Consider the following 112,961-nt stretch of genomic DNA (forward strand, 5'->3'; position numbering starts at 1 on the left):
TGCTTCCGAATAGCGCGGGACTCGGCAAATGGCCGGCCGGCGTCGTCGCGATCGAACTCGGCGAGGCGACGTTTCAGCGGGAAATCGGCCTCGTGCAACGTCCGCGGCATAGTCGCCAGGCGGTGGCGGGCGCGCTCGCGGATTGCATCGGCATGGCAGCCGGTGCGTGAGCCCAAGCCGCCGCGTCCGCGCGATTGTGCTGTTGCTGGAGCAACGAACTGTATCTGTGAGATTCTTCCGCCCACGCGCAAAATCTGCGTTCGCGCGACGTCTCGCGCTCCTTACCCGTGTGCGCTGCGAGCCGCACGTCCTGCCCGCCGCCAAGGTCCAGCTCATGATCGCCAGCAGCTTCCTCACCGCCGATGTCCTGATCGCCTACAGCGCCTACTTCGTCGGTACGGCGAGCCCCGGGCCCAGTAATCTCGCGATCATGTCGCTGGCGATGAGCGCGGGCCGCCGTTCCGCGCTCACCTTCGCGCTCGGCGTGGTGTCGGGTTCGTACTTCTGGGCGCTGCTGGCGTCACTGGGTTTGTCGGCGGTACTCGCCACTTACTCGGAGTGTCTGGTGGCGATCAAGATTGCCGGCGGGCTGTATCTGCTGTGGCTCGGCTTCAAATCCGCGCGCTCCGCGTTCCGTCCCAAGGCATTGCCCACGGGCACGGCGCGTGACAACGAACCACTCAAGCGTCTCTATCTGCGCGGCCTGCTGCTGCATCTCACCAATCCGAAAGCGATTCTGGTGTGGCTCTCGATCGTCTCGCTGGCCATGTCGCCGGCCGGCGGCACCTCGCATGCCACGCCGGTGGTGCTCGGCTGCATGTGCATCGGCATGTCGGTGTTCAGCAGCTATGCGGTGCTGTTTTCGACCGCTTCCGCACGGCGCATCTACGCGTCGATCCGGCGCTGGCTGGACGGCTCGCTCGCCATCATGTTCGGCATTGCCGGCATCAAGCTGCTGACTTCGAAAAGCTGAGCGCGTCCGGAGGCGCTCGCCGCTCTGCGATACTGTCGCCGTGACAATTGAAGCGGATAGACGAATACGATGAGCGGCGGTAACGAAGTGAATCCGGCAGCGCAGCGCTCGCCATGGCGCAAGCGGCTCTACCTCGCGGGCATCACGGCATTCGTGGCCGGCGTGATTCTGGCCGTGATCATTTACGCGACCACGCCGCCGCCGGACAGCGCCGTCTCCATGTACAGCGTGGCCGATCCGCGCTATCAGATCGAATTGCAGCGTATTGGCGGCAGTGCGGCGGTGCTGATGGCGCAGCTTCATCAGTGGTTCGACGGGCTGTGGCACGGCACGGCGTTCGCTTATACAGTCGCGGTGTTGGGCGCTGTTATCGCAGGCGTATGTTTCTTCATCGGCTATTTCTTCGCTGACGAATAATCGCGGCGCCGGAAGCTGCGCATCGCGCTGCCCTCGCGCAATCCCGCGCTTACGTGCCCTCTTTCACATGCCGGTCGGGTTTCTCCACACCGGCCGTGCGCAGCGCTTCGTGCAAAGTGTTGAAAATGCAACCTTCTTCGACGATCGGCGTGATGCCGTGCCGGTCCATGTCCGAACGCAAATAGCGGTTCACGCGCGCGAACAATACCTCGATGCCCTGGCTTTTCAATGTCTGGCACAACTCGCCGACCGAGCGTGAGGCCGAATAGTCGATGTCGGTGATCGCGCTTGCGTCGATCACGAAACAGCGCACCTTGCTCGGGGCAAGGTCGATCAGGCGCCGGGTATCGTCGACGAAAAAGTGGTCGTTCGCGTAAAACAGGTCGGCGCCGAAGCGGTAGACGATCAGGCCCGGCGCGGTCTGGACGCCGGGCACGGCGGGCACCGGCACCCAGACGCCGTCGTCGTTGGGGGCGAGAATCATCGTGTGCGGACGGTAGCTGTGGCGCACGTGACGCAGCAGCGAGAGCGCCACCGCCACCAGAATGCCGTGCTCGACGCCAATCAGCACCACGGCCGCCGCGGTGAACACGGCCAGCGCGAATTCGCCAGGGCTCTCCCGGCGAATCGCGAACAAGGTTTTCAGATTGATCAGGCCGATGGCGATCGTAAACACGATGCTGGCGAGAATGCAGTGCGGCAGATACTGCAAAAAGCGGCTGAAAAACAGCAGCACCGCCACCACCACGGCCGCGAAGACCAACTGCGCAAACTGGCTGCGCGTGCCGGCGAGATCGGCCATGGCGGTTTGCGTCGGACTGCCGTTCACCACGAAGGCGCCTGAAAACGCCGCCGCCGCGTTGGCCGCGGCGATGCCGAGCAAGTCGGCGTTGGTATCGACGGGTTCGTGATAACGCTCGGCGAACACACGGCTCGCCGCGGCGCTCTGCGCGACGATCATCACGAAGCAGGACGCCGCCACGGGCAGCAGATCGAGCATCTGCTGCCATGTCACCGACGGTACGCGCAGCGGTGGCAAGCCGCCCGCCACCGGGCCGAGCACGGCAATGCCGTGGGCCGGAAAGCGATACATATCGCTCGCCGCAATACCCGCCACGACCGCGATCAACGGCACCGGCACGCGTGGCAGAAAGCGTTTGCACGTCAGAATGGCGACGACCACCAGCAGCGAAATGGCGAGCGTCGGCCGATGGATCTGGCTAACTTCGCGCACCACCAGCATGACCTGATCGACGCTGCGCGCCGCGTGTCCGCGCAAGCCCAACATGTCGCCGAGCATCGCAATACCGACCTGTACGCCGACGCCTGCAAGGAAGCCGACCAGCACGGTGCGCGACAGAAAATCGGCGAGAAAGCCCAGTTTGAAAATCCGCGCGATGAACAGCAAGGCAGCGGTCAGCAAGGCGACCATCGCGGCGAGCGCGGCATATTCAGCGCTGGAGGCCGGCGCCATGGTGGCAAGCCGGCTTGCGAAGATGGTGGCGGTCGCGGAGTCCGCGGCGACGACCAAATGCCGCGAGGCGCCGAAAAACGCAAAGGCGATTAGCGGCAGAAAGACCGTGTACAAGCCCGTCACAGCCGGCATGCCGGCAATACGCGCGTAGCCGAGCACTTGCGGAATATCCATCGACGCAAGCTGCACACCGGCCAACGCATCACGCGCCGCCGCGGCGCGGTTCAGAGGAAGAACGCCCTTCAGCACGGCGGCGCGTGCCGTGATAGTCGCCAGAAAATCTCGCATCCGCGATACCGCCCTAATCCAGGTTATCGCGCATCGTGCCGCGACTCGGCACTCAAAGGCAAGACCTGTAGCGAGGTCGCCTCAAGAAAGAGAACACGCAGTACGCGCCCGATTGGCGCTGCGGACATCACCCGGCTGACCGACTTACCGCCTGAATTGTCCCGTAGCCGGATGCACGTGCCGCGCGAAACCGAACAACGCGGCAATGCAGATCGGACAGGCAATGAAGAACACGGCCAACATCTCGCACCCCGTAACGTCTTGTTCCCGCGAGTTTACGCGATCGGCATGCGAACTGAACGGGGGAAAACAGCAAATGACTGTGTCGGCAGCGATAACAATCTCGCGCGAGTCCGCAGTCGTTTCACGGCCGCTTTTTATGCTCGAGGCGGTCTCCCCGTATAATCCCGCATGACCCGAATCCCGCATCACCTGCCCTCGCCGCCGGCCGCTTATCGCCGCCGCGCCGACCACCGCTCTTCGGCGGTCGCATGAAAACACCGAAACGTCTGCTCCCGCTCGTCGAAGAAGGCCTGATCGACGAAGTCATCTCCCAGTTGATGAGCGGCAAGGAAGCCACCGTCTACGTGGTACGCAGCGGCGACGCCACGCGCTGCGCGAAAGTCTACAAGGATGCCAAACAGCGCAGCTTCCGCCAGGCTGCGTCCTACCGCGAAGGCCGCAAGGTCAAGAACAGCCGCCAGCAACGCGCGATGGAAAAAGGCAGCCGCTATGGCCGCGAAGTGCAGGAACAGGCCTGGCAGAACGCCGAAGTCGACGCGCTGTTCCAGCTCGCGAACGCGGGCGTGCGCGTGCCGCAGCCTTTTATCTGCACCGACGGCGTATTGCTGATGGAGTTGGTGACCGACGCCGACGGCAACGTCGCGCCGCGTCTGAACGATGTCGAGATGACGGAAGAACGCGCGCTCGAACTGCATGCGCGGCTGGTGAACGAGGTGGTGCGCATGCTGTGCGCCGGCATGATTCACGGCGACCTGTCCGAGTACAACATCCTGCTTGCCGCCGACGGCCCGGTCATCATCGACCTGCCGCAGGCCGTGGATGCCGCCGGCAATCTCGAAGCGCCCGCCATGCTCGAGCGCGACGTCAACAACCTCGCCACGTATTTCGGCCGCTTCGCGCCGGCGTTACTGGAGACCAGTTACGGCAAGGAAATCTGGTCGCTCTACGAAGCGGGCGCATTGCATGTCGACGCCGCGTTGACCGGCCGCGTCGCTCTGGATACCACGCCGATCGATCTCGAAGCCGTGCTTCAGGAACTCGAAGATACGCGCCTCGATGAAGAAGCGCGCCTGCGCTACGAGCAGTCGCTGCGCAGCGGCACCTGAACCTTCACGGGCGGAGGGGTAGCGAGGTCAGCGCTTCCCACCTCGCCGAGAGCAGCTACGACGTGCTGCTCAACCGCGCCGCCTGCGTCGCCCCCTGCGCCGGTCCCACCGACTCCCGCATCGTCACGCTCACCGGAAATTCGCGGAAAATATCCCATGTGGTCCGGTAGCACTGATTGACCAGCCAGCGCACGGCGTTCTGCGTCAGTTCCGCGGTCGGGATATGCACCGAGGTGAGTCCGGGCGCGGCATACGCGGCCGAATAATCGTCGTCGTAACCGATCACCGAGACTTCGCCAGGCACCGAGATTCCCGCCTGGTGAAAACAGGCCAGCGCACTCACCGCCATCGTATCGTTCGCGCAGAACAGACCGGTGAAACGGCGCTTCGTGCCGAGCAGCTTTTGCGCGGCGGCGTAGCCGCCTTCCGGTGAGAAGTCTGACTCGATTAGCGTGACGTCGTCGCGTGCAATGCCCTCGCGCGCCAGCTCGGCGAAAAAGCCCTCCAGACGCATCTGGTTGTCCGAAGAAGTGAAAGGCCCGGAAATCACCGCAATCTCGCGATGCCCGTGATCGAGCAGTGTGCGCGCGGCCAGTTCGCCGCCCCGGTGGTGGTCGGCGCAAAACGACGCCTCCGGCAACTGGTCGAACGCGCGGTTCAGAAACACCATTTTCGGGTGCATCTTGTGCAGCATGATCAGGTCTTCGTCGTGCAGATCGTGGCTGATCACCACCACGCCGTCGCAATCGCGGCCGATCAGAAAGCGCACCGCCTCGATGGCCTGCTCGCGCGGCGAGACTTCTCCGCAGCCGGTCGCCACCACCACGTGACGCCGCACCGCGCGCAGTTCTTCGTCGGTCTGCTTAAGGATCGTGCCGTAGTAGGAACCGAAGAACGTCGGCACGAAAATGCCGACCATGCCGAGCGACTGCGTGGCCATGGCCCGGCCGATGGAAGACGGACGAAAGTTCAACTGTTCGATGGCCGCCTTCACGCGCGCGGCGGCATCGGCTGAGATGGGTCCCTTACCTGAAATGGCACGCGAGGCGGTCGACATGCCCACGCCGGCCAGTGCCGCGACATCTTTGAGTGTTGCCACGCGGATCTCCGTCAAGCATGTTGTATTGTCAGCGACGCCGCGTGCCGGCGCTACAAACGCGCGCCGCCCGCTTCGTCGAACAGAGAGACATGGGTACTGTCGAACGAAAACGCCGCGGTGTCCCCTATCGCCACCGGCGTCTTCGTCTGGTCGATCGATGCGACCTGCACGCCATGATAGTCGAGCCAGATGACGCGGTGGTTGCCCATCGGCTCCACGAGCGAAACTTTTGCGTGTTCGCTCGCGCCTTCGGCCAGCCTCACGTCTTCGGCCCGCACGCCGAGCACGCACGGCAAGCCGTTCGCGGGCGCGATCTTGAACGAGTACGCCGACACGTCGAGCCGCCAACGCTCCGTGCAGAAGTGGAGCGCGCCGTCGCGTGCTTCGAGCGTGCCCTTGAGCAGGTTCATCGCGGGCGTGCCCAGAAACGTCGCGACGAACAGGTTGTCGGGGCGCGCGTAGACTTCGGCGGGCGTGCCAAACTGCTGGATGACGCCGCCGCGCATCACCGCCATGCGAGTGGCAAGCGTCATTGCCTCGACCTGATCGTGCGTGACGTAGATCATCGTCGCGCCCAGGCGCTGGTGCAATTGCTTGAGTTCACGGCGCAGCTCGGTGCGCAATTTGGCGTCGAGATTCGAGAGCGGCTCGTCGAACAGGAACACGTCTGCTTCGCGCACGATCGCCCGTCCGATGGCCACCCGCTGCCGTTGGCCGCCCGACAGTTGCGCCGGTTTGCGCTTGAGCAGCGGTCCGAGTTGCAGCATGTCCGAGGCGCGCGCCACGCGCCGCGCAATCTCCGCCTTAGGCGTGCCGTTGATGCGCAGCGCAAACGACAGGTTGCGCTCCACGCTCATGGTCGGATACAACGCGTACGACTGGAACACCAGCGCGATGCGCCGGTCTTTGGGGTCGGCCCAGGTCATGTCTTCGCCGGCAATCTCGATGCTGCCGTCGGTAACGTCGATCAAACCGGCAATGCTGTGCAGCAAGGTGGATTTGCCGCAGCCGGACGGTCCGAGCAGCACGACGAATTCGCCGGCCCGCACGTCGAGATTCAGATTCTCGATCACCGTGTTCGCGCCGAGTTGAATCGTCAGATTGCGCACTGCGACGTTGGCTGGATTCGTGAGGCCCGCGGCATCCGCCGCATCGGGACTGCTCGCCACACCCGCCATGTCCGCCGCGTTTGCCATATTAGCCACGTTTGTCATCGCCCTATCCCTTGACGGCGCCGGATGCAATGCCGCGCACGAACCAGCGGCCCGAAACGAAGTACACCGCGAGCGGCACCATGGAAGTCAGAATGGTCGCCGCCATATTGACGTTATAGAGGCGCTCGCCGGTCGTCGTATTGATGATGTTGTTCAGTTGCACCGTCATCGGCAGGTTTTTGGTGCCGGCGAAAACTAGGCCGAGAATGAAGTCGTTCCAGATGCCCGTGACCTGCATGATGATCGCCACCACGATGATCGGCGTGGACATGGGCAGCATCAGTTGCACGAAGATGCGCCAGAAGCCGCCGCCGTCGATGCGTGCCGCCTTGAACAGTTCCTGCGGAATCGACACGTAGTAATTGCGGAACAGCAGCGTCATGACCGGCATGCCGAAGATGGTGTGAATCACCACGATGCCCGGCAACGAGCTGAATAGATGCACGCTCGCCAGCACGCGCACGAGCGGATACACCATCACCTGCACGGGAATGAACGCGCCCATCAGCAGCACGCCGAACAGCAGGCCGGCGCCGCGCGGCCGCCAGAACGACAGCGCGTAGCCGTTCACCGCGCCGATCGCGATCGAGAGAATCGTACTCGGCACGACAATGCGCACCGAGTTCCAGAAACCGACCTGAATGCCGTTGCAGTCGAGCCCGGTGCAGGCGGACTGCCACGCGGCGCTCCACGCGCTGAGCGTGAAATGCGCGGGAAATGCCAACAGATTGCCAAGCCGGATCTCGCTCATCGGCTTGACCGAGGTGACGAGCATCACATAGAGCGGCAGCAGGAAGAACAGCGCCGCCGTGAGCAGAAACGCGTAGACGCCGAGCCGCGCCGGGGTGAACGTCGAGCGGCGGCGGCGTTGCTGCGCGCGGCGAGGCGTGCCGCTTTTCAACGGCGGACTGAGCGTGTTCATCACACCTCCTTGCGCAGGGCGGCGCGGCTGCGGGCATAGAAGAACGGCGCGAGAATCGCCAGCACGGTGGCCAGCAACACGATCGACGCCGCCGACGCAAGCCCGATATTGGCTCGGCCGAACAGATAGTCCATGATGAACTTCGCCGGCACTTCGCTCGCCGTGCCGGGGCCGCCTTGCGTCATCGCGACCACGGCGTCGTAGAGCTTCACGACCATCACGAACAGCAGCACGAAGGCAGTGGAGATGGATGGGCCCAGCATCGGCACGACGATGCTCACGTAGACGCGCCAGCGCGGAATGCCGTCGATGCGCGCGGCTTTCCACAACTCGTCGTCGATGCCGCGCAGGCCCGCGAGCAATAGCGCCATCACCAGACCCGAGGCCTGCCACACCGTCGCAATCACGATGGTGTAAATCACCCAGTCCTGATCGACGATCCAGTCGAAGCGCGCGTGCGCGAAACCGAGCTTGTGCAGCACGGCTTGCGCGCCCAGTTCAGGGTTCAGGATCCACTGCCAGACGAGCCCCGTCGCCACGAACGACATCGCATACGGATACAGAAACACCGTACGCAACGCGCCTTCCGCGACCACGCGCTGATCGATGAAGATCGCCAGCAGCAAACCGATCACCATGCACGCCACGATGAAACACGCGCCGTAGATCACGATGTTCTGCAACGACAGCAGCCAGCGGTCGTTATTGAAGAGCCGCGCGTATTGCGTGAAGCCCGCGAAATCGCCGGAAGGAAATGTGCGCGAATTGCTGAGCGACACGCGCGCGGTCCAGACCATCGTGCCCAGATAGGCGAACACGACGGTCACGACCATCGGCAGCAGCGCCAGCCATGCCGCGAACGGAAAACGCTTCTTGAACGGCTTTTTGAGCCGCGCCTGGCGAGCCTTGGACGACGACCCGCCGGCCGGCAGCTTGAGCGCGTGCATGCCGCGCACCTAGCTCTTCAACGCGCTGGCGAACGCTTTCTGCGCGTCGTCGACCGACTGGTTCTTGTTCCAGAAGTTGGTGATGACGTCGATCAACGCGCCCTGCGTGTCAGGCGAGAGCAGCATTTCCGGGTTCGGCAACTGACGCGACTTGTCCTTCATGATCGCAATGCCCTCCTTCGCGCAGATGTCGAGGCTGCCGGCGTCCACGTCGGGACGAATCGGAATCGAGCCTTTCTTCGCGCTGAATGCGACTTGCGCCGACGGCGAGGTCATCACCGTGGCAAGCAGATTCTGCGCCTTGATCGTGGTGGGATTGTCCGTTTTCGGGAACACGAACACGTCGCCCGCGACCAGATACGGCGAGTGCGGACCGAAACCCGGGAAGCAGCCGAAGTCCTTGCCCGCGCTCTGATTGGCCGCCGAGAACTCGCCCTTGGCCCAGTCGCCCATGATCTGCACGCCCGCCTTGCCGGAAATCACGAGCGCCGTGGCATCGTTCCAGTTGCGGCCGGGCGAACCCGGGTCGACGAAATCGTGCAGGCGTTTGAACGACGCCAGCACTTTCTTGAACGCGTCGGATTTCACGGCGTTCATGTCGCGATCGCGGTACACCTTCATGTAGAGATCGGCGCCGCCCACGTCCGCCAGCACCGCGTCGAAGGTGATTTTCTCCTGCCAGGGCTGGCCGCCGAGCGCGAGCGGAATCACGCCGGCGGTTTTCAGCTTGCCGAGATCGGCGATGAACTCGTCATAGCTTTTCGGCTCGTCTGCAATGCCCGCTTTCTGGAACACCGGCTTCGAGTAGAAGAACCAGGCCGGCATATGGATATCGACTGGCGCGGCATAGTAATGTCCCTTCACCTTGATGCTGTCGAGAATCGATTGCGGGAACACGCCGTTCCAGTTCTCTTTCGCGGCGACGTCGTCGACATTGTTCAGCAGGCCCTGGTCGATCAGGTCGTGAAACTGCTTGGACGTATTGAACTGCGCAGCCGTGGGTGGATCGCCGCCGACGATCCGGTTGATCGCCGTGGAGCGCGCCTGATCGGCGCCGGCCACCGCGTTGTCGACCCACTGGCCGCCGGCCTTGTTATACGCATCGGCAAACTGGCGGATCGCGGCCGACTCGCCGCCCGAGGTCCACCAGTGAATCACGTTGGCCTTCAAGGGCGCCGCCTGCGCGACGACGCCATACAACGCCAGTGCCGCAACCACGCCTCGCAAGACCAGTTTTTTGCTGTTCATTCCGTCTCCTCTCGATCATGCAACCAACTTGCGCCAAACCTTGGCGCCCGTGTTTCAAGTCGACATACAAACCAGCTTTCACCTGCTATTCAGTGCGTGCCTTGCGCTCCTTCAGGAATTTCGACACCAGCTCCGCGCTGCGTTTGATCGTGCGTTTCTGGGTAGCGTAATCGACATGCACGATACCAAAGCGACGCTCGTAGCCGAAGGCCCACTCGAAGTTGTCCATCAGCGACCAGAGAAAATAGCCGCGAATCTCCACGCCGGCCTTGATCGCCTGATCGACCGCGGCGAGATGGCGTTTGAGGAACGAGATACGCTGGCTGTCCTCGACCTGAGCGTCGATCACCTTGTCGTCCGAGGCCATGCCGTTTTCCGTGATGTAGACCGGCGGCAGGTTCGCGTAGGTGGCCTTGAATCCCGTCAACAGATCGCGCAGGCCGTCCGGATACACCTCCCAACCCATCTGCGTGCGCTCCACGCCTTCAAGCGGCACATCCTTGAAGCCGTGCGCGCCGTCGCTCGCGACATTGGTGCGGAAATAATAGTTGATGCCGAGGAAGTCCAGCGGCGCGGCGATGGTTTGCATGTCGCCGGCGAGCACCAGCGGCTCGGTGCCCGGCCACAACTCGAACAAGTCCTGCGGGTAGCTGCCCTTGAGCAGCGGATCGAGGATCCATGCGTTGTGCTGGACTTCGAACAGATGCGCCGCGCGCTGGTCGGCGGCGCTCTCGCTGTTGGCCGTGCCGCGTCCGACGTTGGCGACGATGCCGACTTGCGCCGCCGGATCGTTGGCACGCAACACCGGCACCGCGAGACCGTGCGCCAGCAGCAGATGATGCATGGCCTGCGTGGCGTAGCGCGCGTCGGCGAGTCCCGGCGCGTGGTGGCCGTTGCCGTAGCCGAGATACGCCGAGCACCACGGCTCGTTGAGCGTCATCCACGCATCGACGCTGCCGGCCAGTTCGCGGCTCATCAGGTCGGCGTAATCGGCGAAACGGTAGGCCGTATCGCGATTGAGCCAGCCGCCGCGATCTTCCAGGTGCTGCGGCAAGTCCCAGTGATACAGCGTGACGAAGGTCGTGATGCCCTTCTCTTTCAGCCGCGCCAACAGGCGTTGGTAGAAGTCGATGCCTTTGCGGTTCGGCGCGCCGGCCGCGTCCATCACGCGCGGCCAGGCGATCGAGAGCCGGTAGGCTTCAAGGCCGAGGCCGGCCAGCAGGTCGATGTCGGCTTCCCAGCGATGATAGTGATCGCAGGCCACCGCGCCGGTGTCGCCGGCCAGCACTTTGCCGGTCTTCGCCGAGAACGTGTCCCAGATGGACGGCAGGCGGCCGTCTTCGTTCACCGCGCCTTCGATTTGATACGACGCGGTGGCCGCGCCCAGCAGGAAGTTCTTGCGCCACAGCGACGAGTCCGCGGGCGGCGTGAATGGATCGGCGAGCGATGACGAATGGGGAGAGAGAACGTCGGATACAGCGGATGTGTCATTTGCCACGGATTCCTCGCTGAGGTCGTTGAACCGGGTACGGTGGAAGCCGGAACGCCCATCCCCGGGACTTGGGGTGGAAGCGCTTCCACAACACCCGCGAACGATAGCAGCGGCGGATTCGACGCAGCAATCAGGGTTTGTCTGGAGCGATGGCTGGCATGCCCGGCGCGGCGATGCACCGGGCATTGCAAGAGCCTTTATCAGCGGTAGCGCGAATCTGTTGCAAGCGTGGCGAGCGCAATCTCACCCGCGACCAGCGCGATGCAATTTCACGGCTTTGCGGCCAGGTTGAACGCGCCGCTGTCATACGCTTCGCAGTAGGTTTTCCAGTCCGCCACCACCTGCGCCTCACACTGCGTCGCGCTTTCCACCAACGGCAACTGCCAGTCCCGGCGATTGCCGAACGCGATCAGATCGTCGGCGATCGACGACTTCTGCCGCCCGCCGCTACGCAGATGCGCCCACGCGCTCAACTCGGCCATGCTGCCGACCACCTCTTCGAGACGCGGCAGCTTGCCGTCCCAGTCGCTCAAGGCCACGCGATCTTCCGAAGGCTGCAGACTGCGCAGCACATACGAGCGCTGATTGAATTCGACCGCATGGAGAAACGCCTGCGAGACCGCCTGATTGCGCCGCTGGATTTCGACGACGCGTTGCGCTTCCGTCTGCCACGCCGGCTGCGGCGTGCTGACGTGCGGCGTCACGGAAGAAGGCAGCGCCTCTTTCAGATCGATCAGATAGTTGCCATCCGGCGAGCCTTTGCCTTCGACGAGAATCACGTAACGATCCACGCCGAGGCTCCCCGTGCCGGCAATCCGGCGCGCCACGTCGAGAATGCGGAAGAAGTCCGGATTGGGCTCGCCTGCGGCGAACTTCTGCATAAACTGCGTGACCGCGGCACGCTGCGCGTCGCTGACCGCCAGCGCTTTCTTGCCGTCCACTTTCAGCGTGCGGGTCTTGCCCTTGAGCACCGTGCGCCGGTCCAGATGCGCCACCCGCGTGCGGCTGGCAAGCGCGACGAACAGATCGCGCACCATGCCGGTCGCGGTTTCCGCTTCGATCCAGCGTGATTTGCCATTCGCCAGCGCCGCGCCATATTTTTCCAGCGCGACCTGGCACAGCGCCAGCGCCTGCGCGCGGCTCAGCTTGAGATCGCTCGCGCCGACCAGCACGCTCGTCAACAGGCGCACCAGTTCGTAGAGGTTCGGCGCGAGGCAGGCTTCGTCGAAGTCGTTGTTGTCAAAGTAGATCAGCCGGTTGTCGGCCTTGTAGCTGCCGAAATTTTCCAGATGCATGTCACCGCAGATCCACACCGGCGGCGCGTCGTCGAACACCTTGGCTTGGGGCAGGCGTTCGTAAAACAGGTGACACGTGCCGCGCAAAAACACGAACGGCGACGTGCGCATGGCTTTGTATTTCATCGCGAGCCGTTCGGGATCACGACCGGCGTTAAAGCTGGCGATCGTCCTGGCAATATCGAGCATGAATTTCCTTTGAATGCGAGCATGTCGTGCATTGCGACGACCGACGGCGTAGACCGTGCGGCGCGGCAACGACTGTTTGACAGTAGACCACACCATGCTCCGCAAACACCCGGTTTTGGCATTCACCTTCGACAGCGCTTGCGCGTCGCGCGCGTCTGAACGCTAAGCCGTTTCCCGCGCACCGAACTTCTTGCGGTACGCGCCCGGACTCGTCAACGCAATGCGCCGGAAGTGCCGCCGCAACGATTCCTCGGAACCGAAGCCCGCCAGTTCCGCGATGCGCGCCATCGGCAGCGGCGCCTGCGCTTCGAGCAGATCGCGCGCGATGGCCACGCGTTCGCGCACGAGCCATTCATAAGGCGCCATGCCGGTGGCATCGTGAAACTGCCGCTGCAGTGTGCGCGGACTCATCGCCGCCCGCTCGGCGAGCGAGCGCAACGTATGCGGCAAAGCAGGATGAGTGCGCACCCAGTCCATGAGTCTGGACAGACGGCCGCTGTCGTCCTGCGGCATGGGGCGCGGCACGAACTGCGCCTGGCCGCCCTCGCGATGCGGCGGCACCACGAGCCGCTGCGCGACCCGATTCGCCACCGCGCTGCCGTGATCGCGCCGCACCAGATGCAGCAGCATGTCGAGCCCTGCCGCCGAACCCGCCGACGTGATGATCTGCCCTTCGTCGACATACAGCGCGTCCGGCTGTACATGCAAGTGTGGATAGCGCTGCTGCAATTTGTCGGCATAGCGCCAGTGGGTCGTGACGGTCTTACCGTCGAGCAGGCCCGCAGCCGCGAGGACGAACACGCCGGAGCAGATCGAACAGAGGCGCGCGCCGCGCGCGTAGGCGGCGCGGATTTTCTTCTGGAGCGGTTCGGGCGGCACTTCATCGGCATCGCGCCAACCGGGAATGACGATGGTGTCGGCGCGCTCCAGCAGCTTGAGCGTATAAGGCGCGGCAAGCGTGATGCCGCCCGCCGCCCGGATCGGCCCCGGCTCGCTTGCGCAGACCGCGAAGCGATACCAGTCCACGCCGAGTTCAGGACGCTCGAGCGCGAACAGTTCGGTCACGCAGCCGAATTCGAAGGTGCAGAGCCGGTCGTAAGCGAGCGCGACAACGAGATGATTGTGCATGGCGCGATGTTACCGGATATTGACGATTACGCCACTTATCCGGCGTGGTACGCGGCGCCACAATGAGGTTGTCTGAACCGCGATCGCCAGGCAACCCGCACACCTAATACTCCCATCGGAAACTCACGTCACCATGCCGACCCTGAACGCCGTTACACAAATTCCCGCCGCCGACAGCGCCGCCGCGCAAGCTCACTTCCAGGCCACGCTGCAATTCGAAACCGATTGCGCCGATGTCCACGGCGCGCTCGCGAGCGGCGCGCCCGGCTTTGTGCTGCTCGATGTGCGCGGCCCCACGCTGTTCGCGCAGGGCCATGTGCCGGGCGCGCTCAATCTGCCGCACGGCAAGATCGTGGCCTCCAGACTCGCTGACTATCCGCCGCAGACGCTCTTCGTCACGTACTGCGCGGGGCCGCATTGCAACGGCGCCGCGCGCGGCGCGCTGCGCCTCGCCCAGTTGGGGCGGCCCGTCAAGCTCATGAGCGGCGGCATCACCGGCTGGCTCGACGAAGGCTTCGCCCTGACCCAAACGGCGTCCGCCGGCGAGGTGGCCAAAGCCAATGGCTGACATATTGAGAATCGATTAAATAAAAGCCTCGGGCTGTCGATAACAAGTTCAGCCGCTTCCCCTTCGCGGTTGGACTGAAAATGCAGAGCTCATATAATTTTTGGCTGGTGACCATCTCGTTCGCCGTTGCGACGCTGGCGTCGTACACGGCGCTCGACCTGACCGGCCGCATTTTCCTGCTGGCGTCGGCGCGGCTGCGGCGCGTCTGGCGGCTTGGGGGCGCCGCCGCGCTCGGCTGCGGCATCTGGTCGATGCACTTCATCGCCATGCTCGCCTTCTCGCTGCCGATTCCGCTCGGCTACGACCTGGCGACGACCGCCGCGTCGCTCGGGCTCGCGATCGGCGCCTCCTATCTCGCCCTGTGCGTCACGACCCGCGAGCGGCTCACGGTGGGCCGCCTGCTGGCGGGCGGCGTGCTGATGGGCTTAGGGATCGCCGGCATGCACTACACCGGCATGGCGGCCTTGCAGATGGCGCCTGGCATCCGCTATCGGCCGGGGTGGTTCGCCGGTTCGCTCGCGATCGCGATCGGCGCGTCGGCCGCCGCGCTGTGGATGGCCCGCGCGCTCAGCAACGACGACGCGCGCCACGTCGTGCGCAAGCGTATGGCTGCGGCGCTGGTGATGGGCGTGGCAATCAGCGGCATGCATTACGCCGGCATGGCTGCCGCCGACTTCCTGCCGGGCGCCATCTGCGGCGCGGCCCAAGGCGTGAACGCCATCTGGCTCGCGACTTCGGTGATCCTGCTTACCTTTGCCGTACTGATCGTTACGTTGATGCTGTCGCGCTTCGATGCGCGCAACGCCCTTCTGACCGGCGCGGTGTCAAGGCTCAACGGCCAGATCGTGCGGCTCGCCACGCTCGACACCCTGACAGGACTGCCCAACCGCAGCACGCTGACTGAGCGCATCGAACGCGCGATCCTCGGCGCGCGGCGGCAGCGCACGCTGTTCGCGATCCTCTTCATGGACCTCGACGGCTTCAAGACCATCAACGATTCGCTCGGCCACTCGGCCGGCGACCAGGTTTTGACGGCGTTCGCGCAGCGCCTGCTGCAGTGCGTCCGCGAGACCGACACCGTCGCGCGGCTGGGTGGCGACGAATTCGTGGTGCTGGCCGAAAACCTCGGTTCGCGCGAGGATGCCGGCGCGCTCGCGGAAAGCGTGCTCGAACGCATGCGCGTCGGCGTGTGGACCGACTCGCAGCCGCTGCAGGTCATGCCGAGCATCGGCATCGCCCTCTATCCGCACGACGGCGACACCGTAGAAGCGCTGTTGAAGCACGCCGACGCGGCCATGTACGAGGCCAAACGCGCGGGCCGCAGCACCTATCGATTCTTCGAGCGCCGCATGAACGAGGCCGCCACGCGCACGCTGCAGATTCAGAACGCGTTGCACGACGCGCTCGCCGCCGGTCATTTTTCGCTGCACTTCCAGCCCAAGTTCGAAGGCAGCGGCAACTCGCTGGCGGGCGCCGAAGCGCTGATCCGCCTGCATCACCCGCAACTCGGCACGTTGACGCCGCTCGAGTTCATTCCGATCGCCGAGCGTTCAGGGCAAATCGTTCAGATCGGCTACTGGGTCGTGCGCGAAACCTGCCGGCAGATTCGCCAATGGGTCTCGCAAGGCCTGCCGTCGATGAAAGTGGCGATCAACCTGTCGCCGCGCCAGTTGCTGCAGCCGAACCTCGTGGCGAGCATGCTAGAAATAGTCAACGCCGAAGGCGTGGCCTGCGAGCAGATCATGTTCGAGATCACCGAAACCGTGGCTATGCAGGACGCGCCCAAGACCATCGAAATGATCCGCGAATTCCAGGCGAGCGGCTTCGAAATCGCAATCGACGATTTCGGCACCGGCTATTCGAGCCTTGCCTATCTGCAGCGTTTTCGCGTCAAGCAACTGAAGATCGACCGCTTCTTCACCAATGGGCTCGACGCGCACGGCCCGGAGGGCAGCGCGATCGTGTCGGCAATCATCGCGCTTGCGCACTCGCTGGAAATGGATGTGGTGGCCGAGGGTGTGGAAACCGAATCGCAACTCCACATGCTCAAGACGATGAGGTGCGACGAGATGCAGGGCTTCCTGCTCGGCAAGCCGCTCAACGCCGACGACTTTGGCAACCTGCTGCGGGACAGAATGGTTGCCGCATAACCAGCCGATCGTCTGAAGCGCACGGCCCGGCCGGCGTTGGACCTCGTTTCACGAGCGAAAAATAACACGCAGGTCAGGTGTTGGAGACTTCATGAAATTCGATGTAGCGACGTTTACTTCGCTGTGGTTGACCACGTTTTTGTGCTGCGCCTTGCTAACGACCGCGCTGTCGCGCATGTTCGCGCGCGTGAGCGCGTTCCGCTTCTGGGCCGTCGGTTTCTATCTGCTCGCCGCGTCGTCCGCCTGCTTCACCCTGCATCTCACCTGGCGTCACGACGTGCTGCTGATCGCCACCGCGACGCTCGCGCTGCAAAGCCGCATGTTGATCTGGGCGGGCACACGCGAACTGTTCGGCGCGGCAGCGCCGTGGCGCGCCGGTCTGGCCGTCACGGCCGTGTTCTGCGCGCTCTATGCCGGCGCGCTGATCTTCAAAGTGCCGACCGTGTTGCGCGCGGTCCTGCTCGCACTGTTTTTTCTGCCGGTTCGCGCCGCCACGCTGTATGAAGTGTGCCGCCGGCGCCGTCCGCACCTCGGGTCGGCCCGTCTGATCGCGATGATCGGCGGCACGATCGTTACACTCAACACCATCGTGCCGCTCGTGCTCGTGCTGCTCGACCGCACCAACCTATCGCTGTTGCTCGGCAATCCGCAGACCACGTCGGCGCTGTACGCGGTGGTGTTCGCGGGCGATCTGCTGCTGGCGAGCGGCCTGATCGTGCTGGCTTTCAAACTGCAGATCGTCGAGCAGGACATGCTCGCCACGCTCGAACGAGTCGCCATGGAACGGCTCGCCGCGAACCGGGAATTGCGAGCGGAGCGCAATGGGCGCCCCGTGCCCGGCGACCCGCTCGGCCACGACACGCCGGCGCCGCGCCAGCCGCTGCCGGGATCGATCTGATTCGCCGGGTGGGCGCTGTGATGCCTAGCCGGCCTTGCGTTCGTCGAAGGCGCTGTCGGCCACCGACACCAGATGCGGCGTCGCCCCCTGCGCCGCCTGCGCCGCGTCGCGTTTGGTGAGCTTGCCGTCCACCGCCGCGCCGCAATCCATCCGCAACTGCTGGTAGTAGATGTTGCCGGTCACATGCGCATTGCTCTGCAACTCGACGAAGTGATCGGCAATCACGTCGCCGACGATCCTGCCGTTGACCACGACGTCGTAGCCGTGCACGTTGCCTTCGATCGAGCCGCGATCGCTCAGGACCAGCAGCGTCTGGCCGCCCGGCTCGCCGCTGACGTTGCCCGTCACGTGGCCGTCCATGCGCAGGCCGTCGCTGAACTGCAGGTCGCCGGTGATTCGCACGTCGTGAGCGATCAGGGTGGCGAGCTTGGTTTGCTGGATGCCGGTGGTTTTCTTCTTGAACATAACAATTTCCTCGAAATGAAACGGGTCGTCGCGTGATGTTGGGCGTGGCGACGAGCCTGGGGGCGGCTGCTTTGCGTGCTTTTCGGTTTACAGCTTACGGTTCGCCTGGTTCGCGCGGTTAGCTGCGCGGCGCGGCGGTGGTTGCGGGAGAACGCCGATTGCTCTGGCCTCGCAGAAACTGCAATTCCGCGCTGAGTCGCGCGACCTCGGCTGCGGCGCTGTCCGCCGCCTTCTGCACCGCGGCGCGCGCCGCCGTCTCTTGCTCCAGCGCTAGCCGCGTGCGGGCCAACTCGGTCTGCTTCGTTGCTTCGTCGACGGGCGCAGGGGTGCATTGCTCAGGCGGCATGCCGGCGCGCCTCGCGTGCCAGGCCGTGAGCGCCGCCGCGCCCGCGCATGCGCACAGGACGCACACCACGGCCCACACCGTCATGCGAAACACCACCGAGCGCGTGGGCCGAAGCGTGTAAGCGCGGTGGGTGAGACTGCGCGCGTCGCGCGGAGAGTGCCGTTTAACCATGAGCCGCGGGCGCAAACAGCGCGAGGTAAGCCACCGGGTTGACCGGCGCGCCGTCGACGAGGACTTCGAAATGCAGATGCGGGCCGGTGGAACGGCCGGTCGAGCCGACATCGGCGATGTATTGCCGCGGCAGCACCAGATCGCCGACATGCACGACGATCCGCGACGCATGGCCGTAGCGAGTCATCAGCCCGTTGCCGTGATCGATTTCGACCGCGTTGCCATAGCCCGATTTCTCGCCGGCGAAGACCACGCGGCCGCCCGCCGCCGCCAGAATCGGCGTGCCGGTTTTAGCGACCAGATCGAGCCCCGGATGAAAGCTCAAACGATGCGTGAACGGATCGGTCCGATTGCCGAACGGCGACCCGAAGCGCGCGCCGTCGGCGGGCATGCGGCCCGGAAAGGCGGCGTAGGCGAGAGCGTGATCGGCGGTCTGCTGTTCGAGCGCCGAAAGGGTCGCGGCAAGGCAATCCAGATGCTCGCCCGTGCGCCCGGCATCCGCATGGCGGCCCAGCGACGGCGTGAGGTCGCTACAGCGGCGCGGCGGCAAGGCCGGGCCGCCCTCGCCTTCGCTGTCGGTGGCGGAGCTGTCGGCTTCGGACGCCGCGGACGCCGCAGCCGGTGCAGCGGGCGCCGCCGATGCGCGCGGCGCGGGCCGAGGCGTGTTCAGGCGTGCTTCGAAATCGCGCAAGTCGCCGACCTGCGCCGTGAGTCGCGCGATACGCGGTTCGATCTGCGCCACCGACGCGTTCAGCTTGCCAAGCTGGTCGATTGCATAGTCGTGCTCGACGCGGACCGACGCCTGATCGCCGGAACCGTTGCGCGCGAACCAGTGCGCGCCGATCGCGAAGCCCACGGCAAGCGCCAGCACGGCCGCGCCGCCGGCCGCGCTCACGGCGAGCGTCAGCGCGGTACGGCGTGTGACGAAGCCGACCGAGCCGCTGGAAAGCTGGCTGCCGGCGCGAAACACGGAAGCCATCAGCGGCTCCTCGCGCGTGCCGGGCCCGCGGCGCGCGCCCCCCTGTGCGCGGCACGAAGCCGGCTCGAAACCGGCAACGCACAAGGCGCGCCGGCCATGCGATGCGTGGCGGGCGATTGCAAACGGGACAGAAGATCAGCGAACGGGGCTAACTGCATACGGCATCGACCGGCTACGCGCCGGCCGCGATAATGACAGAGGGCGCCGATTATCCCCTGGCAGCACGAAGCATCATCTCAAATACAGGACGCCAGGACGATGTGCCGCGCGCGGCGCGGATGCCGGGCACTTCATGCCCCCGTTTCGCCATGAACGCCCCCGTCAAACCGATACTCCGGTCTCCCGCGACTCGCTCCACTCCCGTTCAGCCAGCGCTTCGAGCCGCTCGACCAGCGCACCGCTGGCGCGCGTCATCGGCATGCGCAGTTCGTCGCGTATCAGGCCTTGCGCAGCCAGCAAGGCCTTGACCGGAGCGGGATTCGGCTCGGCGAACAGCGCCTGGATCAACGGCACGAGCGCGTGAAAAATGTGCCGCCCTTCGGCGAGCCGCCCCGCCGCGAGCGCGCGATACATCTCGACGAAGCGCTCGGGCCGCAGATGCGCGGACGCCGCGATCGCTCCGCTGCCGCCCAGGCACAAAGTACTGAAAATATTGATGTCCTCGCCGGCAAGCACCTGCAAGCGAGCGTCGCGGATCAGCGCAAGCGTGGTGTCCGGCGAACCGGCGCAATCCTTCACCGCCTGAAACCGCGGATGCGTCGCGAGCGTGAGCAGCGTGTCGAGTTCGAGCCGCACTCCCGTTCGAGACGGAATGTCGTACAGGACGACCGGCTTCTCGCTGGCATCGGCCAGCGCCATGAAGTGCGCGACGATGCCCGCCTGCGAAGGCCGTATGTAGTACGGCGCGGCCATCAGCACGCCGGCCACCGGCAGCGCGTTCAGTTGCTCGATGCGCTCGAGCATGCGCGCCGTGTGATTGCCGGACACGCCGGCCACCACGGGCAGCGCACGCCCATCCCGCGCCAGATGGGCGGCGACCTGCGCTTCGTCGAGAATCGTCGCCAGCACGGCGTCCTGTTCGGCGGCGTCGAGCGCGGCGGGTTCGCCGGTCGTGCCGAGCGCCACCAGCCCGGCGATGCCCGCGCCGGCATAGCGCCGCACCAGCGCGCGCAACGCGGCGTGATCGACGGCGCCGTCGGCGAACGGCGTGATGAGCGGAACCCAGATACCCGAAAAAATAGACATGTCTTTACCTCGATGACGACCGTATCGATTCCGTCAGGCGGTGCGAGGGAGGAAAGACGGGAAAATGCCCAGGCGGGCGTTGACCGGCTGTTCCGTCGCACATCTGACGGAACAGCGAGCTCCGGTCAGATGAGCGGCTGTTTTTTGGCTTTGGCGCCGGCGTTCGAACCCAACGCGCGTGCGGCAACCACGCTCGCGAGAGCGAGACGTGCGGAGGTCGACGGGCGGAGTCTGAGCGTGGGGCCGGAATGCATGAGACGCAGTGTAACCGCGGCCGACGCAGCTTGGCAAAGTACATCTCGAAATTGCTTGACATCTGCCGCAGGAAAACTAATATACGCACCGCGTACATCAGCCCGCCATTCCCTCTTCCGACAGGTGCCCCATGAGCGTCCCGCAACAAGCCTTCCTACGCGATGCCATGCGTCGCCTGAACATGACGCGCGACACATTCGCGAGCCGCATCGGCGTGTCGCGCCGGGCGCTCGACACGTGGCTGCTGCCGGACGACTCGCAGGAATCGCGGGCCATGCCGGAGATCGTCGAGCGCTTCGTGTCGGAAATCGTGGTGCACGGCGAACCGGGCGAAAAATATACGCAAAGCGTAGACGCGCAATCGCTCGCCAGCCAGATGCTATTCGAGGGCAAGCCGCAACTGCTCTCGGTGGATCAGTTCTCGCGCGACTCGGTGGAAGCGCTGTTTCGCGTGGCCGACATCATGCAGCCGATCGCCCGGCGCCGCAAAATCTCCCGCGTGCTGGAAGGCGCGGTGCTCGGCAATCTGTTCTTCGAGGCGAGCACGCGCACCCGCGTGAGCTTCGGCGCGGCATTCTGCCGGCTGGGCGGCTCCGTTTGCGACACCACCGGCTTCACGTTTTCGTCGATGGCCAAGGGCGAGTCGATCTACGACACCAGTCGCGTGATGAGCGGCTACGTGGACGCGCTGGTGATCCGCCATCCGGAGCAAGGCTCGGTGGCCGAATTCGCGCGCGCCACCAACGTGCCGGTCATCAACGGCGGCGACGGTCCGGGCGAGCACCCGAGCCAGGCGCTGCTCGATCTGTACACGATCCAGCGCGAGTTCTCGCGCCTGGGCAAGATCGTCGACGGTGCGCATATCGCGCTGGTCGGCGACCTCAAATACGGGCGCACCGTGCACTCGCTGGTCAAGCTGCTGGCGCTGTACCGCGGCATCAAGTTCACGCTGATCTCGCCGCCCATGCTCGAAATGCCGAGCTATATCATCGAGCACATCTCGCGTAACGATCACGTGATCGAACAGACCACCGATCTGACCACCGGGCTGCGCGGCGCCGACGTCGTGTACGCCACGCGCATTCAGAAAGAGCGCTTCACCGACGAATCGTTCGAAGGCTACACGCCGGATTTCCAGATCAACCAGGCGCTGGTGGACAGCGTATGCGGCGCCGATACGCTGATCATGCACCCGCTGCCGCGCGACAGCCGGCCGGGCGCGAACGATCTGAGCGTTGACCTGAATCACGATTCACGGCTGGCGATTTTCCGGCAAACCGACAACGGCATTCCGGTGCGGATGGCGATTTTCGCGGTACTGCTGGGCGTCGAGAAACTGGTCCAGCATTCCATGCGCGATGCCGCATGGCGCCCGCCCGCCTATCTCGGCCCGGACGATGCGGTGTTTCACGGCATCGATTGATGGATCAGTGGGCGGCTCTTTGAAACCGGTCCGCCGCACACCAGCACAGTCTCATCAAGCCGCGGCGCTTGCCGCCATGGCGCCGTTGCGTTTGAATGCCCCGGCGAAAAACAGCACCTGATACTGCACCGCGTTGGCCCAGTACTTCCAGGTGTGGCCGCCGGGCCGTTCCGCGTAGTCGTGCGGCACGCCGAGTTCGACCAGCCGCTCATGCAGCGTGCGGTTCGATTGCACCAGGGAGTCGTTGACTCCGCAGTCGATCGTGAGCGCGATATGCGCGTTGCCGAAACTGCGCGCGTTCTCGACGATCGCCTCGTTGTTCCAGAAGTCCGCATGCCGCATCGGATCGCCAAATACCTGGTCGATGCCGGGCTCATCTTCGCAGCCACGCGGATCCACGGCGCCGCTGATGCTGCCCGCGGCGCCGAATTCGTCCGGCCGGTGCAGGGCGATATGCAAGGCGCCGAAGCCGCCCATGCTCAAGCCGGTAATGGCGCGCGCCTGACGTGTCGCGATCGTGCGGAAATGCGCGTCGACGTAACCCACCACCTCGGTGCCCACATAAGTTTCGTAACGGCTGTGAGGATCGACCGGGCTGTCGATATACCAGCTTTCGTGGCCGCCGTCGGGCATCACGAGGATCACGTGATAGCGGTCGGCCAGCTTGCCGATCTGCGAATTCGTGGTCCAGTCGGTGTAGTCGCCGCCCGAACCGTGCAGTAGATAGACGACCGGAAAGCGGTCGGCCGCCTTGCCGCGCGCATATTGATCGGGCAGCACGACCGTCGCTTCGAGCGACTTATGCATGGCCGCGCTCGGAATGACGACGACCCGCGACTGAAACGCCCACGCAGGCGCCGTAAAGAGCAGCGTCAGAACGAGCCAGAACGTACGAGCTTTATTCATGGTTTGTCGCTCTTCCCTTTCCAGAAGTCCGAAGAAAACTGTCCGGCATACGGCGGCAAAATTCTGTCGACGACTCTAGCAATGGCGACTTACAACCAAATTTCAGCGAAACATACGATCTCGTCAGCTTGGCTTCGCGAGCGATGGTGCGATCGCGACCGGCTGCTGCCGGCCGCCCGGATCGATACGATCTTCAAAATCGAGGGCGTGACCGCATGACGGGCGGCGACAGCCTCACTTCGCGGTAAAGAGGGCCTCGAGACGACCGCGCTTCCTGACGATGGGCGATTCGACGATCACGTAGCTGAAGTACGTCTGGATCCCGATGTCGCGCTCGAGCAGCCCCTCGATCACGCTGTGGTAGTGCGCGATGTCGCGCGTCACGAACTTGAGCAGATAGTCGTAGCCGCCCGTCGCGTGATGGCACTCCAGGATCTCCTCGATGTCGCGAATGGCGTCGATAAAACGCACGAAGTCTTCGCGGCGATGATCCGCGAGTGTGATCTTGGCGAACACGATCTGGACATCACCGAGCTTCTCGATCTTCAACAGCGCGCCGTAACCCACGATAAAGCCGGCCGTCTCGAGCCGTTTGACGCGCGTCAGGCATGGGCTGGGCGACAGTCCAACAGCGTCGGACAGTTCCACGTTGGTCATGCGGCCGCGCATTTGCAACTCGGCGAGAATGCGCAAGTCCAGCCGGTCGAGTGTGCAATCCGTTTTCATCCCCGCCCTGCCTCCTCTCCGTCAGGCGCCTCCATACGAGCGCCTCGGCGTACTCCACGAGCTCAATAGTAGCCCGGCACGCACGCCCGACGATAAGACGATCCTGCTATTTGTTCCTGATTTTGCATCGCGTCACACCTCGCCGCAGGAACTGCCGTGAATCCCATCAACAACGGGTAAAAACCTGTTTTTTTCCGTCCTTAATTCGGTTTAGTAGCGAAGTCATTCCCGTTTAAATTTCATCTACCGACATTTCCATCGGTGCTTGCCTGAACTGGTGTGCGGCAAGCCTTTCATTCAAGAGTCCCTTGGGATTCGTCACTCATCGAGACTGAAGACATGATCGACTTCGAGCCGAAATTCATCACGTTCGACTGCTACGGCACCCTGGTCAACTTTCGCATGGCCGACACGGCGCGCGAAATCTACGGGAACCGCCTCCACGGCGACGCTCTGGAAAACTTCGTCAAGCTGTTCGCCGCCTATCGCCGCGACGAAGTGCTCGGCGCCTGGAAACCCTACCGCCAGGTCGTCCTGAATGCCGTGCGCCGCACCTGCGAACGCACGGACGTGCCGTTCGCCGAAAGCGAGGCCGAAAAGTTCTACCTCGCAGTGCCGACGTGGGGCCCGCATCCGGACGTCCCGGAAGGTCTCTCGCGCCTCGCGAAGAAATACAGGCTGGTGGGCCTGACCAACGCGGACAACGCGCAGATCGCGAGCAACATCGAAAAGCTCGGGGCTCCGTTTCACGCCGTCATCACGGCCGAAGATGCGCAGGCCTACAAGCCGCGTATGCAAGGCTTCGAATACATGTTCAAGAAGCTCGACGTGCAGCCTCACGAAATCCTGCACGTCTCGTCGAGCCCGCGCTACGACCTGATGACCGCGCACGATCTCGGCATCGTGCATAAGGCGCACGTGCTGCGCGGCCATGAACCGGAAGCGCCGGAATACGGTTATACGGCGGTCAGGAGCATCGTCGAATTGGCCGAGCAGCTTGGCCTGTAAGCGATTTGCGCCTCCTTGACCGCCGTGTTCGACGGCGGCCGGGGATTCGCATCGCGCGACCGATCTGACGTCTGTCCCCAGCTCGACAGCGCGTCGGAAACGTCCTGCTCCACTGCAGTCCACCCTTCTCGCGCCGCATTGCCCATGTTCACGTCCAGCCCTTCCGCAAGCTTATGCACAACGTCCGCCGTTGCGCTCGATACCCTGTTGGGGAGCGGCCTATCGGTCAGCTTCCCACGCTTGAATACATTCGATGCGCTCGCGATCACGCGCCGTGTTTACGGCATCGACGGCGCGGCTACACGGTTTGCGACCGAGAAGGACGACACGTTCCGCATCGACGCAAGCGACGGCGCGCGATACGTGCTGAAAATCTCGAACCCCGGCGAGACGCCCGAAGAACTCGACTTGCAGGTCGCCGCGATGCGCCATGTTGCCGCCGTCGCGCCCGACTTGCCGGTGCCGCGCGTGCTGCCGGGTATCGACGGGCAATTCGTCGTACCCGTGGCGTCGCCCCCGCAGCCGTATCGCACGGCGAGGCTCTACAGCTACCTCGAAGGCATGCCGCTGGACGCGCTGCACGGGAGCGCGGTCGATCACTACGAGATCGGTGAGATGCTGGCGCGACTGCAAGCGGCCATGGCCGGTTTCCGCCATCCGCATCAGCACCGCGTACTCGCCTGGGACGTCAAGCATCTGGCGAGTCTAACGGGGCTGCAAGCACATATCGCCGATCCTTCGCATCGCGCCTTTATCGCGGAGGCGTTCGCGCGCTTCGCCGCGATCGAGCCGGCCCTGCGGCACTGTCCCGCGCAGGTCGTACACAACGACTTCAACCGCTCGAACATCGTCGCCAACCCGGGCGGCCGGAACTTCGTCAGCGGAATCATCGACTTCGGCGACACCGTGCACACAGCGGTAGCGATCGACGTCGCCACGGCGGTAATGAACCAGTTTCCGCTCGACTTCGATGCCGACGGCCCGCACGATCTGTTCGCCGACGCGCGCGACCTGCTGCGCGGCTATCTTGCGCGTGCCGAACTCAGCCGCGACGAACTGCTCCTGATCCCGCACCTGGCCATGGCGCGCGTCGCGGCGCGAGCGTTGCTGACTTCATGGCGCGCCCTGCTGTTCCCGGAAAACGAAGCCTACATCCTGCGTTTCACACGGCCGGGATGGGAGCATTTGCGCTGGTTCATGCAGCGCGACCCTGAGACTGTTTCCAACGCCTTGCTCTAGTTCTTCCATCGCACCGCTCACCTCTCCGATTCTGACCGCCCTTATGAACACTACCAGCACGTCGCAGCCGGCCGCCCAAACCGAGGCCGCCGGTAGCGGCAAACCCCACGACGCACTGCGCGGCGACATGCCGAACGGCTTCAATCCGTCGTCGCTCGACCACCTCGACGCCGGCACGCAACGGCACATCGCGCGCCGCTTACGGCTGCTCAGTCCGTCGTATCGATTGTTCTACGCCGAGCCCGTCAAAATCGTGCGCGGCGAGAAGGTCTATCTATACGACGACCAGGGCAACGACTATCTCGATGCCTACAACAATGTCGTCTGCGTCGGGCACGCCAATCCGCGCATCGTCGATGCCGTCATCCGCCAGCTCTCGACGCTCTGCACGCATACCCGCTACATGCAGGAGCCGATCCTCGACTACGCCGAGGACCTGCTCTCGACCTTCAACACGTCGATCCGCGCGGGCCAGATGATGTTTACGTGCACCGGCTCCGAGGCCAACGACCTGGCCACGCGCATCGCGATGCAGTACACCGGCAAGACCGGCGTGATCGTGACCAGCGAGGCCTATCACGGCAACTCGCATCTCACTTCGAGCTTTTCGCCGTCGCTGGGCCGCAGGGCCTTGCTGGGTCCCTACGTGCGCACGGTGCCCGCTCCCGACTCGTACCGGATGACGCCGTCGGAGATCGGTCAGCAAATGGCCGGACAGGTTGAGTTGCAGATCGAGGACATCCGCCGTCACGGCGGCGGTCTGGCGGCATTCATCGCCGATTCATTCTTCTCATCGGATGGCGTGTTCGCCCACCCGACCGATGTACTCGCGCCGGTAGCCGAGGTGGTGCGCCGCGCCGGCGGCCTGTTCATCGCGGACGAGGTGCAGTCCGGCTTCGGGCGCAGCGGTACGCATATGTGGGGGCATGAGCGCCATGGCGTCGTGCCCGACATCGTTACGCTCGGCAAACCAATGGGCAACGGCTATCCGGTCGCGGGCCTGGTCGTGCGCCCCGAGGTCGTCGCAGGCTTCGGGCAGGACATGCGCTACTTCAATACCTTCGGCGGCAATTCGGTTGCGATCGCGGCCGCGCAGGCCACGCTCGACGTGCTGCGCGACGAGCACGTGCTCGACAACGCGCAGCGGGTCGGCGCGATCCTCCTCGAGGGCTTGAACGCACTGGCAAGGAAATACGAATGCATCGGCGACGTACGCGGCACGGGCCTGTATTTCGGCGTCGAGATCGTGCGCGATCGAGCGAAGAAGGACACCGACATCGCGACGGCGCTCAAGATCGTCAACGGCTTGCGCCAGCGGCGCGTGCTGATTTCCGCGACCGGGCCGGACGCGAGTGTGCTGAAGATCCGCCCGCCGCTCGTCTTTGGCGCTAGCGATGCCGACCGCCTGTTGACGGAGTTGAATACGGTGCTTGCCGCACTGTGATCGCCGTGACCGGCCACGCGAACGTGTCTGGTCATCGGCAAACGGCCTGATGCGAGCACGTTGCCCGCGCAGAAGTGCCGGCAGTCCACCAGGCCCCCGACAAGCGTTTCTGCATTAACCGGCACTTAACGTCCGCTTGTTGGAGGGTTAATCATCCGGAGATGCTCGCGCCGCATAATTGCATGCACGAATCATCATCCGCGCAATTCATAGGAGCAGAAGTGACCACAGCATTCGTATTGCACCGCGCCGATGGTGCGCCTGTTTCGACCGCCTTCCGCAGAGGAGGTTTCGGCCAGAACGATCCATTCGTACGCCATCGCGAGATCGCGTGGGAAGGACCCGACTCGATGGCCGCGGGTCGTGTCAGCTTCATCGGCGAGCTCGACGTGGCGAGTTTTCCCCACATCGAAACCATCGTCGTCATGGAAGGCTCGCTCACGCTCGAAGCGGCCGGCATGGCGCCGCAGGTGCTGGGTCCGCAAGAGGGTGCGGTGATCGGCAGGGGTACCGCGCTTCGTTTCAGAGCGCAATCGCGCGCGCTTTTCGTGTTCTGCGCCGCGGCTAGCGAGAGGCCGACGAAGACAGGGCTCGTCCCGTTGCGCGCGGAAGCCGACTTCAAGCCATCCGCCACGCTTCCAGCAGAAGTACTGCTGGGCCCGGCTCCCGAATGTCGCAGCGACAATGTGTTCACCGACGACGACGCGCAGTACAAAGCGGGCACGTGGGATTCGACGCCTTACCATCGGATCGTTCGCCCGCATCGCGTCAATGAGTTCATGCATCTCCTCGCCGGCGGCGTGCGATTCGCCGCGCCTGACGGCAGCGTGCTGTCGCTCGGCGCCGGCGACGCGCTCTTCGTGCCGCAGGGTGCGTCGATCGGATGGGAAAGCAGCGAACGCGTGGCGAAGTTCTACGTTACGCAAACTGTCCAGGCTCAAGTCGAACGAAATTGATCATGTCCCCTCCGCTGACTCACATTCAAACTTCGCCCACGCTGCCTGCCGTCGCCGACGTGGTCGTGATCGGAGGCGGCATCATCGGTGTCTTCGCTGCCTATTACATGGCCCAGCGCGGCGTTTCAGTCGCCCTGGTCGAAAAGGGAAGGATTGGCGCGGAGCAGTCGAGCCGCAATTGGGGCTGGTGCCGACAGCAAAACCGCGACGAGCGTGAATTGCCGATCGCAACCAAGAGCCTTGACCTGTGGGAACGATTTGCCGTCGAATCCGGTGAGGACACGGGGTTTCATCGCTGCGGGCTGTTGTATCTGAGCAATGACGACGCGGAGCTGGCCCGTTGGGCGAGTTGGGGCGACTTTGCGAAGACGGCGGGCGTGACGACCTACTTGCTCGACAGCAAGCAAGCCGCCGAGCGTGGGAAGGCGACCGGGCGGGCCTGGAAAGGCGGCGTCTTCTCGCCCAGTGACGGCACGGCGGACCCCGCGAAAGCCGCGCCCGCCGTGGCAACCGCACTCATGAAGCTAGGCGGCAGCGTTACGCAACACTGCGCGGCGCGCGGCATCGAGCTGGAGGGCGGCCGAGTCTGCGGCGTCGTCACGGAAGCCGGAGTCATCAAGACCCGGACAGTCGTGCTTGCCGGCGGCGCGTGGGCGTCCGCATTCTGCCGCCAGCTCGGCATCCGCTTTCCCCAGGCATCGATCCGCCAATCTATTCTTAGCGTCTCGCCTGTCGAGCATCCCTTGCCGGACGCGTTGTTCACTTCCGGCGTGTCGATCACCCGCCGAAACGACGGACGCTATGCACTGGCGATCAGCGGACGGGCGCGCGTGGACGTGACGCCGCAGTTCCTGCGATTCGCCCCGCAATTCGTGCCCATGTTCGCCAAGCGTTGGCGCAACCTTCTTCCGGGCGGACTGGAAGGCGTGCGCGGCGGTCATGAGACGCTCAAGCGGTGGCAGCTCGACGCGCCCACACCCATGGAGCGGGTACGCATTCTGGATCCAAAACCCGATCTGCCTACCGTGAAGGAAACGCACCGCCGCGCCATCGAACTGCTGCCCGAACTTGGCAAAGCAAAAATCACACACGCGTGGGCAGGCTTCGTCGACAGCACACCCGACGGCGTGCCGGGTATCGGCGAAGTGCCGGGCGTACCCGGATTGATCCTGGCTGCGGGCTTTTCCGGTCACGGGTTCGGGATCGGGCCCGGCGCTGGACATCTGATCGCGGATTTGGCCACCGGTGCGACGCCGATCGTCGACCCTATCCCGTATCGGCCTGCCCGGTTTGCCCACTCGGCATGGGGCAAGGTCGCTGACTTTTAGAACCGGGGGGAGGCGCGGTTACTGCAACAAGCGCCGTGCCATCGGGAGGGTGGGCACGGCGCTTTTTACGGATTACGCGGATTACCCGGTTCGAAGCAACGCTGCGCCAAAACGGCCCGATACTGCAGCGTCCGCCATGCAGATCAGGCGAATTGCCGACAAATGGCTCGGACGTATCCAGCCAGTAAGAACTGAAACGCATTGCACTCTCCAACGCTCGCGCACCGATTCGATCGGATCGACTACACCCAAGCCACCGCTTCGACCTCGATCTTCAGACCGAAATTCAGCGCGGGAACCGGAACCACCGCGCGAGCGGGCCTCGCCGCTCCAGCCCAACGCGCATAGATCTCATTGAACGTCGCCCAATACTCGATATCGACGATATAAACGCGAATCTGGACCAGTTTCGTGACGTCGCTGCCCGCGCCGGTCATTGCCCTCACGCCCACGCGGCAGGGGCTGACGATCCGTCAGCGCGTGTTTTTGGAAGCCGCGAAACAAGCCTTCGATCCAGCGCCCTGGGGGAAATGATCACTCGATTGATACCGGTGAGACATCAATCGTCCGGAACACGGCAGTTATAGCCCCCGTGGCTCGCTTTGGTTCTGTCCCGCCGGGGATAACAGGCCGAGCATGACGCCGCGACTAGAACCGTGTGGCACCGCCGATCGCGTCCAGTTCCGCGCAAACCTCGGCGGACAATTTCAACTGCGACGCCTGCAGGTTTTCACGCAGATGCCCGACGCTCGACGTGCCGGGGATCAGCAGAATGTTAGGTGCCCGCTGCAACAGCCATGCGAGCGCCACTTGCATCGGCGTTGCGCCGAGTGTTTGTGCGATCTCCGAGAGCGCGGACGACTGAATCGGCGTGAACCCGCCCAGCGGAAAAAACGGCACATACGCGATGCCCTTGCCCGCGAGTTGGTCGATCAGCGCGTCGTCCTCCCGGTGAACCAGGTTGTAGTGGTTCTGCACGCAGACGATCTCCGCGATGTGCCGCGCCTCCTCGATCTGCGTCGCCGTCACGTTGCTCAAGCCGATGTGGCGCACGAGTCCACGTTGTTGCAGTTCGGCCAGCGCCGTGACCTGCTTTTCGATCGACCCTTCGGCGGGCGCGTGAATGTCGCCCATGTTCCGCATGTTGACGACCTCCAGCGCGTCGAGACCGAGATTGCGCAGATTGTCGTGCACGCCGCGCTCGATATCGTCGGGTTCGAGCGCCGCCAGCCACGCGCCGTCGCTGCCGCGCACGGCGCCCACCTTGGTGACGATCACGAGGTCGGCGGGATAAGGATGCAGCGCTTCACGGATCAACTGGTTGGTAATGTACGGCCCGTAAAAGTCGCTCGTATCGATGTGGTTGACGCCCGACGCCACCGCTTCGCGCAGCACCGCGAGCGCCGCGTCGCGATCCTTCGGCGGCCCGAAAACGCCGGGGCCGGCCAGTTGCATGGCGCCGTAGCCCATGCGGTGCACCGGGCGGCCGGCGAGCGGAAAGGTGTCCGTGGTGCTGAGATTCGACATGATGCGCTCCGTGGTGAGTGGTTGAACGCAAGTATGGACGCGGTTGCGCTGTTGAACAAAGCCGTCTAACGTGTACGGGTTGTTAAAAATTTTGCACAATCGCCATGGAATTGAATGATCTGGCTGCCTTCGTCTCAGTCAGCCGCGCGGGCGGCTTTCGCGACGCGGCGCGTATCAGCGGCGTATCGGCGTCGAGTTTGAGTATCGCCGTGCGCCGTCTGGAGGCCAAGCTCGGCCTGCGCCTGCTTAACCGCACCACGCGCAGCGTGGCGCCAACCGAGGCCGGTTTGCGGCTCATCGAGAAGCTGTCGCCGCTCTTCAGCGAAATGGAAGCGGCGCTGGACGTGCTGAACGTGTTCCGGGACAAGCCGGCCGGCACGCTCAAGCTCAACGTGCCGTCGAGCGCTGCTCGCATCGTCTTGCCGGGCATCATCGCCGCGTTTCTGAAAACGTATCCCGACATCCGCGTCGAGGTCGTGGTCGAGGATGGTTTCGTGGACGTGCTGTCGATCGGCTGCGACGCCGGGATTCGCTATGACGAGCGGCTCGAGCAGGACATGATCGCGATTCCGATCGGGCCGCGCGTGCAACGCTTCGCCACGGCGGCGGCGCCGGGCTATCTGGACACGCACGGACGCCCGGGTCATCCCAGCGAGTTGCTTTCGCACGCCTGCCTGCGCGGTCAGTTCGCCGGCGGCGCCATGCCGATCTGGTATTTCGAGCGCGACGGCGAAGTGTTGCAGTTGAATCCATCGGGGCCGCTGCTGGTGCGGCCCGGCGCGGCGATCGATCTCGCCGTCAGCGCGGCCATCGCCGGTGTGGGTGTCGTTCACCTGTTTGAAGACATGCTGCGCCCGCATCTCGACAGCGGCGCACTGGAGCCGATTCTGGAGCCGTGGTGGCAGCGTTTTTCAGGCCCGTTCCTTTACTATCCGGGGCGTCGTCATTTGCCGGCGCCGTTGCGCGCGTTCGTCGATTTTTTGAAGGCGATCAATTCTGACTGATGCAGCGACGCGGAATAGGCAGGGCAATATTGCCGCCCCCCCAAAGAAACGGCACGCGCGCTTCGGAAGAAATCGCCCGTTGCACCGCGAGTCCATTAGGGGTCACGGCCGCGGTTTGCACAGCTGCGCGACCGTCGTTAGAAAAAGCGTCGCGCCCACCGGCTTTCTCAAGCAGATATCCCAGTTCTTGCCCGCACTTTCGTTTGGCGGAACGGCGGTATGCATGATAATCGGAACGGTGGCGAGCGCCGGCATCGCTTTCAGCCGACGGCACAATTCGGCGCCGTCCATGAGCGGCATCATCCAGTCGGTGATGATCAGGGCGGGCACATGGGCCGCGACGCGTGCGACCGCCTCCACGCCGTTGCTCGCGCAAGCAACTTCGTAGCCTTCGTTCTCGAGTATCAGGCGCCACGCCGCGAGGATTTCCGGCTCGTCGTCCACCAGCAAGATTGAGTGCATCGGGGGCCGCCGGGTTGAACGTCCGGTTGGACGTTGTTGTTACCTTCCGACAGCCCCGCAAGGGGTGTTCCACTATCCGCACTTACACCGATAAAAGATGCGAATATTCGGCTGCCACCACGTTTTCGGAGCCCGTGATGGCGGAACGCTTGCCGGCCCGGCCTATCGGTCACGGCGGCCCGGAGTATAGGCCTGCCGGACACACCGTGCGCGTCCGGTCGGACGCGTCCGAATGCTGCCAGCCTTTTGTCACTTGTAGAAACTTCATCCCACTGCGCCATCATGACCGATACACGCGTTAGCCCTTTGCGCAATTTTGCCGACTTCGTCCGCGCGGAGCGGACCCGACTGACCGAGCAATGGATGAATGCCGTCTTCGGCGACACCGATCTCGTCGAAGCGGACAAACTCACTTACCAGCAACTCGCGGATCATCTGCCGGAAATTCTCGAAGGACTGTGCGTGGCGCTCGATGTCGAAGATCTCGAACGGGTCGAGACAGCCATCGAGCGAGATGCGAGAAAGCATGGCAAGGTGCGCTGGCGCCAGGGCTATCGCATCGAGGAACTGGTGCGCGAACTCGATCTTTTCCATCAGGTGCTGGCCGCGGCGCTCGAGGAATTCGCCGGTCTCGACAGCACCTTCACGCGCCGCCATGAGAGCCGGGCGCGACGCCTGATCGCCGAAACGTTCAGCATGGTTACGCTCACGTCGATCAAGGAGGTAGTGAGTGAACGAGACCGCAAGATCGACGAGTACACCGGCCAGCTCGAGCGCGCCAATCACGAGCTGGTGCTGAAGCAGCGGCTGGTGAGCGACCTGTACGAGTCGCGCATGCAGATCACGCGCAGCGTGGTGCACGATCTGCGCAACTTTCTGAACGCGTTTTCCATGGCGTTGCAACTGATCGCGCGCGCGCCGGCAAAAGCCGAAATGGCGTTGACGCTGGCGAACCGTCAGGCCGCCGACATGAAAGAGCTCGTCGAGCAGATGGTCGAGTACTCCGTGGTGCTCGGCGACGGTGCCCCGCTCACACTCGAACAGGTCGAGCCGCGCGAGCTATTCGATGAACTCGTCGCCTCGTCGCGTCCTTCGACCGAAGCAAAAGGACTCACGTTGCGCGCGGTGTGCGATCCCGTGTTGACCGCCGTCATTTCCAATCGTCTCAAGCTCAAACAGATTGCCGTCAATCTGCTGTCCAACGCAATCAAATACACGAAGGCGGGGCAAATCGAATTGAGCTTCGCGATGGCCGATGCGGAGCATTGGTCGATTCGCGTCGCGGATACCGGCGTGGGTATCGCGCCATCGGACGCGGAGCGCGTGTTCGGCGAATTCGAGCGCGCCGCGGGCGACGAGATTCCCGGCACGGGCCTCGGTCTCGCTATCGTCAAGGAATTGTGCCGCGTGTTGAACGGGCAGATCGACTTTGTCTCGCGCGAAGGGGTGGGCACCCGGTTCGAGATACGCTTCCCGCTGGTGCTGGTGGAACCGCAATAGAACCGCGCGGCCAACGAACACCCATGATCGAGATCGCCACCGCCGAATTCCCGCAGCAACTGGAGACGGTCCGGGCCATCTTCCGCGAATATGCCGGGAGCCTGGACATCGATCTCGGCTTCCAGAACTTCGAATCTGAGCTCGCCGGCTTGCCCGGCAAATTCGCCGCACCGCGCGGCCGGGTGCTTCTCGCGTACAACCGGGAAGAACTGATTGGCTGCGTCGCCATGCGGCGTCTCGACGACACCACGTGCGAAATGAAGCGGCTCTATGTCCGTCCATCGGGACGCGGTCTGCGGGCCGGCAGGCAATTGGCAACGCGGATTTGCGATATCGCGAGAGACGCGGGATATCACCGCATTTGTCTCGACTCGCTTCCTACCATGCAGGCGGCGCTCGTTCTTTACGCATCGCTGGGTTTCGCACGGATTCCCGCTTACGTCTTCAATCCAATTGCCGGCGCGGTATTTCTGGAGCGCAATCTGATTCGCCCGGATAATCAATCGAGCTGATCGGACAATGCAGCACTGATTATTTAGTGCGTTTAGCAATCTTCTTGGTAGCGTGAGTGTCGTGCGCGGCGCAAGTGCTGTCGGTGCTGTGAGCGCAGTGAGTGACGTGAGCCGCAATCACAACGCTATTCCGCCCTGCCACCGCCCATCGACAAACATTCGCTCATCGCGCCGCCTCTGTCGCTCAGCCCTCGCACGACCACCTCCGATGATTTGCCATCGCGTCTCGCCAACTCCGCAAGATCGAGCAACGCGGCGTAGCGAGCGGAGCATTCTTGCGACGGTTCACTCGCTCCACGTGTATCCACTGGCACGGCGAAGCGGCTCATCGCAAGCGCCGCTCCCGCGGCCACGACAACCGCTGCCAACGCGCCTGCTTTATAGAACCGCCGTGCCGGTGAGTCCTTGAGCGACGCTCGGCGCGCCGCGACTGTCTCCCGGGATTTGACTCGCATGGCAGCCCCCTCAGGACCAGTGCGCCGGCACCCAGACACGCCCGATCCAGTGGCCCGGCACCCACACGACCGGACGCGGCGCCGGCGCGACATAGACGACGCGCGGAGCGACATACACAGCATGCGGCAGGGGCGGCGGTGCGTAGACGACCGGCGGCGGCACATAAGCAACGGGCGGCGCGACCACCACCGGGGCAGGCGTCACGACAACCGGCTTCGGCGCAACCACGACAGGAGCCGGCGTCACCACAACCGGAGGCGGCGGCGCCACCACCACCGGTGCAGGCGTCACCACGACCGGAGGCGGCGGCACATAGACCACCGGCGGAGCAACCACGACCGGCTTCGGCGCCACCACCACCGTCGTGCCGCCCGTCGCGACGACACCCGTGGTCGCCACCACCGTTCCACTCGACGTCACTGTGTTGCCGTGCGTGCCCGTCACGCTCGTCGAGGTCGTCACGACGCCCGGCGCGACACGCGTGGCCGAACCCGAGTGATTGACGGTGCCGCCATCCGAACCCGTCACGGTGCCCGAACGCGAGCATGTCGAGCCGGCGCAGTTCGTCGACGCCGAATGGTTGACCGTGTTGCCGTTCGAGCCCGTCACCGACCCCGACGACGAATACTGTCCCGGGCCGTTCTTCGTGACATCGCCGGACGTGGTCGCCGTCTTGCCGTCGGGTCCGGTAAGCGTGCCGGTATGCGAGCAGGTGCCGCCGGCGCAATTGGTATCGCCTGCATGCTGGACGGAGTTGCCGTAGCGTCCCGTCGCGGTGCCCGAATTCGAGAACTGGCCCGGCGCATTGCGCGTCACCGTGCCGGTGTTGGTCGCGAGACCGCCGTAAGGGCCGGCGACGCCGCCCGCATGCGAGCAGCTGCCACCGCCGCACGAGCCGTAGCGCGCGCCGTTATAGGTGCCGCGCGACGTGTAGGCCGTGCCGTGCTGCGACCAGGCGAATGCCGATGCGCTGCCGAGCGCGAGCACGGCAACCGTGGCGGAGAGCACGAGCTTGCGTAGCGCGCCGCGAGCGGAGGAAGGGGCCGTCAAGGAGCCGGAAGCGCAGACAGATGCAGCGGCGGTGGCCGGGACGACGAACGAACGATTTTTCACGATATGTCCTTCTGGGATTCGGGCCACTTCTGTCACTGCTGCGTGGCGACGAAACGGACTATAGAAGGACACGCCGACATAATCGACCGGGAAGATATGTCACCCTGTTTCACCGTGAGCAAAGCCCGTGCGACAAGGGTTTGCGGGCGTTTTCCGCGCCGCGTGACATATTTCGACATAGATTGTTGCAGGCGAAATGGCGGACCGCGCCTGCTTTTAGAAACGGCGATTGGCGCTCCTCGCTTGTCGTCCGCGACGGCAAGCGAGGCTGCCAACCCTTCTAACCGTTCTTCATATCATTGCGTTGCGCGCGCCATGGCGATATCGGCAACCTGGTCGGCCCGATACGACGAGCGCACCAGCGGCCCCGCCACGACTTCGCGAAAGCCCATTGCCAATCCGGCCTCGCGCCAGGCGTCGAACTGTTGCGGCGTCACATACCGCCGCACCGGCATATGAAAACGCGACGGCGCGAGATACTGCCCGATCGTCAGGATGTCCACGTGATGCGCGCGCAGATCGCGCATCGCGTCGAGCAGTTCTTCGTCGGATTCTCCCAATCCGGCCATCAAGCCTGATTTGGTCAGCATCGTCGCGTTCGCCTTCTTGACGCGCGCGAGCAGTTGCAGCGAGCCCTGATAGTCCGAGCCCGCTCGCGCGGCACGATACAAGGCAGGCACCGTCTCCAGGTTGTGATTGAACACATCGGGCCACGCGTCTGAAAACGCCAGCAACGCTCGCGCGACACGTCCGCGAAAATCCGGTGTCAGCACTTCGACCCGAATGCCCGGCACGCGCTCGCGCAGCAACGCCACGCAGCGCGCAAAATGCGCCGCGCCGCCGTCGCGCAGATCATCGCGATCCACCGACGTCACCACGACATAGCGCAGGCCGAGCGCCGCCACGGCATCGGCGAGCCGCTCGGGCTCCGCTTCGTCGAGCGGCGCGGGGCGCCCGTGCGCGACGTCGCAGAACGCACAGCGCCGCGTACAGATACCCCCCATGATCATGAACGTCGCGGTGCGCCGCGCAAAACATTCGCCGATGTTCGGACACATGGCCTCCTCGCACACCGAATGCAACCGGTGCTCGCGCAGGATCGCCGCAATGCCGGCGACCGTCTCGCTCATCATCGGCTTCGCGCGCAGCCACGGCGGCTTCGGCAAGACCTCGCCGTCCGCGGCCGGCACGATCTTCACCGGAATCCGCGCGAGCTTGTCGGCGCTGCGCTTGCCGTGCTGACCGAGCGCGGTGACGCTGTCGCCATGCAATGCGGCGTCCATTTCAGCGCCCCAGGAAATCGTTGAGCAGACGATTCACTTCAGACGCCGCTTCCATCTGCACCATATGCCCTTTGCCTTCGAGCACGTGAACCCGGATGTCGCCCGGCAGACCCTGCGCATGCGCGGCCGGGATGATCTGATCGCCGGCGCCCCAGATCACGAGACTGCGCGGCGCGAGTTCCGCGAGCCGGTCCCGATAGCTCGCGCGTTGCGCGTTGCCGTCAAAGGCCGACGCCGATATCTTGCGCAACGCCTCGGGCACGCCTTCGAGCCGCTTGTACTTGACGATGTCCTCCACCAGTTGACGCGTCACGAGACCCGGGTCGGCGAAGAGTTTGGCCAGTTGCGGCTTGAGCGCGTTGCGATTGCTGCCTTCAGTGAAACCGTGGATGTAGTCGCCGTTGATTTCCGTGCCCAGTCCCGCGGCCGAAATCAACGCCAGCGACGCCACACGTCCCGGCGCCTTTGCCGCAACGGTCATGGCGACCAGTGCGCCCATGGAGTGACCGATCAACTGCACCTTGTCGATGCCGCGATCATCCATGAACGCGATCACGCTGTCCGCGATTTCATCGGCACTGCCGGTCTCGAGCGCCTTGCCGGATTCGCCGTGACCCGGCAGATCCAGCGCCCACACTGCCCGATGCGCGGCGAGGTCGGCGTGATTGAACAACCAGTTGTTCAGATCGCCGCCAAAACCGTGAATCAGCAGCGCGGGCGTGCCGCCCTCGCCGAGTTTCAGATAGCGCACCGTGCGCCCGCCAATTTGCGCTTTCTCCGGTTGCGGTCCACTGTCGCCATCCGCCGATGTGGCCGGCACGAAGTCGCGCTGAAACGCTTCGACCTCGGCGTCGATCTGCGCGTCCGGCGTTTCGGCGTCCGCCACCACGGCCAGCAATGCACCGATGGGCAGCGTGTCGCCCTCCTGCGCGATCTGCCGGCGCAAGATGCCCTCGAACGCACACTCGACGCCCGACGAGATCTTGTCCGTTTCCACGTCCAGAATTTCGTCACCCTTTACTACCTTGTCGCCGATGGCCTTGAGCCAACCGTTGACCTGTCCCTGCTCCATCGACAAGCCCCATTTGGGCATCGTGATCATATGGATCGGCATCGTTCAAGCCCTCACTTTCAATACAGCGTCGGCGATCTGCGCAGCCGATGGGATATACATGTCTTCGAGCACGCCGGCAAACGGCGTGGGCGTATGCGGCGCGGTCACCATTTCGATCGGCGCCTTGAGCGAGTGGAACGCGCGCTGCGCGATCAACGCGGAAATGTCGGTGGCGATCGAGCAGCGCGGATTCGCTTCGTCGACCACGACCACGCGTCCGGTGCGGTTCGCGCTCTCCAGGATCGTTTCTTCGTCGAGCGGCGATGTTGTCCGCAAGTCGATCACCTCCACCTGGATGCCGTCCTTCGCGAGTTTTTCAGCGGCTTCGGTGGCGTAATGCACCATGCGTCCGTAGGTGACGATCGTGGCGTCGTCGCCGTCGCGCACCACGTTCGCTTCGCCGAACGGAATCGCATACGACTCTTCGGGCACCTCGCCTTCGCGGCCATATAGCAACTTGTGTTCGCAGAAGATCACCGGATCGTTGTCGCGGATCGCCTGAATCAGCAGACCCTTCGCGTCATACGGCGTCGACGGGCAGACCACTTTCAGTCCAGGAATGTGCGTGAACAACGAAGTCAGCATCTGCGAATGCTGGGCCGCCGCGCGCAAGCCCGCGCCTTGCATTGCGCGAATCACGACCGGCGTCACCGCCTTGCCGCCGAACATGTAGCGGAACTTGGCGGCCTGGTTGAAAATCTGGTCGAAACACACGCCCATGAAATCGATGAACATCAGCTCCGCGACCGGCCGCATGCCACAGGCCGCCGCGCCGACCGCCGCGCCGACATAGCCGCCTTCGGAAAGCGGCGTGTCCAGCACGCGGCCCGGATACTTGCGAAAGAGTCCCTTCGTGACGCCGAGGACGCCGCCCCACGCGTCCTGTTCACCAGGCGAGCCGGCGCCGCCCGCATTGTCCTCGCCCATCACGATGACGGTTTCATCGCGGGCCATTTCCTGACTCAGGGCTTCGTTGATGGCCTGAGAAAATGTGATCTTGCGTGCCATGTCTGTCTCCAGAATCGTTTAGATATGCAATGCCGTGCGTTACGGATAAGACACGTAGACGTCGCTCAACAAATCTTCAGCAGTCGGCAGCGGCGCAGCCTTGGCTTCGGTCACCGCACTGTCGATCAGACTCTTGACCTCGGCATCCACGCCACGCAACTGATCCGCGCTCAGCATTTCGGCGCGCACCACGCGCTCTTCGAAACGCTTCAGGCAATCCTTCTCGTCGCGCAGTTTCTGAACTTCGCCGGGCGCGCGATAGGTTTGCGCGTCGCCTTCGAAATGGCCGAAATAGCGTGAGAATTTCACTTCGACGAGCGTCGGCCCGCCGCCCTGACGCGCGCGTTCGATCGCTTCACCGAGCGCTTCATGCACGGCGAAGAAGTCGAAGCCGTCGACGATTACGCCCGGCATGCCAAAGCCGCTCGCGCGATCCGCGATGTTGTCGGTCGCCACCGACCACGTCGACGATGTCGCTTCCGCGTAGCCGTTGTTCTCCGCCACGAAAATCGCCGGCAGCCGCCATACCGAAGCCAGATTCAACGATTCGAAAATCACGCCCTGATTCGACGCACCGTCGCCGAAAAAGCACACGCCCACGCCGCCCGATTTCTTGTACTTCGCCGCCAGCGCCGCGCCGCAAATCAACGGCCCACCCGCACCGACGATACCGTTCGCGCCCAACATGCCTTTCGACAGGTCGGCGATATGCATCGAGCCGCCTTTGCCATGGCACACGCCGGTCTTGCGGCCGTAGATCTCGGCCATCATGCCGCGCACGTCCACGCCCTTGGCGATGCAATGGCCGTGACCGCGGTGCGTGGTCGCCACATAATCGGCGTCGTTCAGATGCAGCATCGTGCCGACGGCGGACGCCTCTTCACCCGCGTACAGATGCACGAAGCCGGGAATCTCGCCGGTCGCGAATTCCACGTGCAGACGCTCCTCGAACTCGCGGATCGTGCGCATCATGCGATACGCCTTCAGTAGATCTTCCTTGCTCAACTCAGTTGAAACCGACATGGTGTGTCTCCTTGGAATGAATGCACTGCCTGCCTACAGCCTACTTTTGATGCGCAACCACGTTCGCCACTTCCCGCACCAGTTGACGTGACGCCGCGAAGCGCAGCGTGCGTTCGACATCGACCGTCAACGGCCCTTCCCAGTCCAGCGCGATCTCATAGCGGTCGCCGCGCTCCAGTTCGATTTCGCGCTCGCCGTCGAAAGCGAGCGTGCCGTGCTCGGTGTCGAGCGGCCGCCACACGCCGACTTCGACGCGTTCGCACGTGCGCATCACCACGCGCTCCACGCGGCCCGGCGCAATCGGCGCCACCAGCGGCACGCCGGATTCGCCCGGTGCGGCAAAGCGCAGATGCAAACCGTGCGACGCGGTGCGCTCCACGGGCGCCCACGCTCCGCCGATCGACGAAAGGCCGATGCCGTCGGGCGAGGCAAACGTGAGAAAGAGTTCTTCGATATCGGCCGGATCGGACACGGCCCGCGCGCCGACAAAGCGCTGACGGCTCACGCAGACGTCGACCAGCGCGATCTCCTCGCGGCCGCGATTCGGCCCGGCCGTACAGCGCACCACGAGCCGCTTGTTGCGCATCAGCGCCGCGTCCGGCGGCACCGCGCCCGACGCGACAAGCGCGCCCGCAAGGCCGGCCACGGTCGCTTCGCGCAAATCCGGAAAGGCGTTGTTGGTGCCGGTGGACAAGGTCAGCAGCGGCACTCTCCCGCAATGTGCGGCGACGGCGCGATGCGTACCGTCACCGCCCAGTACGGCGATCAGTTCGACACCCGCCTTCAGCATCGCGGCGACCCCGGCGTGGGTATCGGCGACGCTGTCGGTGATCGGCTGCTCGATGAACTCGACCTCGGGCCAGCGCTGTTGCGCGGCGACGGCATCGTGCGTGTCGAGCGCGCGCAGCAGCAGCGCCGCCACGCCAGTCCGGTCGCGCAAACACAGCACGCGGGTCACGCCGAGCACACCGAGCCCGGCCAACAGGCGCACCACCATGTTGGCCTTTTCGGAGGTCGGAAACACCGACGCGTAGGAAGTAAGACGACGAATGTCGCGACCCGACGCCGGGTTCGCGATCACGCCGACGGTGATGGGCGATGGCACTGTGCTTGTCTCCTTTCTACGCCGTCGTCGAACGGCGGCGCTTTGTCATGCGCAGGACACTGCAAAGGGTGTGCCAATTTGCCGAAAAATCGTGACGCCACACGAAAGTGCCGTATTTAAAGGGCTCTGCGCATTGCCATGCGGGCGAGACATTGAACCACGGCCGCGCGATGCAGCGTCGCTCGCGTCTCATGCCGACCGCTTGCGACGTTCGCAACCGGCACGACGAAACCGAACACGCAGCGCAAACCCTTCACCCGCCTCGATCCGCGCGGCAAGGCTCCACGTCTCACCTGAGACTGAGACAAACGTCTCACGCGTCTCGCGTGCTGCATTGCAGTGTGATTCATCAAGCGGGATGTGATACAAGAAGCCCTGATCTCACTGTGTGTCGCTCGCCTGGAGCCGACCATGCCTTACCTCTCGCAGACCCAGCACATCGACCGCGTGCGTGGCGCCATTGAAGGACGCCTGCCCGCGCCTGCCGATTCTCCTCGGCTCGTCTCGTCGTGGCAGCGTTCGTTCGAACAGTACCGGCTCGACCCTGGCGCCGTGATCGGACCGCGCGTGCTGACGTCCGCCGAATTGCGCGAAGTGCAGGGCAAGGAAGAGGACTTTCTGCGTGCGTCCGGGCAATGTCTGTCACGTCTGCACGACATGATTCGCGTCGCCGACTATTGCGTGATGCTCACCGACGCGCACGGCGTCACCATCGATTACCGGATCGACCGCGAACGCCGCAGCGATTTCAAGCATGCAGGGCTGTATATCGGTTCGTGCTGGTCCGAGCGCGAGGAAGGCACCTGCGGCGTGGCGAATGTGCTGACCGACCTCGCGCCGATCACCGTGCACAAGACCGATCATTTCCGCGCTGCGTTTACCACGCTCACCTGCAGCGCGGCGCCGATCTTCGCGCCGACCGGCGAAATGATCGGCGTGCTCGATGCGTCCGCCGTGCAGTCGCCGGATAACCGCGACAGTCAGCGGCTCGTGTTCCAACTCGTGCGGCAAAGCGCCGGTCTGATCGAAGACGGTTACTTCCTCAATCAAACCAGCCAGCACTGGGTTCTGTTCGGCCATTCGAGCCGCAACTTCGTCGAGGCGCAACCCGAAGTACTGATTGCCTTCGACGAATGCGGCAATCTCGTCGCCGCCAATCGCAAGGCGCGCGAGTGCATACCAGCGCTCAACGGTCCGCGCCACATCGACGACGTATTCGACACGTCGGGCTCGCATCTGCACGACGTCGCGCGCACGGATGCGATTATCGGCTTGCGTCTGCGCGCAACCGGAACGACCCTGTATGCGCGGATTCGCGCGCCGCTCAGGCGCGTCTCGCGCTCGGCGTCCACGATGAACGGCAGTGCCGCACGCTCGTCGCAAAGCGCGTCGCAAGACGATCTGCAACTCGGTGCGCTCGGACGTTTTCTGCACAGCGCGGAGCCGCAGATCGCGCACAACGCGGCCGTGGCGTTGCGCGTGATGGGCAAGCGTCTGCCGATTCTGATTCTCGGCGAGACCGGCGTCGGCAAGGAAGTGTTTGCGCACGCGGTGCACGATTCGGGCGCGCGGCGTGCGAGGCCGTTTATCGCCGTGAATTGCGGCGCGATTCCCGAATCGCTGATCGAAAGCGAATTGTTCGGCTACGCGCCCGGCGCCTTCACCGGCGCACGCAGCCGCGGCGCGCGCGGCAAGATTGCGCAGGCACATACAGGTACGCTGTTTCTCGATGAAATCGGCGACATGCCGCTCGATCTGCAAACGCGTCTGCTGCGCGTGCTGGCCGAAGGCGAAGTGACACCGCTCGGCGGCGATGCGCCCATGCGCGTGGATATCGACGTGATTTGCGCCACGCACCGCGATCTCGCGCAGATGGTCGCGGCCGGCACGTTCCGCGAAGACCTGTATTACCGGCTGAGCGGCGCATGTTTGCCGATGCCGCCGCTACGCGAGCGCGCGGATATCCGCGACGTGATCGACGCGGTCTTCGACGAAGAAGCGCAAATGGCTGGCCACGTGCTCACGCTGGACCCACAACTCGCCGAACGTCTTGCAGGGTTCGCATGGCCGGGCAACATTCGCCAGTTGCGCAACGTGATGCGGTACGCGTGCGCGATTTGCGACAGCGCGCGCGTGGAATTGCGCCATGTCGCGCCGGATATAGCGGCGTTGCTCGCGCCCGAGGCCGTGCACAAACCGGCGTTATTGCGGATCGATCCGCATGACGGCCGGCGACGGGACGCGCGGCAGGATCCGCGCGAGGAGCGTGCGCGCATTATCGACGCACTCACCCGCCATCAATGGCGGCCGAACGCAGCGGCGCAAGCGCTCGGCATGTCGCGCGCCACTTTGTATCGGCGTATTGCGTCGTTGGGCATCGTCGCGCCGCATCGACGGTGAACCGCTGCTTGTCAGTGTGATGCGTCGCCACGCGCAAAACGCGTGAGTCGCCATTGCCACTACGCGTTTTCGTATTCCATTTCACGTACCCGTTTGTGTGGATTGCGATCTTTTCGATTGACAAGACCTGCGGCAAAACGGCACACTCGATCTCATGTTGACGCACATCTCCATCGCGAATGCGATTACACACCCGAAGCGAGCCATCATCGGCTGGCCATTGGGAGTACGTGCGCGTTAGCAGTCTGAATCTGCGTAACACATCCCCAAGGCCCCGCCGGTAACGGAAGGGGCCTTTTGTTTTGTGGGCGCCTCCGTCAGCCGGCTTGATGACGGAGAACGAGATGGATCAGGCAAGCCCGCAGTGCACGGATGATGACTCGAGTCTGGTGGCGTATCGGCAGGACGAGCGTCTGCCGAGGCTGGTGCTGCATTTTTCAGTGATGCCAGGCGCAACGCTGACCTGGCGTGTGGAGGCCGATAGCACGCTCGCCGTGCAGGGCGCGCGCCTCTGGCTCACACGCGTCAGTTCACCTTACGATCATTGGCTCGATCCGGGCCACACATTCCAACTCCAACGCGGCGAGCGTGTATGGTTGAGTACCGATGGCGAATGCGTCGCGCGCGTGTCGTTGAGCTATGCGTTGCCGGCGCGAGGCGGTCTGCTCAGACGCTGGCTGGGACGACTCGCGTGGTTGAGTCTGGGACCGCCTGCGCCACGTTAGCCGAGTTCGTGACAGCGCGGCTCCGCGAGGCGTCACACGCGGCGGGAAAACACAAACACCCCTGCAAACGAGGGGTGTTTGCTCGCACGCTCTTTTGCATGAACGCGCGATGGCGCAAGACTGTTTATATGCTTATTTCGGCGTCACCTGCACAGCCGCCGCTGAAACGAATACCGCGTGGATCGTATCGCCGACCTTGACGTCTTTCAGATCGACGTCCGGACCGGCTTCGAGGGTTTGCGTCTGATAAGCGCCGCGCAGCGTGACCAGCCGCTTCTTGCGATCGATCTTCTGCACGGTGGCGAGCACTTCGATCTGGCGCGCCGATTCGAAGCCGCCCGAAGCCGGGGCATACACCTGTGTGTCGACACGCGCGCGAATGCCCTTGTCCTTGCCGGTGACCTTCTCGGCCTTCACGAGCAGTGCATTCTTGTAGAGCACGTCCACCTGATCACCCACTTTCAGGTTGTCGAAACCCTCCACCTGCTGGCTTACGAGCACGACCACCACGTTGCCGCCCGACCCCTTGAGCGTGAGCGTACGTGTGCCTGGATCGATACCGACGATCTGCGCCCGCACATGCACCGGCTCCACCGCGCTGACGACGCCTTGCGCGGCACTGGCCATGGCATCTTGCGCCCAGGCGGGCTGGGCTGCGGCCAACGCCGCGAACACCAACGCTGCTCCAATGGTCGTTGCCTTCATATGCATGCTCCTCGAGAAATTGTTTGATGCAGCGTGACGGCGATCCGAAACCGCGAGATGCCGATTGATAACTCCATGAGTGCCTGTGTGTCTTCAGGATGATAGTTTTCAAAAGGTACGGCGCAAATGATTTTACATGCCTTACAACGGTCTGCAATTGATTGAATTGTGATCTTCAAATAAATGCACGCAGCCCTGTAATGTGCCGCGACGTGGCGTCGCAGCGGCGTCTTGCGAGACGACAACGACGCGACATTGCCACCGCCATTCAAAATGAACGACAGGTTTTAAATGCACCCAGCATTAAGCGGATACTGCATGATTGTCGAATCGGCAATCAATATTTTTTGGGTATTCAAGCATTATCGAGCGTGTCATTAGATCGGATTAGATGCCGATTCGATATGCGCCCCATGCGCGTTGAGCACAAAAAGAAACAGCCTCGTCGCGTGAGCAACGAGGCTGTTTCATCCAGCAGCTTCAACCGTGACGCGGACTAAGCCGCTAAACGATCACACCCGCTCGATCGCGATCGCAATGCCCTGGCCGACGCCGATACACATCGTGCACAGCGCAAAACGGCCTTGCGTGCGATGCAGCTGATACATCGCCGTGGTCACGAGACGCGCGCCGCTCATGCCGAGCGGATGGCCCAATGCGATCGCGCCGCCGTTCGGATTGACGCGGGCGTCGTCGTCGGCCACGCCGAGTGCGCGCAGCACCGCAATGCCTTGCGAAGCGAACGCCTCGTTCAGTTCGATCACGTCGAATTGATCGATGGTCATGTTCAGACGCGCCAGCAGTTTCTGCGTGGCGGGCGCCGGGCCGATCCCCATCACACGCGGCGCAACGCCGGCCGTGGCGATACCCAGCACGCGAGCGCGCGGCGTCAAGCCGAAGCGCTTGGCGGTCTCTTCATTCGCGAGCAGCAGGGCCGCCGCGCCGTCGTTCACGCCCGACGCGTTGCCTGCCGTAACGGTGCCGTCCGGACGCACTACGCCCTTGAGCTTGGCGAGGGTTTCGAGGCTCGTCTCACGCGGATGCTCGTCTTGCAGCACCGTGATCGGGTCGCCCTTCTTCTGCGCGATCGTCACGCCGACGATTTCCTGCGCGAGCGTGCCGTCGCGTTGCGCGCGCGCCGCTTTCTGCTGGCTGCGCACGGCGAAAGCGTCCTGATCGGCGCGGCTGATGTTGTAATCCGTGGCGACGTTCTCGCCCGTTTCCGGCATCGAATCGACGCCGTACAGTTTCTTCATCAGCGGATTGACGAAACGCCAGCCGATGGTCGTGTCATGGATTTCGGCCTGGCGCGAGAACGCGGTGGGCGCCTTGCCCATCACGAACGGCGCGCGGCTCATGCTTTCCACGCCGCCCGCCACCATCAACGCGGCCTCGCCGGATTTGATGGCGCGCGCCGCGATGCCGACCGCGTCCATGCCCGAACCGCACAGGCGGTTCACCGTTGTGCCCGGCACGCCCTGCGGCAAGCCCGCCAGCAACAGCGACATGCGCGCGACGTTGCGGTTGTCCTCGCCGGCCTGGTTCGCACAGCCGTAGATCACGTCGTCGATTGCGTTCCAGTCGACGTCCTTGTTGCGCTCCATCAGCGCCTTGAGCGGCACGGCGCCCAGATCGTCGGCGCGTACCGACGACAGCGAACCCGCATAGCGGCCGATGGGGGTGCGAATCGCGTCGCACAGGAATGCTTCGGTCATGTGATGTCTCCAGTTGATGTGCTGCGTGCGCCGCGCCGCGGCCGAAACTCAGGCCCGGCGCAAACCGGACGCGCCCAAAAGCGCGACGGAAAGCGGCTGCCGGGCAGCGGCGGCATCATTCAGCTTAGCGCAGGATGATGAACGGTGGGCTCGAGAATGTCGCAATATGTTCTTGATACGAACAGACGGTCATGTATCGAACAACTAGACACGATAATAGGCGCGCGGCCGAAACCATGTCAAGCACGGCCAGGCCCGCACCAGGGAATACGTGCAGGCCGCGTGCGTTTTTTTGAAGGATCAGACGAATCATGCGCCCCCTGCCGGCGGCCCGTTTTCCAGGCGCCGGCACGGGGCTGAAGATTGCGTGGGCCGTGTTTCTAGCGGGGCTCGATATGCTCGTCCTCGATATAGCTGCGGATTACATCGGCAAAATTGCGCTCGCCGCTCAACCCCAGCTCTTCGGCACGCGACGTATCCCACCGTCCCGGCCAGCTACCCACGATTTTCTCGACGCGCGCATCCGGCTCGAACACGATCCGCGCGGCAGCCGCGTCGCCCGCCACCTCGCGCAGCGCGGCGACCATTTCGTCGACGCTCACCGAAATACCCGGCAAATTCAACACGCGCTGGTTACCGAGCGCGGCGGAATCGAGTTCGAGTCCGGCGATCAGGCTCTCGATCGCCTTGCGCGGCGACAGCAGCCACAGGCGCGTCGAGCCCGCGACGGGGCATACCGCCGCTTCGCCGTTCAGCGGTTCGCGAATGATGCCGCTCGCGAACGACGACGCCGCCGCATTCGGCTTGCCCGGCCGCACGCTGATGGTGGGCAGCCGCACTACGCGGCCGTCGACGAATCCGCGCCGCGCGTAATCGTTGAGCAGCAACTCCGCGATCGCCTTCTGCGCGCCATACGACGACTGCGGATTCAGCGCGGTGTCGTTCTGCACGACCTCGGGCAACTCGCCGCCGTACACCGCGACGGAACTCGTGAACAGCACGCGCGGCCGGTGGCCACGTTGCCGGCAAACTTCGAGCAGCAGCCGCGACGCATCCAGATTGATACGCATGCCGAGATCGAAATCCGCTTCGGCCTGGCCGCTCACGACCGCGGCCAGATGGAAGATCGCCGAAGTCTGGGCGTCGATCACGCGCTCGAGCACGCTGCGCTCGGCGATGTCGCCCACTTCCGCGCGCACGCGCTTATCGCCGAAATCGTTGGCTTGCACGACGTCGAGCAACACCAGTTCGGTGATCGCTTGCGGCGTGCCTTGCGCGTCTTTCAGGGAACCCCGCGCGAGCAGTTCGCGCGCGAGACGCTGGCCGAGAAAACCCGCACCGCCGGTAATGAGTACTTTCATGATGTGTTCGTCCTTGTTAGCGGGTCGCGTTCAGATACGGTTTGAGCCAGCCGAGACCGGCCGACGTGCCCGCGCGCGGCCGGTATTCGCAGCCGATATAACCGTCGTAGCCGAGCGAGTCGATCAATTCGAGCAGGTACGGGTAGTTCAGTTCGCCCGTATCGGGCTCATGGCGCTCGGGCACGCCCGCAATCTGAATGTGGCCGATGCCGGCCATATCGCGCTTGAGTTTCACCGCAAGGTCGCCTTCGACGATCTGGCAGTGGTAGCAGTCGAATTGCACCTTGAGATTTTCTGCGCCGACTTCCGCGCAGATCGCCTGCGCTTCGTCCTGACGCGTCAGAAAGAAGCCCGGCATGTCGCGCGTATTGATCGGCTCGATCACGACGGTGATGCCCTCGGCCTGCGCCGCCTTGGCGGCATGCGCGAGATTGCTCAGGTACACCTCGCGATGTTTCGCGCGCGGCTGATCCGCGCCGATCAGGCCGGCCATCACATGCAGTTTGCGATTGCCGAGCACGCGCGCGTAGTCGAGCGCGGTATCGATACCGCGGCGGAATTCATCTTCGCGGCCCGGCAGCGAGGCAATCCCACGTTCACCGCCGGCCCAGTCGCCGGGCGGCGCGTTGAAAAGCGCTTGTGTCAGACCGCTCGCGTCGAGGCGCGCCTTGATCTCGTTGGCGGGGAAATCGTAGGGGAACAGAAACTCGACCGCTTCGAAGCCGTCTTGCGCAGCGGCGGCGAAACGGTCGAGGAAAGCGTGCTCGTTGTACATCATCGAGAGATTGGCGGCGAAGCGAGGCATGGCAGCGACTCCTTGAAAACGGTGTGATGCGGCGCGCGGCAGCAACGCATGCCGCGCGGCGTGTCGATTTACCGGTTGACCAGTTTGGCCGGCGTGAACCACGTGGCGATCGCGCCGATCACGAGCACGCCCGCCAGCACATACATGCCGGTTTGCGTGCTATGCGTGAGATCCTTCAGATAGCCGATCATGTACGGGCTCGCGAATCCCGCGAGATTGCCGATCGAATTGATGATCGCGATGCCGGCCGCGGCAGTCGCGCCCGACATGAACGCGGTGGGCAGCGACCAGAAGAGCGGCGCGCAGGTCAGCACGCCGGCAGCGGCGAGCGAAAGAAACGCGATCGACACCACCGTGTTGTCCGCGAACGAAGCCGCGACCGTGAAGCCGATCGCACCGAACAGCGCCGGCACGATCAGATGCCAGCGGCGCTCACGGCGCTTGTCGGCACTGTGCCCCATCACATTCATCACGACGATTGCGCACAGGAACGGAATCGCGCTCAGCAGGCCGATATTGAACGCGCCGGTCACACCCGTCGATTTGACGAGCGTCGGCATCCAGAACGTCAGGCCGTATTGCCCGGTGACGAACGCGAAATAGATCAGCGACATCCACCACGTGCGCGGATCGCGGAACACCGCGCCGAGCGAATGCGCCTGGGCCTTTTCCTTCGGCTGCGCGGCGGCGATTTCATCGGTGAGCAGGCGCTTTTCGCGCTCGTTCAGCCACTTCGCGCTAGCGATGCCGTTGTCGAGATACAGGATCGTGGCGATGCCGATCGCAATGGCGGGAATCGCTTCGATCAGAAACATCCATTGCCAGCCCGCGAAACCGGAGCTGTTGTGGAACGTCTGCATGATCCAGCCGGACAGCGGATTGCCGAAGATGCCCGACACCGGAATCGCCGACATGAACACCGCAATGATCTTCGCGCGCCGATGCGACGGGAACCAGTAGGTCAGGTACAGGATCACGCCGGGATAGAAACCGGCTTCGGCGAGGCCGAGAAGAAAGCGCAAGATGTAGAACTGCATCGGCGTCTTCACGAACACGAACACGGCCGAGAGCAAGCCCCACGTAATCATGATCCGCGCGATCCAGATGCGCGCGCCGAGCTTGTGCATCAGAATGTTGCTCGGCAACTCGAACAGAAAATAGCCGATGAAGAACACGCCCGCGCCGAGACCGAACACCGTTTCGCTGAATGCCAGGTCTTGCGACATCTGCAATTTGGCAAAACCGACATTCACGCGGTCCAGATAGGCGACCACATAGCAGAGCATCAGAAACGGCACGATGCGCCAGAATACTTTCTTATAGGTGCGCTCCACTTCAGCGGCGCCGGGTTGTCCCGCGGCGGCTGCTGAAATCGGCTGGCTCGAGGTGGCCTGATACGAACTCATGCATTGTCTCCTTCAGTGGATGGCCCGATGCGTCATGTGGAGCGCAACGTGGCCTGGCTGTGTTTTGTCGGCTGCGACTACCAGCTAGCGCCGAATACGGTGCGCAATTCTTCGAGTGCGGCTTCGTCGAGCGGTGCGGGCCGCGGGTTCGTCATCAACCATAAACGCGCGGTCTCTTCGAGTTCTTCGAGCGCATAGGAGGCTTGCGCCACGGAACGCTCCCACACCACCGGCCCCAGACGTTCGAGCAGCACCGCGCGAACGCTGTCGGCCAGTGCGGCGATCTGTTCGGCGACTTGCGGATCGCCGGGCCGCTTGTAACGAATCAGGGGGACGTGGCCCACTTTCATCACGTAGTACGGCGTGATGGGCGGCAGCACGTCGGTCTCGCGCCAGACGCCCGCTAGAGTCAGCGCGACCAGATGCGTCGAATGCGTGTGGACGATGCCACGCGCCGCGCCGTTGCGCGCATAGATGCCGCGATGCAAGGCCAGCGTTTTCGAGGGCCGGCCGCCGGATACCGCGTTGCCGTCGAGATCGACTTTGGCGATATCGGCGGGATCGAGCCGGCCTAGACAGGCATCGGTCGGCGTGATCAGCCAGCCGTCGTCGAGCCGCGCGCTGATGTTGCCGGCGGTGCCGACCGTGTAGCCGCGTCGATAGAGACTCGCGCCCGTTACGCAGATTTCCTCGCGAACGCGCGCTTCGTCCGTTGTGTGGAGTGCGGGTGCGCCGGTCATTGCGCGGCTCCGTTCAGGTGACGCAGCGCTTTTTCGAAGAAGTCGGTCGTGCCGAAGTTGCCGGATTTCAGAGCGAGCGCGAGCGGTTCGGCGCCGGTCGTAGCAGTGGCCGGCACGCCGGGATCGATCTGCGCGCCGATGCGCAGCGTGTGCACGTCGAGCGCTTGCACCACTGCGCCCGAGGTCTCGCCGCCCGCCACCACGAACTTGCGCACGCCGCGTTCGTGCAGACCGCGCGCGATCGACGCCAACGTGTTTTCAACCAGATGCCCTGCTTCATTCACGCCGAGCTGACGTTGTACCGCCTTGACTTCGTCGGGCGTGGCGGTGGCATAGATCAGCATGGGCTCGGCTTTGTCGAGGTACGGCTGGGCGAAAGCCAGCGCCTGCTCGACGACGTTCTCGCCGCGCGCAGCCGCGAGCGGATCGACACGGAACGCGGGCCGTGTCGCGCGCCATTGCGCGACCTGCGCGTTGGTCGCTTTGGACGCGCTGCCCGCCAGCACCGCCGACAATCCGCTCACCTGAGGCAACTGCGCGGCATCGCCCTGCACGTTCAGCAATCCCGCGCGACGGAAGTTGGCCGGCAATCCCAGCGCGATACCTGAGCCGCCTGTGATCAACGTGAGATCAGCGCACGCTTCGCCGAGTACGTAGAGGTCGGCATCGGACACCGCATCGGCAATCGCCATGCGCACCCCTTCGTTACGCAACCTGTCGATAGAGTCGCGCACGGCCGACACGCCTTGCGCCACGGCGTCATAACGCACGAGCCCGACTTTCGACTGCGTCTGCCGCTGCAGCACGCTCACGAGGTTCGCATCGCGCATCGGCGTGAGCGGATGGTTCTCCATGCCCGACGCGTTGAGCAACGTGTCGCCGACGAACAGATGGCCGCGAAAGATCGTGCGGCCGTTCTCGGGAAATGCCGGACAGGCGATCGTGAACGCGCCAGCGCTGCCGTCGCCGGACAATGCGTCGAGCAACGCGTCCGTGACCGGGCCGATATTGCCCGCGTCGGTCGAATCGAAAGTCGAGCAGTATTTGAAAAAGAACTGCCGGCAACCTTGTGCACGCAACCAGTCGAGCGCGGCGAGCGATTGCGCGACCGCATCGGCGGCGGGGATGGTGCGCGATTTCAGCGCGACTACCAGCGCGTCGGCCTCCACCGTTTCATTCGATGCGGGCACGCCGATGGTCTGCACCGTGCGCATGCCGCCGCGCACCAGTATGTTGGCGAGATCGGTGGCGCCGGTGAAGTCGTCGGCGATGCAGCCGAGCAGCGCGCGTTTCGTTGTAGCCGTCATGACGCTGACCTCCTCACTTCGCCGCCGGCACGTCGATGCCGGGGAAAATCTTGATGACCGCGGAATCGTCCTCGCCGCCGTGACCGGCCGTGGAGGCCATCATGAACATCTGATGCGCCGCCGCCGACAACGGCAGCGGGAATTTCGAGCGACGCGCGGTATCGAGCACGAGGCCGAGATCCTTGACGAAAATATCGACGGCCGAGAGCGGCGTGTAGTCGCCGTTCAGAATGTGCGGCACGCGGTTCTCGAACATCCACGAATTGCCCGCGCTGTGCGTAATCACTTCGTACAGCGCGTCCGGATCGACGCCCTCGCGCAAGCCGAGCGCCATCGCCTCGGCGGCCACCGCGATATGCACGCCGGCCAGCAACTGATTGATGATCTTCACCTTCGACCCGGCACCGTGAGCAGAGCCGAGGCGATATACCTTGCCCGCCATCGCGGCCAGCACGTCCTCGCACGCAGCGTAGGCCGCAGCGGGACCGGACGTCATCATGGTCATCTCGCCGGAGGCCGCGCGCGCCGCGCCGCCGGAGACCGGCGCGTCGAGCATCTGCAAACCGGCCGACTCGATCCGCTTGCCGAGTTCGATGGCGAAGTCCGGCGCCACGGTCGCGCTGGCGATCACCACGCCGCCCGGTTTCATCGCGGCGACCGCGCCCTGCTCGCCGAACAGCACGGCTTCGGTTTGCGCGGCATTCACGACCAGTGTGACGACCACCTCGCACTGCGCGCCGAGTTCGGCGGGCGTTGCGCAACCCACGCCGCCTTCCGCGACGAACGCATTCAGGACCTCGCTGCGCAGATCGCACGCATGGACCCGCAGACCCGCGCGCAACAACGAGCGCGAGACACCCAGGCCCATTGCACCAAGACCGATGACACCGACATTTCTGGACATGCTTGACCTCTATGAATTCGTTGGACGCTCGCGCGTAACCCTGGGCGTTCAAGCTCAGCGGTGAAGCTCAGCAGATCCCCGCTTCCGCGAGACGCCGTGCCGCGTTGTACATATGCGTTCGCGCCGCATTGCGCGCCGCCATCGGATCGCCCGCGCGAATCGCGGCGGCGATCGCCGCATGCTCTTCGCGCACCTGACGCGAAAAGTCCTCGCGCAACGCTTCATTGCGGCGCGTGACGACCGTGCCGGCTTCGAGGTATTGATTCAGGAACGTGAGGGTTTTGAGGAAATACCGATTGCCGGTAGCCGCCGCAATCGCGCGATGGAATGCGACGTCTTCAGCCACGCCGTCCTCGCCGTCGGCCACCGCCTCGTCGATCTTCGCGAGCGCCGCGTCGATCGACATCATGTCGGCGTCGCTGCGGCGCATCGCGGCTTCCGACGCGACTTCCGCCTCGATGGCCCGCCGCAGCGCGAGAATCTGCACCACCGAGCCCGGCTCGACCGCTTCCGCGTAGTCGATCCGCAGCGGCCGGACCGTGCCGTGCGCGGCGACGAACACGCCGCTGCCCTGGCGCGGCTCGACCACGCCTTCGTTCTTCAGCCGCGAGATCGCCTCGCGGATCACCGTGCGGCTCACGCCGAACTGTTGCGCCAGCACGGCCTCGGTCGGCAGCTTGCCGCCGCGCTCGAAGGTGCCTTTGTCGATCTGCTTGAGCAGCTGTTGCGCGACCGTGTCGCTCAACGCTCTCGCAGGAATCTTCTCGAACATCGATGCCTCGATTGATCATGTTGTCGGGTCATCATACAAATTTTAGATGCGGGCTGCATCCATGCAAACCCTGGGATTTTTGTCCATCAGGCGGCAAAGTTGGCGAAACAGAAGGCTTAAGCTATCGTCACGCCTTTAGCGCGTCGCGCCGGGAATTCAGGCGCGGCGCGGGTCCGCAGTTCCTCGAACGCATCTTCAAGGTCCATGAGCAAAGCCCTGCCGCCGTCTTCCGCCGTTCCCGTCAGCGCCGAACCGGCCCCGGACAAACCGGGCGACTCGTATGTGCAGTCGTTCGCGCGCGGCCTCGCGGTGATCCGTGCGTTCGACGCCACGCGCCCCGAACAGACGCTCACCGACGTCGCCGCCGCCACCGGCCTCACACGCGCCGGCGCACGCCGTATTTTGCTGACCCTGCAGACGCTCGGTTATGTGGAGGCCGAAGGCCGCCTGTTCCGCCTTACGCCGAAGATCCTCGATCTCGGCTTCGCGTATCTGACTTCCATGCCGTTCTGGAACCTCGCCGAGCCGGTGATGGAACAACTGTCCGCGCAGGTTCACGAGAGCGTCTCGGCGGCCGTGCTCGATCGCACCGAGATCGTCTATGTGCTGCGTGTGCCGACCCACAAGATCATGACGATCAACCTGTCGATCGGCAGCCGCTTGCCGGCCTATTGCACGTCGATGGGCCGCGTACTGCTGGCATCGCTCGACGACGAAGCGCTCGACGCGACGCTGGGCTCGACGCCGCTCTACGCCCACACGCCGCGCACGGTCACCGACAAGGAAGAGTTGAAGAAGCTGATCGCGCAGGTGCGCCGCCAGGGCTGGGCGATCGTCGATCAGGAACTGGAAGGCGGTTTGATTTCGCTGTCCGCGCCGATCCGCAATCGCCAGGGACGCGTGATCGCCGCGATGAATATCAGCGGCAATGCGCAGCGCAATTCCGGCAAGCAGATGGTGAAGGCGTTTTTGGAACCGTTGCAGCAGGCCGCGCAAACCGTCTCGGAGATGGTGGCGCGGCGCGGGTAGGCGCGGCGACTGCGGGCGTCGCGCCATGGCGGCGCCCTGCTCGAGCAAGCAATCAATCGATCGGCTTGTCCGCCGTTTCCTTCAGCATCGAGACCGCGATCAGCGACACCACGACGCACGCCGCCACATAACCGGCCGGCGCCAGCTTGCTGCCGGTCAGCTTGATCAGCCACGTGGCGACAAGCTGCGCGGTCCCGCCGAACACGCACACGCTCAACGCATACGCGATCGAAATGCCGGTGGCGCGCACGCGCCGCGGAAACGACTCGCACATCAAGGCAAATTCCGACGCCGAGCCCATCGAATAAAACAGCAGCATCAGCGCGGTCAGCGACATGATGACGGGCAACTGCGGAAAGCGGTTGATCAGCATGAAGGCCGGAAACAGCAGCAGCACCAGCACGCCGCGTCCGAACAGGATCGGCCGCTTTCGGCTGCCGATGCGATCCGACAGCATGCCGAATAGCGGACACGTGATCAGCATCACGAAACCCGAGGCGACGCCGACCAGCATCGACAGCGACATCGGCAGGCCGAGCGTGTGGATCGCGTAGGTCGGCATGTAGAAGGTCAGGATGTAGGTCGAGACCGTGCCGCCCATCACCGTCAGCGTGATCAGGATGAGCGGACGCACATGGCTGGTGAAGAGTTCGTGCAGCACGCCGCGTTCGATCGCGTGGCTGTGCGCGCTCGCCGTGTCGTCGGCGAGACGGCGGCGCAGATACATGCCGACCGGCGCGATCAGCACGCCGAGCAGGAACGGAATGCGCCAACCCCAGCTTTCCAGCGAGTCTTTCGGCAACGCGCCGGACAGCGCCGCCGCGATGCCCGAGCCCATTAACGCCGCGCCGCCCTGCGTGGCCAGTTGCCAGCTTGCGCGAAAACCGCGCCGCGTGCCGCCGCCCTGTTCGAGCAGCGTGGAGGTGGCCGCGCCGAACTCTCCGCCTTGCGAGAAGCCTTGCACGAGACGCGCGAACACGATCAGCAAAGGTGCGGCCAAACCGATCTGCGCATAGGTCGGCGCGATTGCGATCAGGCCGGTGCTTACCGCCATCAGCATGATGGTCAGATTGAGCGCGGCTTTGCGGCCCTTGCGGTCCGCGTACACGCCGAGCATGACGCTGCCGAGCGGCCGCGTGATAAAGCCCGCCGCGAACGTCGCCACCGACAACAGCAACGACGTGGTCGGATCCGCCGACGGGAAATACAGCTTGCCGATGATCACGGCAAAAAAACCGTACACGGTGAAGTCGAAGAACTCAAGCCAGTTGCCGATCACGGCGGCAGCGATCGCGCCTCGGCTGTTGGTCCGGCTCGCCGCCGCGGCATGGCTCGCATCGGTCGTGGTACTCATCGCGTGGTCTTCCTCGTTGTTATGGTTGTAGGGCTTGACTAGGGCGCGGCGCGTTGCGCCGGATCACTGCCCCAGATAGCGCTCCACCAGCCGCGTCCAGAACGCCGCGCCGACCGGCAGATTGCGGTCGTTGAAGTCGTAGTGCGGGTTGTGCACCATGCAGCCGTCTTCCCCCGCGCCGTTGCCGATGCGCAGGAACGTGCCCGGCCGCTTCTGCAGCATGAAGGCGAAGTCTTCGCTGCCCATGAGGATCTCGGTTTGCGCGACCACCTTGTCGTCGCCGACCAGTTCGCGCGCCACCTCCACCGCGAAATCCGTTTCGGCATCCGAATTGACGACCACCGGATAACCTTCGATATATTCCACGATCGCCTTGCCGCCATAGCTCGCGGCCTGCGATTCAGCGAGTTCGGTAATGCGCTTCTTCAGCAGCGCGCGCACCTCGGGGCTAAACGAACGCACGCTCAGTTCCAGCTTCGCGCTGCTCGAAATCACGTTGTTCGCGGTGCCCGCATGCATCGAGCCGACCGTCACCACCGCCGGCTGCGACGGATCGACGTTGCGCGCGACAATCGTCTGCAATGCCATCACCATGCTCGCCGCCACCACGACCGGATCGACCGTCAGATGCGGACGCGCCGCGTGGCCGCCCACGCCTTCGATCGTGATGATCGCCTTGTCGCCCGCCGACATGAACGGCCCTTTACGGAACAACAGCACGCCCGGTTCTTCGCCAGGATGGTTGTGCACGCCGAACACGGCGTCGCAGGGAAAGCGCTCGAACAGGCCGTCGTTGATCATCTTCAGCGCGCCGCTGTCGATGCCGCTCTCCTCGGCCGGCTGAAAGTACAGATGCACCGTGCCCGAAAAATTGCGTGTGGCCGCGAGGCGTTGCGCGGCGCCGAGCAGCATCGTGGTGTGGCCGTCGTGGCCGCATGCGTGCATCTTGCCGTGCGTGCCGCTCGCATACGGCAGGCCGGTCTGCTCGACGATCGGCAGCGCGTCCATGTCGGCGCGAATGCCGATACTGCGCTTGCCGTCGCCCACTTTCAGCGTGCCCACCACGCCCGTCTGGCCGACGCCGCGCGTGACCTGCCAGCCCCATTGCTCGAGCTTGTCCGCGACCAGCGCGCTCGTCTGGTGTTCCTCGTAGGCCAGTTCCGGATGATGGTGAATGTGATGGCGAATCTCGCGCAGGCTCTCGGCGACGGGCGCCAGGTCGGACACTTCGGTAAAACGCGCGGCTTCGCTCATCTCCAGGGCTCCAAGGATTCATGGCCGCATGAAAACGCGGCAAACAGGCGAGCACTATAGCCACGCCGTTTTGTTCGAATAAGATGCTGTTTTTTTCACCCCGATTAACAAGCGTTATATACGGGATTACCCCAATGAAACCGCAGCAGTTGCAAGCGTTCGTCGCCGCCGCCCATCACCGAAGTCTGCGCGCCGCCGCGCGCGAGCTCGGCGTGACGCAGCCGGCCGTCACGCATGCGATCCGCGAGCTTGAAAGCGCGTTGAATGCCGAGTTGATGGTGCGCAGCGTGCGCGGCATCGAATTGACGGCATGCGGGCTCGCGCTGCTGCCGCGCGCCGAGCAGTTGCTCGGCGACATGCGGCGTACGGTCGAAGCGGTCGAACAGGTCAAGGGAGAACTGGCCGGCAGGGTCAGCGTGGGCACCATGCCGTCGATCGCGCTCACGGCGCTGCCGCACGCGGTCTCGAAGTTTCGCCTCGCGATGCCGCTGGTCAATCTGCATCTGGAGGAAGTGACGATTCCGGACGCCGTCGCGCGTTTGCGCAACGGCGCGCTGGATATCGCGGCGATCCATCATGTGCAGGCGCTCGACAGCGATCTGGTGCAGGCGCCGCTCTACTCGACGCAGTTCGTCGTCGCCATGCGCGCCGGGCATCCGCTTGCCAATGTGACGCGCCTGCATGAGCTGCTCGACGCGGAGTGGATCGTGACCGTGGGCGCCGATCACTTCCCGCACAGCGTGATGATGGCGATGTTCGCCGCGCACGGCTTGCCGGTGCCGAAGCGGCTGGTACGTGCGCCGTCGTCGTTCGCGGTGACGCTCGGACTGGTGTCGCAAACCGATGTGATCGGCTGCTTCACGCGGCCGCTTGCGCAGATGGTCGCGCCGCTCGGCATTCGCGTCGCGCAGATCGAAGAGGCGCTGCCGAACTACGATCTCAGCATCATTTCGCGGCGCGGCCTGCTGCCGACGCCGGCCGTCCTGCAGTTCGTATCGTGCCTGCAGGATGCGACACGGGAAAATATGGCGGCGACCGGATAGTACGGCTTACTGAACGTCGGCTTCCGCCTTTAAAAACGCAATCAACTCATGTCCCGCTTCGTCGAGCGCGCCGGAATTATCGATCGTGGTGCAGCGCACGCCGTCCGGCAATGAGAACGGCGCGCGGCGCGCGAGCCGCGCCGCGACCTGTTCCGCCGACTCACGCGCCCGCGCGCCGAGGCGGGCTTCGAGAATGTGCGGCGCGGCGTCCACGTGCACCACTTCCGTGTGCGGATAGCGCGCCAGCACGTGCTGCAAATGCTGCCGTGAGCCGTTGACGACCACCGTGCAGCCGCGTGCAAGCCACGCATCGAGTTCGACACCGATGCCATAGCGCAGCGAATGGCTCGACCATTCGAGCGCGAACAGGCCGAGCACGGAACGCGCCGCGAACTCTTCGACGCTCAACGCCACATGCGCCTCGCCGTTGCCGCTCGGCCGCGTGATGTAGCGATGCGCGAACAGAATCGGCTCGCCCATCAGGTGCTTTCGCGCGAACTCCAGCAACGAATCCTTGCCCGCGCCGGACGGTCCCATTACGTAGATCAAGCGACCTGTCATTGTTATTTCACCTCGCCGGTCTGAAACGGCACGCGCTGCCACAACACGAACGGTTCACCGGGCGCCGGTTCGACGAAGAGCGCCGCCTGATCGACCAGCAGCGGTCCGAGCGCGGGCGTTCGCGCTCGCCACCATGCGACCAGCGTGGCGCGCTCCTCGGCATCGGCGAGTGAATTGGAGAGCGTCATATGAAAACGGAATTCGTCGAACACGTATGGATAACCCCATTCGATCAGCAACGCACGTTGCCGTTCGCTCAACGGGGCCGCCAGACGCCGCGCCCGATCGACGGCGGACGCCGGCGCGCGCAACCTGCCGAGCGTTTGCAACGCGCTCGCGGCCACGGCGCGGATGCCGGCCTCACCTTGCGCATCGGCCGGCCGCAACGCAACAAAGTCGCCGAGCGTCGCGGCTTCCACCGGCAATGCAAATGCGCTTTGCGTCCGTGCCCACTCACGCGTGGCTTGCAATACATGTGCCTGCGTCACGCCGTCGGCGAGTCGAAACGGCGCGACCAGTGTGCCGTGCCAGCCGTAGCGGCGCGGTGCTTCGGTCAGCTCGACGAGCGGACGTGCGAGATCCGAAGGTTGCGGCGCCTCGCACCGCTCGCCGCTTTCCGCGTCGCGCGCGAGCCATGCCGACCCGGCCCGCCACCACGCCGACTCGCGCGAGGGCGCGTAATACACGGCAAAACGAGCCTCGGCGCTCCATTCACCGCCGCTCATAGGTCGTGCTCCACCAGCAATTGCACGCGATCCGCGGCGAAGTGCGTGAAGCCGTATTTGACGGGCGTGCCTTGCAGATCGACATCGACGTTCTCGACCCACAGCACCGGTTGCTGACGGTTGATATTCAACCGCCGCGCCACCTCCGGTTCGGGCAGCACACTGCCGATGCGGCTCCACTTGCGCAAATAATCGTTCACGCCGAATTCCGCCATGGCCTTGGTAATGCCGCCGGTGCGCTCCAGCACTTGCGGCAGGTCAGCGAAACGCGCCGCGGGATACCAGTTGCGCGCGAACGTGAGCGGCACGCCGTCGGATTCATGCAGCGATTCGATCCGGTAGACCGATGCACCGGCCCGCAGACTCAACGCCTTGGCGACGCTCGGCTCGGCCTTCACGCGTGCGGCCGACAACATCGTGCCCGCCGCCGCATGATGCTGCTGGCGCAAGTTTTCTGTAAACCGCGTGCGGCGGCCAATCGTATAGTCGATGGCGCCCGGTTGCACGAAGGTGCCGCGCCCCTGCTCGACGCTGACGAGGCCCAATGCGGCAAGACCCAGCATGGCCCGGCGCACGGTATGCCGGTTCACGTCGAAGCGTTTGGCCAGTTCACCCTCGCTCGGCAGGCGCCCTTCTTCGCCAAATCCGCTGGCGGCGATTTCCGCCGCCAGGATCTGCTCGATCTGCCGCCAGACGGCAACGCCCGCGCCGCGTTCGAGCATCGTGCCCGGCGTCGCGTTGTCGTTCGATGTCATGGTGCTGTCATTCCCCTGGGTTCAAATATTCGCTATGACGTGCATTGTAGTGCGCAAGCCGTGATGGAAATATGAAACGGCCGTCATGCGCTACACGGCTCGACAAGCATACCCCTAAACGTCTAGACGTTTAGATGAATAGATGGTCAAATGTCTACTCGCTGGATCAACAGGAATTTCGATGAGTGCCACTTCCGCCTCGCCTGCTTCCGCTCCGCCATCGGCTGTCCGGCGCGCATGGATGGCCGTGCTGGCGCGCACGCCGCGCGCCGATCTCGAAGCCGCGCTCGAACGCGCACTTCGGGACATCCCCACTCCCACGTATGACTGGCTGCGCCCGTCCGAGATCGGCCTCGCAATGGTGCGTGGGCGCGTCGGCGGCAGCGGCGATCCGTTCAATCTCGGCGAAGCGACAGTCACGCGCGCCACCTTGCGTCTGCGTGCTTCGGGCGACGCGGCCGCCGCCGTCGGTGTGGCATGTCATCTCGGCCGTGACCGCCGGCGCGCCGAACTGGCCGCGCTAGCAGACGCGCTCCTGCAAATGCCGGAGCATCACGCCGTCTTGCATAAGCAACTGATCGAGCCGTTTGCCGCGCAGGTGGCCGTGAAACGCGCCGGGCGGCAACAGGACGCCGCGGCCACGCGCGTCGAATTCTTCACGATGGTCCGGGGCGACTGATGGAAAACTCACAGATTGCATTGTCCGCTTTGACGCCGGGTTTCGCCGATCCGGTGCATGACACCCAGGCGGTGTTCCGCACCCTGCTCGACGCGCTGTCGCGGCCAGGCACGGTCGGCGTAGTCGAGAACGTGCTGCCCGAAGTGCGGGCCACGCGCGCCGAGCTTGCCGCCTTCGCGGCACTGCTCGCACTCTGCGACTACGCGACGCCTGTATGGCTCGCGCAACCCGATACGGCCTTGGCCTCGGCGCTGCGCTTTCATACCGGCGCGCCGCTCGTCGACGAACCGGGACACGCCGCATTCGCTTATATCCACGATGCCGGCGCGTTGCCGCCGTTGGACCGCTTCGCGCTCGGCGCGGCGGAATCGCCCGAGCAATCGGTCACGCTGCTGATTCGCGTCGACGCGCTGACGGGTGGCGCGCCAGTTGTCTTGAGCGGCCCCGGCATCCAGCACACGGCCACGATCGAGCCGGTCGGCCTGCCCGAGCGTTTCTGGCGCGAACGCGCCGCCCTCGCGCCGCTGTTTCCTTGTGGCGTGGACTGTTATCTCGTCTGCGGCGCACGTCTGATCGGCCTGCCGCGCACAACTGAAGCGAAGGTGAACTGATGTACGTTGCCGTCAAGGGTGGAGAACGCGCGATCGAAGCGTCATGGCGTCTGCTCGACAAGGCGCGCCGCGGCGACACGCGGCTGGCCGAACTCAGCGTCGCGCAAATTCGCGAACAGTTGCGCCTCGCGGTGGCGCGCGTGATGACCGAAGGCTCGGTCTACGACGAAGAACTCGCGGCGCTCGCCATCAAGCAGGCCGCCGGCGATCTGGTCGAAGCGATCTTCCTGCTGCGTGCATATCGCACCACACTGCCGCGCTTCGGCTACACGCGGCCGATCGATACCGAAGCGATGCAAGCCGAGCGCCGCATTTCGGCAACCTTCAAGGACGTGCCCGGCGGCCAGCTGCTCGGCGCGACTTACGATTACACCCAGCGTCTGCTGGATTTCGCGCTGCTGGCCGAAGGCGATACGGCTGTCAGCGCAGCGTCGTCGCCGAGTCAAGCCACCGCAGTGCAAACAGAACCCATGCCGCGCGTCGTCAGCCTGCTCGACAAGGAAGGCTTGATCGAACAGGAACGTCGCACGCCGAACGCGCCGGAACCTGGCGACCTGTCGCGTGAGCCGCTCGCCTTTCCCGCGAGCCGCGCTACCCGCCTGCAAAATCTCGCGCGCGGCGACGAAGGCTTTTTGCTCGCGATGGGTTACGCCACGCAACGCGGCTACGCGAATTCGCATCCGTTCGCGGGCGAAATCCGCTTCGGCACGATCGCCGTGGAAATGGAACTCGACGAGCTAGGCGAAACGGTCGAAATCGGCGATATCGACATTACCGAATGCCAGATGATCAACCAGTTCGCCGGCAGCGGCGAGGTGCCGCCGACGTTCACACAAGGCTACGGTCTCGCGTTCGGCCACTCGGAACGCAAGGCCATGGCGATGGCGCTCGTCGACCGCGCCTTGCGCGCCGAAGAACTCGGCGAAACGCTTGCCTCGCCGACGCAGGATATCGAATTCATGCTCTCGCATAGCGACAACGTCGAAGCGTCCGGTTTCGTGCAGCATCTGAAGCTGCCGCATTACGTCGACTTTCAATCGGAGCTGGAACTCGTGCGCCGCTTGCGCGCGAAGCACGCCATGCAGAGCCAGCAAGAAGGCACGGATCAACCCAGCGGTCAGCAGGAGCAGGCAGCATGAACGCGCCCGACACATCTTTCGCCACCGCGCCCACCGCGTCATACGACAGCGCCGCCGACGGCTACAACTTCGCATACCTCGACGAACAGACCAAGCGCATGCTGCGCCGCGCCTTGCTCAAGGCCGTGGCCGTGCCGGGTTATCAGGTGCCGTTCGCCTCGCGTGAAATGCCGTTGCCGTTCGGCTGGGGCACCGGCGGCATTCAGGTCACCGCGGCGATCATCGGCAAACAGGACACGCTGAAGGTGATCGATCAGGGCTCCGACGAAACCACCAACGCGGTCAACATCCGCCGCTTCTTCGCGCGCACTACCGGCGTGCCGACCACGCGCCGCACCGTCGATGCGACGATCATCCAGACGCGTCACCGCATTCCCGAAGCACCGCTCACCGAGAAGCAGATTCTGGTCTATCAGGTGCCGATGCCCGAGCCGCTCTTTCGCCTCGAGCCACGCGTCGCCGAATGCAAGAAGCTGCATGCACTCGCCGATTACGGCCTGATCAGCGTGAAGCTCTACGAAGACATCGTGCATCACGGCAGCATCGCGACCACGTACGACTACCCGGTGATCGTCAACCATCGCTACCTGGCTTCGCCCTCGCCGATTCCGAAGTTCGACAATCCGAAGATGCATATGAACCCCGCGCTGCAATTGTTCGGCGCCGGCCGCGAGCGGCGCATTCACGCGATTCCACCGTACACGCCCGTGCGCAGTCTCGACTTCGACGATCATCCGTTCGAAGTGCAGAAATGGCAGCACGCGTGCGCGCTGTGCGGATCGACAGAGAGCTTTCTCGACGAAATGATCGTGGACGACGCCGGCAAGCGCATGTTCGTCTGCTCCGATAGCGACTACTGTCACGAACGGCGCGGCGACGCCGATCTCGATCTGCCGGCGCGCGAAGCGCGCAAGGGAGAGCCCGCATGACGCCGCTCCTGAGCGCCCGCTCGCTCACCAGACAATACGGCGGCCGCAACGGCTGCAGAAACGTCAGCTTCGATCTGTATCCGGGCGAGGTGCTATGCATCGTCGGTGAATCCGGCTCGGGCAAGACCACACTGCTCAACACGCTCGCGCTGAAAAACGAAGCCGATAGCGGCTCGCTTCACTACACGGCCACGCATGGCGACAAGCTCGATCTGCTCGCGTTGTCCGAGCCGCGCCGCCGTTTGCTGATGCGCACGGAGTGGGGCTTCGTCCAGCAGAATCCGCGCGACGGACTGCGCAGCGGCGTCTCGGCCGGCGCGAATATCGGCGAGCCGCTGATGGCGGTCGGCGCGCGCCACTATGGCGATATCCGTTACGCGGCTACGCAGTGGATGGAGCGCGTGGAGCTCGATTCCTCGCGCATCGATGAATTTCCCGCAGCGTTTTCGGGCGGCATGCAGCAACGTTTGCAGATCGCGCGCAATCTCGTCACCAGTCCGCGGCTCGTCTTCATGGACGAACCCACGGCCGGTCTCGACGTGTCGGTGCAGGCGCGTCTGCTCGATCTGCTGCGCACGCTGACGTCCACGCTGCATCTGTCGGTGCTGATCGTGACGCACGATATCGGCGTGGCGCGTTTGCTCGCGCACCGGTTGATGGTGATGCAGGGCGGCGAAGTGGTCGAGGCGGGCCTGACCGATCAGGTGCTCGACGATCCGCAGCACCCGTACACGCAAACGCTGGTTTCCTCGGTTCTGCCGGTTTGAGGCTCACAATGCGATCCATTGAAACAAGCAGTGAAGCGCGCGCCGGCGAGCACGCGTTCATCGACAATGCCGCGCTGATGCTGCGCGCGGTCGGCATCGGCAAGACGTTTACGTTGCATGGCCAGGGCGGCGTGCGGATCGAAGCGCTCGCGGGCGTCTCGCTCGATGTCGAGCGCGGCGAGTGCGTGGTGCTGGTCGGGCCGTCTGGCGCCGGCAAGAGCACGCTGCTGCGCTGTCTGTACGGCAATTACCTGGCGAGCAGTGGCTCAATCGTGGTTCGCGATGCGGCGAATGACGGCCAGCCCGTGTCGATCACCGGTGCCGAACCGCACGACGTGTTGCGTCTGCGCCGTGGCGTGGTCGGTTATGTGAGCCAGTTCTTGCGCGTGATTCCGCGCGTGCCGACACTCACGCTAGTCGCCGAACCGCTGCTCTCGCGTGGCGTGCCGGAGGACAAAGCGCGCGCGCGCGCGGCCGCGCTGCTGGCCAGATTGAATGTGCCGGAGCGGCTGTGGTCGCTCGCGCCCGCCACGTTCTCCGGCGGCGAACAGCAGCGCGTGAATATCGCGCGCGGTTTGATCGCGGAGCACCCGCTGCTGTTGCTCGACGAACCGACGGCTTCGCTCGATGCGGAGAACCGCGACGTGGTCGCCGATCTGATCGTCGAGGCACGCGAGCGCGGCGCGGCGATCGTCGGCATTTTTCACGACGAAGATACGCGCAGCAAGGTGGCCACGCGCCGCCTGGAACTGCAGCCGCCGCTGCGTCACTGACGCGAATCACATGAAGCGGCGCGGGCACAGCGCAAAACAGCACTACACTGACGCATGCTGCATCGATGCAAAAAAACACCCATACAGCCACACTCAAGTCTGACTGACTACGGAGCAAGTCGATGTTGATCAGGAACGCTCGCATCGTGACGCGAGACGAAGTATTCACCGGCGTGCTACGCGTCGAAGACGGCGTGATTCGCGACGTCGAGCGCGGCACGACCAGCGCGCGCGAAGCCGAAGATTGGGACGGCGACTATCTGTTGCCCGGCCTGATCGAACTGCACACGGACAATCTGGAGAAGCATCTCGCGCCGCGTCCGGGCGTGCAATGGAATACCGATGCCGCCTTCGTGATCCACGACGCGCAGGTGGCCGCGGCCGGCATCACCACCGTGTTCGACGCGCTCGCCATCGGCTCGCGCACGAACGTGGGATTGCGGGGCCGCGATCTGCAAACGCAATGCGCCGCATCGCTCACGCGGTTTTCCGAGCGCAAGCTGCTGCGCGCCGAACACTTCCTGCATCTGCGCTGCGAAATCGCCACCGCCGACGTGGTGGAAGTGTTCGATTCATTGTGCGCGCATCCACTGCTGCGGCTCGCCTCGGTGATGGATCACACGCCGGGGCAGCGCCAATGGCACGACCGCGAGCAATGGCGCCGCTTCCAGGAACGCAACGGCAAGCTGAGCGACGAACACGTCGAGACGGCGCTGGCTGAACTGTCGGTCGAACAGGCGCGTTACGCCGATGCGCACCGCCGCGAGATCGTCGCGCGCTGCAACCGGCTCGGCATTCCGGTGGCAAGCCACGACGACACGCTGATCGAGCACGTCGAACAGGCCAGGCAGGAAGGCATCGTGCTCGCCGAATTCCCGACTACCCGCATCGCCGCCCAGGCCGCGCGCGAGCACGGCATTTCGACCATCATGGGCGCGCCGAACATCGTGCGCGGCGGCTCGCATTCGGGCAACGTGTCGGCGCTCGAACTGGCGAAGGCCGGCTTGCTCGATATCCTGTCGTCGGATTACGTGCCGTCGAGCCTGATGACCGCTGTGTTCGAACTGGTCGACAAAGCCGGCTGGACCTTGCCACGCGCGATGCGAACGGTCTCCGCCGAACCGGCGCGCACCGCCGGCTTGCACGACCGCGGCGCGATCGAAGCGGGATTGCGCGCGGACTTCGTGCGCGTGACGATGCTCGACAAGTTGCCGGTGCCGCGCGCAACGTTTCGCGGCGGGGCACGGATCGTTTGAAGTTTGAAATGTGCAGAAAAGACCCTGTTTCAAGGGTCTTTCGCTGTTCGCGCGGTGTATGCACGGCGTGTGCCTCACGCCTCGTGAACGGCCTCAGGGCGTGGACGGCAACTGCCCCCACGCCACCAGCACCTTCTGAATTCCACGCGCATACGCATCGCGCTGTTTCGGCGTTTCCGAGTGGTAAGCGCCGATCGCGCGCCACGTATTGCCGTGCTTGACCATCTTCTGTTTCAGCAGCCAGGCCGCCACGTACACGTTCACGCACGGATCGATCAGCGCGCGATGCGGCACGCCTTCGCGCGCGAGATCGTCGAAGTGAATCGAATTGATCTGCAACTGACCCACGTCGATCGAACCGTTGACGTTTTGCCGTATCGCGCTCGCGTCACCCTTCGATTCGTACCACGCCAGCGCTCGCAGCACCCACGGGTTGACGCCTTGATAAGCGGCGGCTTCGTTGAAACAGTCGTCGGCCGCTTGCGCGGCGCCGCACACCGACAGGCAGGCGAGCGCGGTCAGGAGGATCTTCAAGGACATGCTGCATCCTTCCGCTTGTCAGCGATAAAGAGGCGAGCGCCGCAGCGCCGCCGGATCACTTAGCCAACGCCTGTTCGATCTGGCGCTGCACGGAGTCGAGATAGGCATGCGACGCGTCGGATACGACGATGCGCACGACCGGCGTCGGCGGACTTCTGCGCTCTTGCGTCGGCGCCGCCACACGCTGCTTCTTGCGATGCGTCGCCGGCTTGAGCGGCAACGCGTCGTCGCCCGCGCCCGGCGGCGGGAGCATCGCGAGCGACGGCAACGGCGGATACACCTTGTCCGCCGCAGCCGGAAATGCGGCCGGGATTGCGCCGACGGATTGCAGATCCGCGCCCGGCTGACCGGCGAAGGCCGGCGCGCTCAGCAGCATGGCCAGCGCGAGAAAAACGATGCGAACCGTCACGGTGCCCTCCTTCACTGAACCGTCCTGATGGACACGCTATACGGTTGACCCAACCCGGCGGTGCGGTTCTCGAAGTTCACGCGCGCGGTGCGCTGTGCCGGCACGCCCTTCCACACCGCCTGATTCAGATACGCGAAGTCCTGTCCCAGCGCGGTCACGAGCACGACCGTGGACTGCGGCTGCGCGGCAGCCAGCGCGCCCGCCTTGGCGAGCACGGCGGCGAGTTGCGGATCGCGCGCGCCGAGCGCATCGGGCGGAATGTCGAAGCTGATCACCTCGTTCGGCGCCTTGTCCGGATGAGCCGCAGTCGGCGCAGGCATCTGCGCGCATCCGGCGACCGCGAAAACGGCAGCCAATAACCCTATCTGTCGCTTCACGGAAGTCTCCCGTCAGATTCGTTGCTATATCGGAGTTTTCGGCAGGCTCGCCGCAAAGTTGATATGGCGGAAACGCTTCGCTGAAAATCAAAAAGACTTGCCTCAAGATCGGCGCAAACGATTGCTTCGGCGCTCGGCGAAGCGAGGATCGAAGCAAACTTGCCTCGCGGTTTTGGGGCGAAGAGAGAAGCCGGCGATAGAGATAGAAAGCAGTTGGAAAGAACACAGAAAGCTGCGAGCAAAGTCACCTACCCGCAGCAAGCGATGCAGACGGCCACAGCAACGCCCGTCAGAAGAAGCGTCGCCAATTCAGGCCGGCATCCCGCGTATTCAGCCAGATCACGCCGTCGGCTCGGCCTCGTGCCCTTGCGTCGCGCCAACGTCCGCCTGCGCCTGCTCGAACTGTTCGCGGCGACGCATGTCGAGCACATCGTGGTAACGCATATAGCCGCAGCGTCCGCCGGATTTGGCCGCGTACATCGCCGCATCCGCGTTGAGCAGCAGTTCCTCGGCTGTGCCGCTGTCGTCCGGGAACTGGCTGATGCCGATGCTCGCGCCCACGGTCATGCCCTGCCCGTCCACCTGGAGTTCCTCATTCAACGCCGCCATGATGCGCGAGGCAATGGCGGGCGCCGCCTCCGCCGAACGCGGTCCCTCGATCAACACGATGAACTCGTCGCCGCCCAGACGCGCCACCACATCCGCGGAACAGAGCACCTGTTTCAGCCGGCGCGCCACCGCGACCAACACCTTGTCGCCGACGGCGTGGCCGAATTGATCGTTGATCTGCTTGAAGCGGTCCAGGTCGACGAACAGCACGGCCAGCCCTTCCTCGCGCCGCGTCGCTTCGTCGATCGAGTTTTCGAGCTTCTCCATGAACAGCACGCGGTTCGGCAGTCCGGTCAGCACGTCGTGCGTGGCGAGATGCACAAGTTCGCGTTGCTTGGTGTGCAGCGCGTCCATCTGCGCCTTGATTTCGCGGCGCAGCCGGTCGAAGCACCGCGCCAGCACGCCGATCTCGTCGGTGCGTTTGAGCGGCAGCGTTTCCATCGCGTGCTCGGCGAACAGATGCGTCGCCGCGTACGCGAGACTATGCAGCGGCTTGGTCAGCGCGCGCGCGAACAGAACCGCGAGGAACAGCGCCAGCACGCTGAAAATCAGCACCATACGCACGATTCTGTCGCCGAGCAGATTCGCGCCGGACAAGACGTCTTCGAGCGGTTTGGCGAGACCGAGCACGATGAAGCGGTTGCCCTCCAGATCGCCGAACGGCCTGCGCACGAAAGCGAGCACCTGGCCTGCAGCCTGGTGTGGCCGCGCAAGACCGTTGACCAGAGCCTCGCTTTGCGTCTGTTCGAAAAGCGGCTTGGTGACGGAGAAACTGTCCTGCATCAGCACGCGCCGGCCGCGATCGAAGCCGAAGGTTTTCGAGGCGTCCGGATTGACGAGGAAATCGCCCCACTCGTTGGCCAGATAGACCTGATAGTCGCTCGGCAAATCGCTTTGCACGCGCTTGAACAAACCCGCCAGATCGATGTCGATCACGACCACGCCCACCACCGTGCCATTGCCGTTCGACACCGGCGTGCCGAGCCGCAAGGTCGGCTTGCCCTCCGCGGCATGCGAGCCGTATTCATGGTTGACCAGAATCGGCGAGGTGTAGATGCGGCCCGGCGAAAACGCCAGCGTGTCGAACACATACGCGAACTGGCCTTTCTCCTGCAGCTTGTCCCCTTCGACGCGCACGAGGCCGTCGGCGTCGCGGTCGAAGCGAACCAGTTCGAGCCCATAGTGCTGACGCGAAATCAGCCGGACTTGCAGGTACTCGGGGTGATGCACCATGAAACTGGAATACACCTGCGCCAGCCGTTCGCGTGCCGCGCTGGGGCCGGCACCGTCGTCGGTCTGCGCGAGCTCCGCCGTGGACGGCATGCTCGCGAGCACGAGCGCGTCGGCGGCGACATCGTCTATCGAGGTGGAAAAGCGCTGGCCGAGCAGTTCCGTCGACATGAGCAGGCTGCGCTCGGCTTCGTTCACGAGCATCGTGCGGTTGGCGCGATACGCGTAATAGCCGGTCGCGCCGGACGCGAGCACGCCGATGCACGCGAGCAGCACGGATAATTTGAAGGTCAGCCCAGGCCGCATCATCAAAAACGCTCCGACCGGTCCCCGGACACGATTCGGGCCCACAGGTCCTCGCGCCGCTGAATATCTTCCACCGGGCCGATCCACACGATGCGCGCGTTATCGGTGTTTTCCGTGGGTGCCGTCAACGTGTTGGCGAGTCCCTGGCGTTGCGTGAGCAACGCGCTGACCTCCGGTTCGAGCATGTAGTTGATCCACGCGAGCGCCAGCGGCCGGTCGGCCGCCGCGCGCGTCATCGACCAGCAATCCAGCCACGCGAGCGCACCTTCGTCGGGAATCACGTAGCCGACATCGGCGCCGGCGCGGCGCAGCAATTCGACCTGCTGGGTGCCGTAGTTGCCGAACATCAGCGCGACCTTATGCTGGATGAAAAACGCGGTCGCTTCCTCGGGCAACGTGTAATAGGTCAGCAGATTGCGGCGCAGATCGACGAGCTTGTGAGCAATCGCGCGCATTTGCGCGGCATCGAGTTGAAAAGGATGCGGATAGCCGAGCGCCAGCGCCGTGAACGAGAAATTGTGCTGCGCGCTGTTGAAGTCGAGCACCTTGCCGCGATAACGCGGATTCCACAATTCGCGCATGGAGCGCGGCGCCACGGCGACCTGCGTGCGGTCGTAGATCAGGCCCATCGACGAATACGTAAACGGTATGGCGTATGCCTTGCCGCCCGACGTGATGCCGCCGATCGAGGCAAGCGCCTGAAAGCGCGGCAATTGTCGTTTGGTGTTCGGCACGCTCGCAAGATCGAGCGGCGCCAGCAGATTCGCTTGCGTGTAGCGCTGGATTTCCGCGGTATTGGCGGCGAGCACGTCGAAAGGCGGCGCGCTTACGGCGTGCATCTGGGCCCACAGCGCCTCGTCGGAATCGACCAGCGTCACTTCCACTTTGGCTTGGTAGCGCGCCTCGAAATTCTTGACGACGTCGGCGTCCGCGTAGCCGGGCCAAGCCAGCACGCGCAGAATCTTCTCGTCGGCTTTAACTGGCGACGCCGAGAAAAGGCCCACGCAGATAAACGTGCCGATCAAATATGTTAAAAATCCCCGACAAACGCCACATAACGACAAACGTGGGCGCGCCACGGCAGCAGCGATTCGCGAATGGAAGAATCGTTTAAAACAGCGCTTTGCATCTGCCGTCAACATCATGTGCATAACCAACACCGTTTAGCAGAAGGCCTTTCTGACGAGCGCAAACACGCGGACTCGATCCGCGGACAGGTTGCCCGGTGACTTTCTTCAGACAGAGACGCTCGATGCTGCATGTGGCGGAGCGCGAGGAGCATCGATGATAGCGCTAAGAAAACCATTTTTGGTTTTTGGCTCAGCCACAGTCGAAAAAATTACCAGTCGGACGCGATGCAGCAGACCCGCTCATCTGCATTTAACGGCAAGTTTTGCGCAAACTTTAACTCGCCATTGATGGATTGAAACGCGCGAACACGTGAACCGCGCGCTGTAATGCCGCGCGACAGTCCGTCGCTTGATTATGTCATTCGGAAGTTGCCAGCGGCGCTTCTAAAGAAGACCCGCGCCGATGCCGATAAACGATCTCTTGCCCCAAGCCGCCGGCGGCGACAGATGGCAGACCGCAGCGTCGCCGGATGCCACGCGGCCTGTCTCCTGGGCAATCGAAGAGACGGACAAGAAACAGATCATGCGCCTGAGCAAAATAGAGTGGATGTGGGTGGCCGTCGCGGCCGGTTCGATCGCGTGCTTCGGCAGTTGGCTGCAGGGCGAAATGAACCGCACCGCGCTCGCGCGCGCCGAGCGCGAGACGCAGGACATGCGCGGCACCTGCTCAGGCATGTCCGCGCATGAGGCGCAGATGATGGCCAAAGGCGAACTATGGTGCGGCGAGGTCGGCGCGGCGCGCGCGGAATCGCTCGGCGAAGAGTAAGCAGAGTAGCCGGCCGCGTTGTAGTCCACCGGCACTCGGGCGCCTTGAGGCGTGCTTGAGTCGTACGTGAGTCGCGCATGAGTCCGGCAGCCGCGATCGGCAGACGCAATTAGCCAACTTCATTACCAGGCGATTACAAATCCGAGGCGCGCAGCTTATTCCATCCAATACCCACGCAATACGTACCGCGGCCGCTTTCGAATCTCCACCACATTCAAGCACTAAAAGCTATCCTCATGCGCCATCCGGTGTTTCACTAGCTACCCAATCTTTTTGAACTGATAAGCTTGGCGCGCGCTGCTGGCCGCCCCGGCTGGCAGCTTCAACCCAAGCCCGGTCGTGAGTCGCGCCGGGTGCCCCGCAGCGGCACAATCGCATGCGGGCGAATTTGAACTACACCGAGGAGTTAAACAGTGAAAAAACTGCTAGCGGCTTTGACGGTTGCTCTGCTTGCTACCGTCTCGATTGGCGCACACGCTAAAGATTGGTCGACCGTGCGTTTCGGCGTTGACGCCAGCTATCCCCCGTTTGAGTCGAAGGGCTCGGACGGCAAGCTCGTTGGCTTCGACATCGACCTCGGCAATGAAATCTGCGCGCGCATGAAGGCCAAGTGCGTGTGGGTGGAAAACGACTTCGACGGCATGATCCCGGCCCTGAAGGCGAAGAAGTTCGACGGCGTGCTGTCGTCGATGTCCATGACGCCGCAACGCGCCGAGCAGATCGCCTTCTCGAACAAGCTGTTCAACACGCCGACGCGCCTCGTGGCGAAGAAGGGTTCGGGCATCCTGCCGACGGCCGACTCGCTCAAGGGCAAGACGGTTGGCGTGGAGCAAGGCACGATCCAGGAAACCTACGCGAAGACGTACTGGGAAGCGAAGGGCGCGAAGGTCGTGCCGTATCAGAACCAGGACCAGGTCTATGCCGACTTGCTGTCGGGCCGTCTGGACGCAGCGCTGCAAGACGCGGTGCAAGCTGAAATCGGCTTCCTGAAGACGCCGCGCGGCGCCGGCTTCGAATTCGTCGGCAAGAACCTCGACGATCCGAAGATCCTCGGCAACGGCGCAGGCATCGGCATGCGCAAGGAAGACACGGATCTGAAGGCGAAGGTCGACAAGGCGATCGCCGACATCATCAAGGACGGTACGTACAAGAAGCTCGAGAAGAAGTACTTCGACTTCGACGTGTACGGCGGCTAAGTCGGCCATGCGCGTCTGAGCGCGCGCATGCCGGTTGGCAGAAACGGGCTCCGCCACAGGCGGAGCCCGTTTCGTTTGCGGCGCCGCATAAAACCACACACTGCGTCATATCGGCTAAGATCGTGCGATCGAGGCGCCCGCGAGGCGCCGCCCACCGGCCCGCCATTGACCGGCCGCGAAGCAAATTCCCCACTGTTATCAACGAGATAGCGCGGCGCGCCCCACTTGGCCGCGGATTTGAAAACCATGCAAACCCAAACCCATCCGCTGATTGCCCCGACGCTCGGCACCGCCCGCAACCTCACGAGCTTCCACTACGGTCCTGGCGGCGGGCAGAAGATCTATATCCAGTCGTCGCTGCACGCCGACGAGTTGCCCGGCATGCTGGTGTCGTGGGCGCTGCGCCGCAAGCTGGCCGCGCTGGAAGCAGCCGGCAAGGTTCGCGGCGAAGTCGTGATCGTGCCGGTAGCCAATCCGATCGGCCTGAATCAGCACTTTCTCGGCCATCTGACGGGGCGCTTCGAAACCAACACCGCACAGAACTTCAACCGCAATTTCCACGATCTGTCGGCGCTAGTGCAGCCGGTGATCGAATCGCGCCTGAGCGACAGTCTCGAGGCCAACCGCACCGCCATCCGCACCGCCATGCGCGAGGCGCTCGACGCGCAGAAACCGGCCACCGAACTCGAATCGCAGCGTCTCGCACTGCAAAAGCTCTCGTACGACGCAGATGTGGTGCTCGATCTGCATTGCGACTGGGAAGCCGCGATGCACCTCTATACGAACCCCGATCTGTGGCCCGAAGTCGAGCCGCTCGCCTGCTATCTGGACGCCAAAGCGTCGCTGCTCGCGCTCAATTCGGTGGGCAACCCATTCGATGAAATCCACAGCTTCTGCTGGTCGGATCTGCGCGGCCGTTTCGGCGACCGCTTCCCGATTCCGAACGGCTCGATCTCGGTCACGATCGAACTGCGCGGTCAGCGCGAGGTGTCGTATGAGTACGCCGAGCACGATGCCCAGGCGATCATCGAATATCTGACCTCGCGTGGCGTGATCGACGGCACGGCCGCGCCGCTGCCGCCGCTCGAATTCGCCGCCACGCCGCTCGCCGGCGCCGAGCCGATCGTCGCGCCGATCAGCGGCGTGCTGGTGTATCGCTGCGAAGTGGGCAGCTGGATCGACGTCGGCCATGAGATTGCCGATATCGTCGATCCGTTGACAGAGCAAGTCGTCACGCTGAAAAGCACGGTGGCCGGCGTGCTGTACGCACGACATCTCACGCGCTTTGCAACGGCCGGGCTGGAGTTCGCGCGCATCGCCGGCGCGAAGGCGTTCCGCAGCGGGTCGCTGTTGAGCAACTAACTCTTCGGGCGGTGCCGCGCCGTTGCCGCGTCGCCTCCGTAAGTACCTGAACCGAAAAGCAAATCGCCCGCTATTCAAGCGGGCGATTTGCATTGGGCGCGTCGGTTGTCGAAACCCTGATCAGAAGGCCGGAATGATCGCGCCTTTGAATTGCGTGTCGATGTACTTGCGCACTTCGTCCGACTCGTACGCCGCCACCAGCTTCTTCACCCACGGCTGATTGCGGTCCTGCTCGCGCACCGCGATCAGATTCGCGTACGGACCCTTCAGGTCCTCGATCGCGATCGCGTCTTTGGTCGGCTGCAGGCCGGCCTTGACCGCGTAGTCGGTATTAATCGACGCCGCGTCGAGATCGCCGAGCGCGCGCGGCAGTTGCGCGGCGTCGAGTTCGACCAGCTTGATCTTCTTCGGATTCTCAGCGATATCCAGCGGCGTCGCGTTGACGCCGTTCGTGCCGACGCCCGCCTTCAACTTGATCACGCCGTACTTCTGCAGAAGCAGCAGCGCGCGGTTGCCGTTCGACGGATCGTTCTGAATGCCGACCTTCGCACCTTCCGGCAAGTCCTTGAGCGACTTGAGTTTCTTCGAATAGAAGCCCATCGGCGACACATAGGTCAGGCCGACATTGACGATCTTGTAACCGCGTTGCTTGATCTGGCTGTCGAGAAACGGCTGGTGCTGAAAACCGTTGGCATCGAGGTCGCCCGCGTCCAGCGCCGCGTTCGGTTGAACGTAATCGTTGAATTCGATGACCTTGACGTTCAAGCCTTCGCGCGCCGCCACTTTTGTCACGACCGTCCAGATTTGCGCGTCCGGACCGCTCATCGTGCCGATCTTGAGTTGTTTGTCGTCCGCGTGCGCGAACGTGGCCGTCAGCGAGACGGCGGCGATAGCGAGCAGTTTCTGGATGATTGTGCGGCGTTGCATGCGTTTCCCCACGGGCGATTTGTCGATAGGCGCGCATCGTCGCATGCGGACGCGGCGTCCGAAACCAATCGTTTTTCACACGCTTATACGCCCGATCCGGAAAAGCTTATACGCGCATGCTCTGCGCGATTTGCGCCGGCAGCGCTATGTGAGTGTCGCGTAGGCACGACAGATTTCAAAAATAACCATGCTGTCACATACCTTACTCTGCGTTCCCTTAAATTGCGGGCCATCGCACGACCTGACCAAAGAGTTCGGCGTCGCGATCGCTTAATTTTTAATCGGAGAAAGTCTTGAACAAGAAACTATTGACCGCCGCTACTCTCGCCGTCTTCGCCACCGCCGCCCACGCGCAAAGCAGCGTCACGCTGTATGGCGTGATCGATGCCGGTATCAGCTACGTGAACAACTCGAAGACCGCAACGGGTCACGACAACCTCTTCAAGTACGACGACGGCGTGGCTCAAGGCAGCCGTTGGGGCCTGCGCGGCACGGAAGATCTGGGCGGTGGCCTGAAGGCGCTGTTCGTATTGGAAAACGGCTTTAACAGCGGCAACGGCACGCTCGGCCAGGGCGGCGCGCTGTTCGGCCGTCAGGCTTATGTCGGCCTGTCGCAAAACAACATCGGCTCGCTGACGTTCGGTCGCCAGTACTCGTTTTCGACCGACTACCTGGGTGGCAACTACTCGACCGGCGGCCAGACCGTCGCGGGTAACTACGCTTACCACATCAACGACGTCGACCAGCTGACGTCGAGCCGTATCAACAACGCAGTCAAGTTCAGCAGCGCGAATTTCGCGGGCCTGACCTTCGGCGCGATGTACGGCTTCTCGAACCAGGCCGGCGCGTTCGCCGGCTCGCCGACGGTCGGCACGACCGCGGGTTCGTCGCGCGCTTATAGCTTCGGCGTGAACTACGCAAACGGCCCGTTTGGCGTCGGCGCGGCTTACACGGACATCCGCTTCCCCTCACAGTCGACCCCGGCGTTCTCGACGGCGATGGCCAACGTGACGACGGGCACCGTGCGTGATCTGCGCACGTTCGGTGTCGGCGGCCGTTACACGATCGCGGCAGCCACGCTGTGGGCGTTGTACACGAACACGCGTTTCGAGCCGATCACGGGCGGCACGACGACGTTCGCCGCCTATGAAGCAGGCGCGAAGTACGCGTTCACGCCGGCTTTGACGGCAGGCGCGGGCTACACGTACATGCACCTGAGCAACGCGAACAAGGGCCACTGGAACCAGGCGGACCTGAGCGTCGACTACGCGCTGAGCAAGCGCACGGACGTGTACGCGCTGGGTATCTACCAGATCGCTTCGGGCCACAACGCGGCAACGGGCGATGTGCAGGCGCAGATCGGTTCGAGCACGAGCTACTTCAGCACGTCGGGCACGGGTTCGGATAACCAGTTGGCGTTCCGCGTCGGTATCCGTCACAAGTTCTAAAGCGAGTCTCTCGCGGCGGGGAACGCGAGTTCCCCGCTGGATCGAGGTTCTGGAAAAACGCCCCGCGGGGCGTTTTTTCTTTTGGGCAATGGCCCTGCTTGCTACGGACGCGGGAAGCCGAGTGCGTCCGCCTGCGTTCTCAGCTCCGCAAAGCGGCCGCCCACCGCGCTGACTGCCGTATTGGGGACGGCGCTTTGAGGCGTGACCTGACTTTTGTCCAGCTGTCCGATGCCGGTCGCGGTCGAGGCGCCAGTGGCCGCCGACGCCGTGCACGCCGCGCCGAAGACACCCTGCGTGACGGCAATGGCCGGCACGTCGGTGCGCGGTGCGTCCGCCAGATCCAACGCATACGCGAGGTTGACCGTTGCCGGATCGCTGCTCCGCACGCCGAGTGGATCGAGTCCAAAGCGCCAGGCAAGCAGTTGGTGGATCGAACTGGGATCGAACGGATAACGCGACACACTGTTCGCACGTACGCGCGGTCCGAGCAGCACGCACGGTACGCGAAACCCGAGCCGCCCGTCGTTGCCCAACGCGCTTTCAGCGGCCGACACCGGCCTGACAGGCGGCGCGACATGTTCCATGAAGCCGCCCCACTCGTCGTAGACGATGATCATGAGCGTCTTGCTCCAGTTCGGGCTCGTGCGCAGCGCGTCGTAGATCTGCCCCAATAGCACCTGGCCATTGCGCACGTCCGCATGCGGATGATCGTCGTTCGAGGTCCCCTGCGACTCGCCGCCGAAGCTCGGATCGACCATGCAGAACGACGGCAGCGTGCCCGCGGCGGCATCGGTGAGGAAATCGGCGAACAGCTTGGAACGCCCGACATAGCGGGTGCCGTAAAGCGCCGTGAACGGCACGTCGTGGAAGTAATACGCCGACGAGATGTTCTTCGCATCCAGCCGGTCCCAGATGGTCGGCAGCGACGAGACGTCGAGCGTGTCGCTCAGACGGTCCGTTTCACCGCTATGCAGGTAGACCCGGTTCGGGTAAGTGTCGGCGAGAATGCCGCTCATGTAATAGTCGCACACCGTGTACTGCGCGGCGGCCCCCTGGTAAAACTCCAGATCCGCGGACTGGAAATAGCCGACCGGCAGCAAGTCGCCGGGCGTGAGGCTGGTGGCCGGCGTCAGCAGAAAGCCGTTCATTGCGCCGTTTGCGAGGTGGACGCGCCCGGCTTCGTACGCGTGATTCGGGTCCGCATAGGCGCAGCCCTGGAAGCCATAGGCCGCATTGGCGGTGAGCGCGAACGACGCGCGCGCCGTGCCGAACGCATCGGTGAACGTGCGGCCTGCCTGTGCGCCTTCGGCGTTCGGCACCCATCCCAGCAGGTGATCGAAGGAACGGTTTTCCATCGTGACCAGCACGATATGGTCGATGCCGGAAGTCGACGGATCAGGCAAAGGAGGACGCGGAAGATTGGCGCGATCCGGCGGGATCGTTCCGATCGCAGGCGGGTTCGCCCCATCTGACCCGGAGCCGCCGCCGCGCCCGCCACATGCCGACAATGCGATAGAACTTGCCAGCGCGGCGAGAATTTTCCGGCGTGCAAAATCAGGCGGATTCGGGGGCCGAGTGTTCATCTTTGTCGTCTCCTGGGTCTATGTGTATATCGTGAGGGTGTGTTCGCTCGTACCGCTGTTCGACTGCGTCGAGAGAGGTAGCAGTTAACGTTCCTCCCTGCCGGATGTTTTGCAGATCGGCGTATAACATATGTGTCCAACCAGTCGCGCAGGTGCGCAGGTGCGCAAAGACTGGTTCTCACCACCATGGGGTCATGGCTATGAAACACAGGCTGCTGACGGCCGAGCCCGCCGATTTGGTGATGCTGGAACCCCTCAGTCATCCGAAGCGTATGGCAAACGCTCGTATCCGCCGCGTGGGCCGATGCTTACCGGCACGGCGCGGCCGGCAGAAGGCGCCGTGACATCGGATGGCGAAAGTTCTGGTACGCTGCGCGCTTTGCCACCGCTTGCATTCGACTCAATGGAAACACCCTTCAATGATCGTGGTGTGTCGGTCACGCGCAACGCACTCTCGTCCGCCGGCCAGGTCTTTCCGCTGCGCGAGATCGTGGATGTGCGCGTTGTCACCGTGCCGAAGAACAAGGTCTTGCCGATCACGATTTCGCTGCTTGGAATGGCCGGCGTTATTGCCGGCGCGATATTGCGCTCGCCCGTAGGCATGGTGTGCGGCACGATGCTGGCCGTGGTCGGCTGGCTCACCTGGCTGAGCCAGGACATCACGCATCGTCTGATGGTGCAGACGGCGAATGGCGAGCGTGAAGCGCTGTCGAGCGTCGATCGCGATTTTGTCGAACGCGTCGGCGTGGCCGTGAACGAAGCGAAGGCCACAGCCGCCGCACCGAAGGTTTGACGCCGCGCCACGCGGCTTTTTGCCGCTACCGAGGGCGATAGCACGGCACGCGCCCCCGCGCGACTATTGATGTAGATCGACATTTGCACGGGCCGGTTGCCGGCCGCGCCCGCGCCTTCACACATCTTTGCAATCGCACCCGAGCGGCCATGTAGAGTCGCCGCTCCTGTTATCGCGTGTTCCCTCCCGCGGGTTTGCAAGCGACCCGGTTTTATCGATCACGCCGCGGCCAATCCAGCGCGATTGCCGTTGGCTCCGTCCGCCTCGCCGCTTGCAATGCCTCGCCTTCGTCAGGGACCCGCCCTCCTGCAAAGCGTGTGACCTATGTTCCTGTCGTTTCTCGATGCCGCGCGCCGGCATTCGCGCCTCAGCCGGCGTCGTCTCAGCGCGGCCGCGCTTGTCGTGACCGGTGCGCTCGTAATGAGCGGCTGCGCCGTGACCTTCCCCACGCCCACGCCGCCCGCGCCGGCTGCCTCCCTGATCAACGGCGGCCAGGACGGCCTGCTGATTCCGCTGCAAGTGGAGCATGTCGACACCGGTCACGCGCGCCTCGGCCTGCCGATCCAGCTCGACGGCAAGGCGGTATATGTCGCACTGGATACCGGCACGCGAGGCGTGCGCGTGCTCAAGTCGGTCCTTCCGGGCACGAACTATCCGAGCGCCGGTCCGCTGAGTTCGCTGCCGTTGGCGAACGGCGCGCAAGTCTCCGGCGCGGCCGTCAGACTGCCGATGAGCCTCGCGGGCACGAAGCCGGCGCAAATCGACGCGCAAGCCGTCGAACTGGTGAACTGCCAGCCCAACGCCCGGCGTTGCGTGGGCATGGATGGCTACACCGGTGAATTCGGCTGGGCATTCTCGGGTCTGTTCGGCATCGGCGCGGCGCAACCGGACGACACCTGCTGCACGCAACCGCTGCGCGCGTTGCCCGGCAACATCGGCCAGCGCTACCTGGTGCACTCGAACTTTGCGAAACCTTACCTGGTGCTGAGTCCGTCGAGCGCGCTCACGAAGGACTACACGATGGTGCCGATGACCGTCCTGCAAGACGGCACGGCGCAATGGCCGAGAGGCTGCGTCAACGTCGGCGACAAGATGACCTTTTGCGCGCCACTGGTGTTCGCCACGGCCAGCACCGACATGATCCGCGTTGAAATGGACAAGGCGCCGAACTGGACCGGCGACGACGAAGTCGGCAAGGTGCTCAATCAAGGCAACTACAACGCGGCGCTCGGCACAGGCAAATGGGTGCATCGCTATGAAGGCGCGCAAGTGACGATCGTCAAGGCGAAACCGGGCGCCGATCGCATCGTGATCGGCCTGATGGGCATGCAGAATATCGACGTGCTGTTCGACTTCCCGCACGGCCAGCTGGGCCTGCGCGCCGCGAGCGAGATTGAGCAGTTCGGGCAATAATCGCTGCGGTATCAGTTGCGGCATCGGTCAATGAAAAAGGCCGTGCGATTCACCAGCAATCGCACGGCCTTTACATGTCCACGTCGAGCCGAGACGAAGCAACCGTCCGCTATTCGATATTCAGCGGATTCACATGCCAGATGTTGCGTGCATATTCGCCGATCGTGCGATCCGACGAAAACTGCCCCATGCCCGCCACATTCTCGATCGCGCTTTCCGTCCATGCGCGTTTGTCGACGAAGCGCGCGTCCACTTCGTCCTGAGCCTTGGCGAACGCGGCGAAATCGGCGAGCACCATGTAGTGATCGCCCCAATCGACCAGCGTGTGAAAAATATCCGAGAAGCGCAGCGGATCGTCCGGAGAGAAGAAGCCCGTGCGAATCTGGTCGAGCGCCGTGCGCAGTTCCGCGTTGTCTTCGTAGATTTGCCGCGGCCGGTAGCCCGTGGCGCGCAGGCTGTCCACTTCGTCGGCGGTATGGCCGAAGATGAAAATGTTCTCGCGGCCCACCGCGTCGCAGATTTCGATATTCGCGCCGTCCATCGTGCCGATCGTCAACGCGCCGTTGAGCGCGAGTTTCATGTTGCCGGTGCCCGATGCTTCCGTGCCCGCCATGGAAATCTGCTCCGACAGATCGGCGGCCGGAATGATCAGCTCCGCCACGCTCACGCCGTAGTTCGGCACGAACACCACTTTCAGACGGTCGCCGACCAGCGGATCGTGATTGACCTTTTCGCTGACGTCGCCGATCAGCTTGATGATGGTCTTCGCCATCCGATACGCGGACGCGGCCTTGCCGGCGAACATCACCACGCGCGGCACCCAGTCGAGTTCGGGATTCGCGCGAATCTGGTTGTAGCGCACGATCACATGCAGAATGTTAAGCAATTGCCGTTTGTATTCGTGAATACGCTTGACCTGCAGATCGAACAGCGCGTCCGGATCGAAATGCAGTTTCGTGTGATGCGCGAGACGATGCACGAGCCGCAGTTTGTTCTGCCGCTTTGCTTCACGGAAAGCTTCGATAAAGCCGCTATCCGTGCGCAGGTTGCGCAACTGCTCCAGTTCGAACAGATTGCTGCGCCAGTGTTTGCCGATCTGCTGATCGATCAGCGAGGACAGCGACGGGCTCGCCTGCGCGAGCCAGCGGCGCGGCGTGATGCCGTTGGTGACATTGGTGAAGCGGTCCGGATAAATGCTTGCGAAGTCGGCGAAGATATCGCGCGTCATCAACTGCGAGTGCAGCTTCGACACGCCGTTCACCTTGTGGCTCGCGACGATCGCCAGATACGCCATACGCACACGGCGCTGCCCGTATTCGTCGACAAGAGAAATGCGGCGGATCATTTCGGCGTCGTGACCTGATTGCTCGCTCACGTGCTTGAGAAACTGCGCGTTGATCTCGAAGATGATCTCGAGATGCCGTGGCAGCAGCCGCGCGAGCAACTCGACGTCCCACGTTTCGAGCGCCTCGGGCATCAGCGTATGGTTCGTGTACGAGAAGATCTGCGTGACATGCTTCCACGCCTTGTCCCACTGCAGATGGTGCACGTCCACCAGCAGACGCATCAGCTCGGGAATCGCCAGCACGGGGTGCGTATCGTTCAGATGCACCGCCACCTTTTCGGAGAAGCGCCCGAACGTACTGTGCGTGCGCTGATAGCGGCGAATCAGATCCTGCATGGTCGCCGAGACGAAAAAGTATTCCTGCCGCAAGCGCAGCTCGCGGCCGGCCGGCGTCGAGTCGTCCGGGTACAGCAGGCGCGAGACGTTCTCCGACATGTTCTTCGTGTCGACCGCATTGCGGTAGTCGCCGCGATTGAACGCGCCGAGATCGAGCTCCTCGGCGGCGCGCGCCGACCATAGGCGCAGCGTGTTGGTCGCGTCGGTCGCGTAACCTGGAATGACGGTGTCGTACGCGGTGGCATTCACGTGCTGGGTGTCGATCCATTCCACGTGTTCGCCGCGCTGCACCGTGCGGCCGCCGAAGTGAACCATGTACGTGACTTCGGGCCGCGGAAACTCCCACGGATTGCCCGCGCGCAGCCAGTAGTCCGGCGCTTCGACCTGCTCGCCGTTGACGATCTGCTGACGGAACATGCCGTATTCATATCGGATGCCATAGCCGAAGCCAGGAATGCCGAGCGTCGCCATCGAATCGAGAAAGCATGCCGCGAGCCGGCCGAGGCCGCCGTTGCCGAGCGCGGCGTCTGGCTCGATATCGGTTAGCGCGTCCATATCCACGCCCAGACTCGCCAGCGCTTCCTTCATCTGATCGTGGATGCCTAGGGCGAGCAAGGCGTTCGTAAAGGTCCGGCCGATCAGGAACTCCATCGACAGGTAGTAGACGCGTTTCACGTCCTGTTCGTATTGCAGGCGCGTGGTTTTCATCCAGCGCGCGACGAGCCGGTCGCGCACGGCGAGCGCCGCGGCGTGCAGCCAGTCATGCGGATGCGCGGTGACGGCGTCCTTGCCGACGCCATACATCATGCGATTGGAAATTGAGCGCCGTAGCGCGTCGACGGTACTGTTGAGCTGGTCGAATTCCAGATCGACGGCTGTCATCGAAGCCTCCGGGGAAAAAAGACGCGACATACGCGAACCGCACAGATGACGGGCGGGAGGCGCGAGCCGGTCAGGCGGGTTAAGAAACAGAGTAGGTCATTTTACGACCACCGGACACCGGCGGGCGCGAGCGCCTGGTTATGCACATGCCATGCCCGCCGACATCAGCCGGCGCGCCGCTTTTTCGCACGCGCGAGGTGCAAGCCACGTGTGTGTGGCACTGCGCGCGTGCATCGGTTCCGCAAAACTGGCAAACGATTGCGAAACGCCCGATGCGCACTGAGTGAAAGGCCACGCCATTATTTTTTCGCGTGACGCGCGGATGAAAGAGTGCGTGGCTCGACGCGTGGTCAAATCGGAGCACCTCGCCTGCAAGCTGGTTGTGCCGGAATGGCGTGCGACAACGCGGGCACGCAGCAGTTTGCGGACGCCCGGCGGGTTTGACCGTTAGTTGCATCCGCCAAGGCGTAATCGGCGCCCTGCCCGCCCGACTGCCAGCACGATTCCCGCGTCTCTGTAACAATCGCTACATTCGCCGCGCGGCTGCCTGAAATGCTTCGAACGCTGCATTCGGGTCACGCGCGTCTGACGTCCCGCAACCTCTGCCATTCGCGCGCCGCGCGCCTCGACTCGTGCGGCTGCACGCAGGCATGCTCAACCCGTCGAGTCACCGCCTTGTCCGACAAACCCAGCGCCGCCCACCCCGCCCCGCCTTTTCCCGCGGACGTGCCGATGTCCGCGGCCAACCGCCGCGCGATGGCCGCGATCATGCTCGCCGTCGCGCTCGCCACGCTCGACACCGCCATCGCCAATACCGCGCTGCCGGCCATCGCCGCCGACCTGCATGCGGCACCCGCGGCGTCGGTGTGGATCATCAATGCGTATCAGCTGGCGATGGTCGCGACGTTGCTGCCGCTCGCCGCGCTCGGCGATATCGTCGGGCATCGACGGATTTATATCGGCGGGATTGCGCTCTTCACGCTGGCGTCGCTGGCGTGCTCGCTCGCCTCGACGCTGCCGCTGCTGGCCGCCGCGCGCGTACTGCAAGGCCTCGGCGCGAGCGCGATCATGAGCGTCAACACTGCACTGATCCGCTATTTGTATCCGCCTCACCGGCTCGGACGCGGTCTCGGCACCAACGCGCTGATCGTCGGCGTGTCGTTCGCGGTCGGGCCGACGGTGGCGTCGTTGATTCTGTCGATTGCCGCGTGGCCGTGGCTCTTCGCGGTCAACGTGCCGCTCGGCCTGCTGGCTTTGGGCTTCGCCTGGCCGGCGTTGCCGCACACCGAGCGCGGCAAGCACAACTTCGATCCGGTCGCGGCGCTCCTGAACGTCATCACCTTCGCCGCGCTGATCTTCGCGCTCGGCGAGGCGGCCCAGCGCGCGTCGACGCAATTGGTGGTGAGCGCGGCGGCGATTGCGCTGGTGTTCGGCTTCTTGCTGATCCGCCGCGAAGCGGGCCACCCTGCGCCGATGCTGCCCGTCGATCTGTTCAAGCGGCCGGTGTTCGCGTTGTCGGCGGTGACGGCCGTGTGTTCGTTCGCCGCGCAAGGGTTGGCGTTCGTCTCGCTGCCGTTCTACTTCGAAGACGTGCTGCACCGCAGTCAGGTCGAAACCGGCTTTCTGATGACGCCGTGGCCCGTGGTGGTCGCGCTGGCCGCGCCGCTGGCGGGCAACCTGTCCGACCGCTATCCGCCGGGACTGCTCGGCGCGATCGGTCTCGCGGTGATGTCGGCGGGAATGGCTTCGCTGGCGCTTCTGCCCGTGCATCCGCACGTGCTCGACATCGGCATTCGCATGGCGGTCTGCGGCGCGGGCTTCGGGTTTTTCCAGTCGCCGAATCTGAAGGCGTTGATGGCAAGCGCGCCGCCGGAGCGCAGTGGCGGCGCGAGCGGCATCGTCGCGACCGCGCGGCTGCTCGGGCAAACCACCGGCGCGGCGCTGGTCGCGTTGAGCTTTGGGATTGCCGGGCGGCATGGGCCGACGCTGGCGCTGAGCACCGGTGCTTTCTTTGCGGGAGCGGCGAGCCTCGCGAGCGGGCTGAGGCTGCTGGCGCCGTCGCATCGGTCAGGCGTGCATGCGAAGGCGTCGATGAAATGAAAAAAAGCGGGCGCGCTCAAGTGAGAGTGCGTCCGCTGTGGTTTGCTGGGTTGCAGCTTCGTTCTGCTGCTTGCTTTACGGTATTGCTCGCGGCCGGGTGGCGTTCGGCTTTATTCGGCTTTATTCCGCTTTATCGCGCCGCGAAATACGCCTTCACTGCTGCGATAAACGTATCGATATCCCCGCGCGATACATCCTTATGCGTCACGAATCGGGACGCATACAGCATCTGCGTGAGAATGCCGCGCTCCTTGAGCCACGCTTCGAGCGGCGCGCAGTGCTGCTGCGGAAACTGCGCGAACACCATATTGGTGGCGACCGACTGCACCTTGACCTGATCGATCGCCTCCAGACCCGCTGCCAGATGCGCGGCGTGCGCGTGATCGTCGGCGAGGCGTTCCACGTTGTGATCCAGCGCGTACAGGCACGCCGCCGCCAGCACGCCGGCCTGCCGCATGCCGCCGCCCAGCACCTTGCGCCAGCGGTGCGCCACGTCGATCAGTGCGCGGCTGCCGACCAGCACCGAGCCGACCGGCGCGCCCAGTCCCTTCGAAAAACAGACCGAGACCGAATCGAACGGCTCGCACAATGCCGCGACCGGTTTATCCGACGCCACTGCCGCGTTATAAACGCGCGCGCCGTCGAGGTGAGCGGACAGGCCGTGCTGACGCGCAAGCTGCACCGCCTCGGCGACATACCCCGCCGGCAGCACCTTCCCGCCGATGGTGTTTTCCAGCGCCAGCAGCCGCGTGCGCGCGAAATGGTTGTCGATGGGCTTGATCGCCGCGGCGATCTTCTCCAGCGGGATCGAGCCGTCCGCGGCATTTTCGAGCGGTTGCGGCTGGATGCTGCCGAGCACCGCCGCGCCGCCGCCTTCATATTTATAGGTATGCGCCAACTGGCCCACGATGTATTCGTCGCCGCGCGCGCAATGCGCCATTAGCGCCGCCAGATTGCTTTGCGTGCCGCTGGGGAAGAACAGGCCTGCTTCCTTGCCGGTGCGTTCGGCCAAGGTGGCCTGCAAACGCAACACGGTGGGGTCGTCGCCCCAGACGTCGTCGCCGACTTCGGCGGCCGACATGGCCGCGAGCATCGCCGGAGTCGGACGGGTTACGGTATCGCTGCGCAAATCGATCATTGTGTGTCCCTGTGCGTCTGTGAATGACAGCCTGTAGCAGCCGCTCGCCGTGGCGAACCGTCGGTATCGACGGGCGCCACGGCGGCGGCAGTTAGTCGCACAGTATATTCAATTAACGCTGCGCTGAAATCGCGCTGGAAAGAAGCATCACCCGCCCGACTTGGGCAGCCATGCGAGCGGATCGACCGGCTGGCCGTTCTGGCGGACCTCGAACTGGATCGACGCCACCCCGCGGCTGTCCACTCCTACTTCGCCGATGGTTTGCCCTTGTGCGACCGCATCGCCTTCCTTCACGAGCAGTGTGCTGTTCTGTCCGTAGGCGGTGATCAGCGAGTCGTCGTGCTTGATGATGATGAGCGGTCCGTACGCCTCGATACCCGTGCCGGCGTACACCACGCGGCCGGTGGCGGCCGCCTTGACCGGATCGCCGGCCCGGCCGCCGATCACGATGCCGTTCGATTTACCGGGCGCGAAGGCTCTCAGCACCGGCCCACGCACCGGCCATTGCAGTACGCCCAGCTGCGGTCCGGCGGCTGCCGTCGGCGCGCCGAGCGTGGCGGAACCACTCGGCGCGACGGCGACCGGCGGCGTCACGACCCTGCCCGACGCCATCGGCGGAGACACGCGCAGCACTTGCCCCGGCGTGACGGCGGCGTTGACCGGGAGGCCATTCCACGCCGCGATCTCTTGCGGCTTGTGGCCATACGCCGACGCAATCCCGTCGATGGTGTCGCCCGGATTGACCCGGTAGAAACCGGCGGGAACCGGCACCGTGCTGAGCGTGGTCGGGCGGGAAGGTGTAGTGCTGTAAAACGGCGTGCTCTCCCACGGCATGGTCGTACAGCCGCTGAATATCAAGCCGAGCGCGGCTGCTGCCAGCAACCGGGTCCCCGTCAATTGCCATGATCTTGTCATTTGATTTTCCTCGACATTTTTTCGATCAATCGGATTCAATCGATGCCCAAGCATTTGCCATGCCGCTCCTCTCGTAGGCGCGGCGGCGCTTATTCATTATGCCGCCGCGCGCGGTGAGAACCGCGCCGGCACGGCACCGGCCGGCCGCCAGAATTCAGACGCTACCTTCTGCCTCGACAACCAGAATGCGCGCGACGCCGACAGGATGCGCCACATGTTCGGTGCCGACCGATGCGTAGAACACGTCGCCCGTTTCCAGAATGGCCGACTGTTCGACGCCGCCTTCGCGATAACGCATCTCGACGCGGCCATCGAGCACGGCGAACACTTCCTCGCCGTCGTTGACATGCCATTTGTACGGTTGATCGGTCCAATGCAGGCGCGTCGTGATGCCGCGCATGTTGGCGATATCGAGCGCTCCCCAAGGGCGCGTCGCGGTGAAATTTTTGCTGCGAATGATCTTCATGGTCACGAGGCAGTTGGGAAAACGGCGCCGGCATGGCGTTCGAGGCATCGGGCACGGCGGCCCGTCGGAACTCGCGCGAACTGGTTGCCGGCTGGCCCCATTATAGGTGCGGTGGACGGCAGGCTTATGCCGGCGGACGGCGCCGGGATTCGTGTGAGCATTGAATCCGCGGGGCGCTCGCCTATACTCGTTCTTGCTGCCCCGACGCGCCGAAAGCAAAACGTTTGAATTCTGCGAGGGAGTTGAGAATGAACAAAGCCACCTTTCTGGCCGTGCAACTCCACGTCGACGATGTCGCGGCGTCGCCCGGTCTGGTCGAGTTGCTGAACACGCACCTGGTTTTCGCCGCCGACGTGGCCGAGGCCGCCGACGCCCTTGTCCAGTTGGCCAGCATTGCGGGATTGTCGAGCGGCGTGGAGGCGAGCGTCGAGATTCCGGCAGTGGCGATTGAGCGGTTGCGCGAGGCGCTCGACAACCTGAGCGGCTACGACGAATCCTGGCTGCTGGCCCTCGAACCCAGCCGCGCATTGTTCGATGAAATAAGCCGCCGGCATCGCACGCTGCATTAGAGCCGCGCTGGCGGATTGCATCCGGGTGCATCCGCCGCACCGCGCACCTTCGGCGTCCATTCAGCGGCGTCGCCGGTCCGCCACGTTTCGCTCACCGCTCGGCCTGGCTGATTCACCGGCATGCTTCATCGCCGGTGCCGTCTGCAGATTTCGGGCGACTCAACCGGAGGACCGCCGTGAAAAGTCTCCTGAACCGCCGCAACGTGCTGGCAGGCCCATCACATCTCGTGCAGAACGCGCGAGAGAGTGCCTCCGATCCCACCTCGCCCGACAGCAGCGCGCACGCAACCTTGGCGTCGGCGGCCGACGGCTCGCCCGCCGGTCCCGCGTTACCGCGGCCGGTTCGTCCGGTAAGCGCCTTGCGGCCCGTGCCGGTGGTGCCGGCGCAGGTCGGCGTGCGCGGCGTGCAGATCGCCGACATCGCCGAAGTGGAATGGCTCGCGGAAGAGGAAGCGCTGGCGCCGTTTCGCGTCTTCCGCAGCTTCGACTATTCGGTCAGCCTGCTGTTCCACGCGAAGGAACTGGCGTACTACGTCGCGCTCTATGAGGACGGCTTGCTGTGGCGCGCGCTGAAAGCCGCCGATCTCGACGCCGCGGAAACCGCCTTCCATCATTTCGAGGAGCAGGCGACGCGGCTCGCGGACGGCGAAACCCGGCGCGCCCAACTGGAGGCGCAGAACGAACAGTTGGCGCGCATGATCGCGCGCTCTGAGGCTCAGGCCGAACGGCTGCGCAGCGATCTGCAAAGGCGCGGCACGCACGAGCAGGCGGTGACGGCCCGCCAGCACCAGGTGCGCAAGGAGGTGTCGCAACTGGAAGCGCAGCGCGTGGCCGCGCAGGCTCATCTGAACAAGGCGCATCGGCAGATTCACCAGCTCAATCTGACGAGCAACGAAGCGATTCCGCATTTGCCGAATCGGTGAGAACCGCGCGCCGACGAGCGCGCAGCGGCATCGCGTCAAACACCGGCGCCCTGGCCGCGCCGTAAACGACAAACGCCGCCCGGCAATCCGGACGGCGTTTCCATTTGCTTGCCGCCTTGCAATCAGGCGGCGCTTCCATCAACTTCAGCGCAGATTAGTTACCGAAGTAGACCGAGTTACGGTCGTTGCTGCTCACCGGACGGCCCGCTTGCGAGCTGCCGGCGATCGGTGCGCCGTAGCCGCTGTTCACAGCCTGAGCGGTGCCGTTTTGCGCATCGACGCGTGCTTGAGCTGCCTGGATGTTAGCCGGGTAGTTGATCTGATCGCCGACCGGGTTGTAACCGGCCTTTTCGAGTTGAACCAGTTCAGCGCGAACTTGAGCGCGCGTAACCGGCTGATTCGATTGAGCAAAGGAAGCGACAGGAGCGGCCAGAGCGGCGGCGACTACGACTGCAGAGATAAGAGCCTTCATGATGTAAACCTCCAGAACTTGTTTTTAATTCGCTGCGGTTTGTATTCCGTAGCGCTTAAATAGAAGTTTAAGAAGGTCGACACCTAGGGGAAACCCCTAAAACAATGAAACTCTATTTCGAATTTAACAACAGTAGCGCACCGCTTGCCCTGAAGGCCTGTCCGGGCCTTGGCTTTCAGCAATAATTCATCATCTTGAATTTGCAGCGTTTTTGCAGCCCGGCGCGCCCTGCTCCAAGGGCGCGCCGGGCTGCGATTCAAGCGCTCAGCTCCAGTTCGCGTGGAAGCTGCCCGGCTTGTCGATGCGCTCGAACGTGTGCGCGCCGAAGAAGTCCCGCTGCGCCTGCACCAGGTTCGCCGGCAAACGCTCCGAACGATACGCGTCGAAATACGCAATCGCCGACGCGAAAGCCGGCACCGGCACGCCCGCGTTGACCGCGGCCACCACGACCTCGCGCAACGCTGCCTGATAATTTTTGGCGATGTCGCGGAAATACGGATCGAGCAGCAGATTGGCGATCGCTTTGTCCTTCGTATAAGCGTCCGTGATCTTTTGCAGGAAGCGGGCGCGGATGATACAGCCGGCGCGGAAAATCTTGGCGATCGTGCCGTAATCCAGATCCCACTTGTACTCTTCCGACGCTGCGCGCAGTTGCGCGAAGCCCTGCGCGTACGAAATGACCTTGCTGAAGTACAGCGCGCGGCGCACCGATTCGATGAAGGCGTCGCGCTCGGCGCCGAGCGGCTTGGCTGCCGGGCCCTCCAGCACTTTGCTCGCGGCCACGCGCTGGGTCTTCAGCGAGGACAGCACGCGCGCGAACACGGCTTCCGTGATCAGCGGCAGCGGCGCGCCGAGGTCGAGCGCGTTCTGGCTAGTCCACTTGCCGGTGCCCTTCTGCGCGGCGCGATCGAGAATCACGTCGACCAGATCCTTACCGGTCTCGTCGTCTTTCTTGCTGAAAATCTTCGAGGTGATTTCGATCAGATAGCTGTCGAGCTCGCCCTGATTCCACTCGGTATAGACCTTGCCGAGTTCTTCGTTCGAGAGACCCACCACCTGTTTCAGCACCGCGTAGCTTTCCGCGATCAGCTGCATGTCGCCGTACTCGATGCCGTTGTGCACCATCTTCACGAAGTGGCCCGCGCCGTCCGGTCCCATGTAGGCGACGCACGGTTCGCCGTCCGGCGCCTTCGCGGCGATCTCGGTGAGGATCGGCGCCACCAGGTCGTACGCGTCGCGCTGGCCGCCCGGCATGATGGACGGACCCTTCAGCGCGCCTTCCTCGCCGCCCGACACGCCCGTGCCGATAAAGTGCAGCCCGGACTTCGCGAGGTCCTGATTGCGGCGGATGGTGTCGGTGAAATGCGTGTTGCCGCCGTCGATCAGAATGTCGCCCTTGTCCAGCAGCGGCTTCAACTGATTGATCGTGGCGTCGGTGCCTTCACCTGCCTTGACCATCAGCAGAATGCGGCGCGGTTTTTCCAGCGACTCCACGAATTCTTCCAGCGTGAAAGCCGGCACCAGCTTCTTGTCCGGATATTCGGCGATGAGTTCGTCGGTTTTCTCGCGGCTACGGTTGTACACCGACACCGCGTGGCCGCGGCTCTCGATGTTGAGCGCCAGATTGCGGCCCATGACCGCTAGCCCCACCACGCCGATTGCCTGTTTGCCCATGTGAATTCTCCAGAGTCCAAAAAATGTCGTGACGCCGCGCCGGAAAAAACGTCGGCGGGACGTCGAGGGTGAAAGAATAAAAGAAATGCCAGCTTGCCGCTCGTTGGCGGACAACGGGCGGCGTTTTCCGCCGCGTCGAATCTGCGGTGGACCCGCGTTTATTCGCGTTCAATCTCGTTTGACGCGCGTCAGACTCGCGTCGCGTCCGCGCGTTTCCTGAACACCAGACTGAAATTATTGGCGGGCATCGCGATCGGCTCATCGCACACCAGTCCGACCGACGCGCCCAACGCCACGACCTCCTCCATGTCGCGTACGCCCCATTCCGGATCGCGGCCGCGCAACTGCTGATCGAAGGCATCGTTGCTCGGAGAAGTATGCGCTCCGCCGCGTTTGTATGGGCCGTACAGGTACAGCACACCGCCGTCGACGAGACGGCGGCCCGCACCCGCGAACAGCGCCTGCGCCGCGCTCCACGGCGAGATGTGAATCATGTTGATGCAGACCACGGCGTCGAGCGTGTCCACGCCCCAGTCCGGCTGACGCACGTCGAGCGCGAGCGGCGCGCGCACGTTCGTGAGCCCTTCGTGCGCGACCCACGCGCCAATCGAAGCACGCGCGTCGGCATCGGCGTCGCTCGGTTGCCAGTCGAGTCCGGGCATCGCGCGGGCGAACCAGATCGCGTGCTGGCCGGTGCCGCTCGCGATTTCGAGCACGCGGCCGTTGGCCGGCAGCACGGCGCGCAACACCGCGAGGATGGGTTCACGGTTGCGTTCAGCGGATGGCGAATGTTGCCGCAGCGCCGGTTGGAAATCGGTCATGTTCAGCTTCGGTTCTGCATCAGTTTCAGATTCAGTTTCAGTACAGGGTTACACGCACGAGTTCGGCGAGTTCGCGATCATAGCGCCAGCCGGCCGGCCAGTGCAGTCAACGTCTGCGCGCACGGCGCGGCGATTTTCAACGACAACAATGGATCGGCCCGCGTGCGTCCCAGGTTGATGGCGGCGACCGGCTTGCCCTGCTTTTGCGCCCACACGCAAAAGCGATAGCCGGAATAAACCATCAGCGACGAGCCGACCACCAGCACGGCGTCCGCCGTGTCGAGCGCGCGGGAGGCCGCCTCGACGCGCTCCTTAGGCACGCTTTCGCCAAAGAACACCACGGCGGGCTTGAGCAAGCCGCCGCAATTCGAGCATGACGGAATGCGGAACCCTCCGAGATCGTGCCATTCGAGATGTGCGTCGCCATCGGCGGCGGTTTCGGCGGTCACGTCGACGAGCGCGGGATTGTCCGCTTCAAGCGTTTGCTGGATCGACGCGCGCGAGTGCTGCATGCCGCAGTCCAAGCACGTTACACCGCCTATGCCGCCATGCAGTTCGATCACCTCGCGGCTGCCCGCCCGCTGATGCAGGCCGTCGACATTCTGCGTTACCAGCGTCGGCACGTGGCCGGCCGCTTCGAGCCGGGCCAGCGCGGTATGCGCGGCGTTGGGCTGCGCGTGCGCGACCACCGGCCAGCCGACCATGCTGCGCGCCCAATAGCGCTGGCGCATGGCGAGCGTGCCGAGAAACTCCTGCACCGTGATGGGCGGCGAGCGTTTCCATTCGCCGTTGTCGTCGCGATAGCCGGGAATGCCGGAGTCGGTGCTGATGCCCGCGCCGGTCAGCACGAACAGCCGCGGATAACGCTGCACGAAGCGATGCAGGTCGTCCAGCGTGTGCGAGTCGTTCAGGGGTTCGAGAGGCGCGGACTGAAGGTCGGTCATGACGGGGCGTGGTGAAGGGCGGTGGCGGTCCCGAGGCAACATCCAATGTGCCGCTCAGCGGTGCGAACGCGGCTTGCCGCGCCGCGTTTCCGGCTTGCGCTGGGCTTGCCGCGCCTGCCACTCGGTGAGCGCGCTTCGATAACGTTCGAGCGCTTCGTCGTAGAGATCGAATACACATGGATTGCAGCCGCTATGACAACAGTCGTCGAGATCGGGCTGCACGGGCGGCACCGGCTGCGGGTCGTCCTTCGGTGTGGCTCGGGGCACGGCAAATCGCGTTCCATCAAGGCGGGAAGCGGACAGTATAAGTTGATCCCGCGCCGCTTGCTGCTCGTGCGAAGCCGTCAGCCCCGGCCGACGAATGGCATCTTGCTCGCCATGATCGTCATGAATTGCACGTTCGTCGAGAGCGGCAGTTCGGCCATGTGCAGCACCGCGTCCGCGACGTGCTGAACGTCCATCAGCGGCTCGACCGCGATTTCGCCGTTGGCCTGCGGCACGCCGCGCGCCATGCGCTCGGCCATTTCCGTCGCCGCATTGCCGATGTCGATCTGGCCGCACACGATGTCGTATTTGCGGCCGTCGAGCGACACGGCTTTCGTGAGCCCGGTGATAGCATGCTTGGTAGCGGTATAGGCAATGCTGTTCGGCCGCGGCGCATGCGCCGAGATGGAACCGTTATTGATGATGCGCCCGCCGCGTGGATGCTGCGTTTTCATCAGACCGAAGGCCGCGCGCGTGCACAGGAACACGCCGGTCAGGTTGGTATCGACTATTGAGCGCCACTCGTCGATATCGAGTTCGTCGATATCGACGGGCGAGCCGTTGCGGCCCGCGTTGTTGAACAGCACGTCAAGCCGGCCGCGGCGTGTGCGGATCGTCTCGAACAACGCGGCGACGCTATCGGCGTTGGTGACGTCGCACGCCACCGCGAGCGCGTCGCCGCCGAGTTGCTGCGCTTCGCGAACGACGGCGTCGAGCGGCGCCTGACGGCGGCCGGCCAGCACGACGCTATACCCGTGTTCCAGCAGCTTGAGCGCACACGCGCGGCCGATCCCGCTGCCCGCGCCCGTCACCAGCGCGACCTTCTTGATTCCCGTATCCGTCACGTCACGTCTCCTCGTAGTTCAGTGGATGCAGAGTGCAGACAGTCTGCACGCGAACCGCCCGTCGCGGGGTACGGCGTCTTTCGGCGCGCTTTCATTATTTGCCATTCCTGCCGACGCGCGCGTCGGGATGCGCATCAATGGTATCGTTTGCCGTTGCGCGCCGCGCGCGCGATTCAGCGCCTTCCCAGGAAGGAGGAAGGAAGACAGGAAGCACGCTTTATGAAAGAACTCTCCACGCCGCCGTCTGGCGTCCACGACGCGCCGTCACGCCGCTGGCCGCAAACCGGTTATCCGGCGATGCTCACCGCCACCGCCGCATGGCATGTCATCGTGCTGGCGGGATGGCTGATGGCGCCCGCCGCGTGGCCCTGGTGGCTCGCCGCGATTTTTGTGAATCATGCCATTTTCACGGTAGCGGGCCTGTTGCCGCGCACCTCGCTGCTCGGTCCGAACTGGACCCGCCTGCCGGCCCATGCACGCAACGCCGACGCGATCGCGCTGACCATCGACGACGGTCCCGATCCGGCCGTCACACCGCATGTGCTGGACCTGCTCGACGCCTTCGGCGTGCGCGCCACGTTCTTCTGCATCGGCGCGAAGGCGCAGCGTTACCCGGAACTCGCACGCGAGATCGTCGCCCGTGGCCATGCGCTCGAAAACCATTCGCAGGTGCACGTCCACACGTTTTCCGTGACGTTGCCGGGCGCCCTCACGCGCGAAATCGACGCGGCACAACGCACGCTCGAAGCCTTGAGCGGCGAACGGCCGATGTTCTTCCGCGCGCCGGCCGGCTTGCGCAATATCTTTCTCGAACCAGTCTTGCGCAAGCTCGATCTGCGGCTCGCGGCATGGACGCGGCGCGGCTACGACACCCGTGAGCGCGATCCGCGGGTGGTCACGCGAAGGCTGCTCGATGGCCTCGCGCCACGCGACATTCTGCTGCTGCACGACGGCAACGCCGCCCTCACCGCTGAAGGCACGCCGTTGATCCTCGCCGTGCTGCCGCGTGTGATCGACGCGGCGCGGCAACGGCATCTGCGTTTCGTCACGCTGCGCGAAGCGCGCGTGAACGACTGAAGCGCGTCAACGCATTTGGGCGCAGGCCACTCGGCTCATGCGCGTTGCAGGTTACGCGGCTTGCACGCAGTTCATCGCGCAGCGCAGCGCGAGCACCACCGCTACATGCGGAAATCCGCCGCCATGTCTTCGTCGGTGCGCGCCTCGAGCTGGCCGCTGCGGCACGCTTTCAGGAACACGTCGTAATCGCGCTCCACCTGATCCGCGTAGGCGGCCGCATAGCCGGCGAGCGCTTCCGCGAACTGATCGCCACGGCCGATATACGCGCTGACTTCAATCGCCTGCCCGCTCGCCTTGGCATGCGCGCGCGCCATGATCCAGCCGCATAGCCGTGCATAGCCGCCCAGCAGTTCGATATCGAACAGCTCGATGTTCGCCGAGAGCTTCATATCGCGCAGCTGCCGGAAATAGAAATGCCGCCCGAGCGGCCCCGTCGCCCAACCGAGAAAGATATCGCTCGCGGCCTGCAGCATGCGCTGTCCCTGCACGACGCGCTCGCCCTCATGCTTGTGGACTGGAGACTTGTAGAATCGCGCGATCACCGAAGGCCGCGCCTCCTTCATCTGCAGGAACAGCGGCTTACCCATGTGATCGACCAACAGCACCACCATGCAGCGCGTGCCGACGCTACCCACGCCCACCACTTTGAACACGATATCCTGCACGGTGAAATGACTGAGCAGTTCGCGCCGGTCATGCGACATCGTCTTCAGATACTCGCCCCACATGCGTTCGAGCATCTTGCGCGAGTTCCCGGTTCTGTACGCTTCGGTTTCTTCCTCGGTGAACAGCGTGTTCGCACCGAGCACATGGAACAGCGCCGGTGGCGCGTCGCGAATCGTCCAGCGTTCGCCGTCGCGCTCCGCCATTTTCTCGAGCAGGTTTTCGTGCGTCCGGCTCGCGGCTTTTTCCATGCCGCGCCGCACGGCGCGGCGGGCTTCCGGCGTCAGCGCGGTTTCCGCCATGCGGTCGAAGGTGATGCGGTCGTACCAGAGTTCGAGCGCGCCGCATTGCGCATACTGCGACATGCGATCGCGGTATTCGGTGACCGCCGTCATCACGAGATTTTCCGCCGCGCCCCGACTCAGGCGCATATGACGCGCGGCGACGACGAGGCTCGCGGTCAAACGCTTCAGGTCCCACTCGAACGGTCCAACCGATACCTCGTCGAAGTCGTTCAGATCGAAGATGAGTTGCCGCTCCGGCGTGGCGAAACCGCCGAAATTCATCAGATGGCCGTCGCCGCAGATCGGCATGGTCAGGCCCGAGTCGCGCACCTGGCTGAGGTCGTGCGCCTGCAGAAGCGCGGTGCCGCGAAAAAACGTGAAAGGCGAGGCGGCCATGCGCCCGTAGCGCAGCGGCACGAGGTTGTGCACCCGATCCTCGCTGCTTTGCCTGAGCAACTCGATCGGGTTGCGATGGAGTTCGCCTACCGCCTTATGGCTCGAACGTTTCGAATGCTCGCGAGCGGCACGGCCCCGGGCCTCCCGTTCGGCGATGGTGCTGGCTTTCATGCTGTTCTCCGTTTTTCCGGTTCTTGACTAGCGGTTCGAGAGACTGCTTCTGCTGGCACGACGACATCCGGCGACTGACGCATGAGCCCTCACCAACGATAGCCGACACCGCCGAAAATCACATCCGAATCGCGATCATAACGGGTCACGACGCGATTCCATTCAAGCCGCGCGTTCCAGTGCCCGGTCAGCCGATAGGAGCCCGCAATCGTGACGAGACCGGAGAACTTGCCGGCGCCCGGCCCGGGGGTCGCGCTGTTTTCGTTCTCGTTGATCGCATAGTAAGCGCCAAGGCCGACCGCCAGCGAAACCTTGTCGTCGAGAAACGCGCGCGTGGCCCACAACTGGCTCGTCAGGCCATCGCGCCGCGCCACCTTGCTGCTGCCTTCGTGAAGATAGCCGACTGTCACGTCGAGATACTTCGCGAGGCCGCGCCGGTACTCGACTGCGCCGCCCAGCGCAGTCGGCGAACTGGTCGAGTTGACGATGGTTTTGCCGAGATACACCGCTACTTCGTTATTGGTGACCTTGTGCGCGCTGCCGCTCGCCCAGTCACGCGGACCGGGCGAGCCTGGCGCGTCGAGCTGATAGCCGACGCCGAACATCACGCCGCTCGAATCCGGTCCGCGCTGAACGTGCACGCGATTCAACTGAAGCTGCGTAATCCACCGGTTCGACGCGTAGTACGCGGCGCGGACGCTGTACACCACACCCCAGCCGTGCGTGTTGGAATAGCTGCCGCCCTGCTCGGAGGTGGTCGTATCGAAATAGCGATAGGGGCCGACACCGGCTTGCAGCACGAATTGCGGACTGCCCACGGGAATGCGCCCCCACAACTGGACCATCTGGCCGTCACGGTGATGGTCGGGAATATGCCCTTCGTTGAGCCAGGTGAAGCTCGCGGCGAAATATTGCCCGAGGCCTTCCTGATAGTTGAAGGCCCACGTATAGGTGTTGATACTGCTCGCGCGCGAGCCGCCGCCGAATAGCGAAAATTCCTGGGCGTCACTGAGCGTGGGAATGAACAGCAGGCCGGCGCCCGTGAGGCAGGCGGCGGCCTTGTGACCCAGCCAACGTTGAGCAGCAGATGTCGAGGCTCGCAAAGGGGATTCCTCTCCGGTTGAGTGCTGGCGCTGCCGGGGTTCGTGATCGGCGGGGCACGGTTACGCGGCAAGGCTCGCACATGAGTGGCCGGCGATGCAAACTGCACGTCATGCTAGCAGACCGATCGGTATAAAGGTTACGTATCCTCTTTGCATCAGCGGGGCATAGTGACTCGGGTTATACCGGGATCGCCCAATACAGGTTGCAATGGCAACGATCGCGAAACGCGGGCAAATTTACCGGCGTCTTTTTCGAAAACTAACTGATTAGTGAATTTTCGGCGTTTCACGCGGGCGAGCACTTCAGCAACGGCGAATTCAGCCGTTTACCCATACATGCAAAAACTTTTGTGACGCACCAGAAAAGTCCTCGAAACAGGACCTGCTCTGATCGAGCATGCGCCGCGCAAGATAATCGGAGAGAGTATGTTTGTTGCAATCGGGTGGCTTCTGGTGATCGGTTCTGTGATCGGTAGCTTTATCGGCGTGGGCGGGCACTTGCCGGCGCTGCTTCAGCCCTTCGAATTACTGTGTATTTTCGGTGCGGCAATCGGCGCGTTTGTCGTGAGCAATCCGACTTCCACGCTGCGCAAAACCATCAAGGCGATTCCGTCATGTTTCAAAGGTGGCGGCTACACCAAGGAAAAATATCTGGAGCTGATCGCGCTGCTTTATGAACTGCTTCAGAAGGCGCGCAAAGAAGGCATGATGTCGCTCGAAGCCGAGGTCGGTGCGCCGGAAGAAAGCGTGATTTTCCAGAAGTACCCGCACGTGCTGGAAGATCATCATCTGCTCGACTTCATTGTCGATTATCTGCGCATGATGTCCGGCGGCAACGTGAACGTGCTCGAAGTGCAGGACCTGATGGATGAGGAACTGGCCACGCATCACGCGGAAGCATCGGTCGCGGCCAACGCGATTCAGAAGATGGCCGATGGCCTGCCCGCCTTCGGCATCGTCGCAGCGGTCATGGGCGTCGTTCACACCATGGGTTCGGTGGGCGCACCGCCCGCCGTGCTCGGCGAGATGATCGCCGGCGCGCTGGTCGGCACATTCCTCGGCATTCTGCTCGCATATGGCTTCATCGGCCCCATGGCCGATCTGCTCAACGCAAAGGGCCGCGCCGAAGCCAAGCCATACCAGTGCGTGAAGGCGGTGCTGCTCGCGTCGCTCTCCGGCTATGCGCCGCCGATCGCAGTCGAGTTCGGCCGCAAGGTGCTGTTCACCGCCGACCGTCCGAGCTTCCAGGAACTCGACGACGCCGTGCGCGCCACCAAGATGCCGAAGTCGGCCTGACGCGGAGCGGCATGATGAGCGAAAGAAGATCGCGCGCCTCGCAGGATGAGCGGCAGCCGGCGCCGGTGATCGTGCGCCGTTCGAAAAAAGCCGCCGACCATGGCGGCAATCACGGCGGCGCATGGAAGATCGCCTACGCCGATTTCGTCACCGCGATGATGGCGTTCTTCCTGCTGATGTGGCTGCTCGGCTCCACGTCGAAGTTTGACAAGCAGGGTATCGAGGATTATTTCAACACGCCGCTGTCGAGCCTGCTCGGCGGCAATGAAGGCACAGCCGCCGCGCGTCCGAGCGTGGTGCAAGGCGGCGGCCGCGACATCTCCGATACGACGCCTGCAGTCGGCAGGAAAAGCCAGGCCGAACCGACGCCGCCCTCCGCGGCGACGCCGTCGGTGGCACCGTCCGATGCGGCGCGTCTCGAGCAACTGAAGGCGAAGCTCACCGCCTTGATCGAACAAAGCCCCACTTTGAAGGCATTCAAGGATCAGATCCGCATCTCGATCACGAACGAAGGGCTGCGTATCGAGATCGTCGATTCGCAGAACCGGCCGATGTTCCCTTCCGGCAGTTCGAAGCTTCAGCCGTATGCGGTGACGATCCTCACGCAGATCGGCGCAGCGCTGAACGACGTCGACAACCGCGTTTCGATCGCCGGCCATACCGATGCGGTGCCATACACCGCGGGCCCGGAAGGTTATTCGAACTGGGAGCTGTCGTCGGAACGCGCGAACGCCGCGCGCCGCGCGCTGGTCGCCGGTGGCATGCATGGCGAAAAGCTGCTGCAGGTGCGCGGACTGGCCGACGTATTGCCGCTGAACAGCCATGTGACCGACGAGCCGACCAATCGGCGCATCAGCATTCTGGTGTTGAACAAGGCCGCGGAACTCGCCTTCTTTCACGACGGCGGACGCACCGCGATCGACGAAGCCACGCCGGCAAGCTCAGGCATTCCCGCAGTAGTCGCACGCTTGCAACCCGTAACCGGTTCGCATAGCACGCCGTAGCATTTTTCGGCCGCGCGTCCGATAGATTTGGCGGGTGCGCTCGATAACGCACATTGCACGGCACCTGTGTGTATAAAATCGAACCCATGCGCCCCGCCCTTTCCGAGCAACGGGAGCCCGAACTTCCGCTGCATACGCCCAGTGTGTCGTCGGTGACACTCGCCGCGATCATCGCCGTCATTGCGTGGATTTCGATCGTCGCGCAAGCCGAGGTCACGATCGATCGCACGCTCGCCCGCGGGCTCACCGTGCTCGACGGCCTCGCCCGCATGAGCAGTTACCTCACCAATCTCACGGCGCTCGCCTGCGCGATCTGTTTTACCTGTGTGGCCTTGCGCAGGCACAGATCGACGCCCGCGCGCTTTTTCCGGCAGCCTACCGTCGTCACCGCCGTGGTGGTGTACATGGCATTCGTGGGGATCGCCTACAACCTGCTGTTGCGCGGTTACTGGACGCCCACGGCATTGCGGATGCTGCTCAACGAATCGCTCCATAGCGTCTTGCCCATGCTCTCCGCGCTCTACTGGGTGCTGTTCGTGCCGCGCTTTCATCTCAAGCTGCGGCATTGTCTGTGGTGGCTGGTGTATCCGCTGACCTACCTCGGCGTGACCTTCTGGCGCGGGCGCTTGTCCGATTTCTACCCTTATCCGTTCATCAATGTCGACAGGCTCGGGTTCACGCACGCGGCGGTGAATTCGGCGCTGCTGTTCGGCGGCTTCCTGATGCTGATGGCCATCTTCGTGGGGATCAATTCCCGGCGGCGCCACTGAGCGCCCGTCCGGCGCCCCCGTTTTTGCATTTTTCGCTCGGGCGCGCTTCTTGCGCCCTGTCTGGTGAACGTAAGTCGCGCTTTCCGGCGCGGCGTACGTGAGACCTTGGTGTGACAGCGTTGCGATCGCAATGGCTCACACGTAAATTTGACAATGGGAGCAAAAACGTATGGACACCAATTCGGCAGCCAATTCAGCGGAAGGCACGGTCAAGGAAGTCGCGGGCAAGGTACAGGGCGCCGTCGGCGACGTGCTGGGCGATACCGGCACGCAACTGGCCGGCAAGGCGAAGGAGCTCAGCGGCAAAGCCCAGCAACTGGCCGCGAGCACGACGAGTCTCGTGCGTGAGACCACGGCGGAAAGCCCGTTCACCGCGATCGCGGTGGTGGCGCTCGCCGGTTTTGTGGCCGGCGCGCTGTGGGCGCACGGTGCGGCAGGACGCGATTATCGCCGTTGATTTTTGACGGGGTTGACCACCGGGCGATCTGCTTCAGGCGATCGCCCGTTTCGTGTTCGTACACCGCCGTTTGTACAGCGCCGGTTTTGCACCGTTTTACGCGTCGCCTTTCTTGCGACGCCCCGCGTCCATCTCCAATTCGACCCACGTAGGCGCATGATCACTCGCGTGCGGCTCGCCCCGCACCCAGCGGTCGACGCCCGCGTCGCGCATGCGCGGCGCGAGGTCGGCGCTCAGCAGCAGATGGTCAATGCGCAAGCCGGAGTTCGTGTCCCAATGCCGGCGGAAATAGTCCCAGAAGGTGTAGACCCGCTCGTCGCCGAAATGCGTTCGCAGCGCGTCGGTCCAGCCTTGCGCGAGCAGCCGCTGGTAGCGCTCGCGGCTCTCGGGTTGCAGCAGCGCGTCCTTCAGCCAGGAGCGCGGGTTGTAGATGTCTTCGTCGGTGGGCACCACGTTGAAGTCGCCAGCCAGCACGACCGGATGAGCGCTTTTGTACAGCTTCGCCGCGTGCCTGATGAAATGGTCGAACCACGCCAGCTTATAGTCGAACTTGGGGCCCGGTTGCGGATTGCCGTTCGGTAGGTAGAGGCACGCCACCAGCACGCCGCCCACTGCGGCTTCGAGATAGCGGCTGTGCGTGTCGTCCTCGAAACCGGGCAGGCCACGGCGGCTCTCCAGCGGCGCTTCGCCTTTCGACAGAATCGCCACGCCGTTCCACGCGCTCTGCCCTTGCCAGATCGCGCCATAGCCCGCGTCGCGCAGTTGCTCCACGGGAAACGCGCTGTCCACCGCTTTGAGTTCCTGCAAACAGACGATGTCGGGCGCCTCGCGCTCGAGCCACTGCAGCAGCGCCGGCAGACGCGAGCGGATCCCGTTGATGTTGAAGGTCGCGATTCGAAGCCTGGCCACGGCATGTCCTCCCTGCAATGCGTGCTATTGCGCCGCTGCGTCGCACCACTCGATCGCCCACGACCTCGCGCACGAAATGGCATCCGCCTGGTCGGAAAAGGCGTCGATGTCGCCGGAATCGTGCGACTGGACGTGCTCGTTTTTGCGCGGCGCGCGAGTGATCTTCGCTCTCGCGTAGTAGAGGCCGTCGTCGTCATGGCGGGCGCGGCAATCGATATGGAAATGCCGGTAGTCGAACTGCATTCGCTCTCCTTTGAACGCGCTTCACTGCATCTGCCGTAGCATCGCTTATACCCGGGCAACTGTCCTCACAGCACGACGGCAGTCGCACGCGCCGACCTCGCGCGCGTGATTGCCGTCGTTGTGAGTTCGCGCGTGCAGTCCGCGCGAATCAGTTCGGCACGTTCACAGCGCCGTTGGTCACGGTGATCGCATTGATGCCCGGACTCGCCGCGATCGCCGGCAGATTGGCCGTGGTCAGCGCGGGGGCGGCGCCGGCCGCGCCGCCACGGGGCACCGTGTGAATCACCTGCGACGGCGGCAGCGGCGTACCACTCTTCAGATGACTCCACATCAGATTGAGCGCCTGAAGATTGTAGTAATGCAACGGCACGAAGCGCGAGTCGAACCCCGCCACGCCGAGGAACGCATCGAAATGCTGGGCGTTCGTCACTTCGTAGAACGAGAGCTTGCTCGCCCCGCCTTCGCTCAATTGATTCAGGCCGAGATACGGCCGCGACGCATGGTTGATCGGCACCAGCGCGTCCGCGCGGCCCTGCACGATGATGGCAGGCTTGCCATGCAGATTCGCGTTCACGCGAATGGCCTCGACGCTGTTGGCCAGCGTGCCGTTCGTCCACAGCGTACGCAGGCAGGAGGCGCCCGAGTAACTGCCGTCCGGGGTCGCCAGCCGGTGGTCCGCCGCTCCGCCGCCCGAGTTGAACACGAGGTTGATGCCGTTGGTCGGCGGCACCCCGTTGCCATTGCCGAACACCGTCAGCATCGGCGACACGGCCGGTGTCACGCCGGCTGTTCCCGTCGCGCTCGTCGTGCCGAAGCTGAAGTCGCAGAGGTTGGCGGTGACGCTCGCTTTCGCGTACGCATTTGCGTAAGTTACTGCAACAGCCGGCACCGCTTGCGAGTCCCACATCGGCGCTTGCAGCAGATCGGAGTCGGTTTGGTAGCCGTTCTGATGCAGCAACGCCAGCGCGTTGATCGCCTGGGTCGTCACGTCCCCACCCGCGATCACGCCGGCGCTAGCGAGCGACGCGCAGCGGGCGGTGCGAATCGCCGTGGTCGTGGCGAGCGGCAGTGCCGTCAGATACGGTGCGCCGGCCGCGGCGGGCGCGAGCGCCGCGCACGGTTGCAACTGGTTGGCGAGCGTCATGTAGTCGGCGAGCGGCTTGCCGAATGCACCGACGGGCACGCCGCCCTGAGCCACCGACACCTGCGCGGGCAAGCGCAAATTGATCTGCGGTTCGCCGACGACAACCGCGGTGATCCAACCGGACGTGTCCTGTTCCGCCGCCGCGAGCGACGCGCCGCCGCCATTGCTCACCGAAGCCGCAATCGTCGTGATGCTTCCGCCCGCGTAACGCACGGTGCGGGTCGAACCGTTGAGCGCGCCATACGAATCGTTGAGCGCCCAGTACGCGAACTGGATCGCCTCCAACGTATCGTTGCCCCAATCCTTCTCGGGATTCTGCTGCGAGTGCGCATGCTTGAACGCGTAGCGATTCGGAAACTGGCTGTTGTAAGTGGCGAGATCGGTGTTGCCCAGGTTGGCCGTGAAGAGGCTGGCCTTGCCCGCGGCGGTGGCATCCTGCAAGGTGCCGTCGATCAATGTGACCCGATTGGACGACAGTTCGTGCGCACCGTTGCCACTGCCTTTATCGGTGTACGCCACCGCGCAACCTCGCTTGAGCCCCCACTCGCCGGCGGCGGAAATTGCGCCGTACACGCCGCGCGAACCAGATGACGTCGCCGTGACTATGCACGGCTGATCAGGATTGAAGCTCGCTGGTATCTGCACCAGCATGGTGACGTTCTGCATGCCGCTGCCGTCGTCGGCGTAAGCGAGATATTCCTTGCCGGCGATCTTGCCTTCGCCGAGCGTGTCGTTGCCGTTCAGATCGACATTCGGCCCCCAGAAGCGTCCATAGCCCCCGTTCGCCGTCATGTCGACGAGCGCGCGATAGTTCGACCAGATGGCGAGGCGGCGGAGCTCGGCGGCGGTAGGTTGCGCAGCGTTCGCAATGGCCGGCGCCGCAGCCGATCCGAGGCCGGTTTTGCCGAGGCCCGCGGTGAGCAGGTCGTCGGTATTGCCGTCGTAGGATTGGCTCTTGACCGATGCTGTGGTGATAAAGCTGGGCAGCGTATTGGCTTGCGGTGGCGGGTTACTTTCGCTACCGCCGCTGTGGCATGCAGTCAGCACGACTGCCACCGCCAACATGATCGCCAGGGTTCGCACCACCGGGACCGGTCGTTGCGTGGGCTCGACTCTGAGATTGGACTTCACGTTTTTCGTCTCCGATATTTGCTAATACCGTTGTGAATGCAACGGCACCGAAATTGCCGCGTACTGTCCAATGGATCGCGACGCTTCGGATACCGACGCATCGCTAGCCTGCATTGACCTTTCAATGGAGTCAATAGACGTCATGTCTTCGCATAACGAAAGTCAGGATCCGGGCGACGTCCAAGCCGCCATCCCAACACAACCTTCACGCCGCCGCTTTCTTCAATCTGCTGCCGCTGCCGCCACAGTCGGCGCTGCGCCGCATCTGCGCGCGCAAACCCAAACCCCGACCGCGCCGCCGGCTCAGGTTCAGCAAGCGGTGCCGCCGCGTCCGGTCACGCTGACCGTGAATGGCCGCGCATACACGCTGCAACTCGAGCCGCGCGTGACCTTGCTCGATGCATTAAGGGAATACGCGGGCCTGATGGGCACGAAGAAGGGCTGCGATCGCGGACAGTGCGGTGCATGCACGGTGCTCGCCGACGGCCGCCGTATCAACTCCTGCCTGACTCTCGCCGTGATGCATGAAGGCGAGACCATCACGACGGTTGAAGGCCTTGCCGCCAACGGCGGATTGAGTCCGATGCAGCGCGCCTTCATTGAACACGATGCCTTTCAATGCGGTTACTGCACGCCCGGGCAGTTGTGTTCCGCGACCGCCCTTCTGAACGAATTCCGCAACGGCACCGCCAGCACCGTCACGGCCGATGTCCGCAGCCGCCCCGCCCAACTCTCCGACGACGAAATCCGCGAACGCATGAGCGGCAACCTTTGCCGCTGCGGTGCCTACGCGAATATCGTGGCCGCCGTACGCGCGGTGCACGAAGGTGGCGGCCAGAACAGCGGCAACAACACCCCCAACGCCTGACGGAGCGACAGCATGGATGCGATCTCATACGAACGCGCCGGCGATGTCGCCGGCGCAGTGCGGGCAGCGCAGCAGCCAGGGGCGGTGTTCATCGGCGGCGGCACGAATCTGCTCGATCTGATGAAGGGCGGCGTAGCGCGGCCGATGCGGCTAATCGATATCACGCATATCGGCGGACTGGATACGGTCACCACACTGCCGGACGGCGGCATCCGGCTCGGCGCGCTGGTGCGCAACAGCGATGCCGCCAATCACGCGCTGGTGCGCGAGCAATACCCGTTGCTCTCGCAAGCATTTCTGGCGGGCGCGTCGTCGCAATTGCGCAATATGGCGACCGTCGGCGGCAATCTGCTGCAACGCACGCGTTGCGGCTACTTCTACGACACGGCCTTCACGCAGTGCAACAAGCGCATGCCGGGCAGCGGCTGCGCGGCGCTCGACGGCCACAATCGCACCCATGCGATTCTCGGTGCGAGTCCGCAATGCATCGCGGTGAATCCGTCGGATATGAGCGTGGCGCTTGCCGCGCTCGATGCCGTGGTGCGCGTGAGCGGCCCGGCCGGCGAGCGAACCATTGCGTTCGCCGACTTTCACCGGCTTCCCGGCGACCGGCCGGATGTCGACACCACGTTGCAGCCCGGCGAACTGATTACGGCTGTCGATCTTCCGCCGCCGCTCTTCAGCGCGAACTCGCATTATCTGAAAGTGCGTGACCGCGCCAGTTACGCATTCGCGCTGATCTCGGTCGCCGCCGCCTTGCAGATGGACGGCACTCGCGTAAAGACCGCGCGCATCGCGTTGGGCGGCGTCGCGCACAAACCGTGGCGCGCGAGTGTCGCGGAACAGATGCTCAACGGCCAGCCGCTCACGCAGGCAATGCTGAATAACGCCGCCTCGGCCGGATTGCGCGAAGCGCGGCCGCAGCGCGAGAATCGCTTCAAGGTGGAGCTCGCGCAGCGTGCGATCGTGCGCGCCGTGAACCAGGCCGCCGGGCACGCGGGAGGTGTCGCATGAATCTCATCGGCCAACCCGTCGACCGGATCGACGGTCTGTTCAAGGTCACCGGCGAAGCGCGTTACGCCGCCGAATTTCCCGAAGCGCGTCTCGCGCATGCGGTGCTCGTCACCAGCACGATCGCGCGCGGCACCATTGCATCGATCGATGCGAGCCGCGCGCAGTCACTGCCCGGCGTGCTGCTCGTGATGACGTATCAGAACGCGCCGCGTCTGCCCAACGGCGGCAAAGCCGCATTGGCGCCGCCCGCGGGACGCCGCCTTTCGCTGCTTCAGGACAATCAGATTCACTACAACAACGAGCCGGTCGCCGTGGTCGTGGCCGACACGCTGGAACACGCCACCGACGCCGCGCATCAATTGCGCATCACGTATCAGAGCGGCGCAGCGGCGCTGGACTTCGCGCAGGCCAAGCCGAACGCGCACGCGCCGGACAAACCCCAAGGCCGGCAAACCGACACGCGACGCGGCAGCTTCGACGACGGCCTGCAAAGCGGTGCGGTACGCGTGGACGCGACGTACACCACGCCGATCGAACATCACAACCCGATGGAGCCGCACGCCACCATGGCGCGTTGGGACGGTCCGCAACTCACGCTCTACGATTCGACGCAAGGCGTCAGCAGCGCGGCGCAGGCAATCGCCAGAACGCTCGGCGTTTCGCCCGGCGACGTGCGCGTGATTTCGCCATTCGTGGGCGGCGGCTTCGGTTGCAAGGGCTCGTCGTGGTCGCATGTGTCCTTGTGCGCGATGGCGGCGAAACAGACCGGGCGCCCCGTGCGGCTCGTACTCGAACGGCCGCAGATGTTCGGGCCGGTCGGCGCGCGGCCGCGCACCGAACAGCACTTCGTGCTCGCCGCGCGCCACGACGGCACGCTGACCGCGATGCGCCACGACAGCATCTCGAACACCTCGGTGATCGAAGACTGGACCGAGACCTGCTGCATGGTCACACGCATGCTGTACGCGGTGCCGAACCAGGTGACCACGCACCGCATCGTGCCGCTCAATCTCGGCACGCCGACCTTCATGCGTGCGCCGGGTGAGACGACCGGTTCGTTCGCGCTCGAATCGGCCATGGACGAACTCGCGGCGGCCTTGAAGATGGACCCGCTCGCGCTTCGCATCAAGAATTACGCCGAGGCCGATCCGCAGGAAAATAAACCATGGTCGGGCAAATCCTTACGCGAGTGCTATCAGACCGGCGCGGAGAAATTCGGCTGGTCGCGCCGCTCGCCGGCGCCTCGCTCGATGCGCAACGGCAGCACGCTGATCGGCATGGGCATGGCGACCGCCACCTATCCGGCCAATCGCAGCGAAGCCAGCGCCGTTGCGCGGATCTTGCCGGACGGCACCGCGATGGTCGCCTCCGGGACGCAGGATATCGGCACCGGCACCTACACCGTGATGACCCAGGTGGCCGCCGACGCACTCGGCTTCGCGCCGGAGAACATCCACTTCGCGCTCGGCGATTCGTCGCTGCCCAGAGCGCCGGTGTCGGGCGGATCGCAGTCGGCCGCGAGCGTATCGCCGGCCGTGCGCGACGCGGCGAGCCAGGCGCGCAGCCAGTTGATCGCGCTCGCGCTTGCCGATCAGGCTTCGCCCGTGTACGGCATCGCGCTCGACGACATCACCGTGGAAAACGGCTGGGTGATGAGCCGCTCGCAACCGGGCAAGCGCGATCCGGCGGCGGCGATCATCGCGCGCTCGGGCGGCAAGCCGATCGAGGCGAGTGCGACCGTCAAGCCGGGCGACGAAAAGCAGAAGTACTCGTTTCACTCGTTCGGCGCGGTGTTCGCGGAGGTGCACGTCGATGCCGATCTCGGCACGATCCGCGTGGCACGCGTGGTCGGCGTGTACGACGTGGGCCGCGTGCTCAACCTGAAGACGGCGCGCAGCCAGTTGATGGGTGGCATCGTGTGGGGCGTCGGGGCGGCGCTACAGGAAGAGACCTCGCTCGATACGCGCTATGGCCGCTTCACCAATGCAAATCTCGCCGAATATCACGTGCCGGTGAATGCCGATATCGGCTCGCTCGACATTACCTTTATCGACCGGCCGGATCCGTATATCAACTCGCTCGGGGTACGAGGTATCGGCGAGATCGGTATTACGGGCGTGCCGGCGGCGATTGCGAACGCGGTATATCACGCCACCGGTGTGCGCGTGCGCGATTTGCCCGTCACGCTCGATAAGGTCATGGGCGCGATGCAGGTTTGATGGGCGCGCTTTTGCGGTCGCGGCGCGAATCGAGGCGGCGAGCGCCGCGCATTGATATTCGCGCTTGCCTGTGACCGCGTTGCATCGCACAATCGACCTCATTCCTTCTACCGGTGCCCGCCCATGGCCTACGCTTCGCTCGCCACTGGCGTGTTGCTCGCCGCCGGTTTCGGCTTGCGCTTCGACCCGGAAGGCCTCCACAGCAAACTGCTGGCACGCATGCCCGACGGCACGCCGGTGGCGCATGAAGCCGCGCATCGGCTGCTGCGGGTCGTGACGCAGGTGGTGGCCGTGGTGCGGCCGGGTTCGGACGCGCTCGCGCGCCTGCTCAACGACGCCGGCTGCGACGTGGTGTTCGCGGCGGACGCCGAACGCGGCATGGGCGCAAGCCTCGCCGCCGGTGTCGAGGCAAGCGCGGAGGCCGAGGGCTGGATCGTCGCGCTTGCGGACATGCCGCGCATCGCCACTACCACGATCGAAGCCGTGGCGCGCGCGCTGGACGGCGGCGCTTCGCTGGTCGCGCCGTTTTACCAGGGACAGCGCGGGCATCCGGTCGGCTTCGGCATCGAGCATCGCGACGCGCTGCTGGCGCTCGACGGCGATATGGGCGCCAGATCCTTGTTCATGTCGCAGCAGGTGACGCGGCTTGATGTGGACGATGCGGGTATCTTGCGCGACGTCGATACGCCTGAGGATTTGCGCAAGCTGTAGTTGTGTGCCTGGTCAGTCTGGCGTTGCCGGTAGACACACTATCTTCGGCGCAATCGGCCGCGACTGCTGACACGCTTGATCTGGGCCGGCATTCAGGCGCATACTGTATATCCATACAGTATTTCACGGTTTGATGCGTTTAGTCACGCACAGCCGCGGCGCGTCCGCATGAAACGTATTTCTATCGAACCGTCTTTTGCCGCCTGGCGCCATGCGGCGCGGGAACTGTTACGGCAAGGCGTCGAACCGGAGCGGATCGAGTGGGTTGAATGCGATTCGTGTGATCCGGCCGGCTCGCATAACGGCAACCCAAATGCTCAACAAGGTTCCGCCACCGCTTCGGCCGCCCCTACGCCCGCCGTTCCTCGTGAACTGCTCGCCTGGCTGAAAACGGCGGCGTGCTTTTACGCGCCGGACCGCTGGTCCCTGCTCTATCGCATCCTGTGGCGTTGGACACACGGCGAACGCCACGTCCTCGATCCGCAAGACGCCGACGGCGCGCTGCTCGATCGGCGCATCCAGTCGGTCGAGCACGAAACCGGCGATCTGGTGGCGCTCACCCTGTTCAGGCGACGCGATCCGTCCATGGGACCGCCGGAATTCGTCGGCTGGTACGAGCCGCATCATGATTTGCTGGCGCAGGCCGCCGAGCGTTTTGCCGAGCGCATGGGCGATTCCACGTGGATGCTGGCTACGCCGCAGGGCGCGGTGTTCTGGAACGGCATGTTGCTGCGCATCAGCCGGCCGGCAACGGAAGAAAACGGGCACGTCACGCACGCTTTGGCGGTCGTGCAACGGAACGGGCTAGCCACGCCAGCATTGCCGCCGGGCCAGCGGAGCGGACCGACCACGCCCACATCACCACCGAGCCAGCCGAACGGCTCGACCACGCCGACATTGCCGCCCGCCGCCATGGCCGGCGAAGCGACGACCAGCGAACCCACCGAGGCGCTTTGGCTCGCCTACTACGCCAGCGTATTCAATGGCGCGCCGGCGCCCATGCCGCTGCGTTACTGGAGAACGCCGCCCGCTGGTCCGCCGCTGCCCGCGCAACTCGCGTGCAAGCGCAGCCGTCTCGGCGCACAGAGCGGCACTGTCACCGTTCCGGAGATGCCGCCGCTCGAATATTCGGCAGTGACGCCACCCTTGCGCGAGCCCACCGGCCCGCTGGCCACCTGTCGGCGCTGCGCGTTGTGGCGCAACGCAAAGCAGGCCGTCGCGGGCGCCGGTCCCGCTCACGCCGCGCTCATGGTGGTCGGCGAACAACCCGGCGAGCATGAGAACCAGCACGGCGTGCCCTTCATGGGCCCCGCCGGTCAACTGCTCGACACGGTGCTTGCGCGCGCCGGCCTCGATCGCGCGGCGCTCTATCTGACCTATGCCGTCAAGCATTACAAATGGGAAACGCTGGAGCAGCAGCGCGTCCACCGAACGCCCGCGCGGCGCGAGGTCGAGGCTTGCCAGTACTGGCTGGACCACGAGCTCGCGCACATCGCGCCGCGCGTGGTCGTCACACTCGGCGCGACGGCGCTGAAGGCGTTGACCGGCGCGCACGTCAATCTGTCGGAATATCTGGGGCAGACCATCGATCACGGCGGCCGGCTGATCGTGCCGACGTGGCATCCGTCTTATGCGCTGAAAATGGCCGACAGCCGGCTGCGCGAGGATATCGTCGCGGGCATGGTGACGGCGTTCAGTCACGCGGCGACGTTGGCGGCGAAAGAGGCGTAGCTTTTTTACCGCTGGATTTGTGC

At 64.1% G+C, this 112,961-nt stretch carries 107 protein-coding genes and 2 pseudogenes (1 of these 109 running past the window's edge); 49 read left to right on the forward strand and 60 right to left on the reverse strand.

Annotated features, from left to right (window positions below):
- The 3 genes from B0G81_RS14270 to B0G81_RS14280 form a co-directional block, all read left to right on the forward strand.
- On the forward strand, positions 1-170 hold the final stretch of the coding sequence (locus tag B0G81_RS14270) for a LysR family transcriptional regulator (protein WP_134136539.1). Its footprint begins 715 nt before the window's first position; the window shows 170 of its 885 coding nt (coding positions 716-885); its start codon lies off the left edge, out of view; its stop codon occupies positions 168-170.
- A gap of 164 nt (positions 171-334) precedes the next feature.
- The gene (locus tag B0G81_RS14275) at positions 335-973 is read left to right on the forward strand and encodes a LysE family translocator (protein ID WP_116123801.1); all 639 of its coding nucleotides are present in this window, start codon (positions 335-337) and stop codon (positions 971-973) included.
- Positions 974-1,042: 69 nt separating this feature from the next.
- Positions 1,043-1,390: a hypothetical protein gene (locus B0G81_RS14280; protein ID WP_134136541.1), complete on the forward strand. Its 348-nt coding sequence runs from the start codon at positions 1,043-1,045 to the stop codon at positions 1,388-1,390.
- Between the two features lie 49 nt (positions 1,391-1,439).
- Here B0G81_RS14280 and B0G81_RS14285 read toward each other — a convergent pair whose 3' ends face one another.
- Entirely contained in the window at positions 1,440-3,152 is a 1,713-nt protein-coding gene (locus B0G81_RS14285) for a SulP family inorganic anion transporter (protein WP_134136542.1), read from the reverse strand.
- Between the two features lie 491 nt (positions 3,153-3,643).
- Between B0G81_RS14285 and B0G81_RS14290 the strand changes: the two genes are divergently transcribed.
- Positions 3,644-4,501 (forward strand): PA4780 family RIO1-like protein kinase, encoded by an 858-nt coding sequence (locus tag B0G81_RS14290; RefSeq protein WP_116147963.1) that lies wholly within the window; start codon positions 3,644-3,646, stop codon positions 4,499-4,501.
- A gap of 55 nt (positions 4,502-4,556) precedes the next feature.
- Here the strand turns inward: B0G81_RS14290 and B0G81_RS14295 are convergent, their stop codons facing one another.
- The 8 genes from B0G81_RS14295 to ftrA form a co-directional block, all read right to left on the reverse strand.
- Positions 4,557-5,600, reverse strand: coding sequence for a substrate-binding domain-containing protein (locus tag B0G81_RS14295; protein WP_134136544.1), 1,044 nt, complete (start codon positions 5,598-5,600; stop codon positions 4,557-4,559).
- A gap of 50 nt (positions 5,601-5,650) precedes the next feature.
- Positions 5,651-6,814, reverse strand: coding sequence for an ABC transporter ATP-binding protein (locus tag B0G81_RS14300; protein WP_208328533.1), 1,164 nt, complete (start codon positions 6,812-6,814; stop codon positions 5,651-5,653).
- A 4-nt stretch (positions 6,815-6,818) separates the two neighbouring features.
- Entirely contained in the window at positions 6,819-7,736 is a 918-nt protein-coding gene (locus tag B0G81_RS14305) for a carbohydrate ABC transporter permease (protein WP_134136546.1), read from the reverse strand.
- Positions 7,736-8,683: a sugar ABC transporter permease gene (locus B0G81_RS14310; RefSeq protein WP_134136548.1), complete on the reverse strand. Its 948-nt coding sequence runs from the start codon at positions 8,681-8,683 to the stop codon at positions 7,736-7,738. Before B0G81_RS14310 ends, B0G81_RS14305 begins: the two co-directional genes overlap by 1 nt.
- Positions 8,684-8,692: 9 nt before the next feature.
- The gene (locus B0G81_RS14315; protein WP_134136551.1) at positions 8,693-9,931 is read right to left on the reverse strand and encodes an ABC transporter substrate-binding protein; all 1,239 of its coding nucleotides are present in this window, start codon (positions 9,929-9,931) and stop codon (positions 8,693-8,695) included.
- An 85-nt stretch (positions 9,932-10,016) separates the two neighbouring features.
- Positions 10,017-11,429 carry a GH1 family beta-glucosidase gene (locus tag B0G81_RS14320; protein ID WP_134136554.1) on the reverse strand — a complete coding sequence of 471 codons (1,413 nt, stop codon included), beginning with the start codon at positions 11,427-11,429 and terminating at the stop codon, positions 10,017-10,019.
- Positions 11,430-11,692: 263 nt separating this feature from the next.
- The gene (locus tag B0G81_RS14325) at positions 11,693-12,907 is read right to left on the reverse strand and encodes a DUF2252 domain-containing protein (protein ID WP_134136556.1); all 1,215 of its coding nucleotides are present in this window, start codon (positions 12,905-12,907) and stop codon (positions 11,693-11,695) included.
- A gap of 162 nt (positions 12,908-13,069) precedes the next feature.
- Positions 13,070-14,035 (reverse strand): transcriptional regulator FtrA, encoded by a 966-nt coding sequence (gene ftrA, locus B0G81_RS14330; RefSeq protein ID WP_134136558.1) that lies wholly within the window; start codon positions 14,033-14,035, stop codon positions 13,070-13,072.
- A gap of 133 nt (positions 14,036-14,168) precedes the next feature.
- Here ftrA and B0G81_RS14335 point away from each other — a divergent pair, with 133 nt between their 5' ends.
- The 3 genes from B0G81_RS14335 to B0G81_RS14345 all read left to right on the forward strand — a co-directional run bounded on the left by B0G81_RS14335 (position 14,169) and on the right by B0G81_RS14345 (position 17,651).
- Positions 14,169-14,603 carry a rhodanese-like domain-containing protein gene (locus B0G81_RS14335; protein WP_134136560.1) on the forward strand — a complete coding sequence of 145 codons (435 nt, stop codon included), beginning with the start codon at positions 14,169-14,171 and terminating at the stop codon, positions 14,601-14,603.
- Between the two features lie 80 nt (positions 14,604-14,683).
- Positions 14,684-16,753 carry an EAL domain-containing protein gene (locus B0G81_RS14340; protein WP_134136564.1) on the forward strand — a complete coding sequence of 690 codons (2,070 nt, stop codon included), beginning with the start codon at positions 14,684-14,686 and terminating at the stop codon, positions 16,751-16,753.
- Between the two features lie 91 nt (positions 16,754-16,844).
- The gene (locus tag B0G81_RS14345) at positions 16,845-17,651 is read left to right on the forward strand and encodes a hypothetical protein (RefSeq protein WP_134136568.1); all 807 of its coding nucleotides are present in this window, start codon (positions 16,845-16,847) and stop codon (positions 17,649-17,651) included.
- A 24-nt stretch (positions 17,652-17,675) separates the two neighbouring features.
- Here the strand turns inward: B0G81_RS14345 and B0G81_RS14350 are convergent, their stop codons facing one another.
- The 4 genes from B0G81_RS14350 to dapA all read right to left on the reverse strand — a co-directional run bounded on the left by B0G81_RS14350 (position 17,676) and on the right by dapA (position 20,857).
- Positions 17,676-18,116 (reverse strand): polymer-forming cytoskeletal protein, encoded by a 441-nt coding sequence (locus B0G81_RS14350; protein WP_106282368.1) that lies wholly within the window; start codon positions 18,114-18,116, stop codon positions 17,676-17,678.
- Between the two features lie 118 nt (positions 18,117-18,234).
- Complete coding sequence (locus B0G81_RS14355; protein ID WP_134136570.1) at positions 18,235-18,633, reverse strand: hypothetical protein; 399 nt, start codon at positions 18,631-18,633, stop codon at positions 18,235-18,237.
- Complete coding sequence (locus B0G81_RS14360) at positions 18,626-19,612, reverse strand: M23 family metallopeptidase (RefSeq protein ID WP_134136573.1); 987 nt, start codon at positions 19,610-19,612, stop codon at positions 18,626-18,628. The genes B0G81_RS14355 and B0G81_RS14360 overlap by 8 nt, the downstream gene beginning before the upstream one ends.
- A gap of 321 nt (positions 19,613-19,933) precedes the next feature.
- Positions 19,934-20,857 (reverse strand): 4-hydroxy-tetrahydrodipicolinate synthase, encoded by a 924-nt coding sequence (gene dapA / locus B0G81_RS14365; RefSeq protein ID WP_134136576.1) that lies wholly within the window; start codon positions 20,855-20,857, stop codon positions 19,934-19,936.
- Positions 20,858-21,242: 385 nt separating this feature from the next.
- On the opposite strand from dapA, the gene B0G81_RS14370 reads away from it, so the two are divergent.
- On the forward strand, positions 21,243-22,535 hold the full coding sequence (locus tag B0G81_RS14370) for an aspartate carbamoyltransferase (RefSeq protein ID WP_134136581.1): 1,293 nt from the start codon (positions 21,243-21,245) through the stop codon (positions 22,533-22,535).
- 54 nt (positions 22,536-22,589) lie between these two features.
- Here the strand turns inward: B0G81_RS14370 and B0G81_RS14375 are convergent, their stop codons facing one another.
- Entirely contained in the window at positions 22,590-23,441 is an 852-nt protein-coding gene (locus B0G81_RS14375) for an alpha/beta hydrolase family protein (protein WP_134136585.1), read from the reverse strand.
- Positions 23,442-23,522: 81 nt separating this feature from the next.
- Here B0G81_RS14375 and B0G81_RS43635 point away from each other — a divergent pair, with 81 nt between their 5' ends.
- Positions 23,523-23,660, forward strand: a complete 138-nt coding sequence (locus tag B0G81_RS43635; RefSeq protein WP_166678994.1) for a hypothetical protein — start codon at positions 23,523-23,525, stop codon at positions 23,658-23,660.
- Between the two features lie 15 nt (positions 23,661-23,675).
- On the opposite strand, the gene B0G81_RS14380 is transcribed toward B0G81_RS43635, so the two are convergent.
- Positions 23,676-24,167 (reverse strand): Lrp/AsnC ligand binding domain-containing protein, encoded by a 492-nt coding sequence (locus tag B0G81_RS14380; RefSeq protein WP_134136590.1) that lies wholly within the window; start codon positions 24,165-24,167, stop codon positions 23,676-23,678.
- A 339-nt stretch (positions 24,168-24,506) separates the two neighbouring features.
- Here B0G81_RS14380 and B0G81_RS14385 point away from each other — a divergent pair, with 339 nt between their 5' ends.
- The 5 genes from B0G81_RS14385 (at position 24,507) to B0G81_RS14405 (ending at position 30,142) form a co-directional block, all read left to right on the forward strand.
- Positions 24,507-25,175, forward strand: a complete 669-nt coding sequence (locus B0G81_RS14385) for a haloacid dehalogenase type II (RefSeq protein WP_134136594.1) — start codon at positions 24,507-24,509, stop codon at positions 25,173-25,175.
- Between the two features lie 240 nt (positions 25,176-25,415).
- On the forward strand, positions 25,416-26,414 hold the full coding sequence (locus B0G81_RS14390) for a phosphotransferase (RefSeq protein WP_208328534.1): 999 nt from the start codon (positions 25,416-25,418) through the stop codon (positions 26,412-26,414).
- Between the two features lie 127 nt (positions 26,415-26,541).
- Complete coding sequence (locus B0G81_RS14395) at positions 26,542-27,858, forward strand: aspartate aminotransferase family protein (protein ID WP_166679138.1); 1,317 nt, start codon at positions 26,542-26,544, stop codon at positions 27,856-27,858.
- A 221-nt stretch (positions 27,859-28,079) separates the two neighbouring features.
- Entirely contained in the window at positions 28,080-28,814 is a 735-nt protein-coding gene (locus tag B0G81_RS14400) for a cupin domain-containing protein (protein WP_134136606.1), read from the forward strand.
- A gap of 2 nt (positions 28,815-28,816) precedes the next feature.
- The gene (locus B0G81_RS14405) at positions 28,817-30,142 is read left to right on the forward strand and encodes an FAD-binding oxidoreductase (protein ID WP_134136608.1); all 1,326 of its coding nucleotides are present in this window, start codon (positions 28,817-28,819) and stop codon (positions 30,140-30,142) included.
- Between the two features lie 242 nt (positions 30,143-30,384).
- Here B0G81_RS14405 and B0G81_RS14415 read toward each other — a convergent pair.
- Positions 30,385-30,582, reverse strand: a pseudogene (locus B0G81_RS14415) (RidA family protein); the annotation flags it as partial.
- Between B0G81_RS14415 and B0G81_RS44615 the strand changes: the two are divergent.
- A pseudogene (locus B0G81_RS44615) lies at positions 30,566-30,676 on the forward strand (LysR family transcriptional regulator); the annotation flags it as partial. The pseudogenes B0G81_RS14415 and B0G81_RS44615 sit on opposite strands and share 17 nt — an antisense overlap.
- Before the next feature lie 114 nt (positions 30,677-30,790).
- Here the strand turns inward: B0G81_RS44615 and B0G81_RS14425 are convergent.
- Positions 30,791-31,669, reverse strand: coding sequence for an aldo/keto reductase family oxidoreductase (locus B0G81_RS14425; protein WP_134136613.1), 879 nt, complete (start codon positions 31,667-31,669; stop codon positions 30,791-30,793).
- 104 nt (positions 31,670-31,773) lie between these two features.
- Here B0G81_RS14425 and B0G81_RS14430 point away from each other — a divergent pair, with 104 nt between their 5' ends.
- Positions 31,774-32,673, forward strand: a complete 900-nt coding sequence (locus B0G81_RS14430; RefSeq protein WP_134136616.1) for a LysR family transcriptional regulator — start codon at positions 31,774-31,776, stop codon at positions 32,671-32,673.
- A gap of 102 nt (positions 32,674-32,775) precedes the next feature.
- On the opposite strand, the gene B0G81_RS14435 is transcribed toward B0G81_RS14430, so the two are convergent.
- Positions 32,776-33,117 carry a response regulator gene (locus B0G81_RS14435; RefSeq protein WP_243856768.1) on the reverse strand — a complete coding sequence of 114 codons (342 nt, stop codon included), beginning with the start codon at positions 33,115-33,117 and terminating at the stop codon, positions 32,776-32,778.
- Positions 33,118-33,417: 300 nt separating this feature from the next.
- On the opposite strand from B0G81_RS14435, the gene B0G81_RS14440 reads away from it, so the two are divergent.
- Entirely contained in the window at positions 33,418-34,635 is a 1,218-nt protein-coding gene (locus B0G81_RS14440) for a sensor histidine kinase (RefSeq protein ID WP_134136623.1), read from the forward strand.
- A 23-nt stretch (positions 34,636-34,658) separates the two neighbouring features.
- A complete protein-coding gene (locus B0G81_RS14445) occupies positions 34,659-35,147 on the forward strand; it encodes a GNAT family N-acetyltransferase (protein WP_134136626.1) in 489 nt (162 codons plus the stop codon).
- Between the two features lie 465 nt (positions 35,148-35,612).
- Here B0G81_RS14445 and B0G81_RS14455 read toward each other — a convergent pair whose 3' ends face one another.
- The 6 genes from B0G81_RS14455 to B0G81_RS14480 form a co-directional block, all read right to left on the reverse strand.
- Positions 35,613-36,716 carry a hypothetical protein gene (locus B0G81_RS14455; protein ID WP_134136633.1) on the reverse strand — a complete coding sequence of 368 codons (1,104 nt, stop codon included), beginning with the start codon at positions 36,714-36,716 and terminating at the stop codon, positions 35,613-35,615.
- Positions 36,717-37,012: 296 nt separating this feature from the next.
- Positions 37,013-37,999, reverse strand: a complete 987-nt coding sequence (gene lipA / locus B0G81_RS14460; protein WP_134136636.1) for a lipoyl synthase — start codon at positions 37,997-37,999, stop codon at positions 37,013-37,015.
- Between the two features lies 1 nt (position 38,000).
- Positions 38,001-39,113, reverse strand: a complete 1,113-nt coding sequence (locus B0G81_RS14465) for an acetoin dehydrogenase dihydrolipoyllysine-residue acetyltransferase subunit (RefSeq protein WP_134136640.1) — start codon at positions 39,111-39,113, stop codon at positions 38,001-38,003.
- Between the two features lie 3 nt (positions 39,114-39,116).
- A complete protein-coding gene (locus B0G81_RS14470; protein ID WP_134136645.1) occupies positions 39,117-40,121 on the reverse strand; it encodes an alpha-ketoacid dehydrogenase subunit beta in 1,005 nt (334 codons plus the stop codon).
- A 39-nt stretch (positions 40,122-40,160) separates the two neighbouring features.
- Entirely contained in the window at positions 40,161-41,144 is a 984-nt protein-coding gene (locus tag B0G81_RS14475; RefSeq protein ID WP_134136649.1) for a thiamine pyrophosphate-dependent dehydrogenase E1 component subunit alpha, read from the reverse strand.
- 40 nt (positions 41,145-41,184) lie between these two features.
- Positions 41,185-42,249 carry an NAD(+)/NADH kinase gene (locus tag B0G81_RS14480; protein ID WP_134136651.1) on the reverse strand — a complete coding sequence of 355 codons (1,065 nt, stop codon included), beginning with the start codon at positions 42,247-42,249 and terminating at the stop codon, positions 41,185-41,187.
- A gap of 411 nt (positions 42,250-42,660) precedes the next feature.
- On the opposite strand from B0G81_RS14480, the gene B0G81_RS14485 reads away from it, so the two are divergent.
- Together B0G81_RS14485 and B0G81_RS14490 are read left to right on the forward strand one after the other, a co-directional pair.
- A complete protein-coding gene (locus B0G81_RS14485) occupies positions 42,661-44,649 on the forward strand; it encodes a sigma-54-dependent Fis family transcriptional regulator (protein WP_134136653.1) in 1,989 nt (662 codons plus the stop codon).
- A 344-nt stretch (positions 44,650-44,993) separates the two neighbouring features.
- Positions 44,994-45,374 carry a DUF2917 domain-containing protein gene (locus B0G81_RS14490; protein ID WP_134136658.1) on the forward strand — a complete coding sequence of 127 codons (381 nt, stop codon included), beginning with the start codon at positions 44,994-44,996 and terminating at the stop codon, positions 45,372-45,374.
- Between the two features lie 132 nt (positions 45,375-45,506).
- On the opposite strand, the gene B0G81_RS14495 is transcribed toward B0G81_RS14490, so the two are convergent.
- The 9 genes from B0G81_RS14495 to B0G81_RS14535 form a co-directional block, all read right to left on the reverse strand.
- A complete protein-coding gene (locus B0G81_RS14495) occupies positions 45,507-46,079 on the reverse strand; it encodes a hypothetical protein (protein WP_106282393.1) in 573 nt (190 codons plus the stop codon).
- A 512-nt stretch (positions 46,080-46,591) separates the two neighbouring features.
- Positions 46,592-47,794, reverse strand: coding sequence for a 3-oxoadipyl-CoA thiolase (pcaF, locus tag B0G81_RS14500; RefSeq protein ID WP_106282394.1), 1,203 nt, complete (start codon positions 47,792-47,794; stop codon positions 46,592-46,594).
- Between the two features lie 380 nt (positions 47,795-48,174).
- Positions 48,175-49,155 (reverse strand): D-erythronate dehydrogenase, encoded by a 981-nt coding sequence (gene denD, locus B0G81_RS14505; protein WP_134136663.1) that lies wholly within the window; start codon positions 49,153-49,155, stop codon positions 48,175-48,177.
- A 16-nt stretch (positions 49,156-49,171) separates the two neighbouring features.
- Positions 49,172-49,960 (reverse strand): 2-oxo-tetronate isomerase, encoded by a 789-nt coding sequence (gene otnI / locus B0G81_RS14510; RefSeq protein WP_134136667.1) that lies wholly within the window; start codon positions 49,958-49,960, stop codon positions 49,172-49,174.
- A gap of 68 nt (positions 49,961-50,028) precedes the next feature.
- Positions 50,029-51,366 carry an MFS transporter gene (locus tag B0G81_RS14515; RefSeq protein WP_134136671.1) on the reverse strand — a complete coding sequence of 446 codons (1,338 nt, stop codon included), beginning with the start codon at positions 51,364-51,366 and terminating at the stop codon, positions 50,029-50,031.
- Between the two features lie 77 nt (positions 51,367-51,443).
- The gene (locus tag B0G81_RS14520) at positions 51,444-52,106 is read right to left on the reverse strand and encodes an aldolase (RefSeq protein WP_134136675.1); all 663 of its coding nucleotides are present in this window, start codon (positions 52,104-52,106) and stop codon (positions 51,444-51,446) included.
- Positions 52,103-53,413 (reverse strand): 3-oxo-tetronate kinase, encoded by a 1,311-nt coding sequence (otnK, locus tag B0G81_RS14525; RefSeq protein WP_134136679.1) that lies wholly within the window; start codon positions 53,411-53,413, stop codon positions 52,103-52,105. Before otnK ends, B0G81_RS14520 begins: the two co-directional genes overlap by 4 nt.
- Before the next feature lie 13 nt (positions 53,414-53,426).
- On the reverse strand, positions 53,427-54,317 hold the full coding sequence (gene ltnD / locus B0G81_RS14530; protein WP_134136682.1) for an L-threonate dehydrogenase: 891 nt from the start codon (positions 54,315-54,317) through the stop codon (positions 53,427-53,429).
- A 67-nt stretch (positions 54,318-54,384) separates the two neighbouring features.
- Positions 54,385-55,089 (reverse strand): FadR/GntR family transcriptional regulator, encoded by a 705-nt coding sequence (locus B0G81_RS14535; RefSeq protein ID WP_134136688.1) that lies wholly within the window; start codon positions 55,087-55,089, stop codon positions 54,385-54,387.
- A gap of 204 nt (positions 55,090-55,293) precedes the next feature.
- Between B0G81_RS14535 and B0G81_RS14540 the strand changes: the two genes are divergently transcribed.
- Complete coding sequence (locus B0G81_RS14540; RefSeq protein WP_106282402.1) at positions 55,294-56,118, forward strand: IclR family transcriptional regulator; 825 nt, start codon at positions 55,294-55,296, stop codon at positions 56,116-56,118.
- Between the two features lie 52 nt (positions 56,119-56,170).
- Here B0G81_RS14540 and B0G81_RS14545 read toward each other — a convergent pair whose 3' ends face one another.
- Together B0G81_RS14545 and B0G81_RS14550 are read right to left on the reverse strand one after the other, a co-directional pair.
- Complete coding sequence (locus B0G81_RS14545) at positions 56,171-57,472, reverse strand: MFS transporter (RefSeq protein WP_134136692.1); 1,302 nt, start codon at positions 57,470-57,472, stop codon at positions 56,171-56,173.
- Between the two features lie 63 nt (positions 57,473-57,535).
- Positions 57,536-58,726 carry a M20 aminoacylase family protein gene (locus tag B0G81_RS14550; protein ID WP_134136694.1) on the reverse strand — a complete coding sequence of 397 codons (1,191 nt, stop codon included), beginning with the start codon at positions 58,724-58,726 and terminating at the stop codon, positions 57,536-57,538.
- 134 nt (positions 58,727-58,860) lie between these two features.
- Here B0G81_RS14550 and B0G81_RS14555 point away from each other — a divergent pair, with 134 nt between their 5' ends.
- Positions 58,861-59,769: a LysR substrate-binding domain-containing protein gene (locus B0G81_RS14555; protein WP_134136696.1), complete on the forward strand. Its 909-nt coding sequence runs from the start codon at positions 58,861-58,863 to the stop codon at positions 59,767-59,769.
- A gap of 6 nt (positions 59,770-59,775) precedes the next feature.
- Here B0G81_RS14555 and phnN read toward each other — a convergent pair whose 3' ends face one another.
- Genes phnN through phnF form a run of 3 tightly spaced genes read right to left on the reverse strand, consistent with a single transcriptional unit; the run spans position 59,776 to position 61,810 of the window.
- Entirely contained in the window at positions 59,776-60,330 is a 555-nt protein-coding gene (gene phnN / locus B0G81_RS14560; RefSeq protein WP_106282406.1) for a phosphonate metabolism protein/1,5-bisphosphokinase (PRPP-forming) PhnN, read from the reverse strand.
- Between the two features lie 2 nt (positions 60,331-60,332).
- Positions 60,333-61,055 carry a DUF1045 domain-containing protein gene (locus B0G81_RS14565; protein ID WP_134136699.1) on the reverse strand — a complete coding sequence of 241 codons (723 nt, stop codon included), beginning with the start codon at positions 61,053-61,055 and terminating at the stop codon, positions 60,333-60,335.
- Positions 61,052-61,810: a phosphonate metabolism transcriptional regulator PhnF gene (gene phnF, locus B0G81_RS14570; RefSeq protein ID WP_116147889.1), complete on the reverse strand. Its 759-nt coding sequence runs from the start codon at positions 61,808-61,810 to the stop codon at positions 61,052-61,054. Before phnF ends, B0G81_RS14565 begins: the two co-directional genes overlap by 4 nt.
- Before the next feature lie 181 nt (positions 61,811-61,991).
- Between phnF and phnG the strand changes: the two genes are divergently transcribed.
- The 7 genes from phnG (at position 61,992) to B0G81_RS14605 (ending at position 67,964) form a co-directional block, all read left to right on the forward strand.
- The gene (gene phnG / locus B0G81_RS14575; protein WP_134136701.1) at positions 61,992-62,489 is read left to right on the forward strand and encodes a phosphonate C-P lyase system protein PhnG; all 498 of its coding nucleotides are present in this window, start codon (positions 61,992-61,994) and stop codon (positions 62,487-62,489) included.
- On the forward strand, positions 62,489-63,100 hold the full coding sequence (gene phnH, locus B0G81_RS14580; protein WP_134136703.1) for a phosphonate C-P lyase system protein PhnH: 612 nt from the start codon (positions 62,489-62,491) through the stop codon (positions 63,098-63,100). The genes phnG and phnH overlap by 1 nt, the downstream gene beginning before the upstream one ends.
- On the forward strand, positions 63,100-64,239 hold the full coding sequence (locus tag B0G81_RS14585; protein ID WP_134136705.1) for a carbon-phosphorus lyase complex subunit PhnI: 1,140 nt from the start codon (positions 63,100-63,102) through the stop codon (positions 64,237-64,239). The genes phnH and B0G81_RS14585 overlap by 1 nt, the downstream gene beginning before the upstream one ends.
- Positions 64,236-65,168 (forward strand): alpha-D-ribose 1-methylphosphonate 5-phosphate C-P-lyase PhnJ, encoded by a 933-nt coding sequence (locus tag B0G81_RS14590; protein ID WP_134136707.1) that lies wholly within the window; start codon positions 64,236-64,238, stop codon positions 65,166-65,168. The genes B0G81_RS14585 and B0G81_RS14590 overlap by 4 nt, the downstream gene beginning before the upstream one ends.
- Positions 65,165-65,935: a phosphonate C-P lyase system protein PhnK gene (gene phnK, locus B0G81_RS14595; protein WP_134136709.1), complete on the forward strand. Its 771-nt coding sequence runs from the start codon at positions 65,165-65,167 to the stop codon at positions 65,933-65,935. Before B0G81_RS14590 ends, phnK begins: the two co-directional genes overlap by 4 nt.
- Positions 65,936-65,943: 8 nt before the next feature.
- Positions 65,944-66,708, forward strand: a complete 765-nt coding sequence (phnL, locus tag B0G81_RS14600) for a phosphonate C-P lyase system protein PhnL (RefSeq protein ID WP_134136712.1) — start codon at positions 65,944-65,946, stop codon at positions 66,706-66,708.
- A gap of 122 nt (positions 66,709-66,830) precedes the next feature.
- Complete coding sequence (locus B0G81_RS14605) at positions 66,831-67,964, forward strand: alpha-D-ribose 1-methylphosphonate 5-triphosphate diphosphatase (RefSeq protein WP_134136715.1); 1,134 nt, start codon at positions 66,831-66,833, stop codon at positions 67,962-67,964.
- 93 nt (positions 67,965-68,057) lie between these two features.
- On the opposite strand, the gene B0G81_RS14610 is transcribed toward B0G81_RS14605, so the two are convergent.
- From B0G81_RS14610 to B0G81_RS14630, 5 genes are all read right to left on the reverse strand, one after another.
- Entirely contained in the window at positions 68,058-68,504 is a 447-nt protein-coding gene (locus B0G81_RS14610; protein WP_106282416.1) for a lytic transglycosylase domain-containing protein, read from the reverse strand.
- A gap of 55 nt (positions 68,505-68,559) precedes the next feature.
- Positions 68,560-68,913, reverse strand: coding sequence for a hypothetical protein (locus tag B0G81_RS14615; protein ID WP_243856446.1), 354 nt, complete (start codon positions 68,911-68,913; stop codon positions 68,560-68,562).
- Between the two features lie 11 nt (positions 68,914-68,924).
- The gene (locus B0G81_RS14620) at positions 68,925-69,233 is read right to left on the reverse strand and encodes a hypothetical protein (protein ID WP_116123805.1); all 309 of its coding nucleotides are present in this window, start codon (positions 69,231-69,233) and stop codon (positions 68,925-68,927) included.
- 396 nt (positions 69,234-69,629) lie between these two features.
- Positions 69,630-71,438 (reverse strand): diguanylate cyclase, encoded by a 1,809-nt coding sequence (locus tag B0G81_RS14625; protein WP_116147877.1) that lies wholly within the window; start codon positions 71,436-71,438, stop codon positions 69,630-69,632.
- Positions 71,438-72,439: an extracellular solute-binding protein gene (locus B0G81_RS14630; protein ID WP_243856448.1), complete on the reverse strand. Its 1,002-nt coding sequence runs from the start codon at positions 72,437-72,439 to the stop codon at positions 71,438-71,440. Before B0G81_RS14630 ends, B0G81_RS14625 begins: the two co-directional genes overlap by 1 nt.
- A gap of 10 nt (positions 72,440-72,449) precedes the next feature.
- Between B0G81_RS14630 and B0G81_RS44620 the strand changes: the two genes are divergently transcribed.
- The 4 genes from B0G81_RS44620 to B0G81_RS14645 all read left to right on the forward strand — a co-directional run bounded on the left by B0G81_RS44620 (position 72,450) and on the right by B0G81_RS14645 (position 75,889).
- Positions 72,450-72,602 carry a hypothetical protein gene (locus tag B0G81_RS44620; protein ID WP_243856450.1) on the forward strand — a complete coding sequence of 51 codons (153 nt, stop codon included), beginning with the start codon at positions 72,450-72,452 and terminating at the stop codon, positions 72,600-72,602.
- Between the two features lie 366 nt (positions 72,603-72,968).
- Complete coding sequence (locus B0G81_RS14635) at positions 72,969-73,331, forward strand: hypothetical protein (RefSeq protein WP_243856453.1); 363 nt, start codon at positions 72,969-72,971, stop codon at positions 73,329-73,331.
- A 413-nt stretch (positions 73,332-73,744) separates the two neighbouring features.
- Positions 73,745-74,527 (forward strand): ABC transporter substrate-binding protein, encoded by a 783-nt coding sequence (locus tag B0G81_RS14640; protein WP_106282419.1) that lies wholly within the window; start codon positions 73,745-73,747, stop codon positions 74,525-74,527.
- A 246-nt stretch (positions 74,528-74,773) separates the two neighbouring features.
- The gene (locus B0G81_RS14645; protein WP_134136722.1) at positions 74,774-75,889 is read left to right on the forward strand and encodes a succinylglutamate desuccinylase/aspartoacylase family protein; all 1,116 of its coding nucleotides are present in this window, start codon (positions 74,774-74,776) and stop codon (positions 75,887-75,889) included.
- Positions 75,890-76,009: 120 nt separating this feature from the next.
- Here B0G81_RS14645 and B0G81_RS14650 read toward each other — a convergent pair whose 3' ends face one another.
- Entirely contained in the window at positions 76,010-76,816 is an 807-nt protein-coding gene (locus tag B0G81_RS14650) for a MetQ/NlpA family lipoprotein (RefSeq protein ID WP_134136724.1), read from the reverse strand.
- 293 nt (positions 76,817-77,109) lie between these two features.
- Between B0G81_RS14650 and B0G81_RS14655 the strand changes: the two genes are divergently transcribed.
- A complete protein-coding gene (locus B0G81_RS14655; RefSeq protein WP_106282421.1) occupies positions 77,110-78,264 on the forward strand; it encodes a porin in 1,155 nt (384 codons plus the stop codon).
- Between the two features lie 101 nt (positions 78,265-78,365).
- Here the strand turns inward: B0G81_RS14655 and B0G81_RS14660 are convergent, their stop codons facing one another.
- Positions 78,366-79,847 carry an alkaline phosphatase family protein gene (locus tag B0G81_RS14660; protein WP_134136727.1) on the reverse strand — a complete coding sequence of 494 codons (1,482 nt, stop codon included), beginning with the start codon at positions 79,845-79,847 and terminating at the stop codon, positions 78,366-78,368.
- 403 nt (positions 79,848-80,250) lie between these two features.
- On the opposite strand from B0G81_RS14660, the gene B0G81_RS14665 reads away from it, so the two are divergent.
- Both B0G81_RS14665 and B0G81_RS14670 read left to right on the forward strand, forming a co-directional pair.
- A complete protein-coding gene (locus B0G81_RS14665) occupies positions 80,251-80,640 on the forward strand; it encodes a DUF6232 family protein (protein WP_134136732.1) in 390 nt (129 codons plus the stop codon).
- A 324-nt stretch (positions 80,641-80,964) separates the two neighbouring features.
- Positions 80,965-82,053, forward strand: a complete 1,089-nt coding sequence (locus B0G81_RS14670; RefSeq protein WP_134136735.1) for a hypothetical protein — start codon at positions 80,965-80,967, stop codon at positions 82,051-82,053.
- A 109-nt stretch (positions 82,054-82,162) separates the two neighbouring features.
- On the opposite strand, the gene B0G81_RS14675 is transcribed toward B0G81_RS14670, so the two are convergent.
- Positions 82,163-84,616: a glycogen/starch/alpha-glucan phosphorylase gene (locus B0G81_RS14675; protein ID WP_106282425.1), complete on the reverse strand. Its 2,454-nt coding sequence runs from the start codon at positions 84,614-84,616 to the stop codon at positions 82,163-82,165.
- Positions 84,617-85,348: 732 nt separating this feature from the next.
- Here B0G81_RS14675 and B0G81_RS14680 point away from each other — a divergent pair.
- Entirely contained in the window at positions 85,349-86,716 is a 1,368-nt protein-coding gene (locus B0G81_RS14680) for an MFS transporter (protein ID WP_134143112.1), read from the forward strand.
- A gap of 130 nt (positions 86,717-86,846) precedes the next feature.
- Here the strand turns inward: B0G81_RS14680 and ltaE are convergent, their stop codons facing one another.
- From ltaE to B0G81_RS14695, 3 genes are all read right to left on the reverse strand, one after another.
- On the reverse strand, positions 86,847-87,854 hold the full coding sequence (gene ltaE / locus B0G81_RS14685) for a low-specificity L-threonine aldolase (RefSeq protein ID WP_134136739.1): 1,008 nt from the start codon (positions 87,852-87,854) through the stop codon (positions 86,847-86,849).
- A gap of 147 nt (positions 87,855-88,001) precedes the next feature.
- On the reverse strand, positions 88,002-88,769 hold the full coding sequence (locus B0G81_RS14690; RefSeq protein WP_134136743.1) for a peptidoglycan DD-metalloendopeptidase family protein: 768 nt from the start codon (positions 88,767-88,769) through the stop codon (positions 88,002-88,004).
- A 154-nt stretch (positions 88,770-88,923) separates the two neighbouring features.
- Positions 88,924-89,235: a cupin domain-containing protein gene (locus B0G81_RS14695; protein WP_166678996.1), complete on the reverse strand. Its 312-nt coding sequence runs from the start codon at positions 89,233-89,235 to the stop codon at positions 88,924-88,926.
- A 248-nt stretch (positions 89,236-89,483) separates the two neighbouring features.
- On the opposite strand from B0G81_RS14695, the gene B0G81_RS14700 reads away from it, so the two are divergent.
- Both B0G81_RS14700 and B0G81_RS14705 read left to right on the forward strand, forming a co-directional pair.
- A complete protein-coding gene (locus tag B0G81_RS14700; RefSeq protein ID WP_106282429.1) occupies positions 89,484-89,804 on the forward strand; it encodes a hypothetical protein in 321 nt (106 codons plus the stop codon).
- 176 nt (positions 89,805-89,980) lie between these two features.
- The gene (locus B0G81_RS14705) at positions 89,981-90,727 is read left to right on the forward strand and encodes a DUF2968 domain-containing protein (protein WP_134136748.1); all 747 of its coding nucleotides are present in this window, start codon (positions 89,981-89,983) and stop codon (positions 90,725-90,727) included.
- A 154-nt stretch (positions 90,728-90,881) separates the two neighbouring features.
- On the opposite strand, the gene B0G81_RS14710 is transcribed toward B0G81_RS14705, so the two are convergent.
- The 6 genes from B0G81_RS14710 to B0G81_RS14735 all read right to left on the reverse strand — a co-directional run bounded on the left by B0G81_RS14710 (position 90,882) and on the right by B0G81_RS14735 (position 95,747).
- On the reverse strand, positions 90,882-91,199 hold the full coding sequence (locus B0G81_RS14710; protein WP_116121994.1) for a DUF4148 domain-containing protein: 318 nt from the start codon (positions 91,197-91,199) through the stop codon (positions 90,882-90,884).
- Positions 91,200-91,463: 264 nt separating this feature from the next.
- On the reverse strand, positions 91,464-92,873 hold the full coding sequence (gene gndA / locus B0G81_RS14715) for an NADP-dependent phosphogluconate dehydrogenase (protein WP_106282432.1): 1,410 nt from the start codon (positions 92,871-92,873) through the stop codon (positions 91,464-91,466).
- A 188-nt stretch (positions 92,874-93,061) separates the two neighbouring features.
- A complete protein-coding gene (locus B0G81_RS14720; RefSeq protein WP_134136751.1) occupies positions 93,062-93,694 on the reverse strand; it encodes a DUF938 domain-containing protein in 633 nt (210 codons plus the stop codon).
- Positions 93,695-93,771: 77 nt separating this feature from the next.
- Positions 93,772-94,638 (reverse strand): NAD-dependent protein deacetylase, encoded by an 867-nt coding sequence (locus tag B0G81_RS14725; protein ID WP_134136755.1) that lies wholly within the window; start codon positions 94,636-94,638, stop codon positions 93,772-93,774.
- A gap of 54 nt (positions 94,639-94,692) precedes the next feature.
- Positions 94,693-94,905: an oxidoreductase-like domain-containing protein gene (locus B0G81_RS14730; protein WP_134136758.1), complete on the reverse strand. Its 213-nt coding sequence runs from the start codon at positions 94,903-94,905 to the stop codon at positions 94,693-94,695.
- 77 nt (positions 94,906-94,982) lie between these two features.
- Positions 94,983-95,747 carry an SDR family oxidoreductase gene (locus B0G81_RS14735; RefSeq protein ID WP_134136760.1) on the reverse strand — a complete coding sequence of 255 codons (765 nt, stop codon included), beginning with the start codon at positions 95,745-95,747 and terminating at the stop codon, positions 94,983-94,985.
- A 219-nt stretch (positions 95,748-95,966) separates the two neighbouring features.
- Between B0G81_RS14735 and B0G81_RS14740 the strand changes: the two genes are divergently transcribed.
- Positions 95,967-96,824 (forward strand): polysaccharide deacetylase family protein, encoded by an 858-nt coding sequence (locus B0G81_RS14740; protein ID WP_134136763.1) that lies wholly within the window; start codon positions 95,967-95,969, stop codon positions 96,822-96,824.
- A gap of 101 nt (positions 96,825-96,925) precedes the next feature.
- Here the strand turns inward: B0G81_RS14740 and B0G81_RS14745 are convergent, their stop codons facing one another.
- Both B0G81_RS14745 and B0G81_RS14750 read right to left on the reverse strand, forming a co-directional pair.
- Positions 96,926-98,338, reverse strand: coding sequence for a DUF2252 domain-containing protein (locus B0G81_RS14745; protein WP_134136765.1), 1,413 nt, complete (start codon positions 98,336-98,338; stop codon positions 96,926-96,928).
- Positions 98,339-98,427: 89 nt separating this feature from the next.
- Entirely contained in the window at positions 98,428-99,408 is a 981-nt protein-coding gene (locus B0G81_RS14750) for a hypothetical protein (protein WP_134143113.1), read from the reverse strand.
- A gap of 459 nt (positions 99,409-99,867) precedes the next feature.
- Between B0G81_RS14750 and motA the strand changes: the two genes are divergently transcribed.
- The 4 genes from motA to B0G81_RS14770 all read left to right on the forward strand — a co-directional run bounded on the left by motA (position 99,868) and on the right by B0G81_RS14770 (position 102,968).
- On the forward strand, positions 99,868-100,737 hold the full coding sequence (gene motA / locus B0G81_RS14755; protein WP_106282439.1) for a flagellar motor stator protein MotA: 870 nt from the start codon (positions 99,868-99,870) through the stop codon (positions 100,735-100,737).
- A 14-nt stretch (positions 100,738-100,751) separates the two neighbouring features.
- Positions 100,752-101,741, forward strand: a complete 990-nt coding sequence (motB, locus tag B0G81_RS14760) for a flagellar motor protein MotB (protein ID WP_134136768.1) — start codon at positions 100,752-100,754, stop codon at positions 101,739-101,741.
- Positions 101,742-101,827: 86 nt separating this feature from the next.
- A complete protein-coding gene (locus tag B0G81_RS14765) occupies positions 101,828-102,511 on the forward strand; it encodes a Pr6Pr family membrane protein (RefSeq protein WP_134143114.1) in 684 nt (227 codons plus the stop codon).
- Positions 102,512-102,680: 169 nt separating this feature from the next.
- Entirely contained in the window at positions 102,681-102,968 is a 288-nt protein-coding gene (locus B0G81_RS14770; protein WP_106282441.1) for a CsbD family protein, read from the forward strand.
- A gap of 96 nt (positions 102,969-103,064) precedes the next feature.
- Here B0G81_RS14770 and B0G81_RS14775 read toward each other — a convergent pair whose 3' ends face one another.
- The 3 genes from B0G81_RS14775 to B0G81_RS14785 form a co-directional block, all read right to left on the reverse strand.
- Entirely contained in the window at positions 103,065-103,877 is an 813-nt protein-coding gene (locus B0G81_RS14775) for an exodeoxyribonuclease III (RefSeq protein WP_116147840.1), read from the reverse strand.
- A gap of 24 nt (positions 103,878-103,901) precedes the next feature.
- Complete coding sequence (locus B0G81_RS14780) at positions 103,902-104,120, reverse strand: hypothetical protein (protein ID WP_116122004.1); 219 nt, start codon at positions 104,118-104,120, stop codon at positions 103,902-103,904.
- Between the two features lie 148 nt (positions 104,121-104,268).
- Positions 104,269-106,329, reverse strand: coding sequence for a D-(-)-3-hydroxybutyrate oligomer hydrolase (locus B0G81_RS14785; protein WP_134143115.1), 2,061 nt, complete (start codon positions 106,327-106,329; stop codon positions 104,269-104,271).
- 208 nt (positions 106,330-106,537) lie between these two features.
- On the opposite strand from B0G81_RS14785, the gene B0G81_RS14790 reads away from it, so the two are divergent.
- The 5 genes from B0G81_RS14790 to B0G81_RS14810 all read left to right on the forward strand — a co-directional run bounded on the left by B0G81_RS14790 (position 106,538) and on the right by B0G81_RS14810 (position 112,938).
- Positions 106,538-107,263 (forward strand): 2Fe-2S iron-sulfur cluster-binding protein, encoded by a 726-nt coding sequence (locus tag B0G81_RS14790; protein ID WP_134136772.1) that lies wholly within the window; start codon positions 106,538-106,540, stop codon positions 107,261-107,263.
- 12 nt (positions 107,264-107,275) lie between these two features.
- On the forward strand, positions 107,276-108,277 hold the full coding sequence (locus B0G81_RS14795; RefSeq protein WP_134136777.1) for a xanthine dehydrogenase family protein subunit M: 1,002 nt from the start codon (positions 107,276-107,278) through the stop codon (positions 108,275-108,277).
- Positions 108,274-110,496: a xanthine dehydrogenase family protein molybdopterin-binding subunit gene (locus B0G81_RS14800; RefSeq protein ID WP_134136781.1), complete on the forward strand. Its 2,223-nt coding sequence runs from the start codon at positions 108,274-108,276 to the stop codon at positions 110,494-110,496. The genes B0G81_RS14795 and B0G81_RS14800 overlap by 4 nt, the downstream gene beginning before the upstream one ends.
- 123 nt (positions 110,497-110,619) lie before the next feature.
- Positions 110,620-111,207 (forward strand): nucleotidyltransferase family protein, encoded by a 588-nt coding sequence (locus tag B0G81_RS14805; RefSeq protein WP_134136785.1) that lies wholly within the window; start codon positions 110,620-110,622, stop codon positions 111,205-111,207.
- 168 nt (positions 111,208-111,375) lie between these two features.
- On the forward strand, positions 111,376-112,938 hold the full coding sequence (locus B0G81_RS14810) for a UdgX family uracil-DNA binding protein (RefSeq protein WP_134136787.1): 1,563 nt from the start codon (positions 111,376-111,378) through the stop codon (positions 112,936-112,938).
- Positions 112,939-112,961 lie beyond the last annotated feature (23 nt).

Origin of the sequence: Paraburkholderia sp. BL6665CI2N2, from assembly GCF_004366535.1 — a bacterium.
GTDB lineage: Bacteria > Pseudomonadota > Gammaproteobacteria > Burkholderiales > Burkholderiaceae > Paraburkholderia.

What these genes read in the sequence shown, in the direction of transcription:
- B0G81_RS14795 (WP_134136777.1), top strand. Translation starts at nt 107,276, where the DNA reads ATGGATGCGATCTCATACGAACGCGCCGGCGATGTCGCCGGCGCAGTG.
- B0G81_RS14620 (WP_116123805.1), bottom strand. Translation starts at nt 69,233, where the DNA reads ATGCCTGCGCCGACTGCGGCTCATCCGGACAAGGCGCCGAACGAGGTG.
- B0G81_RS14765 (WP_134143114.1), top strand. Translation starts at nt 101,828, where the DNA reads ATGCGCCCCGCCCTTTCCGAGCAACGGGAGCCCGAACTTCCGCTGCAT.
- B0G81_RS14545 (WP_134136692.1), bottom strand. Translation starts at nt 57,472, where the DNA reads ATGAGTACCACGACCGATGCGAGCCATGCCGCGGCGGCGAGCCGGACC.
- B0G81_RS14470 (WP_134136645.1), bottom strand. Translation starts at nt 40,121, where the DNA reads ATGGCACGCAAGATCACATTTTCTCAGGCCATCAACGAAGCCCTGAGT.
- B0G81_RS14395 (WP_166679138.1), top strand. Translation starts at nt 26,542, where the DNA reads ATGCCGAACGGCTTCAATCCGTCGTCGCTCGACCACCTCGACGCCGGC.
- B0G81_RS14280 (WP_134136541.1), top strand. Translation starts at nt 1,043, where the DNA reads ATGAGCGGCGGTAACGAAGTGAATCCGGCAGCGCAGCGCTCGCCATGG.
- B0G81_RS14665 (WP_134136732.1), top strand. Translation starts at nt 80,251, where the DNA reads ATGGAAACACCCTTCAATGATCGTGGTGTGTCGGTCACGCGCAACGCA.
- B0G81_RS14680 (WP_134143112.1), top strand. Translation starts at nt 85,349, where the DNA reads ATGTCCGCGGCCAACCGCCGCGCGATGGCCGCGATCATGCTCGCCGTC.
- B0G81_RS14725 (WP_134136755.1), bottom strand. Translation starts at nt 94,638, where the DNA reads ATGACCGACCTTCAGTCCGCGCCTCTCGAACCCCTGAACGACTCGCAC.
- B0G81_RS43635 (WP_166678994.1), top strand. Translation starts at nt 23,523, where the DNA reads ATGGCGACTTACAACCAAATTTCAGCGAAACATACGATCTCGTCAGCT.
- B0G81_RS14610 (WP_106282416.1), bottom strand. Translation starts at nt 68,504, where the DNA reads ATGTCCTTGAAGATCCTCCTGACCGCGCTCGCCTGCCTGTCGGTGTGC.
- phnN (WP_106282406.1), bottom strand. Translation starts at nt 60,330, where the DNA reads ATGACAGGTCGCTTGATCTACGTAATGGGACCGTCCGGCGCGGGCAAG.
- otnK (WP_134136679.1), bottom strand. Translation starts at nt 53,413, where the DNA reads ATGACGGCTACAACGAAACGCGCGCTGCTCGGCTGCATCGCCGACGAC.
- phnL (WP_134136712.1), top strand. Translation starts at nt 65,944, where the DNA reads ATGCGATCCATTGAAACAAGCAGTGAAGCGCGCGCCGGCGAGCACGCG.
- B0G81_RS14325 (WP_134136556.1), bottom strand. Translation starts at nt 12,907, where the DNA reads ATGCTCGATATTGCCAGGACGATCGCCAGCTTTAACGCCGGTCGTGAT.
- B0G81_RS14585 (WP_134136705.1), top strand. Translation starts at nt 63,100, where the DNA reads ATGTACGTTGCCGTCAAGGGTGGAGAACGCGCGATCGAAGCGTCATGG.
- B0G81_RS14305 (WP_134136546.1), bottom strand. Translation starts at nt 7,736, where the DNA reads ATGAACACGCTCAGTCCGCCGTTGAAAAGCGGCACGCCTCGCCGCGCG.
- B0G81_RS14675 (WP_106282425.1), bottom strand. Translation starts at nt 84,616, where the DNA reads ATGACAGCCGTCGATCTGGAATTCGACCAGCTCAACAGTACCGTCGAC.
- lipA (WP_134136636.1), bottom strand. Translation starts at nt 37,999, where the DNA reads ATGGACGCCGCATTGCATGGCGACAGCGTCACCGCGCTCGGTCAGCAC.
- motA (WP_106282439.1), top strand. Translation starts at nt 99,868, where the DNA reads ATGTTTGTTGCAATCGGGTGGCTTCTGGTGATCGGTTCTGTGATCGGT.
- motB (WP_134136768.1), top strand. Translation starts at nt 100,752, where the DNA reads ATGAGCGAAAGAAGATCGCGCGCCTCGCAGGATGAGCGGCAGCCGGCG.
- B0G81_RS14370 (WP_134136581.1), top strand. Translation starts at nt 21,243, where the DNA reads ATGAGCGTCCCGCAACAAGCCTTCCTACGCGATGCCATGCGTCGCCTG.
- otnI (WP_134136667.1), bottom strand. Translation starts at nt 49,960, where the DNA reads ATGCCTCGCTTCGCCGCCAATCTCTCGATGATGTACAACGAGCACGCT.
- B0G81_RS14290 (WP_116147963.1), top strand. Translation starts at nt 3,644, where the DNA reads ATGAAAACACCGAAACGTCTGCTCCCGCTCGTCGAAGAAGGCCTGATC.
- B0G81_RS14810 (WP_134136787.1), top strand. Translation starts at nt 111,376, where the DNA reads ATGAAACGTATTTCTATCGAACCGTCTTTTGCCGCCTGGCGCCATGCG.
- B0G81_RS14700 (WP_106282429.1), top strand. Translation starts at nt 89,484, where the DNA reads ATGAACAAAGCCACCTTTCTGGCCGTGCAACTCCACGTCGACGATGTC.
- B0G81_RS14645 (WP_134136722.1), top strand. Translation starts at nt 74,774, where the DNA reads ATGCAAACCCAAACCCATCCGCTGATTGCCCCGACGCTCGGCACCGCC.
- ftrA (WP_134136558.1), bottom strand. Translation starts at nt 14,035, where the DNA reads ATGCACAATCATCTCGTTGTCGCGCTCGCTTACGACCGGCTCTGCACC.
- B0G81_RS14535 (WP_134136688.1), bottom strand. Translation starts at nt 55,089, where the DNA reads ATGTTCGAGAAGATTCCTGCGAGAGCGTTGAGCGACACGGTCGCGCAA.
- B0G81_RS14745 (WP_134136765.1), bottom strand. Translation starts at nt 98,338, where the DNA reads ATGAAAGCCAGCACCATCGCCGAACGGGAGGCCCGGGGCCGTGCCGCT.
- phnG (WP_134136701.1), top strand. Translation starts at nt 61,992, where the DNA reads ATGAGTGCCACTTCCGCCTCGCCTGCTTCCGCTCCGCCATCGGCTGTC.
- B0G81_RS14720 (WP_134136751.1), bottom strand. Translation starts at nt 93,694, where the DNA reads ATGACCGATTTCCAACCGGCGCTGCGGCAACATTCGCCATCCGCTGAA.
- B0G81_RS14440 (WP_134136623.1), top strand. Translation starts at nt 33,418, where the DNA reads ATGACCGATACACGCGTTAGCCCTTTGCGCAATTTTGCCGACTTCGTC.
- B0G81_RS14670 (WP_134136735.1), top strand. Translation starts at nt 80,965, where the DNA reads ATGTTCCTGTCGTTTCTCGATGCCGCGCGCCGGCATTCGCGCCTCAGC.
- B0G81_RS14790 (WP_134136772.1), top strand. Translation starts at nt 106,538, where the DNA reads ATGTCTTCGCATAACGAAAGTCAGGATCCGGGCGACGTCCAAGCCGCC.
- B0G81_RS14805 (WP_134136785.1), top strand. Translation starts at nt 110,620, where the DNA reads ATGGCCTACGCTTCGCTCGCCACTGGCGTGTTGCTCGCCGCCGGTTTC.
- B0G81_RS14770 (WP_106282441.1), top strand. Translation starts at nt 102,681, where the DNA reads ATGGACACCAATTCGGCAGCCAATTCAGCGGAAGGCACGGTCAAGGAA.
- B0G81_RS14405 (WP_134136608.1), top strand. Translation starts at nt 28,817, where the DNA reads ATGTCCCCTCCGCTGACTCACATTCAAACTTCGCCCACGCTGCCTGCC.
- phnF (WP_116147889.1), bottom strand. Translation starts at nt 61,810, where the DNA reads ATGACATCGAACGACAACGCGACGCCGGGCACGATGCTCGAACGCGGC.
- gndA (WP_106282432.1), bottom strand. Translation starts at nt 92,873, where the DNA reads ATGGGCAAACAGGCAATCGGCGTGGTGGGGCTAGCGGTCATGGGCCGC.
- B0G81_RS14565 (WP_134136699.1), bottom strand. Translation starts at nt 61,055, where the DNA reads ATGAGCGGCGGTGAATGGAGCGCCGAGGCTCGTTTTGCCGTGTATTAC.
- B0G81_RS14605 (WP_134136715.1), top strand. Translation starts at nt 66,831, where the DNA reads ATGTTGATCAGGAACGCTCGCATCGTGACGCGAGACGAAGTATTCACC.
- B0G81_RS14555 (WP_134136696.1), top strand. Translation starts at nt 58,861, where the DNA reads ATGAAACCGCAGCAGTTGCAAGCGTTCGTCGCCGCCGCCCATCACCGA.
- B0G81_RS14445 (WP_134136626.1), top strand. Translation starts at nt 34,659, where the DNA reads ATGATCGAGATCGCCACCGCCGAATTCCCGCAGCAACTGGAGACGGTC.
- ltnD (WP_134136682.1), bottom strand. Translation starts at nt 54,317, where the DNA reads ATGTCCAGAAATGTCGGTGTCATCGGTCTTGGTGCAATGGGCCTGGGT.
- B0G81_RS14275 (WP_116123801.1), top strand. Translation starts at nt 335, where the DNA reads ATGATCGCCAGCAGCTTCCTCACCGCCGATGTCCTGATCGCCTACAGC.
- B0G81_RS14490 (WP_134136658.1), top strand. Translation starts at nt 44,994, where the DNA reads ATGGATCAGGCAAGCCCGCAGTGCACGGATGATGACTCGAGTCTGGTG.
- B0G81_RS14650 (WP_134136724.1), bottom strand. Translation starts at nt 76,816, where the DNA reads ATGCAACGCCGCACAATCATCCAGAAACTGCTCGCTATCGCCGCCGTC.
- B0G81_RS14385 (WP_134136594.1), top strand. Translation starts at nt 24,507, where the DNA reads ATGATCGACTTCGAGCCGAAATTCATCACGTTCGACTGCTACGGCACC.
- B0G81_RS14635 (WP_243856453.1), top strand. Translation starts at nt 72,969, where the DNA reads ATGCCGATAAACGATCTCTTGCCCCAAGCCGCCGGCGGCGACAGATGG.
- pcaF (WP_106282394.1), bottom strand. Translation starts at nt 47,794, where the DNA reads ATGACCGAAGCATTCCTGTGCGACGCGATTCGCACCCCCATCGGCCGC.
- B0G81_RS14520 (WP_134136675.1), bottom strand. Translation starts at nt 52,106, where the DNA reads ATGACCGGCGCACCCGCACTCCACACAACGGACGAAGCGCGCGTTCGC.
- B0G81_RS14340 (WP_134136564.1), top strand. Translation starts at nt 14,684, where the DNA reads ATGCAGAGCTCATATAATTTTTGGCTGGTGACCATCTCGTTCGCCGTT.
- B0G81_RS14495 (WP_106282393.1), bottom strand. Translation starts at nt 46,079, where the DNA reads ATGAAGGCAACGACCATTGGAGCAGCGTTGGTGTTCGCGGCGTTGGCC.
- B0G81_RS14690 (WP_134136743.1), bottom strand. Translation starts at nt 88,769, where the DNA reads ATGACAAGATCATGGCAATTGACGGGGACCCGGTTGCTGGCAGCAGCC.
- B0G81_RS14350 (WP_106282368.1), bottom strand. Translation starts at nt 18,116, where the DNA reads ATGTTCAAGAAGAAAACCACCGGCATCCAGCAAACCAAGCTCGCCACC.
- B0G81_RS14780 (WP_116122004.1), bottom strand. Translation starts at nt 104,120, where the DNA reads ATGCAGTTCGACTACCGGCATTTCCATATCGATTGCCGCGCCCGCCAT.
- B0G81_RS14485 (WP_134136653.1), top strand. Translation starts at nt 42,661, where the DNA reads ATGCCTTACCTCTCGCAGACCCAGCACATCGACCGCGTGCGTGGCGCC.
- B0G81_RS14785 (WP_134143115.1), bottom strand. Translation starts at nt 106,329, where the DNA reads ATGTTGGCGGTGGCAGTCGTGCTGACTGCATGCCACAGCGGCGGTAGC.
- dapA (WP_134136576.1), bottom strand. Translation starts at nt 20,857, where the DNA reads ATGTCTATTTTTTCGGGTATCTGGGTTCCGCTCATCACGCCGTTCGCC.
- B0G81_RS14345 (WP_134136568.1), top strand. Translation starts at nt 16,845, where the DNA reads ATGAAATTCGATGTAGCGACGTTTACTTCGCTGTGGTTGACCACGTTT.
- B0G81_RS14380 (WP_134136590.1), bottom strand. Translation starts at nt 24,167, where the DNA reads ATGAAAACGGATTGCACACTCGACCGGCTGGACTTGCGCATTCTCGCC.
- B0G81_RS14590 (WP_134136707.1), top strand. Translation starts at nt 64,236, where the DNA reads ATGAACGCGCCCGACACATCTTTCGCCACCGCGCCCACCGCGTCATAC.
- phnH (WP_134136703.1), top strand. Translation starts at nt 62,489, where the DNA reads ATGGAAAACTCACAGATTGCATTGTCCGCTTTGACGCCGGGTTTCGCC.
- B0G81_RS14475 (WP_134136649.1), bottom strand. Translation starts at nt 41,144, where the DNA reads ATGTCGGTTTCAACTGAGTTGAGCAAGGAAGATCTACTGAAGGCGTAT.
- denD (WP_134136663.1), bottom strand. Translation starts at nt 49,155, where the DNA reads ATGAAAGTACTCATTACCGGCGGTGCGGGTTTTCTCGGCCAGCGTCTC.
- B0G81_RS14515 (WP_134136671.1), bottom strand. Translation starts at nt 51,366, where the DNA reads ATGAGTTCGTATCAGGCCACCTCGAGCCAGCCGATTTCAGCAGCCGCC.
- B0G81_RS14695 (WP_166678996.1), bottom strand. Translation starts at nt 89,235, where the DNA reads ATGAAGATCATTCGCAGCAAAAATTTCACCGCGACGCGCCCTTGGGGA.
- B0G81_RS14375 (WP_134136585.1), bottom strand. Translation starts at nt 23,441, where the DNA reads ATGAATAAAGCTCGTACGTTCTGGCTCGTTCTGACGCTGCTCTTTACG.
- B0G81_RS14335 (WP_134136560.1), top strand. Translation starts at nt 14,169, where the DNA reads ATGCCGACCCTGAACGCCGTTACACAAATTCCCGCCGCCGACAGCGCC.
- B0G81_RS14540 (WP_106282402.1), top strand. Translation starts at nt 55,294, where the DNA reads ATGAGCAAAGCCCTGCCGCCGTCTTCCGCCGTTCCCGTCAGCGCCGAA.
- B0G81_RS14315 (WP_134136551.1), bottom strand. Translation starts at nt 9,931, where the DNA reads ATGAACAGCAAAAAACTGGTCTTGCGAGGCGTGGTTGCGGCACTGGCG.
- B0G81_RS14300 (WP_208328533.1), bottom strand. Translation starts at nt 6,814, where the DNA reads ATGACAAACGTGGCTAATATGGCAAACGCGGCGGACATGGCGGGTGTG.
- ltaE (WP_134136739.1), bottom strand. Translation starts at nt 87,854, where the DNA reads ATGATCGATTTGCGCAGCGATACCGTAACCCGTCCGACTCCGGCGATG.
- B0G81_RS14360 (WP_134136573.1), bottom strand. Translation starts at nt 19,612, where the DNA reads ATGGCTTCCGTGTTTCGCGCCGGCAGCCAGCTTTCCAGCGGCTCGGTC.
- B0G81_RS14310 (WP_134136548.1), bottom strand. Translation starts at nt 8,683, where the DNA reads ATGCACGCGCTCAAGCTGCCGGCCGGCGGGTCGTCGTCCAAGGCTCGC.
- B0G81_RS14285 (WP_134136542.1), bottom strand. Translation starts at nt 3,152, where the DNA reads ATGCGAGATTTTCTGGCGACTATCACGGCACGCGCCGCCGTGCTGAAG.
- B0G81_RS14800 (WP_134136781.1), top strand. Translation starts at nt 108,274, where the DNA reads ATGAATCTCATCGGCCAACCCGTCGACCGGATCGACGGTCTGTTCAAG.
- B0G81_RS14425 (WP_134136613.1), bottom strand. Translation starts at nt 31,669, where the DNA reads ATGTCGAATCTCAGCACCACGGACACCTTTCCGCTCGCCGGCCGCCCG.
- B0G81_RS14465 (WP_134136640.1), bottom strand. Translation starts at nt 39,113, where the DNA reads ATGCCGATCCATATGATCACGATGCCCAAATGGGGCTTGTCGATGGAG.
- B0G81_RS14740 (WP_134136763.1), top strand. Translation starts at nt 95,967, where the DNA reads ATGAAAGAACTCTCCACGCCGCCGTCTGGCGTCCACGACGCGCCGTCA.
- B0G81_RS14430 (WP_134136616.1), top strand. Translation starts at nt 31,774, where the DNA reads ATGGAATTGAATGATCTGGCTGCCTTCGTCTCAGTCAGCCGCGCGGGC.
- B0G81_RS14660 (WP_134136727.1), bottom strand. Translation starts at nt 79,847, where the DNA reads ATGAACACTCGGCCCCCGAATCCGCCTGATTTTGCACGCCGGAAAATT.
- phnK (WP_134136709.1), top strand. Translation starts at nt 65,165, where the DNA reads ATGACGCCGCTCCTGAGCGCCCGCTCGCTCACCAGACAATACGGCGGC.
- B0G81_RS14550 (WP_134136694.1), bottom strand. Translation starts at nt 58,726, where the DNA reads ATGAGCGAAGCCGCGCGTTTTACCGAAGTGTCCGACCTGGCGCCCGTC.
- B0G81_RS14625 (WP_116147877.1), bottom strand. Translation starts at nt 71,438, where the DNA reads ATGATGCGGCCTGGGCTGACCTTCAAATTATCCGTGCTGCTCGCGTGC.
- B0G81_RS14355 (WP_134136570.1), bottom strand. Translation starts at nt 18,633, where the DNA reads ATGGTTAAACGGCACTCTCCGCGCGACGCGCGCAGTCTCACCCACCGC.
- B0G81_RS14710 (WP_116121994.1), bottom strand. Translation starts at nt 91,199, where the DNA reads ATGAAGGCTCTTATCTCTGCAGTCGTAGTCGCCGCCGCTCTGGCCGCT.